Origin of the sequence: Glycomyces arizonensis DSM 44726 (genome assembly GCF_000482705.1) — a bacterium.
Lineage (GTDB): Bacteria > Actinomycetota > Actinomycetes > Mycobacteriales > Micromonosporaceae > Glycomyces > Glycomyces arizonensis.
On the sequence record NZ_KI519475.1, the window covers coordinates 74,550 to 158,788 of the forward strand.

71 protein-coding genes, 1 tRNA gene, 2 pseudogenes and 1 CRISPR repeat array are annotated in these 84,239 nt (G+C 70.2%); of the genes and pseudogenes, 47 read left to right on the plus strand and 27 right to left on the minus strand.

Annotation, left to right across the window (positions count from 1 at the left end; all coding sequences use genetic code 11):
- Positions 1-165: 165 nt before the first annotated feature.
- Complete coding sequence (locus H613_RS0122475) at positions 166-504, minus strand: hypothetical protein (protein ID WP_156926212.1); 339 nt, start codon at positions 502-504, stop codon at positions 166-168.
- Between the two features lie 243 nt (positions 505-747).
- Here H613_RS0122475 and H613_RS28540 point away from each other — a divergent pair, with 243 nt between their 5' ends.
- On the plus strand, positions 748-1,872 hold the full coding sequence (locus H613_RS28540) for a helix-turn-helix domain-containing protein (protein WP_211234928.1): 1,125 nt from the start codon (positions 748-750) through the stop codon (positions 1,870-1,872).
- Here the strand turns inward: H613_RS28540 and H613_RS0122485 are convergent.
- Genes H613_RS0122485 through trpS form a run of 4 tightly spaced genes read right to left on the minus strand, consistent with a single transcriptional unit; the run spans position 1,869 to position 4,044 of the window.
- Positions 1,869-2,189 carry a type II toxin-antitoxin system PemK/MazF family toxin gene (locus H613_RS0122485; RefSeq protein ID WP_026925532.1) on the minus strand — a complete coding sequence of 107 codons (321 nt, stop codon included), beginning with the start codon at positions 2,187-2,189 and terminating at the stop codon, positions 1,869-1,871. The genes H613_RS28540 and H613_RS0122485 overlap by 4 nt on opposite strands.
- Positions 2,186-2,410, minus strand: coding sequence for a hypothetical protein (locus H613_RS0122490; RefSeq protein WP_035739059.1), 225 nt, complete (start codon positions 2,408-2,410; stop codon positions 2,186-2,188). Before H613_RS0122490 ends, H613_RS0122485 begins: the two co-directional genes overlap by 4 nt.
- Positions 2,411-2,414: 4 nt before the next feature.
- A complete protein-coding gene (locus H613_RS28545; protein WP_084546881.1) occupies positions 2,415-3,014 on the minus strand; it encodes a 2'-5' RNA ligase family protein in 600 nt (199 codons plus the stop codon).
- Between the two features lie 13 nt (positions 3,015-3,027).
- Complete coding sequence (trpS, locus tag H613_RS0122500; protein WP_026925534.1) at positions 3,028-4,044, minus strand: tryptophan--tRNA ligase; 1,017 nt, start codon at positions 4,042-4,044, stop codon at positions 3,028-3,030.
- 113 nt (positions 4,045-4,157) lie between these two features.
- Here trpS and H613_RS0122505 point away from each other — a divergent pair, with 113 nt between their 5' ends.
- From H613_RS0122505 to H613_RS0122560, 12 genes are all read left to right on the plus strand, one after another.
- A complete protein-coding gene (locus H613_RS0122505) occupies positions 4,158-4,940 on the plus strand; it encodes a DeoR/GlpR family DNA-binding transcription regulator (protein WP_026925535.1) in 783 nt (260 codons plus the stop codon).
- A gap of 20 nt (positions 4,941-4,960) precedes the next feature.
- Positions 4,961-6,070 carry a galactose-1-phosphate uridylyltransferase gene (gene galT, locus H613_RS0122510; protein ID WP_245598644.1) on the plus strand — a complete coding sequence of 370 codons (1,110 nt, stop codon included), beginning with the start codon at positions 4,961-4,963 and terminating at the stop codon, positions 6,068-6,070.
- The gene (gene galE, locus H613_RS0122515; RefSeq protein WP_026925537.1) at positions 6,067-7,038 is read left to right on the plus strand and encodes a UDP-glucose 4-epimerase GalE; all 972 of its coding nucleotides are present in this window, start codon (positions 6,067-6,069) and stop codon (positions 7,036-7,038) included. Before galT ends, galE begins: the two co-directional genes overlap by 4 nt.
- Positions 7,025-8,164, plus strand: a complete 1,140-nt coding sequence (galK, locus tag H613_RS0122520; RefSeq protein ID WP_026925538.1) for a galactokinase — start codon at positions 7,025-7,027, stop codon at positions 8,162-8,164. The genes galE and galK overlap by 14 nt, the downstream gene beginning before the upstream one ends.
- Before the next feature lie 59 nt (positions 8,165-8,223).
- Complete coding sequence (locus H613_RS0122525; RefSeq protein ID WP_026925539.1) at positions 8,224-8,565, plus strand: hypothetical protein; 342 nt, start codon at positions 8,224-8,226, stop codon at positions 8,563-8,565.
- A 180-nt stretch (positions 8,566-8,745) separates the two neighbouring features.
- On the plus strand, positions 8,746-9,822 hold the full coding sequence (locus H613_RS0122530; protein ID WP_026925540.1) for a BMP family ABC transporter substrate-binding protein: 1,077 nt from the start codon (positions 8,746-8,748) through the stop codon (positions 9,820-9,822).
- Between the two features lie 21 nt (positions 9,823-9,843).
- Positions 9,844-11,478, plus strand: coding sequence for an ABC transporter ATP-binding protein (locus H613_RS28550; RefSeq protein ID WP_051393716.1), 1,635 nt, complete (start codon positions 9,844-9,846; stop codon positions 11,476-11,478).
- Positions 11,468-12,751 carry an ABC transporter permease gene (locus H613_RS0122540; RefSeq protein WP_026925541.1) on the plus strand — a complete coding sequence of 428 codons (1,284 nt, stop codon included), beginning with the start codon at positions 11,468-11,470 and terminating at the stop codon, positions 12,749-12,751. Before H613_RS28550 ends, H613_RS0122540 begins: the two co-directional genes overlap by 11 nt.
- 5 nt (positions 12,752-12,756) lie before the next feature.
- The gene (locus H613_RS0122545) at positions 12,757-14,049 is read left to right on the plus strand and encodes an ABC transporter permease (RefSeq protein ID WP_051393718.1); all 1,293 of its coding nucleotides are present in this window, start codon (positions 12,757-12,759) and stop codon (positions 14,047-14,049) included.
- Complete coding sequence (locus H613_RS0122550; RefSeq protein ID WP_026925543.1) at positions 14,049-14,441, plus strand: cytidine deaminase; 393 nt, start codon at positions 14,049-14,051, stop codon at positions 14,439-14,441. Before H613_RS0122545 ends, H613_RS0122550 begins: the two co-directional genes overlap by 1 nt.
- Positions 14,442-14,453: 12 nt before the next feature.
- On the plus strand, positions 14,454-15,725 hold the full coding sequence (locus H613_RS0122555; protein WP_026925544.1) for a thymidine phosphorylase: 1,272 nt from the start codon (positions 14,454-14,456) through the stop codon (positions 15,723-15,725).
- Positions 15,726-16,044: 319 nt separating this feature from the next.
- The gene (locus H613_RS0122560) at positions 16,045-17,532 is read left to right on the plus strand and encodes an arabinofuranosidase catalytic domain-containing protein (RefSeq protein ID WP_211234930.1); all 1,488 of its coding nucleotides are present in this window, start codon (positions 16,045-16,047) and stop codon (positions 17,530-17,532) included.
- A 97-nt stretch (positions 17,533-17,629) separates the two neighbouring features.
- Here the strand turns inward: H613_RS0122560 and H613_RS0122565 are convergent, their stop codons facing one another.
- The 3 genes from H613_RS0122565 to H613_RS0122575 all read right to left on the minus strand — a co-directional run bounded on the left by H613_RS0122565 (position 17,630) and on the right by H613_RS0122575 (position 22,897).
- On the minus strand, positions 17,630-18,868 hold the full coding sequence (locus tag H613_RS0122565) for a S8 family peptidase (RefSeq protein WP_026925546.1): 1,239 nt from the start codon (positions 18,866-18,868) through the stop codon (positions 17,630-17,632).
- Positions 18,869-19,197: 329 nt separating this feature from the next.
- Positions 19,198-20,730, minus strand: a complete 1,533-nt coding sequence (locus tag H613_RS0122570) for a S8 family serine peptidase (RefSeq protein WP_051393720.1) — start codon at positions 20,728-20,730, stop codon at positions 19,198-19,200.
- A gap of 382 nt (positions 20,731-21,112) precedes the next feature.
- Entirely contained in the window at positions 21,113-22,897 is a 1,785-nt protein-coding gene (locus H613_RS0122575) for an ABC-F family ATP-binding cassette domain-containing protein (protein ID WP_035739136.1), read from the minus strand.
- Between the two features lie 213 nt (positions 22,898-23,110).
- On the opposite strand from H613_RS0122575, the gene H613_RS29640 reads away from it, so the two are divergent.
- Positions 23,111-24,955, plus strand: a complete 1,845-nt coding sequence (locus H613_RS29640; protein ID WP_051393722.1) for an ABC transporter ATP-binding protein — start codon at positions 23,111-23,113, stop codon at positions 24,953-24,955.
- Between the two features lie 9 nt (positions 24,956-24,964).
- Positions 24,965-26,794: an ABC transporter ATP-binding protein gene (locus H613_RS0122585; RefSeq protein WP_035739063.1), complete on the plus strand. Its 1,830-nt coding sequence runs from the start codon at positions 24,965-24,967 to the stop codon at positions 26,792-26,794.
- Between the two features lie 153 nt (positions 26,795-26,947).
- On the opposite strand, the gene H613_RS28560 is transcribed toward H613_RS0122585, so the two are convergent.
- Positions 26,948-28,141, minus strand: a complete 1,194-nt coding sequence (locus tag H613_RS28560; protein WP_281171218.1) for an IS701 family transposase — start codon at positions 28,139-28,141, stop codon at positions 26,948-26,950.
- A 151-nt stretch (positions 28,142-28,292) separates the two neighbouring features.
- Here H613_RS28560 and H613_RS0122595 point away from each other — a divergent pair, with 151 nt between their 5' ends.
- From H613_RS0122595 to H613_RS0122605, 3 genes are all read left to right on the plus strand, one after another.
- Positions 28,293-29,903, plus strand: a complete 1,611-nt coding sequence (locus H613_RS0122595) for a hypothetical protein (protein WP_026925550.1) — start codon at positions 28,293-28,295, stop codon at positions 29,901-29,903.
- Between the two features lie 100 nt (positions 29,904-30,003).
- Positions 30,004-30,669, plus strand: a complete 666-nt coding sequence (locus H613_RS0122600; RefSeq protein WP_026925551.1) for an endonuclease/exonuclease/phosphatase family protein — start codon at positions 30,004-30,006, stop codon at positions 30,667-30,669.
- A 67-nt stretch (positions 30,670-30,736) separates the two neighbouring features.
- Positions 30,737-31,024 carry a DUF1905 domain-containing protein gene (locus H613_RS0122605; protein ID WP_026925552.1) on the plus strand — a complete coding sequence of 96 codons (288 nt, stop codon included), beginning with the start codon at positions 30,737-30,739 and terminating at the stop codon, positions 31,022-31,024.
- A gap of 56 nt (positions 31,025-31,080) precedes the next feature.
- On the opposite strand, the gene leuA is transcribed toward H613_RS0122605, so the two are convergent.
- The 3 genes from leuA to H613_RS28565 form a co-directional block, all read right to left on the minus strand.
- The gene (gene leuA, locus H613_RS0122610; protein ID WP_026925553.1) at positions 31,081-32,787 is read right to left on the minus strand and encodes a 2-isopropylmalate synthase; all 1,707 of its coding nucleotides are present in this window, start codon (positions 32,785-32,787) and stop codon (positions 31,081-31,083) included.
- Between the two features lie 178 nt (positions 32,788-32,965).
- Positions 32,966-33,544, minus strand: coding sequence for a nitroreductase family protein (locus H613_RS0122615; RefSeq protein WP_026925554.1), 579 nt, complete (start codon positions 33,542-33,544; stop codon positions 32,966-32,968).
- 114 nt (positions 33,545-33,658) lie between these two features.
- Positions 33,659-34,369: a hypothetical protein gene (locus H613_RS28565; RefSeq protein ID WP_156926214.1), complete on the minus strand. Its 711-nt coding sequence runs from the start codon at positions 34,367-34,369 to the stop codon at positions 33,659-33,661.
- Between the two features lie 170 nt (positions 34,370-34,539).
- Here H613_RS28565 and H613_RS0122625 point away from each other — a divergent pair, with 170 nt between their 5' ends.
- Both H613_RS0122625 and H613_RS0122630 read left to right on the plus strand, forming a co-directional pair.
- Positions 34,540-35,805, plus strand: coding sequence for an aspartate kinase (locus H613_RS0122625; RefSeq protein WP_026925555.1), 1,266 nt, complete (start codon positions 34,540-34,542; stop codon positions 35,803-35,805).
- Between the two features lie 3 nt (positions 35,806-35,808).
- Positions 35,809-36,873, plus strand: a complete 1,065-nt coding sequence (locus H613_RS0122630) for an aspartate-semialdehyde dehydrogenase (protein ID WP_026925556.1) — start codon at positions 35,809-35,811, stop codon at positions 36,871-36,873.
- Between the two features lie 105 nt (positions 36,874-36,978).
- Here H613_RS0122630 and H613_RS0122635 read toward each other — a convergent pair whose 3' ends face one another.
- Positions 36,979-37,773, minus strand: coding sequence for an ABC transporter permease (locus H613_RS0122635; protein WP_026925557.1), 795 nt, complete (start codon positions 37,771-37,773; stop codon positions 36,979-36,981).
- Positions 37,766-38,710 carry an ATP-binding cassette domain-containing protein gene (locus tag H613_RS0122640; RefSeq protein WP_026925558.1) on the minus strand — a complete coding sequence of 315 codons (945 nt, stop codon included), beginning with the start codon at positions 38,708-38,710 and terminating at the stop codon, positions 37,766-37,768. Before H613_RS0122640 ends, H613_RS0122635 begins: the two co-directional genes overlap by 8 nt.
- A gap of 66 nt (positions 38,711-38,776) precedes the next feature.
- On the opposite strand from H613_RS0122640, the gene H613_RS32490 reads away from it, so the two are divergent.
- The 5 genes from H613_RS32490 (at position 38,777) to H613_RS0122665 (ending at position 44,195) form a co-directional block, all read left to right on the plus strand.
- Entirely contained in the window at positions 38,777-38,911 is a 135-nt protein-coding gene (locus H613_RS32490; protein WP_281171219.1) for a hypothetical protein, read from the plus strand.
- Entirely contained in the window at positions 38,908-40,305 is a 1,398-nt protein-coding gene (gene cysS, locus H613_RS0122650; protein WP_026925559.1) for a cysteine--tRNA ligase, read from the plus strand. Before H613_RS32490 ends, cysS begins: the two co-directional genes overlap by 4 nt.
- Positions 40,306-40,352: 47 nt before the next feature.
- Positions 40,353-41,357, plus strand: coding sequence for a 23S rRNA (guanosine(2251)-2'-O)-methyltransferase RlmB (gene rlmB / locus H613_RS0122655; RefSeq protein ID WP_026925560.1), 1,005 nt, complete (start codon positions 40,353-40,355; stop codon positions 41,355-41,357).
- 110 nt (positions 41,358-41,467) lie between these two features.
- Complete coding sequence (locus H613_RS29645; protein ID WP_051393725.1) at positions 41,468-44,026, plus strand: Hsp70 family protein; 2,559 nt, start codon at positions 41,468-41,470, stop codon at positions 44,024-44,026.
- Positions 44,027-44,118: 92 nt separating this feature from the next.
- Positions 44,119-44,195: transfer RNA gene (locus H613_RS0122665), tRNA-Thr, on the plus strand.
- Between the two features lie 116 nt (positions 44,196-44,311).
- On the opposite strand, the gene H613_RS0122670 is transcribed toward H613_RS0122665, so the two are convergent.
- The 4 genes from H613_RS0122670 to H613_RS0122685 form a co-directional block, all read right to left on the minus strand.
- The gene (locus tag H613_RS0122670; RefSeq protein WP_026925561.1) at positions 44,312-45,196 is read right to left on the minus strand and encodes a carbohydrate ABC transporter permease; all 885 of its coding nucleotides are present in this window, start codon (positions 45,194-45,196) and stop codon (positions 44,312-44,314) included.
- The gene (locus tag H613_RS0122675; RefSeq protein ID WP_026925562.1) at positions 45,193-46,179 is read right to left on the minus strand and encodes an ABC transporter permease; all 987 of its coding nucleotides are present in this window, start codon (positions 46,177-46,179) and stop codon (positions 45,193-45,195) included. The genes H613_RS0122670 and H613_RS0122675 overlap by 4 nt, the downstream gene beginning before the upstream one ends.
- The gene (locus H613_RS28575) at positions 46,176-47,843 is read right to left on the minus strand and encodes an extracellular solute-binding protein (RefSeq protein WP_035739065.1); all 1,668 of its coding nucleotides are present in this window, start codon (positions 47,841-47,843) and stop codon (positions 46,176-46,178) included. The genes H613_RS0122675 and H613_RS28575 overlap by 4 nt, the downstream gene beginning before the upstream one ends.
- Before the next feature lie 134 nt (positions 47,844-47,977).
- Positions 47,978-49,657, minus strand: a complete 1,680-nt coding sequence (locus H613_RS0122685; RefSeq protein WP_026925563.1) for an N-6 DNA methylase — start codon at positions 49,655-49,657, stop codon at positions 47,978-47,980.
- 129 nt (positions 49,658-49,786) lie between these two features.
- On the opposite strand from H613_RS0122685, the gene H613_RS0122690 reads away from it, so the two are divergent.
- Both H613_RS0122690 and H613_RS0122695 read left to right on the plus strand, forming a co-directional pair.
- Positions 49,787-50,401, plus strand: a complete 615-nt coding sequence (locus H613_RS0122690) for a hypothetical protein (RefSeq protein WP_026925564.1) — start codon at positions 49,787-49,789, stop codon at positions 50,399-50,401.
- 86 nt (positions 50,402-50,487) lie between these two features.
- A complete protein-coding gene (locus H613_RS0122695; protein ID WP_026925565.1) occupies positions 50,488-53,208 on the plus strand; it encodes an AAA domain-containing protein in 2,721 nt (906 codons plus the stop codon).
- A 233-nt stretch (positions 53,209-53,441) separates the two neighbouring features.
- Here H613_RS0122695 and H613_RS29650 read toward each other — a convergent pair whose 3' ends face one another.
- From H613_RS29650 to H613_RS0122710, 3 genes are all read right to left on the minus strand, one after another.
- Positions 53,442-54,140 (minus strand): ComEA family DNA-binding protein, encoded by a 699-nt coding sequence (locus tag H613_RS29650; RefSeq protein ID WP_051393727.1) that lies wholly within the window; start codon positions 54,138-54,140, stop codon positions 53,442-53,444.
- Positions 54,137-55,585 carry a serine/threonine-protein kinase gene (locus H613_RS28585; protein ID WP_051393728.1) on the minus strand — a complete coding sequence of 483 codons (1,449 nt, stop codon included), beginning with the start codon at positions 55,583-55,585 and terminating at the stop codon, positions 54,137-54,139. Before H613_RS28585 ends, H613_RS29650 begins: the two co-directional genes overlap by 4 nt.
- A gap of 109 nt (positions 55,586-55,694) precedes the next feature.
- Positions 55,695-56,735 (minus strand): hypothetical protein, encoded by a 1,041-nt coding sequence (locus H613_RS0122710; protein ID WP_156926215.1) that lies wholly within the window; start codon positions 56,733-56,735, stop codon positions 55,695-55,697.
- Positions 56,736-57,135: 400 nt separating this feature from the next.
- On the opposite strand from H613_RS0122710, the gene H613_RS0122715 reads away from it, so the two are divergent.
- The 4 genes from H613_RS0122715 (at position 57,136) to H613_RS0122730 (ending at position 61,786) form a co-directional block, all read left to right on the plus strand.
- Positions 57,136-57,756, plus strand: a complete 621-nt coding sequence (locus H613_RS0122715) for a DUF4272 domain-containing protein (RefSeq protein WP_051393729.1) — start codon at positions 57,136-57,138, stop codon at positions 57,754-57,756.
- Between the two features lie 37 nt (positions 57,757-57,793).
- The gene (locus tag H613_RS0122720; protein ID WP_035739068.1) at positions 57,794-58,885 is read left to right on the plus strand and encodes an adenosine deaminase; all 1,092 of its coding nucleotides are present in this window, start codon (positions 57,794-57,796) and stop codon (positions 58,883-58,885) included.
- Between the two features lie 21 nt (positions 58,886-58,906).
- The gene (locus tag H613_RS0122725; protein WP_026925569.1) at positions 58,907-60,145 is read left to right on the plus strand and encodes an amidohydrolase family protein; all 1,239 of its coding nucleotides are present in this window, start codon (positions 58,907-58,909) and stop codon (positions 60,143-60,145) included.
- Between the two features lie 945 nt (positions 60,146-61,090).
- Positions 61,091-61,786, plus strand: coding sequence for a class I SAM-dependent methyltransferase (locus tag H613_RS0122730; RefSeq protein ID WP_026925570.1), 696 nt, complete (start codon positions 61,091-61,093; stop codon positions 61,784-61,786).
- 154 nt (positions 61,787-61,940) lie between these two features.
- Here the strand turns inward: H613_RS0122730 and H613_RS0122735 are convergent, their stop codons facing one another.
- The gene (locus tag H613_RS0122735; RefSeq protein WP_026925571.1) at positions 61,941-62,795 is read right to left on the minus strand and encodes a dioxygenase family protein; all 855 of its coding nucleotides are present in this window, start codon (positions 62,793-62,795) and stop codon (positions 61,941-61,943) included.
- 112 nt (positions 62,796-62,907) lie between these two features.
- On the opposite strand from H613_RS0122735, the gene H613_RS0122740 reads away from it, so the two are divergent.
- The gene (locus H613_RS0122740; protein WP_026925572.1) at positions 62,908-63,369 is read left to right on the plus strand and encodes a MarR family winged helix-turn-helix transcriptional regulator; all 462 of its coding nucleotides are present in this window, start codon (positions 62,908-62,910) and stop codon (positions 63,367-63,369) included.
- 271 nt (positions 63,370-63,640) lie between these two features.
- Here H613_RS0122740 and wrbA read toward each other — a convergent pair whose 3' ends face one another.
- Positions 63,641-64,270, minus strand: a complete 630-nt coding sequence (wrbA, locus tag H613_RS0122745) for an NAD(P)H:quinone oxidoreductase (RefSeq protein ID WP_026925573.1) — start codon at positions 64,268-64,270, stop codon at positions 63,641-63,643.
- 435 nt (positions 64,271-64,705) lie between these two features.
- Between wrbA and H613_RS28590 the strand changes: the two are divergent.
- From H613_RS28590 to nuoN, 15 genes and pseudogenes are all read left to right on the plus strand, one after another.
- Positions 64,706-65,971, plus strand: a pseudogene (locus H613_RS28590) (geranylgeranyl reductase family protein); the annotation flags it as partial.
- Between the two features lie 132 nt (positions 65,972-66,103).
- Positions 66,104-66,463, plus strand: a complete 360-nt coding sequence (locus H613_RS0122755; RefSeq protein WP_026925574.1) for an NADH-quinone oxidoreductase subunit A — start codon at positions 66,104-66,106, stop codon at positions 66,461-66,463.
- 2 nt (positions 66,464-66,465) lie between these two features.
- Positions 66,466-67,101, plus strand: a complete 636-nt coding sequence (locus H613_RS0122760; RefSeq protein ID WP_026925575.1) for an NADH-quinone oxidoreductase subunit NuoB — start codon at positions 66,466-66,468, stop codon at positions 67,099-67,101.
- A complete protein-coding gene (locus tag H613_RS0122765; protein WP_026925576.1) occupies positions 67,098-67,760 on the plus strand; it encodes an NADH-quinone oxidoreductase subunit C in 663 nt (220 codons plus the stop codon). Before H613_RS0122760 ends, H613_RS0122765 begins: the two co-directional genes overlap by 4 nt.
- 130 nt (positions 67,761-67,890) lie before the next feature.
- The gene (locus H613_RS0122770; RefSeq protein WP_026925577.1) at positions 67,891-69,216 is read left to right on the plus strand and encodes an NADH-quinone oxidoreductase subunit D; all 1,326 of its coding nucleotides are present in this window, start codon (positions 67,891-67,893) and stop codon (positions 69,214-69,216) included.
- Between the two features lie 40 nt (positions 69,217-69,256).
- A pseudogene (gene nuoE / locus H613_RS31860) lies at positions 69,257-69,961 on the plus strand (NADH-quinone oxidoreductase subunit NuoE); the annotation flags it as partial.
- Positions 69,961-71,295, plus strand: coding sequence for an NADH-quinone oxidoreductase subunit NuoF (gene nuoF, locus H613_RS0122780; RefSeq protein WP_245598647.1), 1,335 nt, complete (start codon positions 69,961-69,963; stop codon positions 71,293-71,295). The pseudogene nuoE and the gene nuoF, both read left to right, overlap by 1 nt.
- A gap of 1 nt (position 71,296) precedes the next feature.
- Positions 71,297-73,759: an NADH-quinone oxidoreductase subunit G gene (locus tag H613_RS0122785; protein WP_035739070.1), complete on the plus strand. Its 2,463-nt coding sequence runs from the start codon at positions 71,297-71,299 to the stop codon at positions 73,757-73,759.
- The gene (gene nuoH, locus H613_RS28600; protein ID WP_051393731.1) at positions 73,756-75,129 is read left to right on the plus strand and encodes an NADH-quinone oxidoreductase subunit NuoH; all 1,374 of its coding nucleotides are present in this window, start codon (positions 73,756-73,758) and stop codon (positions 75,127-75,129) included. The genes H613_RS0122785 and nuoH overlap by 4 nt, the downstream gene beginning before the upstream one ends.
- Before the next feature lie 2 nt (positions 75,130-75,131).
- Complete coding sequence (nuoI, locus tag H613_RS0122795; protein ID WP_026925580.1) at positions 75,132-75,701, plus strand: NADH-quinone oxidoreductase subunit NuoI; 570 nt, start codon at positions 75,132-75,134, stop codon at positions 75,699-75,701.
- Entirely contained in the window at positions 75,698-76,495 is a 798-nt protein-coding gene (locus H613_RS0122800) for an NADH-quinone oxidoreductase subunit J (RefSeq protein WP_245598649.1), read from the plus strand. The genes nuoI and H613_RS0122800 overlap by 4 nt, the downstream gene beginning before the upstream one ends.
- On the plus strand, positions 76,495-76,794 hold the full coding sequence (gene nuoK, locus H613_RS0122805) for an NADH-quinone oxidoreductase subunit NuoK (protein WP_026925582.1): 300 nt from the start codon (positions 76,495-76,497) through the stop codon (positions 76,792-76,794). Before H613_RS0122800 ends, nuoK begins: the two co-directional genes overlap by 1 nt.
- A gap of 10 nt (positions 76,795-76,804) precedes the next feature.
- Entirely contained in the window at positions 76,805-78,706 is a 1,902-nt protein-coding gene (gene nuoL / locus H613_RS0122810; protein ID WP_026925583.1) for an NADH-quinone oxidoreductase subunit L, read from the plus strand.
- Positions 78,707-78,764: 58 nt separating this feature from the next.
- The gene (locus tag H613_RS0122815; protein WP_026925584.1) at positions 78,765-80,306 is read left to right on the plus strand and encodes an NADH-quinone oxidoreductase subunit M; all 1,542 of its coding nucleotides are present in this window, start codon (positions 78,765-78,767) and stop codon (positions 80,304-80,306) included.
- The gene (nuoN, locus tag H613_RS0122820; RefSeq protein WP_026925585.1) at positions 80,299-81,837 is read left to right on the plus strand and encodes an NADH-quinone oxidoreductase subunit NuoN; all 1,539 of its coding nucleotides are present in this window, start codon (positions 80,299-80,301) and stop codon (positions 81,835-81,837) included. Before H613_RS0122815 ends, nuoN begins: the two co-directional genes overlap by 8 nt.
- Before the next feature lie 110 nt (positions 81,838-81,947).
- Here the strand turns inward: nuoN and H613_RS31865 are convergent, their stop codons facing one another.
- The 4 genes from H613_RS31865 to H613_RS31200 form a co-directional block, all read right to left on the minus strand.
- Positions 81,948-82,622 carry a hypothetical protein gene (locus H613_RS31865; protein WP_211234932.1) on the minus strand — a complete coding sequence of 225 codons (675 nt, stop codon included), beginning with the start codon at positions 82,620-82,622 and terminating at the stop codon, positions 81,948-81,950.
- Between the two features lie 153 nt (positions 82,623-82,775).
- Entirely contained in the window at positions 82,776-83,072 is a 297-nt protein-coding gene (locus tag H613_RS0122830; RefSeq protein WP_026925587.1) for a hypothetical protein, read from the minus strand.
- The gene (locus H613_RS0122835; RefSeq protein WP_156926216.1) at positions 83,069-83,350 is read right to left on the minus strand and encodes a hypothetical protein; all 282 of its coding nucleotides are present in this window, start codon (positions 83,348-83,350) and stop codon (positions 83,069-83,071) included. Before H613_RS0122835 ends, H613_RS0122830 begins: the two co-directional genes overlap by 4 nt.
- A complete protein-coding gene (locus H613_RS31200; protein ID WP_026924399.1) occupies positions 83,347-83,598 on the minus strand; it encodes a hypothetical protein in 252 nt (83 codons plus the stop codon). The genes H613_RS0122835 and H613_RS31200 overlap by 4 nt, the downstream gene beginning before the upstream one ends.
- A gap of 297 nt (positions 83,599-83,895) precedes the next feature.
- A CRISPR array of direct repeats spans positions 83,896-84,229; the repeat unit is 29 nt; unit sequence GGGCTCATCCCCGCTGGCGCGGGGAGCAC.
- Positions 84,230-84,239: the final 10 nt, after the last annotated feature.

Here is an 84,239-nt window from a genome sequence, read left to right on the forward strand (position 1 = left end):
TGAGCGAAGCGAAGTGGGTGAAGCAGGGGTGCAGCATCCACTGAGCGAAGCGAAGCGGGTGAAGCGAGAGCGCGGCACCCACTGAGCGAGCGAAGACAGAACCGCAGACGCGCCGCGGCCCCGGAGGAGCGGGACTCCTCCGGGGCCGCGGCCGTTCGCTGTGCGCTAAGAGGCCCAGGCGAGGCAGGTGCTCGGGAGGTAGCCCCACTCGTCGCCCGCGTAGTTCACGTGGGCCCACAGGCTGGTGGTGGACCCGCAGGCGGTGTACGACTCGCCTTCGACGAGCGAGCAGTCTGCCGTGTACGTCCGGCCGGCGACGACGGCGCCGACCGTGCCCTCACCGGTGCCGGGAGCCGCCCAGACCGAGCGGTTCTCCTCGGCGACCGCCGAGCAGGCCGCGGCGGCCGCGTCGGTTCCCGGCGCGGCGGAGGCGGCGGCGGCGAACGTCGCGGAGAGCGCCAGCCCCGCGCCGACAGCCATGAGCGCCATCAGGAATCGTTTCAAAGTTCTCTCCCATCCGATGTGGCGTCGCGGGGGTGGCCCGCGACACCGTGACGCTTTCACGAACCGCCGCCGATGTCGATGCCAGAACGCTTTTAGTCAATTTTTTTACATATTCGACGGGTTTGCCGTCTGCCGCTGGTGGCGCGCAAAGGGCGTTGTTGAGCAGCTGTTCGGCTTTGGAATGCGGCGTGCCTGGCGGATAACGATGGCTTGCCACGGGTGTGGTGTACTAGAATCGCACATGTGGTACTCGACTTCGCTGCCCTAGGGCGCCGCATCGCCGACGCCCGAAAGCGCTCCGGCCTGACACAGGACGGCCTCTCGGCCGCCGTCACCGGTCTGGACCGTACCGCGATCGCGAAGATCGAAACCGGGGGCCGCCGGGTGACCGCACTCGAGTTGGCGGACATTGCCGAGGCGCTCAACGTCAGGCTCGAATGGTTCCTGACCGACGGGCCGCCCTCGATCGTCGCCTACCGCAACATGAGCGAACCCGGACAGGCCAGCGCTCCGTTAGACGCCGCGATCGAATGCCGTGTCCGAGAAGTCGAGTTCGTCGCCGACCACGACCGGCAGTTCCGTGACTCCCTCGTTGAACTGCCATCGTTCGCGGTTCCGCGAGACCTCGACGCCGCTGAACGGCTCGGGGGCAAGGCTCGGGCGCTCTTGAAGGTCGGACAGGCCGAGCCGCTCTACGACCTCCACGAGAGGCTCGCCGGTGCCGGAGTGGTTCCATTCGTCGTGGAATCAGGTCTTGACGCGGCCGATGCGGCCAGTGCATCGCTGCAATCCGGAGCAGTGGTCGTGGTCAACGGATCGCTGAAGGTCGGCAGACGTCGTCTCGCGCTCGCCCATGAACTGGGCCATCTGCTGGTCGCCGACGGCTATACGGTTGATCGGCAGGTCGATGCGCTGCAATCCGACCACAAGGAGCGCGCGATGGACCGTTTCGCACGGGCGCTGCTGCTGCCGAAGGCCGCGTTGCGCGAGCGCTGGCTCACCTGGGGCGGCGGTGAACCGGACTCCTTGAGAGAGGCCGCGGTTCGGACCGCGAGCCATTTCCGAGTCGACATGGCGACATTGGCGCGCCGCCTGCTCGATATCGGACTGCTGGACGGCGAGAGCGCCGAGTTCGTCCGCGAGACGCGGACCGGCAAGGCGGACTTCTACGAATACAACCTGCTGTCCAAGGACGAATTCGCCTCAGGCGACCTTCCCAAGGAATATGTGACCGCCGTGCTGCGGCTCTTCAAAGCCGAGATCGTCAGCGAGGCCCGTGCGCTGGACCTGCTGTTCGGGACATGGGAGGCCGCAGACCTGCCGGAACCGTCATGTACTGCACGGCACTTCCTGGAAACCGCGCACTAGAGCAGCGCGAGTTTGAGCAGGAGCGCCCGGTCCAGTGCCTCCTGCTCTTCGAATTCCAGAGCGCCTTTGAATTCGCCGAGGCGGCCGTGATCGACCGAATAGATCTGATCGGTCAGGATGCGGGTTTTTGCACCGAGAAACTCGACTTGCGGCCGGTAGATTGTCGGCTCGGCACCGGTGGAGGTCAGCGCTACGGTGACGGTGCTGCAAGCGAACGCGTCGGATTGGATGATCACGCCGTAGCGTCGACCTTGCTGTTCATGGCCTGAGGCCGCTTTGGAGGGCTTGATTTCGTAGATCGCGCCCCTGAAGATCACTCCGAGACTCCCATGTAGCGCTGGATCGCGAGCATCTCCGCGCGGTCGTTCGGGTCTGCCTCAACGCGCTCGGCATCGGCTTTGGCCTGTCTGATGAGCCTTTCGCGGTAGGCGTGCAGCAGTGCCCCACGGACAGCCTCGGTCCGGGACTGGCCGTCTTCGGTCAGCGCCTGGAGTGCCTTCTCCATTGCCTCGTCAGTGCGTACGTTCAGCGTAGACATGAAATCATTGTAACACAACATGTGATACGTTTCTGCGAGCTGATAACCGCGCCAGGAAGCGGAAGACCCGCTCCGGCGTCCACGGCGTCGCTTCCGCCTCGTCGGTCGTGCCGTGCGTGTAGAGCGTGAACGAGTCGACCTCGAACCTCGCCTCGAAGTCCCGCAGCGCCCCGAACGTCCGGTCCAGCGCGTCCTTGTCCACGTCCTGGGCCACCGTCACGTGCGGGTGGTACGGGAACCGCTGCTCGCGCCGTTTGATCGGCCCGTTCCGGATCGCCGACTCCAGCTGCTCGCACACCGCGATCCCGTCGACCACGGCCACGAACACCACCTCGGTGACCGGCCGGAACGACCCGGTCCCGCGCAGGTGCAGCTCGAAGGGCCGCATGTTCGCGGCCAGGTCCTCCAGGTGCTCTTCGAGCGGGCCGAGCACCTCAGTGTCGATCACGGTGGGGCCCAGCAGCGTCAGGTGCGCGGGCACGATCCCGCCGAGCGGGTCCCCCGACGCGATGCGGGCCGCGTCGAGTCCGATCCGCCACCGCTCGGGCACGGGGATCGCCACGCCGACCGTGACGCCGGGATGGTCCGCCCCCGTCCGGTCCACTGGCCCGTCCCCGCTAGTTCGCCACTGGGGGGTAGAAGCCGACCTTCTTGTACGCCTTCGCGAGCGTTCGCGAGGCCACGGCCCGCGCCTTCTCGGCGCCCTCGACCAGGATCCGGTCGAGTTCGGCCTTGTCGTCGAGGTACTCGCGCGTGGCCCGGGCGATCGGCCCGAGGGTCTCGGCGACGACCTCGGCCAGGTCGCCCTTGAAGTCGCCGTAGCCCTTGCCCTGGTACTCGCTCTCCAGCTTGTCGACCGGGGTGCCGCTGAGCGCCGAGTAGATGACCAGCAGGTTCGTCACGCCCGGCTTGCCCTCGGGGTCGTAGCGCACCTCGGCCTCGGAGTCGGTGACGGCGCTCTTGATCTTCTTGCGCATCTGGTTCGGCTCGTCGAGCAGGTACAGGCACCCGCGCGGGCTCTCGGAGGACTTCGACATCTTCTTGGCGGGGTCGGAGAGGTCCTTGATCGTCTCCGTCTCCTTGAGGATGTACGGCTCGGGCACGGTGAACGTCTGCCCGTAGTTGTTGTTGAAGCGCGCGGCCAGGTCGCGGGTGAGCTCCAGGTGCTGGCGCTGGTCGGCGCCCACCGGCACCCGCTGGGTCTGGTACAGCAGGATGTCGGCCGCCATGAGCACCGGGTAGGTGAACAGGCCCACCGTTGTGTGTTCTTGTTTGGCGGACTTGTCCTTGAACTGGGTCATCCGGGAGGCCTCGCCGAAGCCGGTCTCGCAGCCGAGGATCCAGGCGAGCATGGCGTGCTCGGGCACCTGCGACTGGATGAACAGGTTCGAGCGCTCGGGGTCGACGCCGAGCGCGAGCAGCTGTGCGGCCGAGGTCCGGGAGCGCTGGTGCAATACCTTGGGGTCGTGGGTGACGGTGATCGCGTGTTGGTCGACGACGCAGTAGAACGCGTCGGAGTCCTCTTGCAGCGCCACCCACTGCCGCAGCGCGCCCAGATAGTTCCCGAGGTGGAATGAGTCCGAGGTGGGCTGGATCCCGGAGAACACCCGGGGTGCGCTGGCTGCCGTGGTCATGGCTCGATTCTGTCATCCGGGCGCGGGGCGCGGCCACCCGGTATTGCGGGAAGGGCAAAATTGATGTTTAATTGTGTTGGATCTTGAGCACTCTTCCGAAGGAGCCACCGAGGATGCTGGCGCAGCAGCGACAGAGCAGGATCGCCGAGCGCGTCCACCGGACCGGCGCGGTCCGCGTGGCCGAGCTGGTCGAGGAGTTCGGCGTGTCCGACATGACCATCCGGCGCGACCTGGAGACCCTGGCCGAGCGCGGCCTGGTCGCCAAGGTCCACGGCGGCGCGACCGCGGTGGACTTCGGCTCCACCTCCGAGCCCGGCTTCGCGGTCAAGCAGGTCCGCCAGGAGGCCGAGAAGGAGGCCATCGCCGAGGCCGCCGCCGGCCTCGTCGGCCCCGGGCAGGCCATCGCCCTGTCCGCCGGGACCACGACGTGGACCCTCGCGCACCGCCTCACCGACGTCCCGGACCTGACCGTGGTCACCAACTCGGTGCCCGTCGCCGACGTGTTCTACAAGAGCGGGCGTCCCGACCAGACCGTCATCCTCACCGGCGGCGTCCGCACCCCCTCCGACGCCCTGGTCGGACCGTTCGCGGTCGCCTCGCTCGAACGGGTCAACGTCGACACCGTCTTCCTCGGCGTCCACGGCATGTCCGCCCGCGCCGGGTTCACCACGCCGAACCTGCTGGAGGCCGAGACCGTCGCGACCCTCGCGGAGAAGGGCCGCAGGCTCGTGGTCGTCGCCGACCACACCAAGTTCGACGTCGTCGGGATCGCCACCATCGCGGCCCTGTCCGACGCCGACGTCGTCGTCACCGACGCGCGCCTCGACGAGGAGGCCCGCAGCACCCTGACCGAGCACGTCGACCAGGTCGTGTTCGCCTCCCCGCCCGCCAAATGACCATCCGAGAAGAGACCAGTGTGAGCGAACTCAGCGTGTACACCGAGACCGGCAGCCTCGCCGACGGCCGCCAGGTGCTCTACTTCAACACCGCCCCGGGCGCCGGACGCGCCTCCTTCGCCGACAAGCGCGACCTGGGCGAGCGGGCCGAAGCGGGGCAGCTGCGCTACGACGTGCTGCGCGACGAGTGGATCGCCGTCTCCGCCGGGCGCAACGCCCGCCCGCAGCTGCCGGTCGCCTGCCCGCTGTGCCCCTCCGAGGGGCACGAGCTCACCGAGATCCCCGCCCCGGACTACGAGGTCGCCGTCTTCGAGAACCGCTTCCCCAGCTTCGGCGGCACCCTCCCCGAAGGCGACGCGGCCGAGGCCGAGAGCGGCATGGAGATCAGCGTCCCCGCCACCGGCCGGTGCGAGGTCGTCTGCTTCTCCTCGCAGCACGACGCCTCGTTCGTCGACCTGCCGCCTGAACGCGTCGAACTGGTCGTGCGCACGCTCGCCGCGCGCACCGCCGACCTGTCAGCCCGCGGCGACGTCGCCCAGGTGTTCTGCTTCGAGAACCGCGGCGTCGAGATCGGCGTGACCCTGCACCACCCGCACGGCCAGATCTACGGCTATCCGTACGTCACGCCGCAGACCCGCAGGCACCTGGAGGCCGCCGTCCGCCACCGGGAGGCCACCGGACGGAACCTGTTCGGCGACATCCTCGCCGCCGAGCAGGCCGGGCCGCGCGTCGTGGCCGCCAATGAGCTGTGGACCGCGTTCGTGCCCTACGCCGCGCGCTGGCCCTTCGAGGTCCACCTCTACCCCAACGAGCGCTTCGCCGACCTCGCCGAGCTGCCCGAGGAGTACGTGACCGCGTTCGCGCCGCTCTATCTTGAGGTGCTCCAACGCTTCGACAGTGCTTTCAACACCGATGCCTTCGACGCCGGCCCGATGCCGTACATGGCCGGCTGGCACCAGGCGCCGGTGAACGAGCACCGCGACCTCGCCTGGCTGCGGCTCGAACTCGTCTCCACCCGCCGCGCGGCGGGCAAGGTCAAGTTCCTGGCCTCCTCGGAGTCGATCATGGGCGGCTTCGTCAACGACCTCGGCCCGGAGAAGGCCGCGCAGATCCTGAAGGGTGCACTGTGAAATACCTCGTCACCGGCGGTGCCGGATACATCGGCTCGATCGTCGCCACGATGCTGCTCGAAGACGGGCACGAGGTCGTCGTCCTCGACGACTGCTCCACCGGGGCCGCCGGTCGCGTCCCGGCGGGCGCCGAGCTCGTCCGGCGGCCCGTGCGGGAGGCCGGGGAGGTGCTCGACTCGACCTTCGACGCCGTGCTCCACTTCGCCGGGCTCATCGCCGCGGGCGAGTCCATGCGGAAGCCCGACATCTACTGGGAGGCCAACACCGCCGGGACGTTCGCACTGCTCGACGCCATGCGCACCGCCGGTGTAAAGACCCTCGTGTTCTCCTCCACGGCGGCCGTCTACGGCGACCCGGTCGAGGTCCCGATCCGCGAGGACGCCGTCAAGGCCCCCACCTCCACCTACGGCGCCACGAAGCTCTCGGCCGACATGGCCATCCAGTCCGCGGTCACCGCCTACGGCCTCGCCGCCGTCAGCCTGCGCTACTTCAACGTCGTCGGCGCCTATAAGGACCGCGCCGGAGCCTGGCACGGGGAGAACCACGAGCCGGAGACCCACATCATCCCGATCGCGCTCGACGCCGCCGCCGGGAGGCGCGAGCGGATGGTCCTGTTCGGCGACGACTACCCGACCAAGGACGGCACCTGCGTCCGCGACTACATCCACGTCGCCGACCTCGCCGACGCCCACCTGCTCGCCCTGCGGGCCGCCGAGGCCGGGGAGCACAAGATCTACAACCTCGGCAACGGCAACGGCTTCACCAACAAGGAGGTCGTCGAGACCGTCAAGCGCGTCACCGGCGTCGACTTCCCCGTCGCCGTCGAGGGCCGCCGCGCCGGGGACCCGGCCGAACTCGTGGCCTCCTCCGAGAAGGCCAAGACCGAACTCGGCTGGAAGCCCAGCCGCGACTCACTCGACCGCATGGTCGCCGACGCCTGGGAGTACTACCAGCATGTCCACGGATAGCCACGCCGCAGATCTCGCCGCCACCGCCGAGGACGTCTTCCGCGCCCAGTTCGGCGCCTCGCCGGAAGGCGCGTGGGCCGCGCCCGGGCGCGTCAACCTCATCGGCGAGCACACCGACTACAACGACGGCTTCGTCATGCCGTTCGCGCTGCCGTACTACACCGTCGCGGCAGCCGCGAAGGCCGAGTCCTGGGAGCTGTTCTCCTCCTCCGGCGACGGCCAGACCGTCCGCTTCGCCACGCTCGACGGCGCCCGCGGCTGGGCCGCCTACGCCGCCGGAGTCGCCTGGGCGATGAACGAGGCCGGCTACGCGGTCGGCCCCGCCCGCATCGCCCTCCACTCCGACGTGCCCACCGGCGCGAGCCTGTCGTCCTCGGCCGCCCTCGAAGGCGCGGTCCTCCTGGCGCTCGCCGGGCTCTACGGCCACGACATCCCCGTGGAGGAGGCCGCCGTGATCTGCCAGCGGGCCGAGAACGACTACGTGGGCATGCCGTGCGGCATCCTCGACCAGTCCGCCTCGCTCATGTGCGAGGAGGGCCGCGCGATGTTCATGGACTGCCGCGACCTGAGCCGCGAGCAGGTGCCGTTCAACGTCGAGGACCACGGCCTGGTCATGCTCGTGATCGACACGAACGCGCCCCACCGACTCGTCGACTCCGAGTACGCCGCCCGCCGCGCCGACTGCGAGCGGGCCGCCGAGCTGCTCGGCGTCCGCTCGCTGCGCGACGCCCCGGCCGACGCCCACCTCGACGACGAGCGGCTGAACCGGCGCCTGCGGCACGTCCTGAGCGAGAACCGGCGGGTCCTGCGCACCGTGGAGATCCTCAAGGGAGGATCGGTGGCCGGGATCGGCGAGCTGCTCACCGCCTCGCACGCCTCGCTGCGAGGCGATTACGAGGTCTCCTCGCCGGAACTCGACTCGGCCGTCGACGCCGCCCTCGGCGCCGGTGCGCTCGGCGCGCGCATGACCGGCGGCGGCTTCGGCGGCAGCGCGATCGCCCTGGTCGAGGCCGCCGCCGCGCCGAAGGTCGAGGCCGCGGTGAAGGAGGCCGCGAAGGCCGCCGGACTGCCGGTGCCGCGGGTCTTCACCGCCCGCGCCGCCGCCGGGGCCCACCGCGTGCGCTGAGGCGTGCCCGCCCGGCGGCCAAAGCCCCGCCGGGCGGGCGCCTTTGCCATACTCCAGTCATGGAATTCGTCCACTTGCTCGTGCGCTACCTGCATCTTCTCGGCTTCGCCGCGGTCTTCGGCGGTTGGCTCGCCGCGTGGCTCTCGAAGCGCTACAAGATCAACGCCGCGATGCTGTACGGCATCGCCACTCAGCTCATCACCGGCGTCATCCTGTACGGCCTGGCCGGTGCGGACGCGAACCACGCCAAGCTCGGCATCAAGTTCCTTCTCGCGCTGCTCCTGGCCGTCATGATCGCCGTCCCGTGGTGGAGAAAACGAGCGAAGGTCTCGTCCGGGCACTTCTGGGCGATCGGCGGTATGGTGCTCGTGACCGCGGGTGTGGCCGTCTTCTGGACGTGAGTCCCATTCGGAACGGCGTCCGTCCGAAACGCCTGTTCGCAGGTGGTCTCAGTCATAGGATGTTTCGGTAACGAGTTGATCAAGGTGACTGTCAATCAACGGTCCCGGCGGCGATGATTAGGCGCGATGGGATCACCTGAACTGTCGAAGGAGACCGAGATGGCTGTGAAGCCGTACAAGCTGGTCCTGGCGGGCGTCGCCGCCACGGGCCTGATCACCCTCACCGCTTGCGGCGAAGCCCCCGACGAGGGCTCGGACGACAACGCCGAGGCCTCGTTCCACGCCTGCATGGTCACCGACTCCGGCGGCGTCGACGACAAGTCCTTCAACGAGTCCTCCTGGAACGGCATGGAGGCCGCCAAGGAGGAGAACCCCGACATCGAGGTGTCCTTCAAGGAGTCGGGGAACGAGTCCGACTACGACCCGAACCTCCAGGCCTCGGTCGCCGACGAGTGCGACTTCATCGTCGGCGTCGGCGGCCTCATGGCCGGGAACGTCACCAGCGTCGCCCTCGACAACACCGACATCCCCTTCGCGATCGTCGACGGCGTCCCCTCCGACGCCGAGGGCAACCCGGTCGACGCGCCGAACGTCCACTCCATCCAGTTCGACACCGCCCAGTCGGCCTTCCTGGCCGGCTACCTCGCCGCCGCCCAGACCGAGACCGGCACCGTCGCCACCTGGGGCGGCCTCCAGATCCCACCGGTGACGATCTTCATGGACGGCTTCGCCGGCGGCATCGAATACCACAACAGCCAGAAGGGCACCGACGTCAAGCTCCTCGGCTGGGACGCCGACGCCCAGTCCGGCTCGTTCCTCAACAGCTTCGAGGACACCGCGGGCGGCAAGAGCCTGACCGAGACGTTCATCTCCCAGGGCGCCGACATCGTCTTCCCCGTCGCGGGCCCGGCCGGCACCGGCGCGGTCACCGCCGCCAGCGAGGACGAGGCCGTCAAGGCCATCTGGGTCGACGTCGACGGCTGCGTCTCGCTGCCCGACTACTGCTCCACGATCCTCTCCAGCGCCGAGAAGGGCCTGGAGGTCGCCGTGAAGGACGCCGTCCTGGCCGCCTACGACGGCGAGGTCGGCGGCTCCTACGTCGGCACCCTGGAGAACGGCGGCGTCTCCCTGGCGCCGTTCCACGAGTTCGAGGACGCCGTCTCCGACGAGACCAAGACCGAGCTCGAGGACCTCAAGGCCGCGATCATCGACGGCTCGGTGAAGGCCGAGTCGCCGTCCTCGCCCTCCGCCTCCTAGCCGGGACCCGAAGGACGCCAATTGCGACTCGAACTGAAGGGCCTGACGAAGAAGTTCGGCTCATTCACCGCCGACGACGACATCGACCTGGTGGTCGAGCCCGGCCAGATCCACGCCGTCCTCGGCGAGAACGGCGCGGGCAAGTCGACGCTGATGAACATGCTGTACGGCATCCTCAAGCCGACCAGCGGCGAGATCCTCATCGACGGCGAGCCGGTGGCCTTCTCCGGCCCCGGCGACGCCATCGCCGCCGGGATCGGGATGGTCCACCAGCACTTCAAGCTCGTCGGGCCCTTCAGCGTCGCCGACAACGTCCAGCTCGGCCGAGAGCACACCCGCGGCGCGGGCGTGCTCTCGGCGCGGGCCGCCCGCCAGGCCGTCCGCGACGTCTCCGAGCAGTACGGGCTGCGACTCGACCCCGACGCGATCTGCGAGGACCTGCCCGTCGGCGTCCAGCAGCGCGTCGAGATCGTCAAGGCCCTCTCGGGCCCCAGCACCGAGCTGCTCATCCTCGACGAGCCCACCGCGGTGCTCACCCCCGCCGAGATCAGCGAGCTGCTCGACATCATGCGCTCGCTGGCCGAGTCGGGCACGTCGATCCTGTTCATCAGCCACAAGCTCAAAGAGGTCCAGGCCGTCGCCGACACCGTCACGGTGATCCGCCGCGGCAAGGTCGTCGCCGAACTGGAGCCGACCGCCTCGGAGACCGAGATGGCCTCGGCCATGGTCGGGCGCGAGGTGACCCTGACCGTCGACAAGGCCCCCGCCGAGCCCGGCGAGCCGCGCCTGGAGATCGAGGGGCTCATGGTCGTCGACGAGGCGGGCGTCAAGGCCCTCGACGGGCTCGACCTGACCGTCCGCGCCGGCGAGATCGTCGGCCTGGCGGGCGTCGAGGGCAACGGCCAGACCGAGCTGGCCCGCGCCGTCCTCGGCCTCGTCCGCCCCGACGCGGGCACCATCGCCATCGACGGGCGCCGCGCCGACCGCACGAGCCCCGCCCAGCGCATCGAGCGCGGCCTGGGCTACATCCCCGAGGACCGCGCCCGCGACGGCCTGATCACCGAGTTCACCGTCGCCGAGAACATCGTGCTCAACCAGTACCGGGAAGCGCCCTACGCCAAGAACGGCGTGGTCGACGCCGCCGCGGTGCGGAAGCGCGCCGAGGACTCGATCGCCGAGTTCGACATCCGCACCCAGGGACCGGCCGAACCGGCCGCGTCCCTGTCCGGCGGCAACCAGCAGAAGGTCGTCATCGCCCGCGAGTTCTCCCGGCCCCGCCGGGTCCTGGTGGCCGCCCAGCCCACGCGCGGCGTCGACGTCGGCGCCACCGAGTTCATCCACTCGCGCCTGGTGACCGAGCGCGACACCGGCACCGCGGTGCTGCTGATCTCCTCCGAGCTCGACGAGATCTACGCCCTGGCCGACCGCATCGCCGTGATCTACAACGGCCGCATCGTCGGCGAGGTCGGCCCCGAGACGCCGCGCGAGGTCATCGGGCGGCTCATGGTCGGCGCCGAAGCCCCGTCCACAGAAGCCGAGAGCGCCGACATCGAGGCGTTCGACGCCGAGAGCCCCGCCTCGGGCGGCACTGCCTCAGGTGGCACTGCCGCCGAGGGCCCCGACGAGGAGACCAACGGAGGTGACCGTGACCACTGAGACCGAAGCGCCCACTCCCGAACAGCCCGAAGCGGGAGAGCAGCCCGAGAAGCGCCCCCCGTTCATGGTCCTCTTCGGACGCTACCTGACCGAGGCGAACTCGGTCATGGTCACGATCTACTCCCTGCTGCTGGCGTTCCTCCTCGGCGCGGTCCTCCTCATCGTCTCCGACGAGCACGTCCGCGGCACCTGGAGCTACTTCTTCTCCCGGCCCACCGACGCCCTCGAAGCCTCCTGGGAAGTCGTCTCGAACGCCTATGTCTCCCTGTTCGAAGGCGCGATCCTCAACTTCCACACCCTCGACCGGATGGCCGCGGGCAACGCCGACGTCGGCGACCTGCTGCGCCCGATCTCCGAGACCCTGACCTACACCACCCCGCTGATCTTCACCGGCCTCGCCGTCGGCCTCGCCTTCCGCGCGGGCCTGTTCAACATCGGCGCCCAGGGCCAGCTCGTGTTCGGCATGCTCGGCGCGCTCATCGTCGGCTTCGGCCTCGACCTCCCGGCGATCGTCCACATCCCCCTGGCCGTCGTCGCCGGTGCCGTCGCGGGCGCCGCGTTCGGCTCCGTCCCCGGCGTCCTCAAGGCCACCACCGGGGCGCACGAGGTCATCTCCTCGATCATGCTCAACAACATCGCCGCGCTGTTCCTGGTGTGGGCCATCGGCACCGGCTTCCTCCACTCGGCCACCAGGTCCGAACTGGTCACCAAGCCCGTCGACGACTCCGCGATCATGCCCGGCATCCTCGCCCCGATCGACGACGACCTGCGCGTCAACTACTCGCTCGTCATCGGCGCGGCCGCCGCCGTGTTCGTGTGGTGGCTGCTGTCGAAGTCGACCTTCGGGTACCGCATCCGCGCCGTCGGCTTCAACCAGCACGCCTCCGCCACCGCCGGCATGAGCATCGGGCGCACCTACGTCACCACCATGGGCGCGGCGGGCGCCCTCGCCGGACTCGCCGGGGCGGCCCTCGCGCTCGGCGTCGGCTCCGGCGGCATCACCACCAACACCGCGCTCGAATACGGCTTCGACGGCATCACCGTCGCCCTGCTCGGCCGCGCCAACCCCGGCGGCATCGTCGCCGCCGCGCTCCTGTTCGGCGCGCTCAAGGCCGGGGCCCTGTCCGCCCAGCCCGACGTGCCGGTGGACATGTCGACGCTGCTCCAGGCGACGATCGTGCTGTTCATCGCCGCGCCCGCACTGGTCAAAGCGCTCCTGCGGCTGCGCGCCCCGCGCGGCGGCCTGGTCACCCTCGAAGCGAAAGGCTGGTGAGCCCCATGGCAACGGACACGCAGGCCGCCGCCCCGTCGCACGTCGACGAGAGCGCCGTCGTCCGCAAGCGGGGGGCCGGCATCGCCTACGGCATCATCGGCCTCCTCCTCGGCGCCGCGGCGCTCGCCTTCCTCGGCTCGGGGGACGAGACCGTCTTCACGCTCGACCGGACGCTCTCGGGCGCCCGCTGGACCGTGCCGACCCGCGCCGCCGTCATCGTCATGGCCCTGGTCGTCCTCGCCTGCGCCGCCTGGATGCTCGCCGGGATCCGGCGCCGCCTGTTCAAGCTCGCCGCCGCGATCGCCCTGGTCGCCATCGTGATCGCCCTGGTCTCCTGGTCGGTCTCCGAGCCGGGCATGGTCTTCCGCACCGAGTCGATCCTGGCCGGGGCGGTGTTCCTGTCGCTGCCGTTCATCTTCGGCGCGCTCTCGGGCGTCGTGTGCGAGCGCTCCGGCGTGATCAACATCGGCATCGAAGGCCAGTTCCTCATGGGCGCCTTCACCGGCGTCCTGATCGCCAACATCACCGGCAATGTCTACGCCGGGATGCTCGGCTCCATGGCCGCCGGGGCCCTGTCCACGATGCTGCTCGCGCTGCTGGCCACCAAGTACCAGGTCAACCAGGTCGTCGTCGGCGTCATCCTCAACCTGCTCGCGCTCGGCTTCACCAGCTTCATGTACGACCAGCTGAAGAAGACCGAGGGCTACAACTCCGCCTACGGCGTGCCCTCGAACGCGCTGGACGGCATCGGGCTCGGCTTCCTCGCCGACATCCCCGTCATCGGGCCGGTCCTGTTCGACCAGAACCTCTTCGTCTACGTCGGCCTGATCCTCGTCTTCGTCGTGTGGTTCCTGCTCTTCCGCACCCGCTGGGGCCTGCGCACCCGCTCGGTCGGCGAGCACCCGGCCGCCGCCGACTCCATGGGCGTGGCCGTCAACCGGCTCCGGTTCTGGAACGTCACCGCCGCCGGTCTCATCTCCGGCTTCGGCGGCGCGTTCTTCACGCTCGCGAACTCCCTGGCCTTCACCAAGAACATGACCGCCGGGCTCGGCTTCGTGGCCCTCGCGGTCATGATCGTCGGCCGCTGGAACCCGCTCGGGGTCCTCGCCGGGGCGCTCATCTTCGGCTTCGCCAGCCAGATGGCCGAATACCTCGACGCCGCCGGGAACTCCATCGTTCCCGGACCGTTCCTGCAGATGCTGCCGTACGCGGTCACGCTCGTCGTCGTCGCCGGGCTCATCGGCAAGGCGAAGGCGCCCGCCGCCGACGGCGTGCCGTACAACCCGGGAGACAAGTAGTGACCGACATCGACTGGCCCGCACTGCGCGCCGAGGCCGTCGCGATGATGCGCCGCGCCTACGTCCCGTACTCGGAGTACCCGGTCGGCGTCGCCGGACTCGTCGACGACGGCCGCACCGTCGCCGGGTGCAACGTCGAGAACGCCTCCTACGGCCTGACGCTGTGCGCCGAGTGCGGCATGGTCTCCGAGCTCGCCGCCACCGGCGGCGGACGCCTGGTGGCCGTCGCCTGCGTCGACGGCCAGGGCCGACCCCTCACTCCGTGCGGCCGGTGCCGCCAGCTGCTCTACGAGCACGGCGGCCCCGAATGCCTCGTGGACGCCGAACCCGGGCCGCTCACCGTGGAGTCGCTGCTCCCCGGCGCGTTCGGGCCGGACCATCTCAATGAGTGAGGGAGCCTTGTGATCACCGCAGTCGACGTCATCCGGACCAAGCGCGACGGAGGCGAGCTGTCGACCGCCCAGATCGACTGGGTGATCGAAGCCTACACCGCAGGCGAGGTCGCCGACGAGCAGATGTCGGCCCTGGCGATGGCGATCTTCCTCAACGGGGCGGCCGGGCGCGAGATCGCCGACTGGACCGCCGCGATGATCCGCTCGGGCATCACGCTCGACCTCTCCGGCGTCGGCAAGCCGTGCGTCGACAAGCACTCCACCGGCGGCGTGGGCGACAAGATCACGCTGCCGCTCGCGCCGCTCGTCGCCGCCTTCGGCGTCGCCGTCCCGCAGCTGTCGGGCCGGGGCCTCGGCCACACCGGCGGCACCCTCGACAAGCTCGAAGCGATCCCCGGCTTCGACGTGAACCTCGACGAGGCGGGCGTCGTGGCGCAGCTGAGGGAGATCGGCGCGGTGGTGTGCGCGGCCACCGGCGACCTCGCCCCGGCCGACAAGAAGCTCTATGCCCTCCGCGACACCACCTCCACGGTGGAGTCCATCCCGCTGATCGCGTCGTCCATCATGAGCAAGAAGATCGCCGAGGGCGCCGACGCGATCGTCCTCGACGTCAAGGTCGGCTCCGGCGCGTTCATGAAGGACTTCGGCCAGGCGAAGGAACTCGCCGAGACGATGGTGCGCCTCGGCGGCGACCACGGCGTCGACACCCGCGCGCTCCTGACCGACATGAGCGTCCCACTTGGACGCACAGCGGGCAACGCCCTCGAAGTCCGCGAATCGATCGAGGTCCTCGCCGGAGGCGGTCCGGCCGACGTCGTCGAGCTCACCGTGGCCCTCGCCGCCGAGATGCTCGCCGCCGCGGGGAAACCCGGCCTCGACCCGGCCGCCGCGCTCGCCGACGGCCGCGCGATGGACGCCTGGCGCAAGATGATCGCCGCCCAGGGCGGCGACCCGGGCGCCCCGCTGCCGACGGCGCGCCACACCGAGGAGGTCGCGGCCGAAACCGGCGGCTTCGTGGTGGACATGGACGCCTATGCTGTCGGCGTCGCCGCATGGCGTCTCGGCGCCGGTCGCACCCGGCAAGGCCAGCCGGTGCAGGCAGGGGCCGGCGTCGAGATCCTCAAAACCGTCGGCGAGACGGTCAAGGCGGGGGAGCCGGTCTTCCGGCTCCACACCGACACTCCCGAGCGCCTCGCGGCCGCCCGGGAGGCCCTGGAGGGCCGCTGGGGCGTCGGCGCACGGCCGGTGAAGCGCGGCCCGATCGTCCTCGACCGACTCACCTGACGCAGGAGTTCCCCTGGACGGCCAGCGGAAAACAGCCTATTTACATGTGTCACTATCTATGTTAGGCTGCTCTCACGGCATCGCGCCCGCCCCTGTGCTGTAGATGTGATCGATAACAATTCGGCATGACACTTCGACATCCGTCTCGAGCGCAATGTGATCGCTCACATGGCTCGCTCGCATGACAGAGGACGCAGACGGCGCATCGACCCGGCAGCCGGACCGCCACCGCGGTCCGGGCCGGCGGCGGAAGCGTGCCCGACCGATTTCGATGAGCCGACCGCCCCTGTGCTGCCGACTCCAGGCTTGAAGGAATCACATGACCATGAGAACACCGAGACGACTGATGCTGGCCGCCGCCGGAGTACTGGCGCTGGCATCCGGCGCCTTCGTCGGCGCCACCAGTGCCCAGGCGGCCGGGACCGGCCCGTGCGACATCTACGCCGACGGCGGGACGCCGTGCGTGGCCGCCCACAGCACCACCCGAGCGCTCTACGGGTCTTACGACGGCCCGCTGTACCAGGTCCGACGCGGTGACGGTGCCACCACCGATATCCACCCGCTGCAGCCCGGCGGCGTCGCCGACGCCGCCGCACAGGATTCGTTCTGTGCGAACACCACCTGCCTGATCAGCGTCATCTACGACCAGTCGGGCCGCGGCAACCACCTCACCCAGGCGCCTCCCGGAGGATTCGACGGCCCGGCACCGGGCGGCTACGACAACCTCGCGATCGCCACCGCCGCGCCGGTCACCGTCGGCGGCCACGACGCCTACGGCGTGTTCGTCGCTCCCGGCACCGGCTACCGCGACAACAGCACCAACGGCATCGCCACCGGCGACGAGCCCGAGGGCATGTACGCCGTCCTGGACGGCACCCACTACAACGACGGCTGCTGCTTCGACTACGGCAACGCCGAGACCAGCAGCCTCGACACCGGCAACGGCCACATGGAGACCATCTACTTCGGGAACAACACCGCCTGGGGCTCGGGCGCCGGCAACGGTCCGTGGATCATGGCCGATCTGGAGAACGGCCTGTTCTCCGGCGTGAGCCCCGACTACAACGGGAACGACCCGTCGGTCAGCCACCGCTTCCTGACCGCCATCGTCAAGGGCGAGCCGAACCACTGGGCCATCCGGGGCGGGAACGCCCAGTCCGGTGGCCTGTCGACCTACTACGACGGCCCCCGCCCCAACGTCTCGGGCTACAACCCGATGCACAAGGAGGGCGCCATCGTCCTGGGCATCGGCGGCGACAACAGCCACTGGGCCGCGGGCACCTTCTACGAGGGGGTGATGACCGACGGCTACCCCTCGAACGCCACCGAGGACGCCGTCCAGGCCAACATCGACGCCGCCGGTTACGAAGTCCGCAGCGGCGGCGACCACGGCGGCGTGCACCGGCTCATCAACCGCAACAGCGGCCTGTGCCTCGACGACTACAACTTCGTCACCGACCCCGGCGCCGAGGTGCGCCAGTGGACCTGCAACGGCCAAACGGTGCAGAACTGGCTCCTGACCCCGACGGGCGACGGCTACTACACGATCACCAACCAGAACAGCGGCCTGTGCCTCGACGACACCGACTGGCTCACCGACCCGGGCGCGGAGGTCCAGCAGTGGACCTGCAACGGCCTGTCGGTGCAGGACTGGCAGATCGTCGACTCCGGCGGCGGCTACTCGAACATCGTCAACCGCAACAGCGGGCTCTGCCTCGACGACTACAACTGGCTCACCGACCCGGGCGCCGAGGTGCGGCAGTGGACCTGCAACGGCCTGTCCGTCCAGGACTGGACCATCGGCTGACGTCTGGCCGACACGGCACCGGGCAATGACCTGATCCACCGACAAGACAACAGGAAGGGGCCGCCCTCGGGCGACCCCTTCCGCGTGTCTGCTGTGGTCACTCAGCGGCGAGGAACTCGGTGTTCAGCAGCAGGTTCGGGCTGCCGTTCACCTCGCTGACCGCGTCCGGGACGGCGCCCGCCGCCAGGGCCTCGGCGACCTCGGCGGGACTCGCCTCCGGGTGCGCCTCCAGGTACAGCGCGGCGACGCCCGCGACGTGCGGGGTCGCCATCGACGTGCCGGAGATGGTGTTCGTCGCGTCCGCGCCGTCGATCCACGCCGAGGTGATCTCGTGGCCCGGGGCCATGATGTCGACGCACTCGCCCCAGTTCGACCAGGCCATCGCCGAGTCGGCCGAGTCGGTGGCGCCCACGGTGATCGCGACCGGCTCGGAGGCCGGGGAGACGTCGCACGCGTCCTGGCCGTTGTTGCCCGAGGCGACCGCGAACGTCACGCCCGCGCCGACCGCCTCGGCGATCACGTCGTTCAGCGCCTGGCTGAACGTGCCGCCGAGGCTCATGTTCGCCACCGACGGGCCCGAGGCGTTCGCGGTGATCCAGTCGATGCCCGCGATGATGCCCGCGTAGGAGCCGGTGCCGGAGCAGTCCAGGACGCGGACCGGCACGAGCGTGGTCTCCTTGGCGAGCCCGTAGGTCGTGCCGCCGATGGTGCCCGCGACGTGAGTGCCGTGGCCGTTGCAGTCGGAGGCGTCGCCGCCGAAGTCGATGGCGTCGTAGCCCTCGCCGATGCGGCCGGTGAACTCGTTGTGGCTCCGGTTGATGCCCGTGTCGAGGATGTAGGCGGTGACGCCCGCGCCGGTGTAGTCGTACTCGTAGGCCTCATCGAGCGGCAGCGCGGCCTGGTCGACGCGGTCGAGGCCCCACGAGGGCGGGTCGTCCTGGACCTGAGCGATGCTGACCGTGCGGTTCTGCTCGACGTAGGCGACCGAGTCGTCAGCGGCGAGTTCGACGGCCTCTTCGGGGCTCATCTCGGCGACGAAGCCGTCCAGGAGGCCGATCTCGTCGATCACGTCGACCGATCCGGCGGCCTCGGCCACCACGTCGTCGACGGTGGCCGCGAGGCTCTGGGGCGCTTCGTCTTCGAGGACCACGAGGTACTCGCCGGCGATCGCGTCGGCCGAGTCGGCGCCGATGATGACGTCGGCGGGATCGGCCGACTCGGTCTGCTCGGCGCTGGCCATCGCGTTCACCGCGAGCAGCGATCCGCCTGCGGCCGCGATCGCAGTGGCGACCGCGGCTCCTCGGCGGAGCCGCCGTTTGTTTCCTGCCGTTGACATAACGGGGGAACTCCTTTGTGTTCAGCCCCTGGGGGACGGCTGACGCGGGGTGGCGCTGGGGGGTCGCCCGGGGGAGGTGATTCATCTGTGTTTCGTCTGTGTTCTGTCTGCGGTTCGGCCGTGAGGTGGCCTCACATTTTGAGGCTAAGGTATAGAGCAAAGTTCGTAAAGGGCTCGAAAGCGAAAATTAAATCATTGAACCCTTACAAGCAACTTCTGTCTAAATACGACAAACTACTCGAAGTGGAACGGCCACAGGGCGCGACGAACGGGGCCGGAGCAGTTGCCCCGGCCCCGCCGTCATCCGATATGCGGTGGTGCGAACGGAATCAGACTACGAGCGACCAGCCGTCCAGCGTCCCCGAATCGAGGGAGAAGGCGTCGACGACGCGCAGCGTCCATGTGCCCGAGCCGTGCTCGCCGGACAGGTCGACGTGGAACGCCCGCCGGACGTTGTCGCCCGGGTCGCCGATGTCGTGCTCCTTGACCTGGTAGCTGGTGCCGTCGGGGGCGATCAGGTAGATCTCCAGGTCGCCGCGGTAGCTGTGCGTGATGCCGACCGCCAGCTCGCTGGAGGCGCTCGCCGCGCGGTCGCAGTAGATCGACACCCTCGACTCGACGGTTCCCTGGTCCGGTATCGGCGTCGACGTGCCGTTGGATCCCGTGCAGTCGACCGGCCCGGGCGTGTTGTCGTCGCCGGTGTACAGCAGCAGGTTCGGGCTGCCGTGCACATCGGACACGCGGCCACGGGCGGCGTTGCCGGTCACCCAGCCGGCCACCTGGTCGGTGGAGGCGTTCGGGTGGAGCGACAGGTAGACCGCGGCCGCGCCCGCCACGTGCGGCGAGGCCATCGAGGTGCCCGAGATGGTGTTCGAGGCGTAGGCGGAGCCGATCCAGGCCGAGGTGATGTCCACGCCGGGGGCGAACACGTCCACGCAGGGCCCGTAGTTGGAGAAGGGGGCGCGCCAGTCGCTCCGGCCGGTCGCGGCGACGGTGATCGCCGACGGCGCCGACGCCGGGGAGACGGTGCACGCGTCCTGGCTCGAGTTGCCCGCGGCGATCGCGAAGGTGACGCCGGAGGCGACCGCCGCTTCGACGGCCTGGTTGATCGCGGCGGAGTAGCCGCCGCCGAGGCTCATGTTCGCCACAGAAGGCCCCGAGGCGGTCCGGGCGACCCACTGGATGCCGTCGAGGACGCTCGCGTAGGTGCCCGATCCCGCGCAGTTCAGGACGCGCACGCCGACGAGCGTGACCTTCTTGGCGAGCCCGTAGCTCGATCCGCCGACGGTCCCGGCGACATGGGTGCCGTGGCCGTGGCAGTCGATCGGGTAGGAGTCGCCGTCGACGAAGTCGGCGCCGTGCCCGATGCGCCCGGCGAACTCGGCATGGGCCATGTTGATCCCGGTGTCGATGATGTAGGCGGTCACCCCCGAGCCGTCGCCGAGGTACTCGTAGGCGTTGTCGAGCGGCCGGTCGAGCTGGTCGACGCGGTCGAGGCCCCACGACGGCGGGCCCGGCTGGACGCCGTCGACGCTGACCGTCCGGTTCTGCTCGACGTAGGCGACCGAGCCGTCGGCGGCGACGCGTGCGGCCTCGTCGGCGCTCATCTCGGCGAGGAAGCCGTTGATGAGCTCGAAGCGGTCGACGACCTCGGCGTCGTACTCGCTCGACATGGCGGAGAAGCCGTCCTCCATGACGACGATGTACTCGCCTTCGACGGCGTTCTCGGCTTCGGCGCCGAGCACGGTGCCGGCCGGGCCGGCGTGGGCGCCGGTGGCGCTCAGGGCGACCGCTGCGAGCACGGCGACGGCGGCCAGCGCCGCCGCGGCGGCTCGGCGGATGGGGATCGCGGAGGTGGACATCAAGGGACACTCCCTTTCGGTCGGTCCGGACCGGTCGCGAAGCATGATGGGACGCACGCGGATCCGGACTGGTCGGTTCGATGAAACCAACCCTTTCGGGCTTTCGGATCGAGGTTAGGCAAAGAACGGTGAAATGGGAAGCCCATGTACGAGCGGTGCGAATGAGCGAATAGACGGCCACGACGCCCATCACCGTCGCGGGCATGGGAATCCGGTACACTGCCGACTCGAAGTCATATCGGACACCATGCGTCCCAATGGTTCCGGTGGGACGCAGCCGTCGCGCGACACGCCCGGGGCGGCCCCGAGCCTCGCAGTGCAGTCGGGTATCGGTCAGACGCCGTGCGAGCCATGGGACGCGGCCCGCGGACGGCGATGCGGATCAGTCGGCGAGCGCCATCCAGCGCTCTTCGATCTCGTCGCGTTCGCGCTCCAGCTCGGTCAGTCGGCCCTGGAGCTCGGTGAGCCTGGCGGGGTCGGTCGCGGACGCGGCCATGTCGGCGTGGACCTCGGCGATCCTGGCCTCGACCTTCTCCAGACGACGCTCCAGTTTCGACAGCTCCTTCTGCGTGGCGCGGTCGACCGTCGACTGCGAGGGCGGCTTCGACTGCGTCGCGGCCTGAGCGGCCGGGGCGGACTTCACCTCGGCGCGGCGCTCGAGGTACTCCTCGATGCCGCGCGGCAGCATCCGCAGGTGTTTGTCGCCCAAGAGCGCCCACGTCTCGTCGGCGACGCGCTCGGTGAAGTACCGGTCGTGGCTGACCACGATCATCGTGCCCGGCCAGTCGTCGAGCAGGTCCTCCAGCTGCGTCAGCGTCTCGATGTCGAGGTCGTTCGTCGGCTCGTCGAGGAACAGCGCGTTCGGCTCGGCCATGAGCAGCCGCGCCAGCTGGAGGCGCCGCCGCTGCCCGCCCGAGAGGTCCCGCACCAGCGTGCGCTGGCGCCCGCCCACGAAACCGAGGCGCTCGGCCAGCTGCCCGGCCGACATCTCCTTCTTGCCCCACTGGACCCGCTTGGCGACCTGCTCGATCGACTCGAGCACACGCCAGGAGCCGTCCAGGTCCTCCATGTGCTGGGTCAGCCACGCCAGCTTCACCGTGCGGCCCACCTTGATGCGCCCCTCGGCGGGCTGGCGGTCCTCGGTGGCGTCGGCCAGCGCCCGCAGCAGCGAGGTCTTGCCCGCGCCGTTGACGCCGACGAGCCCGACGCGCTTGCCGGGGCCGAGCATCCAGTCCAGGTGCTCGAGCAGGACCTGGTCCCCGGCCTTGACGGTGACGTCGTGCAGTTCGAAGACGGTCTTGCCGAGCCTGGCGGTGGCGAAGGAGACCAGCTCGGCCGTGTCGCGCGGCGGCGGCTCGTTCGCGATGAGCTCGTTCGCGGCGTCGATGCGGAACTTCGCCTTCGAGGTGCGCGCCTTGGCGCCGCGTTCGAGCCAGGCGAGCTCCTTGCGCATGAGGTTCTGGCGCTTCTCCTCGGCGATCGCGGCCTGGCGTTCGCGTTCGGCGCGGGCCAGGACGTACGCGCTGTAGCCGCCGTCGTATTCGAACACGCTGCCGCGCTGGACGTCCCAGATCCGGTCGCAGATCGCGTCGAGGAACCACCGGTCGTGCGTGACGACGACGATGGCGGACTTGATGCCGCCCAGGTAGGCCGCGAGCCAGGCGATGCCCTCGATGTCGAGGTGGTTCGTCGGCTCGTCGAGCAGGAGGAGGTCCGAAGGATCGACCAATACGCGGGCGAGGTCGACGCGCCTGCGCTCGCCGCCGGAGAGCACGCCGATCGCCGAGTCGAGCCCCTCCGGCAGACCCGGGGCGTCGAGGCCGCCGAACAGGCCGCCGAGGACCTCGCGGACGCGCGGCGAGGAGGCCCATTCGTGGGCGTCGGCGTCGCCGAACAGGGCGGTGCGGACGCTCGCGGCGTCGGGGAGCGAGTCGGCCTGGCCGAGGCTCGCGACGGTGGTCCCGCCGGTGCGGACGACGCGGCCCGAATCGGGCTCGTCGGTGCGCGCGATGAGCTTCAGCAGCGTCGACTTGCCGTCGCCGTTGCGGCCGACGACGCCGACGCGCTGTCCGGCGGACACGCCGAGCGAGACCGCATCGAGGATGACCTGCTCGGGGTAGGCCTTGGAGACGGTCTCGAGGTTCACGAGGTTGGGCGCTGCTGACACGTGGAACAAGACTACCGGCAGCACGGCGAGCGGGGCTCGCGAGCCGGTCATGGGCACAGCGGCGACGCTCGCGAGCCGCTCATGGGCACAGCTCGGGAGGCTCGCGAACCCCTCGTGAGCGCGGTCGGTGACAGGATTGATGTGGCTTGCCAGTGAGACCTCAGTCATATATGGTGTCACATGGCAGTCATTATGACGTCAGATTGGAATCACATGACGCCCCCCAGTTTTCCCGCCGCCCGCGGCGTCCTCACCGTCGTCAGGCTGCTGCCCCGCATCAGCCGCCCCCGCACCGCCCTCCTCACCGGCACCACCCTCGCCGTCGCCCTCCTCCCGCTGGCCGTCACCATCGCCACCGGCCTGCTCATCGGCCGCATCCCCGCCGCGGCCGACGCCGGACCCGGCTCGCCCGAGGCCCGGGACGCCTACCTCCTGCTCGCCGCCGGTGCGATCGCCCTCCTGCTCCAGCGGCTCGTCGACAACGTCCACCGCGCCCTCGCCCTGAGCCTCGGACGCGACCTCGAACTGCTCCTCCAAGACCGCCTGGTCGCCGCCGTGGCCCGCCCGGCGGGCATCACCCACCTCGAAGACGACGACGTCCTCGCGCTGCTGCGGATCGCCCGCCAGCTCGGCATGGACTTCATCCGCCCAGAGCGCGCCGTCCAGGGCCTGTCGAGGATCGCGCCGCAGTTCCTCACCGCCTTCGGCTCCTCGATCGTCCTGGGCTTCTTCAACGTCTGGATCGGCCTGGCCTGGTTCGTCGCCTGGCCCGCGATCTTCCTCGCCATGCAGGGCGAGTACGGCCGCATGGGCAAGACCACCTACCTCCAGTCCACCGAGATGCGCGAGACCGAGTACCTGCGCGACCTCGCCATCACCGCCGCGCCCGCCAAGGAGCTCCGCGTCTGGGGCATGATGCCGTGGCTGCTGGAGCGCTACGACCGCAAGTGGGGCGAGCGCCTCGACCAGTCGAGGCGCACCGAGCACGTCCGCCTCCGCACCGCCGTCGCCGTCGTCGGCGCGCTCCTGGCGCTCACCGCGGTCACGACCGTCGCGCTCGTCGACGCCGGGCTCGCCGGTCTGGTCGGCTTCGGCGCCCTCGCCGTCTACGCCGTGGCCCTCCAGGGCATGTTCTACTTCTCGGCCTTCGACGACGACGCCGCGTTCGTCTCCTTCGGCACCCTCCCGATCCCCAAGGTCATGGACCTCGACGAACGCCTCGAAGTCGGTGAGCGGCAGGCGAGCGCCGAGCTCGCCCCGGCCGCGCCCGAGCGCGCGATCCGCTTCGAAGGCGTCGGCTTCGCCTACCCCGGCGGCCACGCCCCGGTGATCGAAGGACTCGACCTGGAGATCGAGGCCGGGTCGTCCCTGGCCGTCGTCGGCCACAACGGCGCGGGCAAGACCAGCCTCGTCAAGCTCCTCGCAGGGCTCTACGCCCCCACGGCCGGGAGGATCACCGTCGACGGCACCGACCTCGCCGACGTCGCGCCCGTCCAGTGGCGCACGCACCTCTCGGCCCTGTTCCAGGACTTCACCCGCTACCAGCTCACGGTGCGCGACAACATCACCCTCGGTGCCCCGCACCTGGCCGCCGACACCGACCGGATCTGGAAGGCCTGCGAGCCGATGGGCATCCGCGACCTCGTCGAGTCGCTCCCCGACGGCCTCGACACCGTCCTCTCCGGAGAGTTCAAGGGGGGCACCGACCTCTCCGGCGGCCAGTGGCAGCGCATCGCCCTGGCCCGCGCGCTCTTCGCCGTCCAAGCGGGAGCGAAGGTCCTCATCCTCGACGAGCCCGCCGCCGCCCTCGACGTCCGCGCCGAAGCCGAGCTCTACGAGCAGTTCCTCGACATCACCGCCGGACTGACCACCATCGTCATCTCCCACCGCTTCTCCACCGTCCGCCGCGCCGACCGCATCGTCGTCCTCGACGGCGGCCGCGTCACCGAGGACGGCTCCCACACCGAGCTCATGGCCCTCGGCGGCACCTACGCGACGGCGTTCACCCTCCAGGCCGACCGGCTGGCCCGCACCGCACTCCCCGGCGAAGACCACTAAGGACCTCTCATGATCGCGAACCTCAAGTCCGGCTGGCTCGGCTACTGGAAATCCCTGGCCATCGGCTACCGCGCGGGCCCGAAGGCCGTCATCGGGCAGATCCTCCTCGGTGCGATCCAGGCGACGCTGATGCCGCTGATCGTCTACGCGCTCAAGCTCATGATCGACGGCGTCCAGAACGGCGACGAGCGCGCCGCGACCGCTGCCGCCGTCGCGCTGGCCCTCGGCGTCGCCCTCGTCTGGGCCGTCATCTTCGCCTACGTCAAGCTCGTGTTCGCGGTGTTCTACCGCGCCAACCGCACCGCCGACCGGGAACTCATGAGGCTCATGGGGAACCCGCCGGGGCTCGACCACCACGAGCGCGCCGACTACCTCGACCGCGTCCAGCACATCCGCGAGGACCGCTGGCTGCTCAGCGGCGGCGTCAACTGGACCGCCCAGTGGCTCCGGGCCGTGATCACCATCCTCGTCGGCGGCGCCCTGCTCGTCCAGGTCCACCCGCTGCTGCTGCTCTTCCCGGCGATAAGCCTGGGCGCCATGATGTTCGCCCAGCGAGGCAGCAACATCGAGGACAAGGCCATCAAGGACACCGGCGAGACCGAGCGCAAGCGCCGCCACCTGTTCGAGGTCGCCACCGCCGCGGCCTCCGGCAAGGAGCTGCGGGTCTTCGGCAGCGCCGAGGCGGTCGGCCGCCTCCACACCGAGGTCGGGCGCGCGGTGGTCGACCACCGCAACCGGGAGCAGTGGCGGGCCGCCCGCGCCGTCGCCGCCGAAGGCGTCCTCTCGGCGGTCGGCATGGCCGCGGGCATCGGCTTCATCCTCTACCTGGCGCTTCAAGGCCGGGCGAGCGCCGGTGACGTGATCCTGCTCGTCGGCCTCATCGGGATGGTCGCGAACTCGGCAGGGGCGCTGGCGATGCAGACCTCGCTGCTGCTCCGCCTCGGCCGCCTCGGGCAGCGCCTCGCCTGGCTGAAGGCCTACGCCGACGCTTCGAGCGGACCGGCCGAGCCCGCCCCCGTACCGGAGCGCCTCTCGGACGGCATCGTCCTCGACGGCGTGTCCTTCGCCTATCCTGGAGCTGAACGCCCCTCGCTCGACGACGTCTCGCTCGCCCTGCCCGCCGGGAAGGTCGTGGCCCTCGTCGGCGAGAACGGCGCCGGGAAGACCACCCTCGTCAAGCTCCTGTCCGGTTTCTATCAGCCGACAAGCGGCGTGATCACGGTCGACGGCGCGAACCTGACCGATTTCGCCACGGCCGACTGGAGGCGGCACATCGGGGCGACCTTCCAGGACTTCGCCCAGTTCGAGTTCACCGCCCGCGAGACCATCGGCGTCGGCGACATCGAAGGCGGCGTCGACGGTGCTTCAGCGTCCGCCTTCGGCAGTGCCTTCGACGATGACCGCGTCCGCTCCGCGATGGCCCGCGCCGGAGCCGACGACGTCATCGACGACCTCCCCTCCGGCCTGGACACGCGCCTGGGCACCCGCTGGGACGGGGGCACCGACCTCTCGGGCGGCCAATGGCAGAAACTCGCCATCGGCCGCGGCCGCATGCGGCGCGAGCCGCTCCTGGTCCTGTTCGACGAGCCGACCGCGGCGCTCGACCCGCAGACCGAGCACGCCCTGTTCGAGAAGTTCGCCGAGGAGGTCCGCGCCGGGCGCGGGCGCGGCACGGTCACCGTCCTGGTCTCCCACCGCTTCTCGACCGTCTCGATGGCCGACCTCATCGTCGTCCTCGAAGGCGGCCGCGTCGCCGAGACCGGCACCCACGATGAGCTCATGGCCCTCGGCGGCGCCTACGCCGAGCTCTACGGCCTCCAGTCCTCGGCCTACCGCTGACCCGCTCGGGACCGCTGAACCGGACATCCGAGGCGGCGCAGGGGCACCGGGGACGCGGCACATGAACCGCGCCCCGGTGTCCAGAGAGGCCGAATCGTCCGTTTCCGCACGGCGACAACCGTATTTCGTTGCATTCGCCCCCGAAGCCGCCCGTCAGCGCCAGCTGAGCGCCCGGCTTCCCGCCGGAGCACCGCCGCGGACCGCCTCGGCCCCCGCGCCGGTCGAGGCGGTGACCACGAGGAAGGCGTGCGCCAGCATCGCCAACGTGACGTGCCGGTACCAGCCCTCCCACCGGCGAACCTGGTAGTGGTCGAGCCCGCAGTCGGCCTTCGCGGCTCGGAAGCACGACTCGATGGCCCACCGCGCGTCCGCGGTGCGCACGATCTCCTCGCGCGCCACCGCGTCCGAGTGGAAGCACAGGTAGTAGACGACCTCGGCCGGGCGCTCGACGGAGCGCCGCGCCAGCAGCGTGCGGACGAACCCGGCCGGGAGGCCGCACGAGCCCGGCAGCGTCGCCCAGGCCCAGTCGTACTCGTGCCGCCCCTGCGCGCACGCCCCCGCCGCGAGCCGGTGCCAGGCCGAGGCCGGCGCCCGCTCCACCAGCGCGTCGACGCGCCCGTCCTCCTCCAGCTCCGACACCGCCTCCGTGAGCGGCACCTCGACCACGTACGGCAGGCGGCGCGCGGACAGGAACGCCCGGAAGTCGCTGTCGTGCCCGTACGTCGCGTCCGCGGCCACCCATCCGGCCTCGACGCCGGCGGCCACGGCGCGGGCGATCATCGCCTCGGCCAGCCGCGGTTTCGACAGCGCCCCGGCGGCCACCCGCTCGGCCGGGACGCCCGCCGCCGCGCAGCGCTCGGGATCGTCGGTCCAGGAGGCCGGCAGGTACAGCTCACGGTCGATCAGCACCCCGCCGTGCCCGCCGACATAGGCCAGGAACACCCCGACCTGGCAGTTCTCGACCCTGCCCGCCGCGCGCGAGTACTGCCGGTGCACCCCGACCGAGGCCGGGCCGCGCTTGGCGAAGTCGAGCTCGTCGACGACCAGCGCCCCGGTGGGGCCCGCCAGGTTCACGGCGACGTAGGCCCGGAGCGCGTCGCGCACCGAATCGGCCGACCACACCGCCCGGCTCAGGAAGTGCTGCACCCGCACCGGCGTCGCGTCCCCGGCGGCCTCGGCGAGCTGCCAGCCGCTCTTGCGTTCCACCGGAGCCAATAGACCCACCAGATAGGACCTGGCACGCCGTCTCAACTCGACTCTCCCGAACAATCCCGCCAACGTAAGGAAAAGCTCGTCCAATCGTGAACGCCATTCCCTGATCTTTTGCGGCGCAACATCTTTGACCACAATTCAATGATATGAGATCACGAAGTACAACTGTCGGTTCGCCTTCGAACAGGAATCCCCGAGTAGTCCCGGTGGCTCGAGTGGTTGGTGATTCTGGATGCAACGCGATCGAACGTCAGCGTCCGGTCGCCCATCCGAGAAAAGGAGCATCATGAACACCTACTCGATCACCGTGAGCTACGGGCTCAACGGCTACACGGGGAGCTTCGTGGCCGCCAACCACCTGGATGCGTGGCACCAGGCCTACGTGGCCTTCGCGGCCACCTTCCCGCACGGCACAGTGCCGCCGCCCGAGGGCCGTTGCCGCTACGTGACGAACAGCGTGACCGGCGGCCCCGCTGCCCCGGCCTTCCGCAGCGCCGTCGGCGGTGTCGCCGGCGCCACCGGCACCACCGACGCGCAGAAGGCCTTCTCGGACGAGCTCCAGAGCAAGGTCGGCGAGTTCGTCGGGACCAAGCTCGACGGCAAGTTCAGCGCCGTGGCCTGCCCGTCCGGCTTCAACTACGGGATCACCTACGGCCCGAACGCGTACTACAACGCGGCGACGCTGCAGGACCTCGACGCGCTGCTGCTGGCCGACAGCGCCGGCCAGCTCTCGATCGGCACCGGGCGCTTCTCGACGCTCTACGGACGGATCCTGGGCTCGACCGTCTTCGGCTTCTCCAAGGCCGACCAGGAGACGATGAACAAGGAGGACACGGCCGCGTCCGCCCAGATCGCCTCGGTCCTGACCGAGTTCACCAACGCCGGAGGCACCTTCTCCAACCCGCTGCCGTTCGGCGGAAAGATCCAGGACGTCTTCAACCAGCTGACGAAGCTGTACGGCTCCCTGGAGAACATGCCCGCCTCGCAGAGCGCGCTCTACAACGCCATCATGGGCTACCAGAGCATGGCGGCGACGAGCATGCTGCTGCACAACAACTACGCGGCGGCGACCGCGAGGCTCAACGCGGCCAAGAACAGCATCCTGAAGCCGGACCAGTCCAACGGCGGCGAGGAGATCGGCGCCGGCCAGTTCTACGTCGGCTACACGCCCGACAGGCTGCCCAGCGCGAACCAGCTCATCGGGCAGCTCCAGGCCGACGGCAACGCCGTGTCGCTCCACATGGTTCTGTCGAACTTCTCCTCGAAGTCGACCGACCTCAGCGTGGGCGGCAAGGCCGGCTTCTCGATCCCGATCATGGACGCCCTGTCCTTCGACTTCGGCGCGTCGGCGTCCTACGACCTCTCGACCTACACGTCGAGCTCGTCCGAGGTCACGATCGACCTCGACTACAAGGGCGTCACCATCCTCGGAGCGACGCCGTCGGCGCTGTCGCCAGAAGGCGACACGGGCTGGTACGACGAGCAGATGCTCGGCGAGATCGCGTCGAAGACCGGCAAGGACGCCACCGGCTACCAGCTCCACGGCAGCGAGTTCGATGTGGACGAACTGTTCGGGCAGGGCAAGCAGCTCTCGCGCCTGAAGACCTTCGTCATCTCCCGCCAGCCGGAGATGTCCATGACCTTCAAGGGCGGCAACGCCCACCAGGTCAAGAGCGACATGCAGGTCGGCGCGAAGGCGTCGGTCGACCTGTTCGGACTGTTCCCGATCGGCTCGGCCTCGGCGTCCTACGCGGTGAACAAGGTGGACACGAGCTCCAGCGACGGCTCGGTCACCGTCACCTTCGGCGCGCCCGAGCCCAGCGGCACGATCCCGCTCGAGCAGCAGGTGGCCTACGTGATGGGCGGCGTCGCCTCCTACCCGCCGAACGAGTCTTAACACCGGCGCGGGAGTTGCTGGCCGCACTCCCGCGACGAGGGCGGGGCCGCCCGGCCCAAGGCGGCCCCGCTCGGACGAACCTCTCGAAAGGAGCCAATCGATGGAAATCATCACATGGAACATGCAGGGAGCGAAGGCATCGACCGAGGCGGCGTGGAACACGGGAGTCGCCCCGCTCGTGCCGGAACGCTCGGAAGTCGTCTGCTGCCTGCAGGAATGCGGATCCGTCCCGGCGTCCGCGACCCTGGTCGACGCGAACGGCCAAGGCGTCAAGCGCTACCGCTGGGGCGGAACGACGAGGAAGCCGGGCCGCTGGATCGTCTGGTACGAGTCGGACGAGGGAGGCGGGCGCTGCAATCTCGCCATCGTCTCCCCTCCGGACCTCGAACCGCGGACTCCCATGCTCGTGGAGGCGGCGGACGAGCCCCGGAAGCGGCCCGCGCTCGGCGCCCACTTCGATGGGACCGCGGTCTTCAGCATCCACGCCATCAGCCCCAACGGGCCCGATGCGCGCGGGCTGCTGGAGGCGGTGTCCAAGGCGGTGCCGAGCGGAACGCCATGGGTGGTGGCGGGCGACTTCAACCGCGAACCGGGCATCGACGGGTACCACTGCCACGGGCCCGCTGAGGCGACGTACAACGCCAACACCAAGGCGACCAAGAAGCTCGACTGGTGCGTGACCTCCGCATCGCACCCGCATCTGCAAGGGACGGTGATGAAGGAGATCCAGCGATCCGACCACTACCCGGTCGCCTATGCCATGTAGCGACAGGGACGGAAAGGACGGGCCGGGGAGGGGCGCCTCCCCGGCCCGATCCGTATACGCTCGGGCCATGGAACTCGCGTTCAGCGGCGAGGTCTGGTTCTGGAGGGGCCCGGCGCCGTGGTACTTCGTCTCGGTGCCCGAGGCCGCCTGCCGCGAACTGGAGGCGGCCTCCGATGTCGTCAGCTACGGCTGGGGCATGGTCCCGGTGACGGCGCACCTCGGACCGACCTCCTGGAAGACCTCGCTGTGGCCCAAGGACGGCGGCTACATCGTCCCGCTCAAGGCCGCCGTCCGCAAGGCCGAGGACGTCGAGGAGGGCGACACCGTCGAAGTCCGCCTGACCGTCGACCTGTAGAGGCGCGAAGCGGGGCCGCGGGCGTCCGCCCGCGGCCCCGCCGCATGCCTTTCGCGCTAAGCGCGGTTGTAGGCGCTCGCCACCGCGCGCATCGTCGCCAGGACGATGTTCGGGTGCACGCCGGCGCCCCACACGGTCTTCCCGCCGATCACGCACTCCACGTAGGACGCGGCCTGCGCGTTCTGGCCCGCCGACAGGGCGTGCTCGGCGTAGTCCAGCACCTCGACCTCGATGCCCACCGTCGACAGCGCGTCGGTGAACGCCGACAGCGGCCCGTTGCCGCTGCCCGAGACCTTCTGCTCCACGCCGTCCAGGGTGATCTCGGCGTCCAGCGTGACCGTCTCGTCGGCGTAGTTCGTGGTGTGGTCGTCGACGACCAGGCGCCGCCGCGGCTGGTAGTCCGGGTGGTACTCGGTGCGGAAGATGCTGTGGATCTGGGCCGACGACACTTCCTTGCCCGAGGCGTCGGTGTGCCGCTGGATCGCCTGGCTGAACTCGATCTGCATGCGCCGCGGCAGGTCGAAGCCGTACTCCGAGTGCATGACGTAGGCGACCCCGCCCTTGCCGGACTGCGAGTTGACGCGGATGACCGCCTCGTAGCTGCGGCCCACGTCCTTGGGGTCGATCGGCAGGTACGGCACGCCCCACGCGAAGTCGTCCACCGCGACCCCGGCGGCCGCGGCGTCCTTCTCCAGGTGCGCGAAGCCCTTCTTGATCGCGTCCTGGTGCGAGCCGGAGAACGCCGTGTACACCAGGTCCCCGGCGTACGGGTGCCGCTCGTGCACCGGCAGCTGGTTGCAGTACTCGACGGCGCGCTTGATCTCGTCGATGTTCGAGAAGTCGATCTTCGGGTCCACGCCCTGGCTGAACAGGTTCATGCCCAGGGTCACCAGGCATACGTTGCCGGTGCGCTCGCCGTTGCCGAACAGGCAGCCCTCGACGCGGTCGGCCCCGGCCTGGACGGCCAGCTCGGCCGCGGCGACGCCGGTGCCGCGGTCGTTGTGCGGGTGCAGCGACAGGATCAGCGACTCGCGGTTCGGCAGGTTCCGGTGCATCCACTCGATCGAGTCGGCGTACACGTTCGGGGTGGCCATCTCGACGGTGGCCGGCAGGTTGACGATGAGCGGCCAGTCCGGCGTTGGCTGGATGACCTCGGCGACCTTCGAGCACACCTCCAGGGCGTAGTCGAGCTCGGTGCCGGTGTAGGACTCGGGGGAGTACTCGTAGCGGACGGCCGTGTCGGGGGTGATGGCCTCGGCGTACTTCAGGCACATCCGGGCGCCGGACGTGGCGATGTCGGTGATGCCGTCCCGGTCCAGGCCGAACACGACGCGGCGCTGGAGCGTCGAGGTCGAGTTGTAGAAGTGGACGATGGCCTGCTTGGCGCCGACCAGGCTCTCGAAGGTCCGCTCGATCAGGTGCTCGCGGCACTGGGTGAGGACCTGGATGGTGACGTCGTCGGGGATCAGGTCCTGCTCGATCAGCTGGCGCACGAAGTCGAAGTCGGTCTGGGAGGCCGAAGGGAAGCCCACTTCGATCTCCTTGTAGCCCATGGCGACCAGCAGTTGGAACATCTTCTTCTTGCGGTCGGGCGTCATCGGGTCGATGAGGGCCTGGTTCCCGTCGCGCAGGTCCACCGCGCACCAGGTCGGCGCGGTCTCGATGACCTGGTCCGGCCAGGTGCGGTTCGGCAGGTCGACGGTGAACTGGCTGGAGTAGGGCTGGTATCGCTGGACGCGGCCAGCGAAGGCTGAGGAAGTCAACGGTTGCTCCTTGAAACGCGGTTGTCATTGCCAGCCGGCATGCGAGAACCCGCGGCGAGGGAGCCGACCTAGTTGGCCCCGCCGCGGCAGCTAAGGAGCATCGAATACCGCATGATTGCCGCCGAGCCTACACCCGGCGGGCACCGGCGTCGATGCCGCGTCCGGCGATTGGGACGCTTCAGCCGCCGATGACCAGCTCGTCGATCGACAGCCGGGCGCGCGGCTTGCGGTCGGGGCCCGCGACGCTCTCGGCCAGCAGCGCCGGATCTCCGGCGACGCCGATGGCGGCCACCGAGGTCGGCTTGAGCTCCGAAGGAAGGTCGAACTCGCCGCTGATGGCGTCGGCGTCGAAGCCGCCCATCTGCCGGACCGTCAGGCCCTCGGCGGCGGCCTGGAACGTCAGGTGCGCCATGGACTGCCCCAGGTCGTAGGCGGCGTGGGACAGCGGCCCCTTCGCGTTGGCCTCCACGCGCACGGCGACCAGCAACGCCGCGGCGTGCTGCGCCCATTCGGCGTTGCCGGTGTCGAGGCAGTCGAGCACCCGCTTGAACTCGGGGGTGTCGCGCCTGGCGACGATGAACCGCCACGGCTGCGTGTTGCCCGCCGAGGGCGCCCAGCGGGCGGCCTCCAGGAGCGCGGCGATCTGCTCGTCGCTCAGCTCGAAGTCGGCCTCGAAGGCGCGGGTCGAGTGGCGGGACGCCAGCAGCGGGTGGATCGGCACGGAGGTCTCGGCGTGCCGGTCGATCGGTCCGTTCATGCGTTATCACCTGGATGGTGTGTACGGTGCCGCGCCGACGTGCGCGGCAGTGGCGGTTGGCCAGTCTTCATGGTGCCACGGCGGGCCCCCGATCCGGGGCGAGTGTCGTCTTCCTTACTCACCGTCGCTCGCCGCGGGCGAGGGCGACCCCGACGGCGATGCCGTCGCGGACGGCGTCTCCTCGGGCTGCTCGGGCGCCTCGTGGACCACCGGCTCGCCCTCCTCCACGATCACCCCGGGCAGCTCCACCGTCGCCGCGGCCGCCTGCGGCTCGCCTTCGAGCGTGAGCGTCCCGAAGCCGTCGGCCGACACCGACAGGACCGTCCCGGCCTCGTCCAGGCACCACTCGCCCGGCGGGAGCGGCGTGTCCACCACCACGGTGTTCGGCTCCAGCTCGAAGCAGTCGCCGTCCCGGCTCACCGCGAACGGCATGCGCCGGTCCAGCAGCAGCGGCAGCCACTCGACGAACGGCCGCTGCACCTGCGGGTCGTAGTCCTCGGGGATCTCGCCGGTGATCCCCGCCAGCTTCACGCACCGCTGGTCGGCGCACTGGAAGAACCCGCCGGTCGTCCACGCCACCGACACGTCGGCCGCCCCGCCGAGCCCCCATCCGGGGACGTCGACGCGCCACGTGCCGTCCTCGGCCGCCCACACCGTGACCGCCGATCCCTCAGACCACTCGTACTCGGCGGTGAACGACGTGTCGAGCGCCTTGGACACCCGCCCGATCAGCGCCACCCGCGCGCCCGCGGCCCGCGGCTCCGGATCGGGCTCGTTCACCGCCGTCGCCGTCCCGCAGCCCGCCAGCAATGTGATTGCGGCCACTGCTGTGACCGTTCTGATTTTCAGGGAGTATCGCCATGCCACAGCGCGATTGTGCGTCCCGAGACCCGGAACGACCTGGCGCCACGCCGCAGGTCGCGGCTAAGGTGAGGTGGCTGCCTGCTCGCAGGCAGACGACAGCACCCGAGACAACAGGTATTGAGGTGAATCCCGTGGCGCTGGTCGTACAGAAATACGGCGGATCATCGGTGGAGAACCCGGAGCGCGTCAAGCGCGTGGCCGAGCGGATAGTCGACACGCGAAAGCGCGGGGACGACGTCGTCGTCGTCGTGTCGGCGATGGGCGACACCACCGACGAGTTGCTCGAGATGGCCGCGCAGGTCTCGCCGGTGCCCGAGCCGCGCGAACTCGACATGCTCGTGACCGCGGGCGAGCGGATCTCCATGGCCCTGCTCGCCATGGCCATCAACAACCTGGGCTTCCAGGCCCGATCGTTCACCGGCTCGCAGGCCGGGATGCTCACCACCGCCGCCCACGGCGAGGCGCGCATCATCGACGTCACGCCCGGCCGCATCCGCTCCTCGCTCGACGAGGGCTTCATCACGATCGTCGCCGGCTTCCAGGGCGTCAGCCAGGACACCAAGGACATCACCACGCTCGGCCGCGGCGGCTCGGACACGACCGCGGTCGCCCTCGCGGCGGCGCTCGGCGCCGACGTGTGCGAGATCTACTCCGACGTCGACGGCGTCTACTCCGCCGACCCGCGCATCGTGCCCAACGCCAAGCGCCTGGAGACGATCACCTTCGAGGAGATGCTGGAGATGGCCGCCTCGGGCGCCAAGATCCTGCACCTGCGCAGCGTGGAGTACGCCCGCCGCTACGGCATCCCGCTGCACGTCCGCTCGTCGTACTCGACCAAGACCGGCACGATCGTGTCGGGTTACATGGAGGACCTGCCCGTGGAGCAAGCACTCATCAGCGGCGTCGCGCACGACGACTCCGAAGCGAAGATCACCGTCACGCGCGTGCCCGACAAGCCCGGCGCGGCCGCCTCGATCTTCCACATCATCGCCGACGCCGAGATCGACATCGACATGATCGTGCAGAACGTGTCGACGACCGGCAACGGCCACACCGACATCTCGTTCACGCTCCCGAAGGACTCCGGGCGCAAGGCCACCGAGGCGCTCAAGAAGCACCAGGAGGCCGTCGGCTTCGAGAAGCTCATCTACGACGAGCACATCGGCAAGATCTCCCTGGTCGGCGCCGGAATGCGCTCGCACCCGGGCGTCACGGCGAACTTCTGCGAGGCCCTGGCCGACGCCGGGGTCAACATCGAGATCATCTCCACCTCCGAGATCCGCATCTCGGTGGTGTGCCGCGACACCGACCTGGCCGCCGCCGTGCGCGCCGTCCACGACAGGTTCGAGCTCGGCGGCTCCGAGACCGCCGTCGTCTACGCGGGAACGGGGCGATAGCGCATGGACCGCAAACTCAACGTGGCGATCGTGGGGGCCACCGGCGTCGTCGGCTCGATCATGCGGCGGCTCATCGCCGCCGAACGCGGCAACTGGGGCGAGATCCGCCTCATCGCCTCGGCGCGGTCGGCGGGGAAGCGCCTGCCGGTCGGCGACGAGACCCTCGAAGTCCAGGCCATCGGTGAAGACGCCTTCGACGGGATCGACATCGCCCACTTCGACCTGCCCGACGAGGTCAGCGCCGAATGGGTGCCCGTGGCCGCCGCCAAGGGCGTGGTCGTCATCGACAAGTCGGGGCACTTCCGCATGGACCCCGAGGTGCCGCTGGTGTGCCGCGAGGCCAACCCCGAGGCGGCGCGCGAGCGCCCCAAGGGCATCATCGCGAACGCGAACTGCACCACGCTCGCGCTCATCCCGACGCTCGCGGCGCTGAACGAGGCGTTCGGCCTGGTGTCGATGTCCGTGGCGTCCTACCAGGCCGCCTCCGGCTCGGGCAAGGAGGGCCTGGAGGCCCTGTACGACCAGATTGCGAAGATCGCGAGCGTCGATCGGATCGGCACCGAGACCGGCGACGTGCGCGCGGTCCTCGGCGAGGACTTCGACGCGCCGTTCGGCGCGCCGCTGGCGCTCAACGTCGTCCCGAAGGTCGGCGGCTGGAAGGACGGCGGCTGGACCTCCGAGGAGCTCAAGGTCCGAGGCGAGTCGCGCAAGATCCTCGGCCTGCCCGACCTCAAGGTCGCCTCGACGTGCGTGCGCGTGCCGGTGGCCGTGGGCCACTCGCAGGCCGTCCACGCCACCTTCGCGCGGGAGGTCACGGTCGAGGAGGCCCACCGCGTCCTCGCCGCCGCGCCCGGCGTCGACGTCGTCGACGACCCGGCGAACAGCGTCTACCCAATGCCGATCGACGGCGTCGGCAAGCCCGGCACCCAGGTCGGGCGCGTGCGCCAGTCGATCGACTTCCCGAACTCCCTGGAGTTCTTCGTCGTGGGCGACAACCTCATGAAGGGCGCGGCGCTCAACTCGATCGAGACGGCCGACCTCGTCCGCCGCGAACTCGAAGCCCAATAGCCTATAAAATATAAGATATAAATTATATGTTATAACATATAGAGTATAGGATACAGCATCACGGCCCGGGGCGTGCGCCCCGGGCCGTTTCGCATTCGGCTTCGCTCAGGCGTCGCGCTTCTTGAACAGGTACCAGGCCACGCCGAGGATGATCGCGGCGAAGACCGCGAACACGCCGCCCGCCGCCCAGCGGCTGAACAGGTCGAAGTCCACCACCGGCTCACCCTCGAACGTCGAAGTGGACATCAGCTGCGCCCCGGCCGAGAACGGCAGGAACTTCACCACCGGTACCAGCCAGTCCAGCGCCGGGACCATCGCCAGCCCCGAGATCAGGCCCTCCAGGATCAGCGGCACCAGGAAGATGACCACCAGCGCCAAGGGAACACCGCGGAACAGCAGCCCCAATCCGAGTCCGACGAGCGTGTAGATCAGCGTGTACACCACGTAACCGGGCAGCGCCTGGTTGAGCGGGTCGTCGAGCAGCCCCGGGGCCTCGCCCCAGAACACGAAGACGATGCCGAGGTTGATCAGCAACGACACGACCGTCGCCACCACCGCCGTCGCCGAGACCACCAAGACCTTGGCGAGGATCAGCCGCGACCGCTGCGGCAGCGCCGTCAGCGTCGGCTGGATGGTGCCGTGCCGCCACTCGTGCCCAGTGGCGAAGATCCCGATAATGGCCATGCACACCGCCATGAAGGGGATCCCGAACGCCGCGCCGCCGTTGAGCGCGAAGGCCAGCATCTCGTCCATCGGGGCCTCTTCGCCGCCCACCACGTTGACCACCAGCGTGATGAGCACCGCGATCAGCGCCGAGGCCACCAGCCCCACCCCGAGCAGCCAGTAGGTGGACCGCAGCGTCCGCAGACGCATCCATTCGAACCGCAGAGCGTCACTCATCGGCGGTACCGCCTTCCTGGGCGATGGGCTGGACCGGCTCCTGGGCCACGAACTGCTCCGAGGATCCGGTGGCGGACATGAACGCCTCCTCCAGGGAGGCGCTGCGCGAGGACAGCTCGTGCAGCTCGACCCCTTCGGTGAAGGCCAGGTGCCCGACCTTGTCGAGCTCGAGATCGGAGACGACCAGCTCGCCGGTCGGCCCGGCGGCGACCGACGCCCCCGCCGCCTCCAAGGCCGCCGAGAGCCCGGCCACCTCGGGGCCGCGGACGACCACCGTCGACTGCGTGAACTCGCGGACGAACGTCGCCACGTCGCCGTTGAAGATCATCGTGCCCCTGCCGATGACGACCAGCTCGTCGGCCATCAGCTGCATCTCCGAGAGCAGGTGGCTGGAGACGAAGATCGTGCGGCCCTCGGACGCGAGCCGCTTGAGGACGTCACGCATCCAGTGGATGCCATGCGGGTCCAAGCCGTTGGTCGGCTCGTCCAGCAGCAGGATCTTCGGGTCGCCAAGCAGCGCCTGCGCCAGGCCCAGCCGCTGGGCCATGCCCAGCGAATAGCCCTTCGGCTTCTTGCGCCTGACCTCGCCGAGGCCCACGAACTCCATGACCTCGTCGACCCGCGCATCGGAGATGCGGTTCGCGGCCGCGAGCATCCGCAGGTGGTTGCGCGCGCTGCGCGTGGGGTGGAACGGCTTCGCCTCCAGCAGCGCCCCCACCTCGTTCATGGGGCGGCGGATCGAGTCGAACGCCTGGCCGTCGAACAGCGTCTCGCCCCCGCCGTAGTCGAGGCCGAGCATCAGCCGCATCGTGGTCGACTTCCCCGACCCGTTGGGGCCGAGGAAACCGGTGACCACACCGGGCTTGACGTCGAACGAGAGATGGTCTACCGCCACAGTGTTCCGGTACCGCTTGTACAGACCCTTCGCGGTGATCATGGAGCTCCAATCTCGGGCAGGGGCCTTGGGGACGCGGCCAGTCTATGAGAGCGCGCCAGGCGCCGCATGACCGCGCAGAAGGAAATCGGCCTCCTGCTCAAGGAGGAGACCGGCGCCGGGCGCGTGGTACCGCCGTACCCCCTGACACGCCTCCGGACGGGCGCCGGAGCCACCGGCCCGACCGTTAAACTTGCCGAGTGAGTCTGCGACTGTACGACACCGGGACCCGATCCGTCCGCGACTTCCAGCCCAGGAAGAGCGGGGAGGTCGGCGTGTACCTGTGCGGGCTCACCGTCCAAGGCCCGCCCCACATCGGCCACCTGCGCTCCGGCGTCGCCTACGACGTCCTCATCCGCTGGCTGCGCCGCTCGGGCCACCGCGTCACCTACATCCGCAACGTCACCGACATCGACGACAAGATCCTCGTCCGCGGCGCCGAGCAGCACCGCCCCTGGTGGGCCATCGCCTACGAGAACGAGCGCAAGCTCGCCGCCGGCTACGCCGCACTCAATGTCGAGGCCCCCACCTACGAGCCGCGCGCCACCGGGCACATCCCGCAGATGATCGACCTCATCACCGAGCTCATCGACCGCGGCCACGCCTACGCCACCCCCGCCGGGGACGTCTGGTTCTCCGTCGCCTCCTGGCCCGACTACGGCGAGCTCTCCCACCGCCGAGTCGAGGACATGCGCTCCAGCCCCGACGCGGGCGACAAGCGCGACCCCCGCGACTTCGGCCTGTGGAAGGCCCACAAGCCCGGCGAACCGGCCGACGCCGCCTGGACCTCCCCGTGGGGGCCAGGCCGCCCCGGCTGGCACATCGAATGCTCCGCCATGGCCCGCCGCTACCTCGGCGACGCCTTCGACATCCACGGCGGCGGCACCGACATCATGTTCCCCCACCACGAGAACGAACTCGCCCAGTCCCGCGCCGCCGGGCTCGGCTTCGCGAAGTACTGGGTCCACAACGGCATGCTCAACCTCTCGGGCACCAAGATGAGCAAGTCCCTGGGCAACATCCTCAGCGTCGAGGCGCTCGGCGAGAAGGGCTTCCGCCCCGCCGACATCCGCTACTACCTGACGACCGCCCAGTACCGCTCCCCGCTCGACTTCTCCGAGGCCGCCCTCGGCGAGGCCCAGAGCGCCTGGGACCGCCTGTCGAACTTCACCCACCGCGCCGCCGAGCAGCTCGGCCCCGCCGCCGCCCTCGACGGCCCCCTCGCCGAAGACTTCATCGCCGCCATGGACGACGACCTCAACACCCCGGCCGCCGTCGCCGTCGTCCACGACACCGCCCGCGAGGGCAACGCCGCCCTCGACGCCGGTGATGACGAGGCCGCCGCCCGCGCCGCCGCCGCCGTCCGAGCTATGCTCGACCAGCTCGGCCTCGACCCGCTCGACGAGCACTGGAGCGATCCGGCCGACGCGAAGCTGAGCGGCGTCGTCGACTCGCTGGTCGCCATCGCCCTCCAGCAGCGGACCGAGGCGCGAGAGCGCAAGGACTACGCCGCCGCCGATCGCATCCGCGACGAACTGGCCCGGGCGGGCGTGACCGTCAAAGACACCCCTCGTGGTCCCGTTTGGACGGTCGAATAGCCGCGTCCACAGGCACCGCCACCAACACCCACGGGGGAAGCACACACATGAGCAGCAGCAAGGGCGGCCACCCGAACCGCCGCAAGACGTCCAAGGCCGGACCCGCCAAAGGCTCCGGCGGCCAGAAGAAGGGCCTCGCCGGCAAGGGCCGCACCCTCAAGGCCGAGGACCGCCCCTGGCACAAGTCCTACACCGGCGACGACAAGCCCCAGCGCACCCAGTGGAAGCAGGCCAAAGAACGCGCCAAGGCCGCCTCCGAAGGCCGCTCCACCAACATCGGCAAGGCCAAGCCCAAGCGCGACCAGCGCCGCGACGAGGCCGAGATGCTCCTCGGCCGCAACCCCGTCCTGGAGGCCCTGCGCGCCCGCGTCCCCGCCACCGCCCTCTACGTCGCCTTCGGCACCGACCTCGACGAACGCGTCGCCGAATCCGTCCGCCTCGCCGGCAACCGCGACCTCCCGGTCAAGGAACTCTCCCGCCGCGACCTCGACAGGCGCACCAACAACGCCCTCCACCAGGGCATCGGCCTCGAAGTCGAGCCCTACGCCTACGCCGACTTCAAAGAGCTCCTCGCCACCGCCCAGACCAGCGGCACCGCGCCGCTCCTGGTCGCCCTCGACGGCGTCACCGACCCGCGCAACCTCGGCGCCATCATCCGCTCCACCGCCGCGTTCGGCGGCCACGGCCTCCTCATCCCCTCCCGCCGCGCCGCCTCCGTCACCGCCGTCGCCTGGCGGGCCTCCGCGGGCGCCGCCGCCCGCCTGCCCGTCGCCAAGGTCGTCAACCTCGCCCGCACCGTCAAGGCCTGCCAAGAGGCCGGGCTCATGACCATCGCGCTCGACGCCGCGGGCGACGCCGACGTCTACGACCTGCCCGTCGCCGAAGATCCGCTGCTCATCGTCGTCGGCGACGAAGGCAAGGGCGTCTCCAGGCTCGTCGCCGAGACCTGCGACTACCGCGTCGGCATTCCCATCGCCTCCGACGTCGAATCGCTCAACGCCTCCGTGGCCGCCTCCATCACCCTCGCCGAGGTCCAGCGCCAACGCCGCTGAACCGCACGTGATCACCCCCAACCCCGACCCGGGGGCCGAGGCGCGGCCTGGACGCCGCCGCATAACCTGAAACGACCCTGCACACCACGTCTCCCGGAGCAGCCCTGACCATGCCGGCCGATTACCTCCTCAGCGTCGACCTCGGTACCTCGCACACGGTCGCGGTGGTCATCTGGCCCGACGGCCGCACCCGCCCCCTCCTGTTCGACGGCTCCCCCGTCATGCCGTCGGCGGTGTTCCTCGACGAAGCCGGCACCGTCCACGTCGGCCGCGACGCCGAACGGCTCGGCCCCACCGCGCCCGAACGGTTCGAACCCAACCCCAAACAGCGCATCGCCGACGGCACGCTCCTCCTCGGCGACCGCGAACTCCCCGTCACCGCCGCGTTCGCCGCCATCCTCGCCCACGTCGCCCGCGCCTGCACCGAAGCCGTCGGCCACCTCCCCAGAACCGTCATGACCTGCCCCGCCGCATGGAGCGAACAGCGCCGCGCCACCCTCTACGACGCCGCCGCCCAGGCCGGCTACCAGCCCGTCCAACTCATCACCGAACCGGTCGCCGCCGCCCACTACTACACGACCCGCCTCTCCCACCCCCTCGACCCCGGCCAAGCCCTCGCCGTCTTCGACTTCGGCGGTGGCACCCTCGACATCGCCGTCGTCGAACGCCACCGGGACGGCTCGTTCGGCGTCCTCGCCGACGGCGGCCTGAACGACCTCGGCGGCCTCGACTTCGACGCCGCCCTCGTCGCCCACATCGGCGAGACGGTCAAACAACGCGACCCCGACCTGTGGAAACGCCTCGAACACCCCACCACCGCCACCGAACTGCGCGACCGCCGCACCCTGTGGAACGACGTGCGCGGCGCCAAGGAGATGCTCTCGCGCTCCTCGGTCGCGCCCGTCGCCGTCCCCGGCATGGAACAGGCCCTCCACCTCACCCGCGGCGAACTCGACCAACTCGCCCGACCCCTGCTCTCCCGCGCCGTCGGCGAGACCCGCCGCGTCCTCGACCTCACCGGCAAGCGCAGCGGCGACCTCGCCGGGCTCTTCCTCGTCGGCGGCTCCAGCCGCATGCCCCTGGTCGCCAAGGTCCTCCACGAAGAACTCGGCATCGCCCCCACCGTCCTCGAACAGCCCGAACTGCCCGTCTCGGAGGGCGCCGCCGTCGCCGTCGACGGGCACGCGCCGCTCACCCCGCCGGTGATGTCCCTGCCCCCCACGCCGTCCCCGCTCGCCGCCACGAGCCCGCCGTCCCCGCCCCCGGCCGACGAGACGACCTTCCCCCTCCAGATGCCCGGCGCCGACAAACGCCGCAAGAACAGGCGCAACAAGCTCATCGCCCTCGCCGCGGCCGTCGTGGTGCTCGCCGTCGCCGCCCCGCTGGCGTGGTGGTACTTCACCAACCCCTACGAGCAGCGGCCCTTCTACGACGAGCTGGCCGAGGTCGGCGACGTCATCCCGTACGCGGCCGAGATGAGCGGCACCGTGCAATCGGCGCAGATCCGCGGCGACAAAGCCGTGTTCGCCTACACCGTCACCGCCGACACGAGCACGGCCCTCCACGTGCTCGCCGTCGACGCCCGAACCGGCGAGCCGCTCTGGGACGGCGAGACCGTCCTCGACGGCGCCACCTGGGGGGATTCCTTCTACGCCTCCGACGAACTCCTCGCCGTCACCGACAGCGAGACCACCGGCGGCCCCTTCACCCTGCACTTCCTCGACTGGGAGACCGGGGAGGTGCTGCGAACCATGGAGGACCTGCCTTCGCTGGAGTTCTCCCGGTCCGGTGACCACCTCGTCTCGGCCTGGAGCGACGGCAACACCGTCACCGTCTACGACAGCGCGGGCGAGGAGGTCCGGTCCTGGCAGGTCGGCGACGCCGAAGGCGGCATCGGCATCAGCCAGTGGGGCGTGGTCGGATCGAGCGAGTCCCTGGTCGATCCGAACGGGGTGCGCGGCGACGGCCGCATCTGGGTGGTGACCGAAGACGGCGAGACCCACGTGTTCGACATCGAATCGGGCGAGGAGGTCGCCTCCAGGGGCATCGAGTCCGCCGAGGACCGCTACATCGCCTTCAACGGCCTGATATACGTGACCGAAGAGGAGTCCAACGGCTACTCGATCCACGTCTACGACATCGACAGCGGGCTCGACGAGGTCGACACCGAACGCGTCCGGGAGGAGGAGGCCGGACTCTCCATCGACTGGGCGCTCCCCTGCGGCGAGGAGCGCCTGTGCGTGCGGGAGACCCACGAGAAGGACGAGACCGGACGGTACACCTTCCGCGTCTACGACGCCGGCGACGGCGAAGTGGCCCACCGCTTCGACGAGGAGGGATACTCCGCGATCTCACCGGTCGGCAACTACTTCCTGGTCGAGTACTTCGAGGGCGACGAACTCCGCACCCAGGTGTTCGACGACGACTTCAAGGCGGTCGGCGAGAGCAAGGAAGGGAGCTTCGGCGGCATCGACGGCGGCAGCGCCCTGGCCTACCCGCCCTCCTCGAGCGTCCTGAGCGAAGGCGACGTGATCGGCCTCGGCGTGCGCGACGGCACCCGCCACCTCCTGCGCGCCGGCCTGTCGGCCTACGACTGCGAGGCCTCCGACACCCACCTCGCCTGTCTCGTCGAAGGCGGCATGCAGATCTACGCCTTCCGCGAGGAGTGATCCGCGCCTCCGGCGGCGAATCGGTCAGCGCCGAAGTCGCCGCCGTGTCGAGTACAATCGTGGGGGTTTCGGCGCCTGTGAGGCGCTGACCTGCCGCCGTAGCATCAATTGGCAGAGCAACTGTCTTGTAAACAGTAGGTTAGGGGTTCGAATCCCCTCGGCGGCTCCAAGCCACTGCACCCGCAACGCCTCCAAGGCACCGTGACGGCCGGGCGAGGACCCGGCCGTCGACGATGGGCGCACAGCGGGAACCGGCCGTGCCGCGAACGCGGACGACCGCCTCGCTCAGCCCTTGACGGCTCCGATGATGACGCCCTTCTTGAAGTGCTTCTGCACGAACGGGTAGATGATGACCGCCGGGACGATCGCGATCATCACGATCGCCATCTTCACCGCCAATGTCGGCGGCGCCTCGGTCAGTCCCGCCGCCTGCGGGAGCGGCGCCGATTCGACGACGTAGGTGCGCAGGACGAGCGCCAGCGGCCATTTCCCGGTGTCGTCGAGGTACAGGAACGCGTTGAACCAGTTGTTCCAGTAGGCCACCGCGTAGAAGAGCGTGACCACGGCGATCACGGCCTTCGACAGCGGGGTGACGATCTGCCACAGGATGCGGAACTCCCCGGCGCCGTCGATGCGCGCCGAGTCGAACAGCTCCTGCGGGATGTTCATGAAGAAGGCCCGCAGGACCACGACGTTGAACGCCGAGACGGCCATCGGCAGGATGATCGCCAGGTAGTTGTCGCGCAGTCCGAGGGCGCTCACCCACAGGTAGACCGGGATGAGGCCGGGGAAGACCACGAACATCAGCAGGACCGAGAACAGGATCGTCTTGTGCCCGAAGGAGCCCGGCCGCGAGAGCGAGTAGGCGCCGAGGACCGAGACGACCACGCTCAGGAGCGTGCCGCCCGCGGTGATCAGGAGGGACACCATGAGGGCGCGGAGGACGACCGGGTTGCGGAACATCTGCTCGTACGCCTCGAAGGTGATGCCGTCGCCGGGCCACACGACGAGGCCGCCGACGCGGTGGACCGTCTCGGCGCTGGAGAGGCTCGTGAGCGCGATCGCGTACAGCGGGAACAGGATCACGAGCATGATGAGCACGATGCTCACGCCCTTGGCGGCCCGGCCGGTGACGGTGGGCTTCTCTTCCCATGCGGCTCTTCTGGTCATGATCGCGAATACACTCCTCGCTCGCCGAGCATGTGCGCGACCCTGTTGGCCGCGAGGATGAGGATGAGGCCGACGACCCCTTTGAACAGTCCCGCGGCGGCGCCGTAGTCGAAGTCGCCGACGCGGATGCCGCTGTAGTAGACGAAGGTGTCGAACACTTCGGACGCTTGTGATCCGACGGCGCTGCGCTGGAGGAAGAACTGCTCGAACCCGACGTTGAGCGCGTCGCCGAGGCGCAGGATGAGCAGCAGGACGATGACGGGCCGCAGCCCCGGCAGGGTGATGTGCCACAGGCGCCGCCACCGTCCGGCGCCGTCGACGGCCGCGGCCTCGTAGAGGTTCGGGTCGATCGCGGCGAGCGCTGCGAGGAAGATGATGGCGCCGAATCCGGCGTCCTTCCACACCGCTTGGGAGGTGACGAGCAGGATGAACGTGTCGGGGTCGGTCATCCAGTCGATCCCGTCGAAGCCGTTCTGCCGCAGCGTCTGGCTGATGAGGCCCGCCCCGCCGAGCATCTGCTGGAAGATCGCGATGACGAGCACCCACGAGAAGAAGTACGGCAGGTAGACGACGCTCTGGAGCGTCGACCGCAGGCGCCCGGAGGTGATGGAGTGCAGCAGGAGCGCGAGCATGATCGGCACCGGGAAGTAGAAGACGACCTGGAACGCGGTGATCCCCAGGGTGTTGGTGAGGGCCCGGAGGAAGTCGGGGTCGGCGAAGAGGTGCTGGAAGTGGGTGAAGCCGACGATGCGGGAGCCGAAGATGCCGCCGGAGTACGGCTTGTAGTCCTGGAAGGCGATGATGTTGCCCAACGAGGGGATCCACCAGAATCCCCACACGAGGACCATCATGGGTGCGGCCATGATGAGCAGCGGCCAGTCGCGGCCGAGTCGGGTGCGCCAGTGCGTCTTGGGTTTCGCCGGGCGCGGCGCGGTGGGCTCCCCGGCCTCGGCGGCCGGGGAGACTGTCGTCGGGGCGGTCACAGGAGGCCGTTGTCCTCGGCGATCTTGGTGTAGTACTCGCGCGCCTCGTCGCCGACGTTGGCGCGCCAGTCGTCCACCAGTGCGGACCATTCGGCGACGTCTCTCTGTCCGCGGTAGATCTCGTGGTGGGCGTTGGTCATCGGCTCGTTCTCGGCGGCGAGGTCGGAGGGCATCTCGACGCGGAGTCCTTGGAAGGGCCGGTCGTCGAGGTACGGGGCGGCGTTGGTCTCCCAGGCGTGGTAGGCCTCGACGAGCCCGGGGTATTGGAACTTGAAGTTGGCGTTGGGCCTGCCGGAGAGGAAGAGGTAGGTGTTGGCGACCTCGGTCTGGCCCAGTTCGGTGCGCTGGGGGACGCCTTCGTCGTCGACTTCGAAGTGGACGCCTTGGACGCCGTCCCAGACGAGGTCCCATTCGACGGTGCCGTACGGCGCCGAGCACCAGTCGGCGACGCGGAGGCATTCCTTGATGCGCTCTTCGGAGAGGTCCTTCTTGATGAAGGTGAACATGCCCGCGGGGTCGTCGCGCCAGATGGTGGGCGTGCCGCCGGGCTCGGCGGCCATGGGGTCGATGGCCTGGAGGTCGAAGCCGTCGACGTCGCGGTAGGTGCCGAGCATCTCGTGCCAGGCGCCGAGGCCGTCCTCGTAGAACACGGCTTGGCCGGAGCCGATGAGCTCCTTGGCGTTGGTGAAGCGGTCGGCGACGTAGTCGGGATGGACGAGCCCCTTGTCGAAGAGCTCGCGGGTGTAGGCGATGGCGGCGGCGAACTCCTCGGTCTCGAATTTGTGGACGAGCTTGCCGTTGTCGTTGCGCCACAGTGTGGGGACGCCCATGGCCTCCTGGACGGTCTGGTCGATGCTGCCGAACGCCCACCGGCCGCCCGCGGGGTCGTTGACCTGTTCGGCGGCGGCCATGAGCTCGTCGAGGTCGGCGGGGTGCTCGATGCCGAGAGTGTCGAGGAAGTCCTGGCGGGCGAAGAGGGCGTTGGTGTAGGGGGCCCGCTCCCAGGGAATGCCGAGGAGGGTGCCGCCGAAGACGCCCATGGCCCAGGCGGCGGTGGGGTAGTTGGCCAGCAGCGGGTACTCGGCGACCTTGTCGCCCGCGAGGTACGGCGTGAGGTCGGCGAACAGCTCGTTCGCGGCCTCGGTGAAGTCGGAGAGCTTGATGATCTCCCAGCCGGGGATCTGGAACATGTCGGGGACGTCGCCGCCGGCGAGGGTGGTGGTGATCTTGTCGAGGTAGTTGTTGCCGTCGGCGATGTTGAAGCGGACGGTGCCGCCGAGGGCCTCGTTGACGGCGGTGAAGTACGAGTTGTCGGGGAGCCCGGGCGGCGCGGGGTTCCACAGTGGTGTGATGGCGGTGATCGCTTCGCCGGTGGTCATGGGCTTCTCGGCGACGGCCTGGACGGGTTCGGCGGGCCGGGAGAGGTAGCCGGGGGAGACGGTGCCGTCGGCCTCGCCGGGGAGGTCGGGTTCGACGGGGCTGGCGTAGGGGATGTTCTTGGGGAGCAGGTCGGCGAGCTCGTCGGTGCCCGCGGCGGTGCCTTCGGCGCCTTCGTCGAGTTCGGCGCAGCCGGCGAGGGAGGCGGCGACGGCGGAGGCCGCGCCGGTCTGGAAGAGCGTTCGGCGATTGAGGTGGAACGCCCGTGCGGCGCGGGGGTCGCTCATTTCGACGCCTTTCGTTGGGGGAGTGGGAGGTCGGCGAGTGCCGGTCGCGAGAGACCCGATTGACTTCGGTTAGCTGTATCAACAAATATAACTTTCCTGATTCAGCCGCGCAACTCCCGATTCATCCCGACCCCCTAGTGGTCCACAGTGACCGTCCCGTTCACCAGGCCCGCGGCGGTGTCGTCGGCGAGCGCGGCGGCCTCGGCCCCGGCGCCCGCGAGGGCGTCGCGCAGGGCCAGGACGCGCGCGAAGGCCGCGCCGCGCCGCCGCTGCTCGTCGAGGGCGATGCGGGGGACCTTGACCGAGAGGAGGCGCCGCTTCGCGCCGGTGGCGGTGCGCCTGGCGTCCGGCAGGCGCGCGGCGAGGACGGCGGCGAGCCAGCCGGGGTCGACGGCCTCGCCGCACGTGATCGTCCACTGCGCCTCACTTGCGGCCGTGAGGGGTCCGAGCCTGACCGTCCGCGGCCCGACGGGGTCGACGATGACGCCGGTGCCCTCGGCGGGGCCCGAGCGGACGGTGAGGTGCCCGTCGCGTTCGAGGTCGGCGAGCCCGGCCTCCGGTGTCGACTCGGCGGTCCCGGACTCGAAGCGCGGCATGGAATCCGCGGCGGTCGCGAGCAGTTCGCCCAGGCGCTCGGCCCGCTGGGCGAGCTGGCCCGCGTCGGTGTCGCCCGCGGCGAGGTAGACGGCGGGGGAGATGTCGACGTCCTCGTCCCACAGCTGCATGAGTGGGACGGTCGCCGAGTGCGCGGTGGCGACGGCGGCGCCGCGGTCCTTGGTGACGGTGCGCCAGGCGGTGTCGAAGTCGCCGCCGGTGGAGACGAGGAGCTGCGCGGTCTCGGCGCGCGGGGCGAGCACCCACACGTGCGCCTTGGCCCCCGGGTGGTCGACGACGGCCCGCAGCGCGCCCCAGCGCAGCAGCTCGGAGCGGATGCGCCGCCCCGAGCGGCGGTGGGCGACCTGGGCGGGCATGCGCACGACGGCCACGCCGCCCTCGCCGAGCAGCGCGAGGCAGTGGAGGGCCCAGGCCAGTTCGGGCTCGGTGCGCGGCGGCGTGCCGTAGGACAGGCGCGGGTCGTCCCCGGCGGGGAGCCGGTCGTGGCCCCAGTCCTTGACGTTGAACGGCGGGTCGCACACGACGAGGTCGAACCGCCGCCGCGGCAAGGGGTCGAGCAGGGAGTCGCCGACGCCTGCGCGGACGTCGCCGCCGGGCAGTGCCAGGCGCAGGCGCCGATCGCAGACGGCGGCCTGGGCGGCCGAGAGGTCGGTGCCCCGGACGGTGCCGACGCCGGGGACGGCGCGGAGCAGCCCGGTGAGCAGGTCGCCCTCGTCGCAGGCCGGATCGCACACCGCGAGGTCCTCTTTCGCGGGGGCGACGGCGGCGGCGACGTCGACGATCGCGCCGATGCCGGGCGGGGTGCCGCGGCCCGCGGCCTCGCGGGCGCGCTCGACGAAGAACTCGAACAGCTCGGCCGCCGCAGTGGCGCGGGTGAGCTCGGCGAGGCGGCGCGCGAGCGCGCGGTGCTCGCCGTCGCCGTCCAGGGCGGCGGCGACGGCCTGGAGGGCGTGGTCGGCGGAGGGGTGGGTGTGCTGGAGGGCGAACCAGAGGCGGTCGGCGCCGGTGACGTGGAGGCGGCGGCCGTGCTCGGCGGCCCACCGCTCGACGTCGGCGAGGGCGAAGCGGGGCCTGCGGGCACTCTCGTCCACTGGGGACGGGAAGTCGGCTTCCCTCCTGCGCCAGTTGCTGACCGCGTTGCGTCCGACCCGGGCGAGGCGGGCGAGGTCGGTCAAGGTGATGGTCTCGTCGTCGGTCATGCGGCTCCCCTGTTCGCTTTATCGAATCGTAACCCACCCCGCATTGCTGAGGTTTGACACAGCCTATTATATTCGTGAAGTGAGTTCACAAGAACCAATCAGTGAATAACTCTACACGGAAGGTAGACCATGAAACTCGACATCGACGCCCGCAAGCTCCTCGCCGTCGCCGGCACCGGGCTCATCGGCCTGGCCGCCCTCACCGCCTGCGGCGCCGAAGACGACGGCGGCGCAGGCGCCGACACCGGCACGGACACCGCCGAGAGCGCCGAGGCCGACGCGAGCGGCGGCGACGAGGCCGCCGCGACCGGCGACGGCACCGGCGCCGACGCCCCGCTCGCCGCCGGCTCCACCGTCGAGGTCGGCGACTGGAGCCTCACCGTCACCGAGACCGAACTCGACGCCACCGACGCGATCATGGACTTCAACGAGTTCAACGAGGCACCCGCCGACGGCTTCCAGCAGGCGCTGCTGACCCTCGACGGCACCTACAACGGCACCGAGACCGGCTCGCTGTGGCTCGACATCACCGTCGGCATCTGGGCCGACGGCACCTTCTACGACAGCACCGACTGCCTCAACGTCGTCGAAGGCGACCTCACCGAGGCCCCCGACGTCTCCGGCGGCGGTGCCTCCTCGGGCTCGGCCTGCGTCGAGATCCCCTCCGACGCCGAGACCTACCTCGTCTACTTCGAAGACCTCATGTCCTTCGACGGCACCCAGTACTTCGTCGAGATCGGCTAGGGCTCGACCGAGACCGGAGGACGCGGCGACCATGGGCGGAACCCGCGTCCTCCTCTCGTTCCGCGCAGTGGCCGTACACTGCGCCCATGAGCGTGTCCGAGCTCCTCTCCGCCCTCGCCGACCTCGCCCCCGCCGCGAAGGCGCCCACCTTCGACCGCATCGGCGCCAAGACCGCCTGGGGCACCGCCTTCGAGACGGCCGAAGGCGGCGAGGACCTCGAGGCCTACGACGAACTCCACCGCGACGAGCGGCTGCTGCGCCAAGGCTGGGGCGTCGTCATGGGCCGCTTCGAATCCGACGGCAAGACCCACCGCGTCCGCTACCCGCTCGTCAGCCGCCCCGTGCGCCTCAGCACCCCCATCGGCGGCGCCCAACGCCAGGACGTGACGCCCGCCGGCGACGTCGCCGTCTGCGCCGAACTCGCCGAGACCGAATTCGCCCCCGTCCTCGAAGCCGTCTTCGACCCCGAACGCCGCGCGGCTCTCCTCGAAGACACCGACTGGCTGCTCAAGGCCGCCGCCGCGGCCGGATTCCCCGACGCCTCGATCCGCGACGACCCGCCCCAGCGCGAACGCGACCGCCTCGTCCTCGTCCCCAGGCCCGTCGTCTACATCGACCGGGAGGCCGCGCCCACCCCGATCGCCTCCGGCCTGCGCCTGTGGGCCGAACGGCCCGGCCTCGACGACACCGCCCTGGCCGCCCTCTACACGCCCCGCGACAGCCCGACCGCTGAAGCGGCCCCCGAACGGCCGCGCTGCGCGCTCCCGCTCAGCCGCGAGCAGACCGCGGCACTCGCCGCCGCCCGCACCGAAGCGGTCACCGTCGTCGCCGGAGCCCCCGGCTGCGGCAAGAGCCACACCCTCGCCGCCGTCGCCCTCGACACCGTCGCCGCGGGCCAGTCGGTGCTCATCGCCACCCAGTCCGTCCACGCCGCCGACGTCATCGCCGCCCTCCTCGACCGCCACCCCGGCCCCCTGCCGGTCCAGTTCGGCGACTCCGAGCGGCGCGACGAGTTCACCACCAGACTCGGCTCAGGCGTCGACAAGGGACTCCGCAGGCGCGAGGTCGACCGGCACGCCCGAGCCGCCGCCGACGCCCTCGACTACGCAGGCAGCATCGAACGTGAGATCGCCCGGCGCCTCGACCTCGAATCCCGCCGCGCCCGCGCCCTCGACGCCCCCGCGTTCGTCCTCGACGAGTTCCCCGGCCTGAAGGAGGCCGACCTGGATGAGGCCGAACGCCTCGCCCGCCGCGCCCACGGCGACGACGCCCACTGGTGGTCCGCGCTCCTGCGGCGCCTCGCCAGACGCCGCCTGCGCGCCGTCACCGGAGCCGACGGCCCCGCCGCCGCCCTGCACCGCGCCCTCGAAGCGGCCCGCGACCACCGCGCCATGACCCTCCTCGCCGCCGAAGGCACCGACCTCGCGCCGCTGTGGCACAGCCTCGAGAACGCCGACCGCGACGCCGCCGCGGCCCTCGGCACCGCCCTGCGCACCGAGACCGGCTCGGCCGAGCGCCGCTCCGGCCCCTCCCGCCGCGCCCTGGCCGACCTCGCGGCGGCCCTGCGCGTGGGCGACCGCGTCCGGCGCCGCGCCGCGCTCGCCGCCGTCGACGCCGAGGCGATGCTGCGGGCCATGCCGCTGTGGATGGGGACCGTCGGCGACGCCGAGGATCTCCTGCCCGCCACGGCGGGCATGTTCGACGTCGTCATCCTCGACGAGGCCAGCCACATCAACCAGCTGTGGGCCGCCCCCGTCCTGGCCCGCGCCCGCCGCGCCGTCGTCGCCGGGGACCCGAGGCAGCTGCGGTTCGTCTCCTTCGCCGGAGAGGAGCGCCTGAACGAGGTCCTCGGGGCCCACGGCCTGGAAGACCGCCACACCCAGCTCGACACGCGGCGCGTCAGCGCCTACGACCTCGCCTGCGGCGCCGGGCCGGTGGTCGAGCTGACCGAGCACCACCGCAGCGTCCCGCACCTCATCGGCTTCTCGGCCGCGAAGTTCTACCACGGCCGCGTCAAGCCGATCACCACCCACCCGCGCAACCACGACGCCGACGCCATCGCCGTCCACCGGGTCAAGGCCGCGAAGTCCTCGCCCAAGGGCGTCCTCAAGGCCGAAGTGGACCGATCGGTCGAGCTGCTCGCCGAATTCGTCGAGCGCGGCGAGACCGGCCTGGCCGTCCTCTCGCCGTTCCGCGCCCAAGCCGAGGCGATCGAGGCCGCCATCGTGAAACGCTTCGACGTCGCGACCATCCGCGCCCGCCGCATCCGCGCGGGCACCGTCCACGCCTTCCAAGGCTCGGAGGCCGAGACCGTCATCGCCTCCCTCGGCGCCGCCGACGGCGACCCGGCCGGACGCAGGCGCTTCGTCGCGAACCCGAACCTGTTCAACGTCATGATCACCCGCGCCCGCGCCGGGCTCCACGTCGTCACCGCATTGAGCGACCCCGACGGCCTCGTCGGCGAGTTCCTCGCCTACGCCGACCACCCACCCGCCTCCCCTCTGGACGGCGAGACCGGCCGCGACGAGTGGACCGCCGCGGTCGCGGACGCCATCGCCGCCTCCGGCACCGCGGTGCGCCGCGCCTATCCGGCCGGGCACTGGAGCGTCGACCTCGCCGTCGGCGACGGCGAAGCCGCGGTCGGCGTCATCTGCGCCGTCCACCCCGAAGGGCCCGAGGCCCACCTGGCCCGCCACCGCGCCCTGCGCCGCGCCGGATGGCGCCTGGTCGACGCCTTCCCCTCCACGTTCGCCGCCGACGCCGCCCGCGCCGCCGTCACCGTCCTGGCCGACCTGCCGCGCCGGTGACCTTGGCCATGGCATCTGGCGTGAAGCGGCGGTCACCGCACCGAAACGCCTGATAGAGGCCGCCGCGGTGCCTTTCGTCGCGCCCGGCGGCCGGACGCCGATCCCATGCCGGCCAGGCGGCTCGCCATAGGAGGGCCGGACCCGCCGCGCCAGTTCGACCGCACCACCGGCGTGCGCTGCCTCGAGCAACCGGGACACGGACGCGACGAAGGCCCGGGGCTCGCCCCGGGCCTTCAGGGTATGAAGACCACGTACTCGCGCAGATGGTGTTCGAACGTCGGGCTGATCTCGACGACCAGCAGCACCTCGCCGAGGCTCTCGAACGGCCCCGAGCGCTCCACTCGGTCCCTGATCTGCCGCGCGCTCGCCTCGGTCACGCCCGGCAGCGACGTCAGCACGTGGACCGGCGCGTGGTTGAGGTCGACCAGGCCGCCGTCGTCGAACTGGCGCGGCAGGTCCGGCCGTCCTATGGCGAGCCGCCTGGCCAGCATGGGATCGGCGGCGACCATGCCGCGGGCCTGGTGGCGCAGCTGCCTGGCCCGGTCCACCACCTGCGGCCCGTTCGGCCTGGCCACCAGCACGGTCGGCACCGGCCGCGGCGCCCACACCAGCGGCCGGATCACGAACAGGTGCACCGTCGCCACCAGCGTCACGATCGGCAGGATCGCGTACACGACCACATCGGCCCACAGTGGAGCCTCGGCGCCGAAGGTGCCCGCCAGGCAGATCCACGTCAACGACAGGGCACTGTAGACGACGAGGGAGGCGATGGTGAACGGCGTGCGCCGCTTCGCCACAGCTACGCCGAAGGCGATCGCCACGCCGATCCCGCACGTGAGGATCGGCAGCATCGCCCACAGGATCGTGCCGATCTCAGCAGCGGTCTTCGAACGTTTCGCCTGGTAGGGGACGACAGGACCGGGGACGGTCATTGACGGGGGACTCCAGCCGTGGATCGAGCCTGCACCGGCCGCACCGGACCCGCCTGGGACGCGGCGGTCCAGGTCTGCAGCAGCCGTTGAGCCTCCATCGTATCGGGATCGCCCGCGCCGAGCGCGGCCGCCATGTCGCCCGCCAGGGCCGCCAGCGCCCGGTGCGCCTCGCCGCCGCGCCCGAGCGCGGCCAGCATGTCGACCGCGACGCGCCGCCCGTGCAGCGTGCGCCGGTCCGCCTCGCCCACCGTGCGCCGCAACCGGTCGACGACGCTGCCGAGCCCGCTGAGCGCCGTCGAGGTGTTCCCCAGCGCCGCCAGGCACTGCGCCGCCCGCACCTGGCAGTGGAGGGCCTCGGCCGCGTCGGCCGGCTCGATGTCCGCCGCCAGCGCCCGGAACGCGGTGAGCGCGCCGCCGAAGTCCCCCTCGCGCAAGCGCCGGTCGGCCTCGGCGAGGCGCTCGCGGGCGTCGCGCGGCGGCGGAGGCGCGGTGGCGCCGCGGGCGGCCGCGGCCTCCCGGGCGACGCTCGGCGGGGCCAGCGGCGCCCGGAACGGCCACGTCGGGTCCCCCGCGTCCCTGGCGGGCGCCCCGGAGGCCGGAAGGCGCTCCAGGACCCCGGCGAGCGCGAGGTAGACCCCGGCCGCACCACCCGGCCGCTCGCCCGGCTCCTTGCGCAGCAGGTGGCCGACGAGGTCGCCGAACTCGCTCGGCAGCTCGGGCCGGTGGCGCCGCACCGGCGCGGGCGTCTCCTCCAGGTGCGCGGTCTGCACCTCGTAGGCGCTGCCGCGCCCGGCGAACAGCCGCTCGCCGGTGACCATCTCGTACAGCAGCGCCCCGAGCGCGTACAGGTCGGCGGCCGGGCCCGCCGGGCGCGCCCTGATCTGCTCGGGCGCCATGTAGTTCAGCGTCCCCGGCTTGTCGCCGGTGGCGGTCAGCCTCGTCGGATCCCCTTCGAGGATCGCGGCGATCCCGAAGTCCACCACCGACACCCGTCCGTCGGTGCCGACGATGATGTTGGCGGGCTTGAGGTCCCGGTGGATCACTTGGCGGGCGTGGGCGGCGGCCAGCACGGACGCCAGCTGCGCGCCGATCGCCGCCGACCAGTCGGCGGGCAGCGGCCCCGACTCGTCGAGCAGGTCCCGCAGGCTCAGCCCCGGCAGGTAGGCCATGACGAGGTAGAGCTCATCGGTGGCCTCGTCGATCCCGGCGTCGAAGATCGCCGGGACGCCCGGGTGCGCGATCTGCGCGGTGACGCGGGCCTCCCGGCGGAACCGCGCGGCGGCCTCGGCCCGCTGCGGGCCGTCGAGCAGGTCGGGCCTGACGACCTTGACGGCCACCTCGCGGCCGAGCCGGACGTCGGTGCCCTGCCAGACGCGGCCCATGCCGCCCGCGCCGATCGGCCTGGCCAGTTCGTATCGGTCGGCGATGACGCGAGTGCTGTTCACGAGTCAGTTGTACTGCAAGCCCGCGGAGACGCATCATGCCGTCCCCGGCGCGATCCAGGGGCGCGGCGCTGTACCGCGAGGCCTCAGCCGCGGCGAGCCCGGCCCGCGTTCAGCGGCAGGTCCAGGTGACCGCGTTGAGGACGTGGAAGCCGCTCGCGTCCTCGCCCGCGTAGACGTTCCCGACGATCACCGAGCCGTCGGCGCTGATCTCGGCGGCGCGGTCGCCGAAGTAGTTGTCGGCCGGGTCGCTGACGCCCGGCAGCTCGACGACCCCCTCCTCGGTCTGGACGGCCGCGTTCGGGAACACCGCCCCCGCCGCCGTGCCGTCGGCGGCGACCGCGGCCGGCCCCTCGATGTCGAGGACCTCGGCGGTGCCCTCGGCCAGGTTCCAGCGGATGCCGACGCCCTCGAACCCGGGGGCGCTCAGGTACCCCGAAGCCCAGTCCCCGTTCAGGTCCGCGACGTAGGCGTGCGCCCGGCCCGAGTCGACCTCGTCGGGGATCGGCAGGTCGGCGCCGTCGCCGTGGCGGTCCCACAGGTACGGCTTGAAGTCGCCCTCGGCGGTGGAGAAGTAGCCGACGATCACGCCGTCGTCGCCGATGTCGACCGCGGTGCCCCGCGTGGCCTTCTCCGGCAGCGCCAGCTCGACCGCCTCGTCCGATCCCGCCGCCCACAGCACCGGTCGGCGGCCCACCGATCCCACGATGTCGCCGCGCTCGTTGACGCCCCTGGCCTCGCCTTCGCCGCTGTTCGGCAGTTCGGTGGCCTCGCCGTCGCGCCAGACGTAGGGGACCGAGCCGTCGTCGGTCCACGTGGTGGCCGCGGCGACGCCCTCGGAGTTGACGTCGCCCAGCGACTGGTCGGTGCCGGGGATCGGCACCTCGGTGACCTCGCCGTCCGAGTACAGCAGCGGGTAGCGCTCGAAGCCGTGGTCGAGCGGGTAGGCCCGGTAGGCGATGACCGAGCCGTCGTCGCTCATCCCGGTCGCGAACGTGAACCGCAGCTCGTGCGGGATCGGGAGCGTCTCGAGCTCGCATTCGGACGCGGCGGCCGCGGCCCCGCCCGCCGGGACGAGTGCGGCCGCCCCCGTCGCCAGCAGTACGGCCCCCGCCGCCAATGCCCTGCGCGCCTTGGAATCTGATCGCGCCATCGTGTCGCCGTCCCTTCGCCGAACCGTTTCGCGCGGAATCGGGCGATCCCGCCACCGTTACGACGCTTGAGGGCCTCGCCCGAGTTGCGCCGATCGCCGGTGTTTCCGCCGCCGGTGGCGCACGGTTCTGACCGTGCGCGGACAAATCGTCACCACCGGTGCACCCCGGCCACAAGAGACTCATCTCGACCAGCCGTGAAACTCCTGCGTAGCGACCGAATACCCCGGAGTAGCGCGGCGCTGGTCTCACCAGCCCGGATTGACTGAAACGTGTGTCGGACGCTACAGTCTTTCACAAATACCCTTCCGTGTTACGCAGCCCAGTCAGGTGAACCCTTAGTGGTAGGGAGCCCATATGCCGTCGCTGATCTCCGATCCCCGCAGCGTACGAGTGCGTACAGTGGATGGTCTTGGTGCCCTGGGCATACCCGCTCCCCCCGAGCGGCTCCCCACGCCCTTCTCCGACAACCGCCTCCCCAAACTGCGCTACCGCGTCGACATGGAGGCCCGCGCGGCGATCCTCAACGTCGTCCAGGCCCGCGTGTTCAACATGCCCGAGGACCTCGCGATGCGCTGGCTCCTCGACGCCCACGTCCTCGACCACCTCACCCCCGACGAGTGGGGCTTCATCGCCTGCGGCCGAGGCGAGAGGGCCCGCTACGCCGACCAGCTCGAGAGCCTCTACGCCGTCTCCTGGCTCATCGGCCTGGTCGACCACCTCGACCCGGCCCTCGCCTGCGCCGAGGACCTGCCCGAGATGCTCCCGGACCTGCGCCGCCCCGAGTCGTTCAGCGAGTGGCGCGACCGCCACCTCACCCCCACGCGCGACGCCGCCGTCGTCGCCGAGATGCTCGACTTCTACTACTGCCTGGACTGGGTGTGCGACCAGGCGAGGCGCTCGGGCTCGCCGCTGCCGCGCGGCATCGACGACAGCCTCGTGTGGCACCGCCGCTGGGCCCTGGAGTGGGCCGTGCACGCCGAAGGGCACCGCCCCCTCCGCTGGGACGAGGTCCGCCTCTGAGGACTCCTCGCAATCGGCGGTCGTTACCATTCATGGGATGATTTCCGCACCGCTGTCCCACGACGAGATCCGCTCCGCTCCGAAAGTCGTGCTCCACGAGCACCTCGACGGCGGCCTGCGACCCCAGACCCTCATCGACATCGCGGGCGAGATCGGCCGCCCGCTCCCGGCCGACGAGCCGCAGGCCCTCGCCGACTGGTTCTTCGACGCGGCGAACTCCGGCTCGCTGGAGCGCTACCTGGAGACCTTCGCGCACACCGTCGCGGCCATGCAGACGCCCGAGCACTGCGCCCGCATCGCTTCCGAGGCCGTCCAGGACCTCGCCGCCGACGGCGTCGTCTACGCCGAGCTGCGCTACGCCCCCGAGCAGCAGCTGACGCGCGGCATGAGCCTCGACGAGGTCGTCGAGTCCACCGTCGCCGGGCTCGCCGAGGGCGAGCGCCTCGCCGCCGAGGCCGGGCACACCATCCAGACCGGCACCATCCTGTGCGGCATGCGCCAGGCCAACCGCGTCAAGGAGATCGCCGAACTCGCCGTCGCCCACCGCGACAAGGGCGTCGTCGGCTTCGACATCGCCGGTCCCGAGCGGGGCTTCCTGCCCCAGAAGCACCTGGCCGCCTTCGAGTACCTGCGGCGCGAATGCATGCCGTTCACCATCCACGCCGGAGAGTCGGACGGCCTGGACTCGATCCTGGGGGCCGTCGCCGACTGCGGCGCGCAGCGCATCGGCCACGGCGTCAGGATCACCGACGACATCGACCGCTCCGGCTTCGGGGCCCAGCTCGGCCGCCTCGCGACCTACATCCGCGACCGGCGCATCGCCCTCGAAGTGTGCCCCTCCTCCAACCTCCAGACCGGTGCCGCCGATTCCATCGCGACCCACCCGGTGAACGACCTCTACCGGCTCGGCTTCCGCGTCACCGTCAACAACGACAACCGGCTCATGAGCCGCACCCACACCTCCCGCGAGTTCCACCTGCTCTCGGAGGCCTTCGACTGGAGCTGGAGCGAGATCGCGAACTGCACCGTGAACGCCGCCGAGGCCGCGTTCCTGCCCTACCCCGAGCGCCGCGTCCTCATCGACGAGGTCATCCGCCCGGCGTACGCGGCACTGGAACGGTCCGCATAGCACGCTGAGTAAGCTCGCGGCATGCGCATCTACACCGCCCCCGTCGTCGTCCCCATAGCGGGCGAGCCCATTCGCGACGGCGCGGTCGGGGTCGACGACGGGCGGATCGCCTACGTCGGTCCCGCCGCCGACGCCCCCGAGTCCGAGGACACCACCGCCTTCGCAGGCGTCCTCACACCAGGCCTGGTCAACGCCCACACGCACCTGTGCTACACCGGCTTCGCCGACATGCACGACAACGAGAAGGAATTCTTCGAGTGGATCCAGGAGTTCCCCAGGCGCAACCCGGCCACCGCTGACGAGGCGTGGCAGGCCGCCGTCCAGGACGGCATCGACCAGTCCCTCGCCGCCGGGGTCACCGCCGTCGCCGACGTCGTCACCCCCGCGGCGGCGTTCGCACCGCTCCTGGCCTCCGACCTCGCCGGGGTCGCCTACTGGGAGGCCTGCTTCATCGACGACGCGGCCTGGGACGAGCGCCGCAACGCCTGGAGAGAGATCGTCACCGAGACGCGCGCCGTCAACGGCTCCGACCTCGCCGTCGGCATCAGCCCCCACACGCTCTACTCGCTCGGCACGGGCGTCGCCAAGAGCCTCGCCGAGCTCGCCCGCACCCTCGACATCCGCCTCCACCCGCACCTGGCCGAGACCGTCCACGAGGACATGTTCGTGCGCCGCGGCTCGGGCCCGTTCGCGTTCATGAACCGCCGCATCGGCCTCGACCTCGAACTCGCCAGCGGCGGCGCCGGGCACTCCCCGGCCCAGCAGATGGCCAAGGTCAACTGGCTCGGCGCCGACTCCCACGTCGCCCACGGCGTCCACCTCGACGCCGACGACCGGCGCCTGCTGCGCGAGCAGGGCACCGCCGTGGCCCTGTGCGCCCGCTCCAACGCCCGCCTCGAAGCCGGTGAGGCGCCCGTGGCCGCCCACCGCGCCGAAGGCAACCCCGTCGCCATCGGCACCGACTCGCGCGCTTCCGCGCCTGATCTCGACGTCGCCGCCGAATGGCCCGTGCTGCGCAAGATGGCCCTCGCACAGGGCGACGACGGCGACGGCCTCAACGAGTGGCTCGTCCGCGCCGCCACCGAGGGCGGCGCGAAGGCCCTCGGCCGAAGCGACATCGGCGCCATCAAGGTCGGCGCCCGCGCCGACCTGGCCGTCTTCGACGTCGACGCCGAGGCCAACCCGTACGCGGCGCTCGTCTCGGAGGCCGCCGGGAACTGCCGGGCCACCGTCGTCAAGGGCCGCCTCATCGAACATTGAGTTTCAATAACGGTTCGGTCACAGTGCTTGTGCCGCGCCGTCCGCGTCCGGGATGCTGTACAGCACCCGCGACTTGGCCCTATTGGGGGGCGGCGAGTGTGCCGCTCCCCTCTATCCCCTGGAGATGGCGGGGCGCGCGTCTGTGTGTGTACGCGCGCCCCGCCACACACGCGACATCTCCCGTTCACGCCTCTATGAGCGCGGTAAACCGCCGCAAACGGCCCACTCGGGCACGGAAACGGCCGACTACCAGCAGAAATGTGACAGTGGGCACGCCGTAGTTATCGGATGGGTTACGTGCGATAACGGTTCGGTTTCATAGATCGACATCACAGCCCGCATGCGTCAGGGTGGTCCTGTAACGCAGACCGCACCGCGAAGCGGCCCGCGGCTGTCCGACCCCCGATGACGCGAGGAGGAGCAGATGCCGACGACCACCGTCGATCCCGTCGCCCTCCGCCTTGCCGCGCAACCGCTCCCGTCATCGCGCCGAGCCGGTGTCCGGCTCGCCGGCCTTCCCGAAAGGGCACTCCCGCCGGGCGAACGCACCGCCTTCCTTCCCTCGCTCCCTCCAGGCGGCGCGTGACGCGCATCCCGCGCGCCCGCTAACCCCTTGATCCGCCGGGGCCCACCGACCGGGCTCCGGCGGATTTCTCTGTGCTCAGGTTTCGCTGTGCCCCCGCGCGAGCGCTCAGAGCGGCCGCGGCCGCGTCGGGTGCGAGCACTGCGGCGGGGTCGGCTTCTCCCGCGTCCCGGTGCCTCGACTCCATGTCCCGCACGAGCGCTTCGGCCGCCGTCGCGGGCGGCGCCGGTCTCCCAGGACCGCTCCGTGCCCCACGCGAGCGCTTCGACCCCGGATGCGGCGTTCGGCCCCGTCCGTTCGGCGCGGCCCACACCGCCGGGCCTCCGGCGGCTTTCCTCCCCGCAGTGTGCAAGGCTGGGCGCGTGAGCCAGGAGAGTGAACCGGATACGCCCGGTAAGGAGCCCCGCCGCATCGCCGCGATGTTCGACCGGGTCGCCCCGGCCTACGACCGCACCAATACCGTCATGTTCGCCGGGCAGGACCGGCGCTGGCGCAAGGCCACCCGCGAGGCGCTCAGCCTCCAGCCGGGGGAGCGGTGCCTCGACCTCGGCGCGGGCACCGGCGTCTCCACCGCCGAGCTCGCCAGGTCCGGCGCCGACGTCATCGGCCTGGACATCTCCATCGGCATGCTCAAGGAGCACGCCGACCGGCAGGTGCCACTCGTGGCGGGCGACGCGCTCCACCTGCCGTTCGCCGACGACACGTTCAACGCCGTCACCGGCTCGTACGTCATCCGCAACGTCGTCGACGTCGACGCCTGCCTCGCCGAGATCCTGCGGGTCCTCCAGCCCGGCGGCCGCCTCGTCCTGTGCGAGGTCTCCCACCCGTCCTGGAAGCCCTACCGGGCCGCGCACGGCCTGTTCGTCAAGCGCATCATGCCCAAGATCGCCGCGCGCGTGGCCTCCGACCCCGAGGCCTACCGGTACCTCGCCGAGTCGACCATGAACTGGCCCGACCAGGCCGCCTTCGCCGACCAGATCGTGAAGGCCGGCTATCGCAAGGTCGCCTGGCGCAACCTCGCCGGAGGCGCCGTGGCCCTCCACCGCGGCTTCAAATAAGCCGACCACGGCCCGGCGCCGGGAGGATCGTCCGGCGCCGGATCGTGCTTCCCGGCGACCGCGCCCGTCTGCACTTCAGAGAACCGCTTGTGCTTCAGAGAACCGTCTGCGCCTCAGAGGATCCGCCCCAGAGAAGCGTCGCCCTGGAGAAAACTCAGACGAGCTCGAACGAGCGCTTCGAGAGCCCGAGCCAGAAGCCGTCGATGACGGTCGCGGCGGGCTGCTCGGCCTCGCTCGCGGCGCCGTAGGCCACGAACAGCGGCACGTAGTGGTCCACCGTCGGGTGGGCGTACGGCATGCCCGGCGCCTTCGAGCGGTACGACGCGAGCGTGTCGATGTCCCCGGCCGCCAGCGCCTCGGCGGCCCAGGCGTCGAAGTCGGCCGACCAGCCGGGCACCTTGTCGGAGAAGTCGATGAACGGCAGCCCGTGGGTCATGAAGCCCGAGCCGATGACGAGGTAGCCCTCCTCGCGCAGCGGGCGCAGCCTGCGGCCGATGGCCATGAGCCGGTCGGGGTCGTGCGTGGGGATCGACAGCTGGAGCACCGGGATGTCGCCGTCGGGGTACATGACCTTGAGCGGCACCCACGCGCCGTGGTCGAGGCCCCGGCTCGGGTGCCGGTGGACCGGCTCGGTGTCGGGCATCGCGGCGGCGACGCGCTCGGCCATCGCGCTCGCCTCGGGCGTCTCGTACCGCATCTTGAAGTAGCGCTCGGCGAAGCCGCCGAAGTCGTAGACCAGCGGCGTGGCGGCCTCGGGGCTGGAGAGCATGAGCGGGGCCGACTCCCAGTGGGCCGAGACGATGAGGATGCCCTTGGGCCTTGGCAGTCGCTGGGCCCAGGCGAAGAGCGCCTCGATCCACTCGGGCTCGTCGAACAGGGGCGGCGCGCCGTGGCTGAGGTACAGGGCCGGGAGGGGGCCGTCGGCGCTCGTCCAGTCGCGCCGCTCGGCGGTGCGGTGGGCGGTGGTCCGCAGGAACGCGTCGAATGCGGCGCCTGGCTGGGCGGTCATGGCCGCTCCCCTCTCGGTTCGGTCGCGGGGTCGCCGCGGCCAGAAACTTGAATGTTCAACTAATAATACTCACTCCGCCCGGGAAGGCAACCTCCGTCGTTAAGCTTGTGGCATGAGTGACGACGTGGCTTGGCTCGACGACGCCGAGATGGAGACCTGGCTGGCCCTCATCGGCGTGGTCATGCGGCTCCCCAACGCGCTCGACGAGCAGCTGCGGCGCGACGCGAGGCTCAGCCACTTCGAATACGGCGTGCTCGCGGTCCTGGAGCGGGCCGAGGACCGCACGAAGCGGATGAGCGATCTCGCCTACCTGTGCAACGGTTCGCTCTCGCGCCTGTCCCATGTCGCGCGGCGGCTCGAGGACGCCGGGCTCATCGAGCGCTTCGCCTGCCCCACCGACGGGCGGGCCACGCTCGCCAAGCTCACTCCCCACGGCATGGACGTCCTCGCCAAGGCGGCGCCGGGACACGTCGCGCTCGTGCGCGAGCTGATCTTCGACGCCCTCGACAAGGAGGAGGCGGCCCAGTTCGGCGCCCTGGCAAGGCGCATCCTCAACCGCCTGGAGGAGTCCTGACAGCACGACGCCCAGTGGGAAGGTTATAGAATATATCCTATAATCTTCTCACTGGGCATCGATGCGAATGTGGTTCCGCGCGGCGGTGTCGCTCGGAACGTGCGCGTTGGTCTCGCTGAAGCGGGCCGCTTCGCGTATGGGAGCGCATTCGGTCTGACGGCATGACGCCCACCGGGAAGGTTATATCCTATAACGTTCCCAGTGGGCGTCTCCGTGAGTGCGGTGCCTCGGTCGGACCCGTCCGGCTTTGGCGCGCTACTGCGCTGCCGCGCTACGCGACGGCCGCGGCGCGGCCGATCTTCAGGGCCGCCGCCGTGGCGATCACGCGCTCGGTCTGGGCGGTGGCGCCGCTCAGGACGAGCTCGTCGATCTCGCCGTTGCCGAAGTGGGCCGCGCCGTACGGCGAGGCGTTGGCGAACAGCGTCTCGTTCGCGTAGCCCGGCGCGACCACGATGCCGCCGAAGTGGTGGAACGAGTTGTAGAGCGCGAGCAGCGTCGACTCGTTGCCGCCGTGCTTGCCGGAGGTGGCGGTGAAGCCCGAGTACACCTTGTCGGCGAGCAGGCCCTGGAACCAGAGCGGCCCGAGCGTGTCGATGAACTGCTTGAGCTGCGCGGCGATGTTCCCGTAGCGCGTCGGCGAGCCCATCAGGACCGCGTCGGCCCACACGATGTCGTCCGGGGTGGCCTCGGGGATCTCGGCGATGTCCTTGACGTTCTCGCCCCAGGCCGGGTTGGAGTCGATCGCGGCCTGCGGGGCCAGCTCGGTGACGCGGCGCAGGCGCACCTCGGCGCCGGCCTTCTCGGCGGACTCGGCGATCTGGCGGGCGAGCTTGGTGACGTTGCCGGTGGCGGAGTAGAAGACGACCGCGACCTTGACGGGCTCTGCAGCGTTGACGGACATGTACCTACCTCGTTAGCAGTGTTGGGGGCGGCGAAGCCGCGCACAATTGTCGTTGGTTCAGATTTGAACTACTCGTCGACGATAACCGCCGCACCGCCAAAGTTCAATTTTGAACCATTGTGTCGCTCGCCACGACCCCGCAGCTCGCTGCGGGTGTTACGAGAGTGTCTCGTGTTGTCATGAGTTGCAGGCCCGCATCGCTGTCGGATTCGCCACTGTGCCGCCCGTTTTTGGAAACGGTTTTCCCTGCCTCGCCGCCCGGCTTCCGTGGCACGGCTGTACGAGCCGTGAGCACGCGTAACGCTAAGTTAGGTCGACCTAAGTGACAGGGCGGGAATAACGGAGTTCTAGACTGCTGACAAACGCTTGTGAAGAGCTTCACAAGCGGGTGGCTCGTAAGAATGATCACCGCCTCAAACGCCTGAGAGGACGCTCGTGACCACTCACGCAACGCCCGATGCGGACGTCATCGTCGTCGGCGCGGGACCCGGTGGTTCAGCCGCGGCCTACCACCTCGCCCAGCGCGGACTCGACGTGCTGCTGCTCGAGAAGTCCGACTTCCCCCGCGAGAAGGTCTGCGGGGACGGCCTGACGCCCCGCGCCGTCGCCCAGCTCATCAAGATGGGCGTCGACACCTCCGAAGAGGCCGGCTGGATGCGCAACCGCGGCCTGCGCGTCGTCGCCGACGACACCGCCATCGAACTGGACTGGCCCGTCCTCCAGAGCTTCCCCGACTACGGCCTCACCCGCACCCGCTACGACTTCGACCAGCTCCTCGCCGACAGAGCCGCCGCCGCCGGAGCCGAACTGCGCACCGGCGTCCAGGCCACCGCCCCGGCCTTCGACCTCGCCGGGCGCGTCGCCGGAGTGACGGCTCGGCAGAGCGGCCGTCTTGTCACCTACCGCGCGCCGCTCGTCATCGCCGCCGACGGCGTCTCCGGCCGCCTCGCGCTCGCCCTCGGCATCAAGCGCAACCCCAAGCGCCCCATGGGCGTCGCCGTCCGCCAGTACTACAAGTCCGCGGTCAAGCACGACGACGCCTACCTCGAGTCCTGGCTCGCGCTGCGCACCGCCGACGAGCCCGAGGTCCTCCAGCCCGGCTACGGCTGGATCTTCGGCCTCGGCGACGGCCGCGTCAACGTCGGCCTCGGCGTCCTCAACTCCTCGGCCGACTACGGCAAGACCAACTACCGCACGCTCCTGCGCGACTGGCTCGCGGCCACCCCCGAGGCCTGGGGTCTGAACGACGAGTCCGCCGCCGACGGCCCCGTCCGCGGCGCCGCGCTCCCCATGGGCTTCAACCGGGTCCCGCACTACAGCCGCGGCCTGATGCTCGTCGGCGACTCCGGCGGCATGGTCAACCCGTTCAACGGCGAGGGCATCGCCTACGCCATCGAATCGGGGGAGATCGCCGCCGAGGTGGTCGCCGCCGCACTGCGCCAGCCGAACGCGCCCCGCCGCGAGGCCCAGTTCAAGCGCTACCCCGAGCTGCTGAGCCGCCGCTTCGGCTCCTACTACCGCATGGGCGAGGTGTTCGTGCACCTCATCGGACACCCGCAGGTCATGAAGCTCTGCACCGAGCGCGGCCTCCAGCACCCCGCCCTCATGCGGCTGGTGCTGAAACTGCTGGCGAACCTCACCGACTCGCCCGGCGGCGACCTCGCCGACCGGATCGTCAACGGACTGAGGATCGCCACCCCCCGCCTGGGCCGGACGCACGCCCGGTCCGCAAGTCCCATCGACCGAGCCGGTGTCCGGCTCGCCAGCCCCACCGACAGAGCCAATGATCGGCTCGCCAGCTCCGCCAGCGTCACCGAAAGGAGGGCCTGAGCCGTGGAAGTCTACGTACCGGTCGTCATCATGTTCGCGATCGGCCTCGGGTTCGGGATCGTGTCCGTGGTCGCCTCGCGCATCACCGGGCCGCGCCGGGTCAACCGCGCCAAGTCCGACCCCTACGAATGCGGCATCGAGCCCGCCCCGGCCACCTCGTCGGCGACCAGGTTCCCGGTGAAGTTCTACCTCACCGCGATGCTGTTCATCGTCTTCGACATCGAGATCATCTTCCTGGTGCCGTGGGCGGTCCACCACGACGTGCTCGGCGTCTTCGGGTTCTGGGCCGTCGTCATGTTCATCGGAGCGCTGTTCGTCGCCTACGCCTACGAATGGCGCCGCGGCGGACTGGACTGGGATTAGCAATGGGTATCGAAGAGAAACTGCCGCAAGGCATCATCCTGACCTCCGTCGAGGCCCTGGTGAACTGGACCAGGCGCGCCTCGATGTGGCCGGCCACGTTCGGCCTCGCCTGCTGCGCCATCGAGATGATGGCCACCGGCGCGGCCCGCTACGACACCGGCCGCTTCGGCATGGAGGTCTTCCGCGCCAGCCCCCGCCAGGCCGACCTCATGATCGTCGCCGGACGCGTCTCGCAGAAGATGGCCCCCGTCCTACGCCAGATCTACGACCAGATGGCCGAGCCGAAGTGGGTGCTGTCCATGGGCGTGTGCGCCACGAGCGGCGGCATGTTCAACAACTACGCGATCGTCCAGGGCGTCGACCACGTCGTGCCCGTCGACATGTACCTGCCCGGCTGCCCGCCCCGCCCCGAGATGCTCCTGGACTCGATCCTCAAGCTCCACGAGAAGGTCCAGCACGAGCCGCTCGGCGACAAGCGCCGGCAGGCCCTCGCCGACCTCCCCGAGCCGGTCGTCAAGCCCGGTGCCATGCCCTCCTCCTACCGCTTCGACAAGCAGCGCAAGAAGGAGTGGACCGAGGCGGCGAAGAGCGGCACACAAGAGCAGCTGCGGATCCGCAAGGCGGTGGCGAGGCGATGAGCGGCGAGATGCAACCCGTCGGCCAGGAGGCCCAAGGCCTGTTCGGCGTCTCCGGTTCCGGCGACACCTCCGGCTTCGGCGGCCTGGTGCGGCCCAACCCGACCGCGGGCGAGCTGGTCTCCACGCCCGAGCCGCTCGGCGGCTACTTCGACGAGGTCCTCGCCGCCCTGCGCGAGGCCTGCGGCGAGGACGTCACCCGCGCGGTCGTCGTCGACCGCGGCGAGCTGACGATCTACATCGCCCCCGACCGCACCGCCGAGGTCTGCCGGACCATGCGCGACGACGAGAGCCTCAAGTTCGAGCTGTGCAGCTCGGTGTCCGGAGTGGACTACCCGACGCAGGCGAACCGGCTCCACGTCACCTACCACCTCACGTCCATGACCTACCGCCGCCGCGTCCGCCTCGAGACCGCCGTCAGCGCCGACGAGGCCGTCGTCGCCAGCGTCACCGAGGTGTACCCGACCGCAGACTGGCAGGAACGCGAGGTCTACGACATGTTCGGCGTCGTCTTCGAAGGACACCCGCACCTGACCCGCATCCTCATGCCCGACGACTGGGAAGGCCACCCCCAGCGCAAGGACTACCCGCTGGGCGGCATCGACGTCGAATACAAGGGCGCCCACATTCCGCCTCCGGACGAGAGGAGGGCCTACAAGTGATGACTCGCATGGGCCGCCCCACGGGGGGAGCGCGGGGCGGCGAAGCCCCCCGCAGAGGAATCCAGCCGCCGGACGAAAGGAGGGCGTACAAGTGACCGCCACCGACCACTCCACCGACAACGCCCACGACATCTTCACCGAAGAGGATGCCTATGCGGCCGAACGGGAGACGACCGAAGGCCGCGTCTACACCGTCACCGGCGGCGACTGGGACGAACTCGTCGCCGCCGTCGACCCGGTCAACGACGAGCGCCTCATCGTCAACCTCGGCCCGCAGCACCCGTCCACGCACGGCGTGCTCCGCCTGGTCTGCGAGCTCGAAGGCGAGACCGTCCGCTCCCTCAGGCCCGTCATCGGCTACCTCCACACCGGCATCGAGAAGAACCTCGAATACCGCACGTGGACCCAGGGCTGCACCTTCGTCACCCGCGCCGACTACCTCGCGCCGATCTTCAACGAGACCGGCTACTGCCTCGCCGTCGAGAAGCTCCTCGACGTCACCGTGCCCGAGCGGGCCAACGTCCTGCGCGTGATCATGATGGAGCTCAACCGGATCTCCTCGCACCTGGTCGCCCTCGCCACCACCGGCATGGAACTCGGCGCCCTGTCGATGATGATCTACGGCTTCAGGGACCGCGAGAAGATCCTCGACATCTTCGAGGCCGTCTGCGGCCTGCGCATGAACATGGCCTACATCCGCCCCGGCGGCGTCGCCCAGGACGTCACCGCCGAGGCGGTGGCGATGATCCGCGACTTCACCGAGTACATGCCGAAGGGCCTGGACGACTACGAGGGCCTGCTCACCGGCAACGCCATCTGGCAGGAGCGCACCCAGGGCGTCGCCTACCTCGACGTCTCCGGCTGCCTCGCCCTCGGCGTCACCGGCCCGGTGCTCCGCAGCGCCGGGCTCCCCTGGGACCTGCGCAAGACCATGCCCTACTGCGGCTACGAGGACTACGACTTCGACGTCCCCGTCCACAACGGCGCCGACGCCTGGGCCCGCTACATCGTCCGCCTCGAGGAGATCCGCGAGAGCCTCAAGATCATCAAGCAGGGCGTCGCGAAGCTCGAGCCCGGCCCGGTCATGGTCGAGGACAAGAAGATCGCCTGGCCCGCCCAGCTCGCGCTCGGCGCCGACGGCATGGGCAACAGCCTCAACCACATCAGGCACATCATGAGCCAGTCGATGGAGGCCCTGATCCACCACTTCAAGCTCGTCACCGAGGGCTTCCGCGTCCCGGCCGGGCAGGTGTACACGGCCATCGAGGCCCCGCGAGGCGAACTGGGCATCCACGCCGTCTCCGACGGCGGCACGAGGCCGTTCCGCGTCCACATGAGGGAACCCTCCTTCGTCAATCTGCAGGCGATCCCCGCCGTCTCCGAAGGCGGCCTGCTCGCCGACGTCATCGCGGGCGGCGCCTCCCTCGATCCCGTCATGGGAGGTTGCGACCGATGAGCCACCTGAAGAAGAACCCGGTCATGGGAGGCCGCGACCGATGAGCTACCCGGAGAAGATCCACGAGCAGGCCCGCGAGGTCATCGCCCGCTACCCCGAAGGGCGCTCCCGCTCGGCCCTGCTGCCGCTGCTGCACCTCGTGCAGTCCCACGACGGCTGCGTCAACGACGAGGGCATCGCCTTCTGCGCCGAGGCCCTCGGCCTCACCAAGGCCCAGGTGCAGGCCGTCTCGACGTTCTACACCATGTACAAGCGCGAACCGGCCGGCGACTGGCTCGTCAGCGTCTGCACCAACACCCTCTGCCACGCCAAGGGCGGCCAGCGGGTCTACGACGCGCTCGCCGAGGATCTCGGCGTCGGCCACGACGAGACCACGCCGGACGGCACGGTCACGCTCGAACACGCCGAGTGCCTCGCCGCATGCGACTACGCGCCCGTCGTCACCGTCAACTACGAGTTCTTCGACAACATGGACGAGACCGAGGCGATCGACCTCGTCCGCCAACTGCGCGAAGGCAAGCGGCCCATCCCGAGCCGCGGCGCGCCGCTGTGCACGCTCCGCGAGATGTCGGTGCAGCTGGCCGGGTTCGCCGACGAGCGCGAGGCCGGCCTCGAAGGCAACGCCGGAGGCGACGCCACCCTCGCCGGGGCCCGGCTCGCGGCCGAAGCGGGCGTCACCGCGCCCGCCTTCGACGCCGCCGCCCCGCTCATCGCGGAGGCGGCAAAGGACAAAGAGGAAGCGAAGTGAGTCGAGTAACCGTGCCTGGCCCAAGACGACCCCGCGAAGACGTCCTCGACAAGCTCAAGCCCGTCGTCACCAAGCGCTGGCTCTCGCCGGGCGCCTGGAAGCTCGACGTCTACGAGCAGCTCGACGGCTACCAGGCCCTGCGCAAGGCCCTGGCGTACGCTCCCGCCGACCTGATCGCGTTCATGACCGAGTCCGGCCACCGCGGGCGCGGCGGCGCCGGGTTCCCCGTCGGCATGAAGTGGAAGTTCGTGCCCGATGACGGCAACGAGCACTACCTCGTCGTCAACGCCGACGAAGGCGAGCCGGGCACCTGCAAGGACCTGCCGCTGATGATGAACGACCCGCACTCGGTCATCGAGGGCATCGTCATCGCCTCCTACGCCATCAAAGCGAGCCGCGCCTACGTCTACGTCCGCGGCGAGGCCGTCCACGCCGCCCGCCGCCTGCGCAGCGCCGTCGACGAGGCGAAGGCCGCCGGATACCTCGGCGAGGACATCCTCGGCTCCGGCTTCGACCTCGAAGTGGTCATCCACTCCGGCGCCGGGGCCTACATCTGCGGCGAGGAGACCGCCCTCCTCGACTCCCTCGAAGGGATGCGCGGCCAGCCCCGCCTGCGCCCGCCCTTCCCGGCCACGCACGGCCTCTACCAGAAGCCCACGTGCATCAACAACGTCGGCACCATCGCCGCCGTCCCGCACATCGTGCTCGGCGGCGCCGAATGGTGGAAGTCGATCGGCTCGGAGAACTCCGCGGGCACCATGATCTACTCCCTGTCGGGGCGCGTCAAGCGCCCCGGCCAGTACGAGTGCTCCATGGGCACCACCCTCAAGGAGCTCATCGAGCTCGCCGGAGGCATGGAGGACGGGCACGAGCTCCGCTTCTTCACCCCCGGCGGCTCCTCGACGCCGATGCTCACGGCCGAGCACGCCGACGTCCCGCTCGACTTCGACTCGGTCGCCAAGGCCGGGTCCATCCTCGGCACCACCGCGCTGATGATCTTCTCCGACCAGGACTGCCCCGTCCTGGCCTGCTGGCGCTGGCTCAAGTTCTACGCCCACGAGTCGTGCGGCAAGTGCACGCCGTGCCGCGAGGGCAACTACTGGATGGTCCGCGTCTACGAGCGGATCCTCTCCGGCCAAGGCGACCTGGGGGACCTGAAGATCCTCCAGGACGCCTGCAAGAACCTGCTCGGCCGCTCCTTCTGCGGCCTCGGCGACGGCGCCACCTCCTGCGTCACGTCCTCGCTGAAGTTCTTCGAGCAGGACTACCTCGACTACATCGAGGGCACCAAGCCACCCCGCTTCGCTGCCGCGGCGATTGGAGCGCACTGACATGACCGACCAGGTGACGTTCACCATCGACGGCCTCGAGATCACCGTCCCCAAGGGCACCTTGATCATCCGCGCCGCCGAGCAGCTCGGCATCGAGATCCCCCGCTTCTGCGACCACCCGCTGCTCGAACCGGCCGGGGCCTGCCGCCAGTGCCTCGTCGAGGTCCCCGACATGGGCAACGGCCGCGGGATGCCCAAGCCGGCCGCCTCGTGCACCACCACCGCGATGGAGGGCATGGTCGTCAAGACCCAGCACTCCAGCCAGGTCGCGAAGGAAGCCCAAGAGGGCATCATGGAGTTCCTCCTGATCAACCACCCGCTCGACTGCCCGATCTGCGACAAGGGCGGCGAATGCCCGCTCCAGAACCAGGCGATGAGCACCGGCCGCACCGAGACCCGCATGGAGGCCGCCGACAAGCGCACGTACAAGAAGGCGCTGCCGATCTCCTCCCAGGTCATGCTCGACCGCGAGCGCTGCGTCCTGTGCGCGCGCTGCACGCGCTTCTCCGACCAGATCGCCGGGGACCCGTTCATCGAGCTCATGGAACGCTCCGCGCTCGAACAGGTCGGCGTCTACGAGGACGAGCCGTTCGAGTCCTACTTCTCGGGCAACACCGTCCAGATCTGCCCGGTCGGCGCCCTCACCGGCACCCAGTACCGCTTCCGCTCCCGCCCGTTCGACCTCGTCTCCAGCCCCAGCGTGTGCGAGCACTGCTCGGCCGGGTGCGATCAGCGGACCGACCACCGCCGCGGCAAGGTCCTGCGGCGCCTGGCCGGGAACGACCCGGCGGTCAACGAGGAGTGGAACTGCGACAAGGGCCGCTGGGCCTACTCCTACGCCGACGCGGCCGACCGCGTCACGCAGCCGCTCGTGCGCGAGCCCGACGGCAGCCTGCGCGAGGCCTCCTGGCCCGAGGCGCTCCGCCGCGCCGCGAAGGGCCTCAAGGAAGCCCGCGGCGTCGGGGTCCTCCCCGGCGGTCGACTCACCGTCGAGGACGCCTACGCCTACGCCAAGTTCGCGCGCATCGCCCTGGGCACCAACGACATCGACTTCCGCTCCCGGCCGCACTCGACCGAGGAGTCCGAGTTCCTCGCGCACACCGTCGCCGGGGTCTACCCCTCCTCGGGAGCGGTCACCTACGAGGACCTCGAGCACGCCCCGACCGTCCTGGTCGCGGGCCTCGAAGTCGAAGAGGAATGCCCCATCGCGTTCCTGCGCATGAGGAAGGCCGTCCGCACCAAGGGCCAGCGGGTCCACGTGCTCGCCCCGTTCGCCACCCGCGGCACCAGCAAGCTCAACGCCAACCTCGTCGAGGGGCTCCCCGGCGAGGAGGCCGAACTGCTCGACTCCTGGCGCCACCGCGGGGTCGTCCACGACGCCCTCACCGAGGACGGCGCCGTCATCCTCCTCGGCGAGCGCCTCGCCACCGTCGAGGGCGCCTTCTCCGCGGCCGTCAAGCTCGCCGCCGCCACCGGCGCCCGCATCGCCTGGGTCCCCAGGCGCGCCGGGGACCGCGGCGCGGTCGAGGCCGGTTGCCTCCCCGGGCTCCTGCCCGGCGGCGGCCTGGCCGACTACGCGGCCGACCGCGAGCAGCTCGCCGCCTACTGGGGCGTCGACGCCCTCCCCGAAACCGACGGGCGCGGCGCCTGGCAGATCCTCCAGGCCGCCGCCGACGGCGACATCAACGGCCTCCTGGTCGGCGGCGTCGACCCGTACGACTTCGCCGACGCGCCCGCCGTCGAGGCGGCCCTGTACGCGGCCCGCTTCGTCGTCTCGCTGGAGATCCGCCACTCCGCGGTCACCCGCGTCGCCGACGTCGTCCTCCCCGTCGCGCCCGCCGCCAACAAGGAGGGCGCCTACTTCGACTGGGAAGGGCGCCTGCGGACCTTCGAGGCCGTCCTCGAATCCGACCTCATGAGCGACCACGCCGTCCTCGACGTCCTCGCCCAGGCCATGGGCGTCGAACTGGGCCTGGCCGACACCCGCGGCGTCCGCGGCGAACTCGCCGGGCTCCCCGACCCGATCACCCGCCAGCCCGCACCGGACTGGCAGCCCGACCGGCCCGCCGCCAAACCGGTCCACGACGCGTCCACCGGCGAAGGGAAGGCCATCCTGGCGACCTGGCGGCAGCTGCTCGACGGCGGCTCGCTCCAGGAGAACAACCCGCACCTGGCCGGGTGCGCCCCCGACCCGGTGGTGCGCCTCAGCGCCGCCACCGCGAAGGCCATCGGCGCCGCCGAAGGCTCGGGCGTCACCGTCGCCACCGCGATCGGCGGGATCACGCTGCCGCTGCGGACCACGGACATGCCCGAAGGCGTGGTGTGGCTGCCGACCAACGCGCCGGGCCGCGGCATCCACCGCCACCTCGGCGCGGGCGCGGGCGACGTCGTCACCATCCGCGCCTACCCGGTTCCGGCACCCGCCGCCGGCGCAGACGACGAGAAAGAGGCGGTCAAACGATGAACGATCCACTCTGGTTGATGCTGATCAAGGGCGTCCTCGTCTTCGTGGTCCTCGTCCTCCTGGTGCTGTTCACCATCTGGTACGAGCGCCGCGTCGTCGCGGTCATGCAGGTGCGGCCCGGCCCGAACCGCAACGGGCCCTTCGGGCTCCTCCAGTCCCTCGCCGACGGCCTCAAGCTCGCGTTCAAAGAGGACACCATGCCGCGCACCGCGGACAAGGTCATCTTCATCGCGGCACCGGTGATCGCCGTGACGTGCGCGTTCACCGCGTTCGCGGTCATCCCGTTCGGGCCCGAGGTCTCCATGTTCGGCCAGAGCACCGAACTCCAGCTCACCGACTTCGAAGTCAGCGTCCTGGTCATCCTCGCCTGCTCCGCGCTCGGCGTCTACGGCATCGTCCTCGCCGGATGGTCCTCCGGCTCGGCCTACTCCCTGCTCGGCGCGCTGCGGGCGGCCGCCCAGGTCATCTCCTACGAGATCGCCCTCGGCCTGGCCGTCCTCGCCGTGTTCTTCCAGTCGCAGCTGATGTCCACCAGCGACATCGTCGAAGCCCAGGCCGAAGGCATCCCCCTCGACCTCGGCGGCTTCGAGCTGACGCTGCCTGGCTGGTACTTCCTCATCCTGGCGCCCAGCTTCGTCATCTTCGTCATCGCGATGGTCGGCGAGACCAACCGGGCCCCGTTCGACCTCCCCGAGGCCGAATCCGAACTCGTCGCCGGGTTCGCCACCGAGTACTCCAGCCTCAAGTACGCCTCGTTCTTCCTGGCCGAGTACGTCAACATGGTCACCATGTCCGCCCTGTGCGTGACGCTGTTCCTCGGCGGCTGGGCCGCGCCGTTCCCCACCTCCTGGTGGCCCGCGGCCAACGAGGGCTGGCTGCCGCTGGTCTGGTTCTTCGGCAAGGTCCTGGCGTTCCTGTTCTTCTACGTGTGGCTGCGCGGCACGCTCCCGCGCCTGCGCTACGACCAGTTCATGCGCCTGGGCTGGAAGGTCCTCGTCCCCGTCAGCCTCGTGTGGCTCCTGGTCCTGGCCGCCTTGAACATCGGCCTCGACGCCGGCAACGACACGCCCACGCGCATCGCGTTCGCCGGGGGCGCCGCCATCGTCGTCATGGCGCTGATCTTCTTCTGGCCCTCCAGGAAGCCCTACGAACCGCCCACCGAGCCCGACACCGGCCTCGGCGGCTTCCCGGTCCCGCCGCTCGACCTCGTCGTCCCGCCCAGCCCGCGCGGACTCACCGAGCTCGAACCCAGCGAGACCGCGGCCGCGACGGCCGAGCGCGCCCCCGCACCCGAGGGCGGCCCCGAGCGGCGCGAACGGGAGCCCTTCAGCGGCTCCCCGGCGTCGCCGAAAACGAAGAAGGAGGAGTAGAGATGGCCGGTTTCGCCAAAGGCTTCGGCGTCACCTTCTCGCACATGTTCAAGCCGAAGGTGACGGTCGAGTACCCCGAGGAGCCGCCGAAGCTCCAGCCGCGCTACCACGGCAGGCACGTCCTCAACCGCCACCCCGACGGCCTCGAGAAGTGCATCGGGTGCGAACTGTGCGCCTGGGCCTGCCCCGCCGACGCCATCTACGTCGAGGGCGCCGAGAACACCGAGACCGAGCGCTACTCGCCCGGCGAGCGGTACGCCAAGACCTACCAGATCAACTACGCGCGCTGCATCTTCTGCGGCCTGTGCATCGAGGCCTGCCCGACCCGCTCGCTCACCATGAGCAACGAGTACGAGCTCGCCCGCGACGACAGGCGCGACCTCATCTTCACCAAGGAGCAGCTGCTCGGCCCCCTCACCGAGGGCATGGAGCAGCCGCCGCACCCGATGCGCCTCGGCGACTCCGAGAAGGACTACTACGCGTCCGGCCCGGACAACCCCGGCCCCAGCGCCGGAGCGGAGTTCTCGCTGTCCGAGATGCTCGCCGCCCGCCAGGAAGGAGCCGAACAGTGATCGTCGACCTGGCGCAGTCCGTCGACCTGGCCCAGTCCGCCGGCGTCGGCGAGGCCATAGCGTTCTGGATCCTCGCGCCGATCGCCCTCGGCGGAGCCATCGGCCTCGTCTTGGCCCGCTCGGCCATCCACGCCGCGCTCATGCTCGCGCTCACCATGATCTGCCTGGCCGTCTTCTACATCATGCAGTCGGCGCCGTTCCTCGGCTTCGTCCAGATCATGGTCTACACCGGCGCGATCATGATGCTGTTCCTGTTCGTGCTCATGCTCTTCGGGCGAGATTCCAGGGACTCCATGTTCGAGACGCTGCGCGGGCAGCGCTTCCTCGCCATCTGCCTCGGCATCGGCCTGGCCGCGCTGCTCGCCTCCGGCCTCGCCCACGCCGTCGCCGGGCTCACCATCGCCGAGGGCGGCCCGCCGACCGCCGAAGGCGCCGGAGGGGACTCCAACGTCGCCGCCGTCGCCGAGAGCCTGTTCACCACCTACGTCTTCCCGTTCGAGGTCATGTCCGGCGTCCTCACCGTCGCCGCCGTCGGCGCGCTCATGTTCGCGCACGTCGCCCGCAAGGGCCAGGCCCACGGCCAGAAGCAGGCCAGCCGCGAGCGCTTCGCGCCCGGCAACTACCCGGGCCCGCTGCCCGGCCCCGGCGTGTTCGCCACCTCCGACTCCACCGCCACGCCCGCCCTGCTGCCCGACGGCACCGTCGAGCAGCAGAGCCTGTCCGAATACGTGCCGCCGAGGCAGCTCACCGCCGCCGAGACCGCACCCAAGCAGACCGAAGGAAGGGACGAGTGATGAGCCCGGAGCACTACCTCATCCTCGCCGCCGCGCTGTTCACCATCGGCGCCGTCGGCGTCCTCGTGCGGCGCAACGCCATCGTCGTGTTCATGTGCGTCGAGCTCATGCTCAACGCCGGGAACCTGACCCTGGTCACGTTCGCCCGCACCACCGGCACCATCGACGGGCAGGTCATGGCGTTCTTCGTCATGGCCGTCGCCGCCGCCGAAGTCGTCATCGGGCTGGCGATCATCATGGCGATCTACCGTTCCCGACGCTCGGCCTCGGTCGACGACGCCAACCTCCTGAAGGCCTAGTGAGGACTCAGTGGAACCGATAACGTACGCGCAAGCCACCGGGCTGCTCTCCTGGACGTGGCTGCTCATCGCACTGCCCGCCGCGGGCGCCGCGGTGCTGCTGCTGACCGGCCGCCGCGCCGACAAGTGGGGCCACTGGGTCGGCGTCGCCACCATCGGCGCGGCCTTCGCGCTCGCGCTCGGCATGTTCGCGAGCCTGGCCGGCCTGGACGACAAGAGCGCCGCCACCGACCTGTTCACCATCATCTCGGTGGGGGAGGTGCACATCGAGGCGAGCCTGCTGTTCGACCCGCTCTCGGCCGTGTTCTGCCTCCTCATCACCGGCGTCGGCTTCCTCATCCACCTCTACGCCGTCGGCTACATGGCCCACGACGAGGGCAGGCGGAAGTTCTTCGGCTACTTCAACCTGTTCGCCGCCGCGATGCTCGTCCTCGTCCTGGGCGGCAACTACTTCATGACGTTCATCGGCTGGGAGGGCGTGGGCCTGGCCTCCTACCTGCTCATCTCGTTCTGGCAGATGAAGCCCGCCGCGGCCACCGCCGGGAAGAAGGCGTTCCTGACCAACCGCGTCGCCGACGTCGGCTTCCTGCTGGCCATGTTCCTCATGGTGAGCACCATCGGCAGCCTCGACTTCGCGAACGTCTTCAATGGCGCCGAGGGCCTCTCGGACGGCACGAGCCTCGCGCTCGGCCTGCTGCTGCTCGCCGCCGCCTGCGGCAAGTCCGGCCAGTGGCCGTTCCAGACGTGGCTCCCCGACGCGATGGAGGGCCCCACCCCGGTCTCGGCGCTCATCCACGCCGCCACCATGGTCACCGCCGGGGTCTACCTCATCGCCCGCTCGCACGTCATCTTCAGCCTCAACGAGAACGTGCAGACCGCCGTCGTCGTCGTCGGCGCGCTCACGCTCCTGTTCGGCGCGATCGTCGGCTGCGCCAAGGACGACATCAAGCGCGTCCTCGCCTGGTCGACGGTCTCCCAGATCGGCTACATGTTCCTCGCCGTCGGCCTCGGCGGCGCCGCGTTCGCGCTCGGCATCATCCACCTGCTCGCCCACGGCTTCTTCAAGGCCGGGCTGTTCCTCGGCTCCGGCTCGGTCATGCACGCCATGAACGACCAGACCGACATCCGCCGCTTCGGCGGGCTGTGGAAGGTCATGCCGCTCACCTACGCCACGTTCGCGGCCGGATGGCTCGCCATCATCGGCCTGTTCCCGTTCAGCGGCTACTTCTCCAAGGACCCGATCATCGCCGCGGCCTTCGCCCGCGAAGGCTGGCAGGGCTGGGTCACCGGCGGGGCCGCGCTCCTGGGCGCCGCGCTCACCGCGTTCTACATGACCCGCCTGTTCATCCTCACCTTCCACGGCCCCAAGCGGTGGACCGAGGACGTCCACCCGCACGAGTCCCCGGCGATCATGACCGGCCCGCTGGTCCTGCTCGGCCTCGGCTCGCTCGCGGCGGGCGGGCTCATGGCCACCCCGGTGACCGACTGGCTCGTCCCCGTCTTCGGCGAGCAGCACGAGGCGCACGGGCACCTGACGCACATGCAGGTGACCATCGCGACCACCGCCGTCGTCGTCCTCGGCGCGGTCCTCGCCTGGTTCCTGTTCCGGAACGGCACCGAGGAGGCGCCGCACGCCGCCGCCTGGCCGGTCCGCGTCGCCCGCGCCGACCTCGGCGGCGAAGCGGTCAACCGCGGCCTGTTCGAGCGTCCCGGACGACTCGCGGCCAACGCCTCGGTCGCGGTCGACGGAAGAGGCGTCGACGGCGTCGTCAACGGCCTCTCCGCGGCCGTCGGCGGCTCGTCCAGGCGCCTGCTGGCCCTCCAGACCGGCTTCGTCCGCTCCTACGCCCTGTCAATACTTTCGGGGGCCGTCATCGTCGTGGCGGCGCTCATGGTGGTGGTCATCCAATGAACGAGTCGCCCGACGCCGTCACCGCGACGGCCGCGCCGATGATGATGGTGGTTGTCCAATGAACGAGCTCCCATTGCTGTCAGCGCTCATCGCCGTGCCGCTGATCGGCGCGATCATCGTCGCCTCCGTCAGGCGCGAGCAGGCCGACACCGCCAAGTGGATCGCGCTCGCCTTCTCCGGGGCGGTCGCCGTCATCACCGCCCTGATCGCCATCGGCTTCGACTACGGCGAAGGCGCCGACTGGCTCCAGTTCACCGAGTCCTACACCTGGATCGACGCCTGGGACCTCAACCTGTCCTGGGGCATCGACGGCATCGCCCTGCTCATGGTCGTGCTCACCGCCGGGCTCACCCCGATCGCGATGCTCGCCGCCTGGCGGGACCTCGACTCGGTGAAGCGCTCGGTGCCCGCGTTCTTCGCGCTCATCCTGACGCTCGAAGCGGCCATGCTGGCGACCTTCGTGTCCTCCAACGTGCTCCTGTTCTACTTCTTCTTCGAAGCGATGCTCGTGCCGATGTACTTCCTCATCGGCTCCTACGGCACCGGGACGCGCCGCCAGTACGCCGCCGTCAAGTTCTTCCTCTACTCGCTCCTCGGCGGCCTGCTCATGCTCGTCGCCGTCATCGGCCTGTGGGTGGCGAACGGCGGCATCTTCGACTGGCAGACCCTCGTGGAAGCCGAGCCCATGGAGGCCGGGACGCTCCAGAACTGGCTGTTCCTCGGCTTCTTCATCGCGTTCGCCATCAAGGCCCCGTTCTTCCCGTTCCACACCTGGCTGCCCGACGCGGGCGGCGCGGCACCGGCCGCGGTCGCCGCGCTCCTGGTCGGCGTCATGGACAAGATCGGGACGTTCGCGATCCTGCGCTACTGCGTCCCGCTCTTCCCCGACGCGACGCAGACGTTCGCGCCGTGGATCATCGGGATGAGCGTCATCGGCGTCATCTACGCGGCCCTGGTCGCCATCGGCCAGACCGACCTCAAGCGCCTCGTCGCCTACACCTCGATCGCCCACTTCGGGTTCATCGGCGTGGGCATCTTCGCGTTCACGTCCTCCTCGGCCACCGGCGCGATCCTCTACATGTTCAACCACGGCCTGGCCACCGGCCTGCTGTTCATCGTGGTCGGCATGCTGGCGCTGCGGCGCGGCTCCTCCTCGATCGGCGACTACGGCGGGGCGGCCAAGACCCTCCCGCTGCTGGCGGGGATCTTCCTGTTCGCCGGCCTCGCGTCCCTGTCGCTGCCCGGCACGGCCCCGTTCATCTCCGAGTTCCTGGTCCTGCTCGGCGCCTTCACGACGAGCGAACCGGTCGCCGTGGTCGCCACCCTCGGCATCATCCTCGCCGCCGCGTACGTGCTGTGGATGTACCAGCGGACGATGCAGGGCAACCGGAACCCCGAGCTCGACGACGTGCCCGCGATGAAGCGCGACCTGACCGTGCGCGAGAAGGCCCTCATCGCGCCGCTGGTGATCGCGATCCTCGGCTTCGGGTTCTACCCGCAGCCACTGATCGACGCCATCACACCGGCCGTGGACAACACCTTGCAGTTCGTCCAGGACGAACCCGACCAAGCACCTGCCGCCGGAGAGACCAATGAGTGAGATGTCCATCGATTGGGCCGGCCTCGCGCCCATGATCATCGTCTTCGCATCGGCCTTCGCGGGCCTCCTGATCGAGGCGTCCGTGCCCAAGGCGAGGCGCCTGGTCGTCCAGGTCGGACTCGCGGTCCTCGCGCTCGCCGCCGCGTTCATCGCGGTGGTCCTCAACGCGGGCAAGAGCGCGACCGCGTTCGCACTCGAAGGCACCGACATCGGATCGGTCGCCCTCGACGGGCCCGGGCTGTTCCTCCAGGGCACCATCGCGCTCCTGTCGGTGGTGGCCGTGCTGCTGCTCGCCGAGCAGCGCACCACCAGGGGCGGCGACTTCGTCTCCGAGGCGGCCGTCGTGGCCGACTCGGCCGCCGACATCGCCCAGCGCCGCGAGTCGGGCGCCACCGAGATCTTCCCGCTGACGCTCTTCGCGGTCGGCGGCATGATGATGTTCGTCGTCGCGGGCGACCTGCTCACCATGTTCGTGGCCCTGGAGATGCTGAGCCTCCCGCTCTACCTCCTGTGCGGCCTCGCCAAGCGGCGCCGCCTCATCTCCCAGGAGGCGGCCCTGAAGTACTTCCTGCTGGGCGCGTTCGCCTCGGCGTTCTTCGTCTACGGCATGGCGATGCTCTACGGCTTCGCGGGGACCATCTCCCTGACCGGCATCAACGCGGCGGGCATCAACTCGAACGAGCCGCGGATCCTGCTCTACATCGGCGTCGGCATGATCGCCGTGGCGATGCTGTTCAAGGCCGCCGCGGTCCCGTTCCACATGTGGACCCCCGACGTCTACACCGGCGCCCCGACGCCCGTGACGGCCCTCATGGCGGCCTGCGTCAAGGTCGCCGCCTTCGGCGCGCTCCTGCGGGTCTTCAACGTCGGCCTCCAGTCCTCGGCGTGGGACTGGCACACGATCCTGGTGGTCATCGCGATCGCCACGATGATCGGCGGCGCGATCTTCGCGGTCACGCAGCGGAACATCAAGCGGCTCTTGGCCTACAGCTCCATCGCCAACGCCGGGTACCTCCTCATCGGAGTGATCTCCCTCGGTGACGCCGTCGGCCAGACCATGTTCTACCTGGCCGCCTACGGCTTCACGGTGATCGCGGCCTTCGCGGTCGTGAGCCTGGTGCGCGACGGCGACGACGAGGCCACCGACCTGTCCCGCTGGGCCGGTCTCGGCAAGAACTCGACCGGGACGGCCGTGATCTTCACGGTCCTGATGCTGGCCCTGGCCGGCATCCCGTTCACCAGCGGCTTCACGGCCAAGTTCAGCCTGTTCAGCGCGGGCCTCGAAGCGGGCGAGATCGGCCTGGTCGTCGTCGGGGTGGTCTCCTCGGCGATCCTGGCGTTCCCGTACCTGCGCGTCGTGGTGCTGCTGTGGCTCAACGAGCCCGCGCCGGACGCCCCGACGGTGAACCTGCCCAGCCCGATGGCCGGGACGGTGGTCGCCGCCGGAGTCCTCGCCACGGTCCTCTTGGGCGTGGCCCCGGGCTTCCTGCTCGACATCGTCAGCGAGGCCAGCACCTTCCTGGGCACCTGACCCAACGACGAAAGAGGGGCACCGGGCCGAAGCCCGGTGCCCCTTTCTTTCGCGCTCCGGCGGCGCCGGTCCGGGGCGGCCTGCCCGAAACGGCGCGCACCGTCGCCGCGCTAGATGCCCCCGACCTTCACCGGGAACTTGTCGATCGTCGCGATGGTCGTGTTCGGATCGTCGGGCAGTGCCAGGTCGATCGGGTTCTCGAGCTGGTAGACATCACCCCGGGGCGGGAACTGAGTCAGGCTCCCCACGAGCTGGCCCGGTTCCTTGGTGGTGAGCACCAGCGGCTCGGACTGCTCTGCGGTCGATGCCTCCGGGTGATCGATGGTCACAGAGAGGGGCAGGGACACGACCTGCTCGTACCTCGGCGGGAACTGCTGCGTCAGCTTCAGCACCGACTTTGCGTCGATGGCGACGTCGTTCTGCTCGATGGTGATCGTGCCACCATCTGGTTCAACCTGCCCCGAGAGCTTGAACCCGGCCGGAGTCGCCAAGACCGATGGCGTCAGCGGATCAGGATTCTCCTCGATCTTGAACGTGACGTTGCCCTGGAGCGGGCCGGTGGTGACCGTCCGACCGTTGATCGTCAGTTCGAGCCCCTCCATGGCCATAGGGAGGTCGAACGTCTCGCCCACCGCGGGAAGCGAGGGCGGGATCTGTTCGGGCGTCTCGTCGGGAGCGGCGGCTCCGGCGGCCCCCGCGGCGACCAGCACCGTCATTCCGGCGGCAGCGGCGGCCGCCGCCAGTCGGCGCCCGAATCCTTTTCGGCGCCGTGCGGACATGGTCATGCGTGCCTACCTTTCTATTGCGGCGTACACATGGTTACCGAGAGTAGTTAACTCACTCTGACATGTCACTGAATTCAACGATTTGACCAGGGCGACGAATAGCCTGAAAACTCGTCCCGAAGTTCGAGCCCAGTGACGTTTCCGGGTCGTTCTTCACCCCTCGCAGGTGCGGAAGAGGTGTTCCTTCCTGCCCCAGAGGTCGGCGGCGTGTTCGAGGACGCCGAGCACGCGCTCGGGGTCGGCGGCACGGAGCCAGTCGAGGTTGTCCGGCGCGGCGACGAGGCGCGGGCAGTGGTCGAGCTCGACGACCTGGCCCAGGAGCCGCAGCTCGCCCTCGGTGAAAGTGACGCGCAGACAAGGCGTGTGCCAAGCCCAAGCAAAAGCGAGATCACGCCCGTCGATCTCGCGGTAACCGAGCACCGGAAGGCGGTCGACGAAGTGCAGGTTCATCCGTCGACCTCCGCCTCATGTTGCGCGGCGTGGAGCCAGATGCCCGCGGCCTGTTCCTTCGCGACCCGCCGCAACGCGGGGGACCATTCGGCGCGGTACAGGTGCAGCCGTGAGAACGGGGACCCGATCCGGTTGATGTATCCCAGGTCGACGACCGGTTCAGGCGTGATGCGCCGCAGCCGCACCGAAGTGGTAGACCTCCCGGCGACCTGGTAGACCTCGATCCGTCGATGCTCAAGCGTGAACCGCCCGAGAACGATGCGTTCAGGGTTGGTCATGCGGCACCGCCCCAGGTGAAGCCGATGAGGTTGGCGAGGACGCCGCGCAGTGAAGGAGAGCCGACGCAGGAGGCGAGCAGCTTCACGGCCGAACGCCGCTGCGGGCAGCCGTGGGCGCCCCATTTGTGGTGGCACCACTCGCAGCGCAGACGACCGAGACCGAACCATGTCCGGTAGGGCTGGTGAAGTTCGAGGTCGATTTTGACCGAGGCGGGGACCGGGTCTTGGGGTAGGCTGAAGCCAACCATGGGAGGTTTCCTCTCTGGCTAGGGGCGGGCCGCCGAACTTCTTTGGCGATTAGGGCGGCGGCCCGCCGCGTTTCGGTATTCGTTTGGCGCGTGCTGGATACACGCGTGCTGAAACTGTTGCACATCATTTGGCACCGCGCAACTTACGACACGCTAACGGTCCAAAAGCGTCTAGAGACCGCAGTCACATAAGTCTGGTCACGCTGCCGTGGAACGAAATGATGGACTTCGAGTGCTCAGATGCCACAAGAGACTGGTCACGACAGGCCGGACCATTAGCTTTCGGCATCCGGCCTCCGGCTCATCCCCGCTGGAGCGGGGAGCACCTCAATGAGGGCAGTCACGGTAGGGTCGACCGGGGCTCATCCCCGCTGGCGCGGGGAGCACCCGACGGCCTCGGCCAGCGAGGTGTACTCACCGGGCTCATCCCCGCTGGCGCGGGGAGCACGTGGTCGAAGTTCAGCCCCTCCAGATCGGAGAGGGCTCATCCCCGCTGGCGCGGGGAGCACCCATCAACGGCGAGGTGCAGGCCGAGTGCCGCGGGCTCATCCCCGCTGGCGCGGGGAGCACGCGACCTCCCCGGACACGTCGAAACAGGGCTGGGGCCCATCCCCGCTGGCGCGGGGAGCACGTCGTCGAGG

What these genes read in the sequence shown, in the direction of transcription:
- H613_RS0122490 (WP_035739059.1), bottom strand. Translation starts at nt 2,410, where the DNA reads ATGTCTACGCTGAACGTACGCACTGACGAGGCAATGGAGAAGGCACTC.
- trpS (WP_026925534.1), bottom strand. Translation starts at nt 4,044, where the DNA reads ATGACCACGGCAGCCAGCGCACCCCGGGTGTTCTCCGGGATCCAGCCC.
- H613_RS0122505 (WP_026925535.1), top strand. Translation starts at nt 4,158, where the DNA reads ATGCTGGCGCAGCAGCGACAGAGCAGGATCGCCGAGCGCGTCCACCGG.
- galK (WP_026925538.1), top strand. Translation starts at nt 7,025, where the DNA reads ATGTCCACGGATAGCCACGCCGCAGATCTCGCCGCCACCGCCGAGGAC.
- H613_RS0122525 (WP_026925539.1), top strand. Translation starts at nt 8,224, where the DNA reads ATGGAATTCGTCCACTTGCTCGTGCGCTACCTGCATCTTCTCGGCTTC.
- H613_RS0122545 (WP_051393718.1), top strand. Translation starts at nt 12,757, where the DNA reads ATGGCAACGGACACGCAGGCCGCCGCCCCGTCGCACGTCGACGAGAGC.
- H613_RS0122560 (WP_211234930.1), top strand. Translation starts at nt 16,045, where the DNA reads ATGACCATGAGAACACCGAGACGACTGATGCTGGCCGCCGCCGGAGTA.
- H613_RS0122565 (WP_026925546.1), bottom strand. Translation starts at nt 18,868, where the DNA reads ATGTCAACGGCAGGAAACAAACGGCGGCTCCGCCGAGGAGCCGCGGTC.
- H613_RS0122570 (WP_051393720.1), bottom strand. Translation starts at nt 20,730, where the DNA reads ATGTCCACCTCCGCGATCCCCATCCGCCGAGCCGCCGCGGCGGCGCTG.
- H613_RS29640 (WP_051393722.1), top strand. Translation starts at nt 23,111, where the DNA reads ATGACGCCCCCCAGTTTTCCCGCCGCCCGCGGCGTCCTCACCGTCGTC.
- H613_RS0122585 (WP_035739063.1), top strand. Translation starts at nt 24,965, where the DNA reads ATGATCGCGAACCTCAAGTCCGGCTGGCTCGGCTACTGGAAATCCCTG.
- H613_RS0122595 (WP_026925550.1), top strand. Translation starts at nt 28,293, where the DNA reads ATGAACACCTACTCGATCACCGTGAGCTACGGGCTCAACGGCTACACG.
- H613_RS0122600 (WP_026925551.1), top strand. Translation starts at nt 30,004, where the DNA reads ATGGAAATCATCACATGGAACATGCAGGGAGCGAAGGCATCGACCGAG.
- H613_RS0122605 (WP_026925552.1), top strand. Translation starts at nt 30,737, where the DNA reads ATGGAACTCGCGTTCAGCGGCGAGGTCTGGTTCTGGAGGGGCCCGGCG.
- H613_RS0122615 (WP_026925554.1), bottom strand. Translation starts at nt 33,544, where the DNA reads ATGAACGGACCGATCGACCGGCACGCCGAGACCTCCGTGCCGATCCAC.
- H613_RS0122630 (WP_026925556.1), top strand. Translation starts at nt 35,809, where the DNA reads ATGGACCGCAAACTCAACGTGGCGATCGTGGGGGCCACCGGCGTCGTC.
- H613_RS0122635 (WP_026925557.1), bottom strand. Translation starts at nt 37,773, where the DNA reads ATGAGTGACGCTCTGCGGTTCGAATGGATGCGTCTGCGGACGCTGCGG.
- H613_RS0122640 (WP_026925558.1), bottom strand. Translation starts at nt 38,710, where the DNA reads ATGATCACCGCGAAGGGTCTGTACAAGCGGTACCGGAACACTGTGGCG.
- H613_RS32490 (WP_281171219.1), top strand. Translation starts at nt 38,777, where the DNA reads ATGACCGCGCAGAAGGAAATCGGCCTCCTGCTCAAGGAGGAGACCGGC.
- rlmB (WP_026925560.1), top strand. Translation starts at nt 40,353, where the DNA reads ATGAGCAGCAGCAAGGGCGGCCACCCGAACCGCCGCAAGACGTCCAAG.
- H613_RS29645 (WP_051393725.1), top strand. Translation starts at nt 41,468, where the DNA reads ATGCCGGCCGATTACCTCCTCAGCGTCGACCTCGGTACCTCGCACACG.
- H613_RS0122670 (WP_026925561.1), bottom strand. Translation starts at nt 45,196, where the DNA reads ATGACCAGAAGAGCCGCATGGGAAGAGAAGCCCACCGTCACCGGCCGG.
- H613_RS28575 (WP_035739065.1), bottom strand. Translation starts at nt 47,843, where the DNA reads ATGAGCGACCCCCGCGCCGCACGGGCGTTCCACCTCAATCGCCGAACG.
- H613_RS0122685 (WP_026925563.1), bottom strand. Translation starts at nt 49,657, where the DNA reads ATGACCGACGACGAGACCATCACCTTGACCGACCTCGCCCGCCTCGCC.
- H613_RS0122690 (WP_026925564.1), top strand. Translation starts at nt 49,787, where the DNA reads ATGAAACTCGACATCGACGCCCGCAAGCTCCTCGCCGTCGCCGGCACC.
- H613_RS0122695 (WP_026925565.1), top strand. Translation starts at nt 50,488, where the DNA reads ATGAGCGTGTCCGAGCTCCTCTCCGCCCTCGCCGACCTCGCCCCCGCC.
- H613_RS29650 (WP_051393727.1), bottom strand. Translation starts at nt 54,140, where the DNA reads ATGACCGTCCCCGGTCCTGTCGTCCCCTACCAGGCGAAACGTTCGAAG.
- H613_RS0122710 (WP_156926215.1), bottom strand. Translation starts at nt 56,735, where the DNA reads ATGGCGCGATCAGATTCCAAGGCGCGCAGGGCATTGGCGGCGGGGGCC.
- H613_RS0122720 (WP_035739068.1), top strand. Translation starts at nt 57,794, where the DNA reads ATGATTTCCGCACCGCTGTCCCACGACGAGATCCGCTCCGCTCCGAAA.
- H613_RS0122725 (WP_026925569.1), top strand. Translation starts at nt 58,907, where the DNA reads ATGCGCATCTACACCGCCCCCGTCGTCGTCCCCATAGCGGGCGAGCCC.
- H613_RS0122735 (WP_026925571.1), bottom strand. Translation starts at nt 62,795, where the DNA reads ATGACCGCCCAGCCAGGCGCCGCATTCGACGCGTTCCTGCGGACCACC.
- H613_RS0122740 (WP_026925572.1), top strand. Translation starts at nt 62,908, where the DNA reads ATGAGTGACGACGTGGCTTGGCTCGACGACGCCGAGATGGAGACCTGG.
- wrbA (WP_026925573.1), bottom strand. Translation starts at nt 64,270, where the DNA reads ATGTCCGTCAACGCTGCAGAGCCCGTCAAGGTCGCGGTCGTCTTCTAC.
- H613_RS0122760 (WP_026925575.1), top strand. Translation starts at nt 66,466, where the DNA reads ATGGGTATCGAAGAGAAACTGCCGCAAGGCATCATCCTGACCTCCGTC.
- H613_RS0122765 (WP_026925576.1), top strand. Translation starts at nt 67,098, where the DNA reads ATGAGCGGCGAGATGCAACCCGTCGGCCAGGAGGCCCAAGGCCTGTTC.
- H613_RS0122785 (WP_035739070.1), top strand. Translation starts at nt 71,297, where the DNA reads ATGACCGACCAGGTGACGTTCACCATCGACGGCCTCGAGATCACCGTC.
- nuoH (WP_051393731.1), top strand. Translation starts at nt 73,756, where the DNA reads ATGAACGATCCACTCTGGTTGATGCTGATCAAGGGCGTCCTCGTCTTC.
- nuoI (WP_026925580.1), top strand. Translation starts at nt 75,132, where the DNA reads ATGGCCGGTTTCGCCAAAGGCTTCGGCGTCACCTTCTCGCACATGTTC.
- nuoK (WP_026925582.1), top strand. Translation starts at nt 76,495, where the DNA reads ATGAGCCCGGAGCACTACCTCATCCTCGCCGCCGCGCTGTTCACCATC.
- H613_RS0122815 (WP_026925584.1), top strand. Translation starts at nt 78,765, where the DNA reads ATGAACGAGCTCCCATTGCTGTCAGCGCTCATCGCCGTGCCGCTGATC.
- nuoN (WP_026925585.1), top strand. Translation starts at nt 80,299, where the DNA reads ATGAGTGAGATGTCCATCGATTGGGCCGGCCTCGCGCCCATGATCATC.
- H613_RS31865 (WP_211234932.1), bottom strand. Translation starts at nt 82,622, where the DNA reads ATGACCATGTCCGCACGGCGCCGAAAAGGATTCGGGCGCCGACTGGCG.
- H613_RS0122830 (WP_026925587.1), bottom strand. Translation starts at nt 83,072, where the DNA reads ATGAACCTGCACTTCGTCGACCGCCTTCCGGTGCTCGGTTACCGCGAG.
- H613_RS0122835 (WP_156926216.1), bottom strand. Translation starts at nt 83,350, where the DNA reads ATGACCAACCCTGAACGCATCGTTCTCGGGCGGTTCACGCTTGAGCAT.
- H613_RS31200 (WP_026924399.1), bottom strand. Translation starts at nt 83,598, where the DNA reads ATGGTTGGCTTCAGCCTACCCCAAGACCCGGTCCCCGCCTCGGTCAAA.